Consider the following 113,119-nt stretch of genomic DNA (forward strand, 5'->3'; position numbering starts at 1 on the left):
GTAGGGCGGGGCACGTGAAACCCTGTCTGAACATGGGGGGACCATCCTCCAAGGCTAAATACTACTGACCGACCGATAGTGAACCAGTACCGTGAGGGAAAGGCGAAAAGAACCCCGGAGAGGGGAGTGAAATAGAACCTGAAACCGTGTGCGTACAAGCAGTAGGAGCTCCGCAAGGAGTGACTGCGTACCTTTTGTATAATGGGTCAGCGACTTACTGTTCGTGGCAAGCTTAACCGTATAGGGGAGGCGAAGGGAAACCGAGTCTGATAAGGGCGCATAGTCGCGGGCAGTAGACCCGAAACCGGGTGATCTAGTCATGCCCAGGGTGAAGGTGCGGTAACACGCACTGGAGGCCCGAACCCACTCCCGTTGCAAAGGTAGGGGATGAGGTGTGATTAGGAGTGAAAAGCTAATCGAACCCGGAGATAGCTGGTTCTCCTCGAAAGCTATTTAGGTAGCGCCTCATATGTATCCTCTCGGGGGTAGAGCACTGTTATGGCTAGGGGGTCATCGCGACTTACCAAACCATTGCAAACTCCGAATACCGAGACGGACTGTATGGGAGACACACGGCGGGTGCTAACGTCCGTCGTGAAAAGGGAAACAACCCAGACCCACAGCTAAGGTCCCAAATTTTGTGCTAAGTGGAAAACCATGTGGAAAGGCACAGACAGCCAGGAGGTTGGCTTAGAAGCAGCCACCCTTTAAAGAAAGCGTAATAGCTCACTGGTCGAGTCGGTCTGCGGGGAAGATTTAACGGGGCTAAGCACAGAACCGAAGCTTGGGGTGCATACTTTGTATGCGCGGTAGAGGAGCGTTCCGTAAGCCGTTGAAGGTGGATTGAGAAGTCTGCTGGAGGTATCGGAAGTGCGAATGCTGACATGAGTAACGATAATGCGGGTGAAAAACCCGCACGCCGAAAGCCCAAGGTTTCCTTGCGCAACGTTAATCGGCGCAGGGTGAGTCGGCCCCTAAGGCGAGGACGAAAGTCGTAGTCGATGGGAAGCAGGTTAATATTCCTGCACCTCGCGTAAGTGCGATGGAGGGACGGAGAAGGTTAGGTGTACCAGGCGTTGGTTGTCCTGGGGAAAGGCGGTAGGTTTGAATCTTTGGCAAATCCGGGATCCTTTAAGACCGAGCACCGAGACGAGCCTTTATGGCGAAGTCACTGATACCACGCTTCCAGGAAAAGCTCCTAAGCTTCAGCTTACGCAGACCGTACCGTAAACCGACACAGGTGGGTAGGATGAGAATTCTCAGGCGCTTGAGAGAACTCGGGTGAAGGAACTAGGCAACATGGCACCGTAACTTCGGGAGAAGGTGCACCCTTTTTGGTGGCTCGTGCGAGCTATAGCTGAAGAGGGTCGCAGTAACCAGGCCGCTGCGACTGTTTATCAAAAACACAGCACTCTGCAAACACGAAAGTGGACGTATAGGGTGTGACGCCTGCCCGGTGCTGGAAGGTTAATTGATGGGGTCAGCCGCAAGGCGAAGCTCTTGATCGAAGCCCCAGTAAACGGCGGCCGTAACTATAACGGTCCTAAGGTAGCGAAATTCCTTGTCGGGTAAGTTCCGACCTGCACGAATGGCGTAACGACAGCGGCGCTGTCTCCACCCGAGACTCAGTGAAATTGAAATCGCTGTGAAGATGCAGCGTTCCCGTGGCAAGACGGAAAGACCCCGTGAACCTTTACTATAGCTTTACACTGAACGTTGAGTTCGTCTGTGTAGGATAGGTGGGAGGCTATGAAACTGTGGCGCTAGCTGCAGTGGAGCCATCCTTGAAATACCACCCTGTCGTGCTTGACGTTCTAACCTGGGCCCATTATCTGGGTCGGGGACCGTGTATGGTGGGTAGTTTGACTGGGGCGGTCTCCTCCTAAAGAGTAACGGAGGAGCTCGAAGGTACGCTCAGCGCGGTCGGACATCGCGCACTGTGTGCAAAGGCATAAGCGTGCTTGACTGCAAGATCGACGGATCAAGCAGGTAGGAAACTAGGACTTAGTGATCCGGTGGTTCTGTATGGAAGGGCCATCGCTCAACGGATAAAAGGTACTCCGGGGATAACAGGCTGATACCGCCCAAGAGTTCATATCGACGGCGGTGTTTGGCACCTCGATGTCGGCTCATCACATCCTGGGGCTGTAGTCGGTCCCAAGGGTATGGCTGTTCGCCATTTAAAGTGGTACGCGAGCTGGGTTCAGAACGTCGTGAGACAGTTCGGTCCCTATCTGCCATGGGCGTTGGAGATTTGAGAGGGGCTGCTCCTAGTACGAGAGGACCGGAGTGGACGAACCTCTGGTGTTCCGGTTGTCACGCCAGTGGCATTGCCGGGTAGCTATGTTCGGAAGCGATAACCGCTGAAAGCATCTAAGCGGGAAGCGCGCCTCAAGATGAGATCTCCCGGGGCACAAGCCCCCTGAAGGAACCATGTAGACTACGTGGTTGATAGGTCAGGTGTGTAAGTACAGCAATGTATTGAGCTAACTGATACTAATGATCCGTGCGGCTTGACCATATAACCTCAAGTTGCCTTGGCTTTACGACAGCGTCGTAAGAGCATCCAAGTGCACGCTACGTCACAAGAACTATGCGAGGCTGGCGCCTTGTCCCATCGGGACGAGTGCGACTCTCCAAAAGCCTCCCTGGTGAAATTAGCGCTGTGGAACCACCCGATCCCATCCCGAACTCGGAAGTGAAACGCAGCTGCGCCGATGGTAGTGTGGCTCAAGCCATGCGAGAGTAGGTCATCGCCAGGGTTTATACCCAAAACCCCGCTGCTCACGCAGCGGGGTTTTTCTTATTAAGTGAAGGCATCGCTTTTCTGGATATCTTCCGCCCCACGGGCAAGATCGCGAAGCTGGCGCTGCAAGCGCTGCTGCAACCGTCTCCCTGGTGAAATTAGCGCTGTGGAACCACCCGATCCCATCCCGAACTCGGAAGTGAAACGCAGCTGCGCCGATGGTAGTGTGGCTCAAGCCATGCGAGAGTAGGTCATCGCCAGGGTTTACACCCAAAACCCCGCTGCTCACGCAGCGGGGTTTTTCTTTGTGCGCGGGAAACGCCGGTAGTGCCGGCCGCTGGCCGGCAACCCCGGTAGATCCACGCCATGCTTGGATGCTCCCCGCAAGGAACCAGGGCGCCAACCAAGGTTGGCAACTACCCACAGCAGGCCCACACCGCAATGGTCGGCACCCACCACTGGCGGTGCCCACAAAAAAAGCGGCGCCCCGTGGGGCGCCGCTTGAACCTCAACGATGTTCAGTCGAGCAGGGCTCGCCCTTACTTGGCCGAAGCCTTGTCCTTCATCATCGCGTCGCGGGCCGCCTTGAACGGGTTGCCCTCGTACCAGTTCGGCCAACGATCGCCACCGGCCAGTTCCTTGCCGACGCCGTACATCAACTGCAGGTCTTCGACGGTACCGTCCAGCTTCCAGGTGGACGCATCGAACTCGTCCTTCGGACCGTGGTAACGGTTGGCACCGTAGTCCGCCGCCGCCTTGCGGCCGGCGTCCACGCCACCCTCGCGCAGGTCCTCGCCACCATCGGCGTACAGGGCCGGCACGCCGGCCTTGGCGAAGTTGAAGTGGTCCGAACGGAAGTAGAAACCGCTCTGCACCGAGGTCTCACCGTGCAGCGTACGGTCCTGGGCCGCAGCCAGCGGCTTGAGGATGTCTTCCAGTTCCGAACTGCCGAAGCCGGTGACGGTCACGTCCTTGGCGCGGCCAGCCACCGACATCGCATCGATGTTGATCACACCGGCGATCTTGTCCAGCGGGAAGGTCGGGTGGGAGACGTAGTACTTCGAACCCAGCAGGCCGGACTCTTCCAGGGTCACCGCCAGGAACACCACCGAACGTTCCGGCTTCGGATCCTGGTGGGCCATGGCTTCGGCCACTTCAAGGATGCCGGCCACGCCGGTCGCGTTGTCGACTGCGCCGTTGTAGATGTTGTCGCCGGTTTCACCCTCGTGCTTGCCCAGGTGGTCCCAGTGCGCCATGTACAGCACGGCCTCGTCGGCACGCTTGCTGCCCGGCAGCACGCCCACCACGTTGCGCGACTGCTTCTGCGCGATCTGGCTCTTCAGGTCGACCGCGGCGGTGGCCTTCAGCGGCACCGGCTTGAAGCCGCGCTTGCTCGCATCCTTGTAAGCCTGCGCCAGGTCCAGGCCGGCACCGGCAAACAGCGCTTTGGCCGCGTCGGCACTCAGCCAGCCCTGCACCGGAATACGGGCTTCCGGGTCATCCTTGGCCGGCAGGTCGTACTGCGGGCCGGCCCAGGAGTTCTTCACCACGTCCCAGCCATAGGAGGCACCGGCGGTGTCATGCACGATCAGCGCCGCGGCGGCGCCCTTGCGGGCGGCCTCCTCGAACTTGTACGTCCAGCGGCCGTAGTAGGTCATGCGCTTGCCGTCGAACAGCTTCGCGTCGTCGACATGGAAGCCCGGATCGTTGACGAACATCACGACCGTCTTGCCCTTCCAGTCCTGGCCGGCATAGTCGTTCCACTTCTGCTCCGGCGCATCAACACCGTAGCCGACGAACACCAGGTCGCTGGCATCGATCTTCACTTCGGCCTGGCCGGTACGGGTGCCGACCACCATGTCGGTACCGAACTTCAGCTCGGTGGTCTTGCCACCCTGGGTGATCTTCAACACGGTCGATGCGTCGGCCGTGGTCTCGGTCATCGGCACGTCCTGGAACCAGCTGTCACCGTTGCCCGGCTGCAGGCCGATGCGCTGCATCTGGTCGCGGATGTAGTTGACCGTCAGTTCCTCGCCCTTGCTGCCCGGGGCGCGGCCTTCGAATTCATCCGAGGCCAGGGTCTTGACCATCTCGGCGAAGTCGCCGGCGTTGATCTCCGGGGAGAACTGATGAGCCGCCGGCTTCGCGGCAGCGGTGTCGGTGGCCGGTGCAGGCGCGGCGGCCGGCGTGTCTTCGCCTTTGCAGGCACTGAGCGCGGCCGCGGCGGCCAGGCACAGGAGGAGTTTGCGGGGCATCGTCGATTCCTGGAAAACAAAGGGCGGCCGCACGTCGTGCACGGCCGGTATCAGCGAGTATCACCGAACCGGGCGGTCCGGTGCGCTCAGTCCGCCGGGGCGGTTTCGGTGTCGAACGGGATCGGCTCGGCACCGGTGACCGGCCCGATGCGAGCGGTGCGATGCACGTACAGCACCACCTCGCGTTCGAACTGGAGGGGGCCGTTGACCACGGCATTCGGGCCGACGATCACACGCGGCTTGCGGCTGGCGGTGAGCGAGACGCTGAAGTTCGGCTTGCGCACGTGCACACCGCCGTTGACCTGGGAACCGATGCCGACGGTGATGTCACCGTTGACGGTCTCCACATCCTTGCCAACGCGGCTTTCGACCAGGCCGATGCCACCGTTCACGGTTTCGACGCCGCCTTCGATCTGGCTGCCGCGATCGGTGAAGATGCTGCCGTTGACGGTGCTGACGCTGCCGCGTGCAATCACCTCGCGGCCCAGGCGTACGCCGCCGTTGACCGTTTCAATCTTGCCGGTACGTGCACGGTCGGCCACCTTGACCCCGCCGTTGACGGTGTCGATGCTGCCGGTCTCGACGCCTTCACCAACCCGGATGCCGCCGTTGACGGTATCCAGCTTGCCGTAGCGCTGGCCAGGTTCTGCGCTGATGCTGCCGTTGACCTTGCTGATGTTGTCCTGGGCACCGGCCGGGCCGGCAACGAACAGGACGCCCAACAACAGCGTAATGGAAAGAGTTTTCATGGGACCTCGATGGATGTGCGGCTGGCAGGCCGCGTGCGGAGATGTCACCATTCCCCGGTACCCCCTGCAACTGCCTGAAGTCACTGGAAAGCCCTTGCGCAACAACGCCTTCCCATCACGCCGACATCACATCGCCGCTGCCCGCGGCGGGCGCTGCCTGCTGTTGGGGCTGGCCATCGCCTTGGCGCTGCCACTACAGGGCGCCGCGCAGACCACCCGCGAGACCGAGCGCAAGCTGCAGAAGCTGCGCAACGAGCTGAAAGGCGTGGCGCAGGAGCGGCGGCAGATTGAAGGCCAGCGTGGCCAGGCGTCGCAGCAGTTGCGCGAGGCCGACGAGAAGGTGGCCCGCACCGGCCGTGCACTTGCGCAGACGGAAACCGCGCTGCGCGAGCAGGGCCGCGCCCTGGCCGAAGCCGAACAGCGCCGCAACACGCTGCAGGCCAACCTGGCCCAGCAGCACCGCGAACTGGCCGGGCTGTTGCGCGCGGCGTATCAGCTGGGCAACCACGCTCCGCTGAAGCTGCTGCTGTCGCAGGACACGGTGGCCGATGCCAACCGCGCCCTGGCTTACCATCGCTACCTGCAGCGCGAGCGCGCACAGCGCATCACCACGCTGACCGCCGACCTGAAGGAACTGGAAGCGGTGCAGGCGCAGATCGCCGAGCGCAAGCAGAAGCTGCAGGGAGCGCAGAAGGACCAGAAGCAGCAGGCAGCCGCCCTGGAAGCCGACCGCCGCGATCGCGCAAAGACGGTGGCCTCGCTGGACGAACGCTTCAAGGACCAGCGCGAGAAGGAACAGGCGCTGGGCCAGGACGCGAAGGCACTGGAAACCCTGCTGGCCAACCTGCGTGCCGCCGCGGCCCGGGCCGAAGCCGAGCGCCGCGCCGCCGCGCGCCGAGCAGCCGCTGAAAAGGCCGCCGCCGAGCGTGCCGCACGCCAGGCCGCCGCGCAGGGCCGCCCGCCACCGCCGCCCACCAAGGTCCCGCCTGCCGTGGCTTCCGCGCCGGCGCCGAAAGTCGGTGGCCTGGGCTGGCCGTTGTCGGGAAACCTGTTGGCCCGCTATGGCGGCAAGCTGCCCGACGGCCGCACCAGCAGCGGTGTGCTGATCGGCGCGCCCGCCGGCAGCACCGTCACCGCCGTTGCCGACGGCACCGTGGTGTTCTCCGACTGGATGACCGGCTACGGCATGATCCTGATCGTCGATCACGGCAACGGCTACATGAGCCTGTACGCGCACAACGACACCCTGCTGAAGGATGCCGGTGCCCGGGTCAGCCGCGGCGATGCGGTGGCCAAGGTCGGCAACTCGGGTGGGCAGGGCGTCACCGCGCTGTATTTCGAGCTGCGTCGTGGTGGGCAGCCGGTCAACCCGGACAGCTGGCTGCAGCGGCGCTGAATCCGGCATCGCCGCGTGCGGCTCGGATTCAACGGGAATTTAGCTGTGCTTCGCGCATAATCGGTGCATGTGCCTTGGGCACGATGCCAACGTCGACAGGAGTGATCCATGCGCGCAGCCCGTACCGCCACCCTCTTGCTGGCCCTGTTGCCGGCGCTGTCCTGGGCGCAGCAGACCGCGCCCGCCCCGAGCCAGGAAACCAGCGGGCAGGCAGCGAACAGCGAGGAGGCGGTGACCTCGAAGGTGCCGCTGGAGGACATCCGCCGCTTCGTGGCCGTGTACAACGCGGTGCGTGCCGCTTATGTCGACCCGGTTGATGACAAGAAGCTGATGCAGTCGGCGGTGCGCGGCCTGCTGCTCGACCTCGACCCGCACAGCACCTATTTCAACAAGGAAGACGCGCAGGCCTTCGACGAGCAGGCCAACGGCGCCTACGAAGGCATCGGCGTGGAGCTGCAGCAGCAGCCCGACAACGCCAGCATGAAGGTGATCTCGCCGATCGACGACACGCCGGCGGCCAAGGCCGGCATCCTCGCCGGTGACCTGATCATCGCCATCGACGGCAAGCCGATCAGCGCCATTGATGCGAGCGAACCGTTGCGTGGCCCGGCCGGCAGCAAGGTGGTGCTGACCATCGTGCGTGCGGGCAAGCCGAAGCCGTTCGACGTCAGCCTCACCCGCCAGACCATCCGCGTGACCAGCGTGCGCAGCCGCCTGCTGGAACCGGGCTATGGCTACATCCGCCTGAGCACCTTCCAGGCCGACACCGGGTCGGACTTCCAGAAGCACGTGCAGCAGCTGCAGAAGCAGTCCGGTGGCCAGCTCAAGGGCCTGGTACTGGATCTGCGCAGCAATCCGGGTGGGCTGCTGACCGCCGCCGTGCAGGTCGCCGACGATCTTCTCGACAAGGGCAATATCGTCAGCACCCGCGGCCGCATCAGCATCAGCGATGCACGGTTCGATGCGACCCCGGGCGACCTGCTGAAGGGCGCGCCGGTGGTGGTGCTGGTCGATGCCGGTTCGGCCAGTGCCTCGGAAGTGCTGGCCGGCGCGCTGCGCGACAACAAGCGCGCGCGCGTGGTCGGCAGCCGCACTTTCGGCAAGGGCTCGGTGCAGACCGTGCTGCCGCTGGACAACGGTGACTCGGTGAAGCTGACCACCGCGCGTTACTACACGCCCAGCGGCAAGTCGATCCAGGCCACCGGCATCGTGCCGGAGGTCGAATTCAAGCCTGCCGCGCGCCCCGAAGATGACGCGTTGCCGGCCAGCCTGAGCGATTACAGCGAAGCGACCCTGCCGGGCCATCTGCGTGGCGACGACGAAGGCACCGAGGGCTACCACGCTGGCGCGGTGCTGCCGGGCGACGGCCCGATCAATGATGCGCTGGCCGAACTGAAGAATCCCGGTTCGGTGGCTGCACGGTTGAAGGCCGAAGCGGCGAAGGCAGATGCGGCCAAGGCCGCGAAAGCCGCTGCGGCGAAGCCGGAAGCCAAGCCGGAAGCCAAGCCGGAAGCCAAGCCGGAAGCCAAGCCTGCACCGGCCCCGGCGCCGGCCAAGCCCTGACGGTAGCGCCGGGCCATGCCCGGCGTCGGCCCAAGGGCGGAAGAAGAAAACAAATGCCGGCCAGCGGCCGGCACTACCTGGGCGGTCAGAAACCGTGGCGCTTGCGCAGCCGGCGCGCGATCGCCGCACGAACGTAGACCCCGTACACCAGGCCAAACACGAAGCCACCGATGTGGGCCCACCAGGCCACCATGCCGAAGCTCGGGCCGATATGGGCGAACACCACCTGCAGCGCGGCCCACACGCCGATCAGCAGGTAGGCCGGGGCCCGCACGAACTCCAGGAACAGGCCGAGCGGGATCACCACGCCCAGCCGCGCCCCCGGGAACAGGGCCAGGTAGGCGCCGATCAGTGCCGAGACCGCGCCACTGGCACCGATGATGATCTGGTCCGGGCTGCCCATGGTGTAGATGGCCACCAGGTTGGACACCGCGCCGCCGACCAGGAACAGCAGCAGCAACCGCCACGGGCCCAGCACCCGCTCGGCGGGCAGGCCGAAGATCAGCAGGAACACCAGGTTGCCCAGCAGATGCGACCAGTCCGCGTGCAGGAACAGGGCGGTGAACAGGCGCAGCACGCTGCCGTCCTGCAGCGTCGCCCACCAGTCGAGCGGGTGGGTCAGGCCGGTGGACAGGGCGCCCCAGTCCAGCCAGAGGCTGCCGCGGGCATCGTCCGGGCGCGAGATCGACCACAGGAACGCCAGCCATAGTGCCGCAAACAGCACGGGCGTGGCCCAGCGCAGGGCCGCCTTCTTGCGGGACGGGAGGGAGACGAACATGGCACTAGCCTAGCGTGCGGGCGCTTGCGACGGGGATTGTCCTGTTCAGCTTTTGAGACGAAAAAACCGCCTGCGTCGTTATTGTTTCATTAACGGCTCTGGGTAATACTCGCATACGGCGTCGTATGTCGGGAGGGGAATCCGGCGCGCTTCGACGGGCCTCCGGGCCTGCCGGGCGCAGGCGCACTCAGAGCACCATCACCGCTTACCGGAGAGAGAGAACTACGATGCAAACCGCTTCCACCATTGCCCGACTGACCCTGCTGGCCGTCGGCGTTGCCGGTGCGCTGGCCGCCGCCGATGCCAATGCTGCCGCCTTCCAGCTGAAGGAAAACAGCGCCAAGGGCCTGGGCCGCGCGTTCGCCGGCTCCACCTCGACCGAAGGTGACGCCTCGGTCATCGCCACCAACCCGGCCTCCATGCGCCTGCTCGACGGCACCCTGATCCAGGGCGACGTCAGCGCCATCAGCTTCGGCGCCAAGTTCCGCGGCCAGGGCCAGTACGGCAACGGCGCGCCGATTTCCGGTGGCAACGGCGGCGACGCCGGCATGATCGCCCCGGTTCCGGCCGCCTACTTCCACCTGCCGTTCGGCGAGAAGGAGAACATGCACTTCGGCGCCTCGCTGACCGTGCCGTTCGGCTTCAAGACCGAATACGACCGTGACTGGGTCGGCCGCTACAACGGCGTCAAGACCGAGCTGCAGGCGATCGACCTGGGCGTGGCGTTCTCCTACGACGTCAACCCGTACCTGTCGTTCGGTGCGTCGGTGTTCGCCGAGCGCCTGAACGTCGACCTGACCAGCGCCGTCGATACCGGCACCGCGATCAACGCCACCGCCCAGCGCACCGCTGCGGCGCGTGTCCTGGCTGCCGGTGGCACTGCAGCCCAGGCTGCAGCCGCTTCGCAGGCCGCTGCACGTCAGGCCGCCCAGCTCGGCTTCTCGCCGGGTACCGCCGATGGCTACCTGCGCATCAAGGGCGATGAAGTGTCGGTCGGCTACACCCTGGGCATGACCGTCACCCCGGTGGAAGGCACCAACATCGCCTTCAGCTACCGCTCGAAGGTCGAGCACAAGATCACCGACGGCAAGGCCGACTTCACCGTCCCGCAGAACGCTGCCGCCTTCCTGGCCACCGCCGCCCCGGGTACCTTCATCGACAGCAACGGCCGCGCCACCATCACCCTGCCGGCCAGCGCCACCGTGGGCTTCACCCACCGCGTGAACGACCAGTGGCAGATCATGGCCGAAGTCACGCGCACGGCGTGGAGCAAGTTCGACCAGGTCACCGTCGACTATGACTCCAACCAGCCGGACAGCGTGCTGCCGTTCCACTACCGCGACACCACCTTCGCGTCGATCGGTACTGATTTCCGCGTGAACGACAAGCTGACCCTGCGTGGCGGCCTGGCCTATGACCAGACCCCGACCACCGACGCCCACCGTGACGTGCGCGTGCCGGATACCACCCGCAAGTGGCTGTCGCTGGGCCTGACCTACGCCGCTTCGGACAAGATGGAATACAGCGTGGGCTACACCCACCTGTTCACCAAGGATCCGAACGTCAACTCGACCTCGGACACCGCCAACACCGTGACCGGCAAGTACAAGGTCAGCGGCGACGTGCTGGCGGCTTCGATGCAGTACAAGTTCTGATTCGGGCGATTGCCTGAAGCAGCACACGGAAGGCCCCGCGCAAGCGGGGCTTTCTTTTTTGTGGGCTTCGGGCCATCCACGCATGGCGTGGATCTACCGGCAGACACGCGTAGCGCGCGGATCGATGACAATAGCGCCATGAACCTGTCCGACCCGAACTTCCAGCTGGAGCTGGCCGCCAACATCGCCGTCGCGGGTTCGATCCTGCTGGCCGGCCGCAACAACGTGCACACCTGGTGGCTGGGCATCGTGGGCTGCGCGCTGTTCGCCGCGGTGTTCGAGCGTTCGCACCTGTATGCGGACATGGTGCTGCAGTTCTTCTTCATCGCCATCAGCGTACTGGGCTGGTGGCAGTGGCTGCGCGGCGATCATGGTGCGCCGCTGCCGATCACTTCATTACGGCCGCGCGCCTGGGCCTGGCTGGCGCCGCTGGCGGTGGGGGCCACCTTCGGCTACGGCTGGATGCTGACCCGCCTGACCAGCGCCTACGCGCCGTACATCGATTCGGCGGTGCTGGTACTGAGCGTGATCGCGCAGATCCTGATGATGCGCCGCAAGCTGGAATCGTGGTGGGTGTGGCTGCTGGTGAATACCGTGGCGGTGCCGCTGTACTACAGCCGCGGCCTGCACCTGACCTCGATCCTTTACATCGGTTTCTGGATCAACGCGCTGGTCGCCCTGCGCCACTGGCGCCACCTGATGCGGATCGAGGCCAGGGCAGCCGATGCCGCTGCCTGAGCGCGTTGCGCGGGGCCTGGTGGTGGGCAAGTTCTGCCCGCTGCACCTCGGCCACGAACGCCTGATCGAATTTGCCGCCACACGCTGCACGCAACTGCTGGTGATTGGCTGGTCGCAGCCGGGTTTCCCAGGCTACAGCGCCGCGCGTCGCGAGCGCTGGCTGCGAGCGCGGTTCCCACAGGCCACGGTGGCGGTGCTCGATGATGCGCGACTGGCGGCATTGTGCGCCCAGCAGGGGGTGCCGGTTCGCAGGCTGCCGCAGGACAGCGACAACGAGCAGGTGCAGCGCGCATTCACGGCCTGGCTGTGCCTGAACCTCTTCGGAGGGGCAGTGCAGGCGGTGTACACCGGTGAGGACTATGGCGATGGCTTCGCGCAGGCGCTGTCGGCGCACTTCGACGCGCCGGTGCGCCACGAACGGCTGGAGCGCACGCGTGATGTCGGCCAGGCCAGCGGCACCCAGTTGCGCGCCGACCCACATGCGTGCCGCGAGAGCCTTTCACCGGAGGTGTACGCTGGATACGTGCAGCGCATAGCCTTCATCGGCGGCGAGTCCAGCGGAAAGACAACCCTCGCGCGGAGGCTGGCCGAACGCCTGCAGACCGCGTGGGTACCGGAGTTCGGCCGTACGCTGTGGGAGCAGCAGGGGGGTGAACTGCTGCCCGAGGATCTGCTGCACATCGCAATGACACAGCCGCGGCACGAAGACGAGACCGCGCGGCGCGCGCAGCGCTGGCTGTTCTGCGATACCACGCCGCTGGTGACGCTGGGTTACAGCGGATGGATGTTCGGTACCGCACCGGAACCGCTGCTGCAGGCCGCGCGACGAAGGTACGACCTGCTGTTCCTGTGTGCGCCGGACATTCCGTTCGACCAGGACGGCACCCGTGTGGGCGAGGCGTTCCGGGCGCAGCAGCATGCGTGGTATCTGCAGCAGTTGCAGGTAGCAGGTGTCGCGTATGTGCTGCTGGAAGGCGATCTGGAGACGCGCATTGCGCGTGTGCAGAGCGAGCTGGCGAAGCGGGCGGACAATCGATTCAGTGTTGCCCTGCCTCCGTAGCGCCGAGCCCATGCTCGGCTGCGCCAGGAAAGCCGAGCGTGGGCTCGGCTCTACAGGAAGCAAAGCACAAAAAACCCCGCTTTCGCGGGGTTTTTCGTTTGCTGCATCAACCGGGCGATCAGTCGCCCAAGGTCAGCAGCGAGGCGTTGCCGCCTGCGGCGGTGGTGTTCACCGTCACCGTCTTTTCGGTGGCGAAACGCAGCAGGTAGTGCGGGCCGCCGGCCTTCGGACCGGTGCCGGACAGGCCCTGGCCGCCGAACGGCTGCACGCCGACCACCGCACCGATCTGGTTGCGGTTGACGTAGACGTTGCCGACGTGGACGCCGTTGCTGATGCGCTCGACGGTCTCGTCGATGCGCGAATGCACGCCCAGGGTCAGGCCGTAGCCGGTGGCGTTGATCTGGTCGATCACCGCATCGAGCTGGTCGCCCTTCCAGCGGATCACGTGCAGGACCGGCCCGAAGATTTCCTTGTGCAGCTGGCCCAGGTCCTTCAGTTCATACGCACGCGGTGCGAAGAAGGTGCCATTGGCGGCTTCGGCGGACAGCTCGGCGGCAGCGATCAGGCGCGCTTCGCGGTCCATGCGTTCGGCGTGGTCTTGCAGGATCTTCAGTGCATCGGCGTCGATCACCGGGCCGACGTCGGTGGACAGCAGGCCGGGGTTGCCGACCTTCAGCTCCTTCATCGCACCGGCCAGCATGGTCATCACCTTGTCGGCGATGTCGTCCTGCACGAACAGCACGCGCGCGGCCGAACAACGCTGGCCGGCGGAGGTGAAGGCCGAACCGATCGCGTCCTTGACCAGCTGTTCCGGCAGCGCCGAGGAGTCGGCGATGAAGGCGTTCTGGCCGCCGGTCTCGGCGATCAGCACGCCGATGGCGGCATCACGTGCGGCCATCGCGCGGTTGATCGCACGGGCGGTGTCGGTGGAACCGGTGAAGGCCACGCCAGCGACGCGCGGGTCGGCGGTCAGCGCGGCACCCACGGTGGCGCCGTCGCCGGGCAGGAACTGCACCACCTCGGCCGGCACGCCGGCGTCGTGCAGCAGCTTCACCGCGTAGTAGCCGATCAGGTTGGTCTGTTCGGCCGGCTTGGCGATGACGCTGTTGCCGGCGGCGAGGGCGGCAGCGACCTGGCCCAGGAAGATCGCCAGCGGGAAATTCCACGGGCTGATGCAGACGAACACGCCACGGCCGTGCAGCTGCAGTTCGTTGGATTCACCGGTCGGGCTCGGCAGCTTCTCGGCGTGGCTGAACTGCTCGCGCGCCTGCTTGGCGTAGTAGCGCAGGAAGTCCACGGCTTCGCGCACTTCGGCGATGCTGTCGGGCAGGCTCTTGCCGGCTTCCTTCACGCACAGCGCCATGAACTCCGGCATGCGTGCTTCCAGCTGGTCGGCGGCGTGCTCGAGGATGGCGGCGCGGCTGGCGGCCGGGGTGCGGTTCCAGGCCGGCTGCGCGGCCACGGCATTGGCCAGTGCCTTCTGCACGGTGGCGGCGTCGGCGGCCAGCCACTGGCCGACCACTTCGCGGGTGTCGGCCGGGTTGGTCACCGGCAGCGCGGTGCCGGCCGGGTTCGCACCCGGTACCAGCGGAGCGGCCTGCCAGGGCTTCACAGCCGCGTTGATCTGCTCGGCCAGGGCGCGCAGTTCGTTGTCGTTGGCGAGGTTGGCGCCCATGGAGTTCTTCCTGTCGTGGTTCTGGCTGCGCAGCAGGTCAACCGGCAGCGGGATCTTGGGATGCGGAATCGATTCGAACGAGGCGACCATCTCGACCGGATCGCGGATCAGGTCGGCGATCGGCACGCGCTCGTCGGTGATGCGGTTGACGAAGCTGGAGTTGGCGCCGTTTTCCAGCAGGCGACGCACCAGGTACGGCAGCAGGTCTTCATGCGAACCGACCGGCGCATACACGCGGCAGGGCAGGCCCAGGCGGTCGGCCGGCACCACTTCGGCGTACAGGTCGTCACCCATGCCGTGCAGCTTCTGGTGTTCGTACACGCCACCGTTGGCGATGCTGCGCACCGCGGCAATGGTGTGCGCGTTGTGCGTGGCGAACATCGGGTAGATCGCGTCGGCATGGGTGAACAGGCGCTTGGCGCAGGCCAGGTAGGACACGTCGGTGTTCTGCTTGCGGGTGAACACCGGGTAGCCCGGATAGCCTTCGATCTGCGCGCGCTTGATCTCGGCATCCCAGTAGGCGCCCTTGACCAGGCGCACCTGCAGGCGGCGACCGGCGCGGCGTGCCATGTCGGCCAGGTGGTCGATCGTGTACGGCGTGCGCTTCTGGTAGGCCTGCACGACCACGCCGAAGCCATCCCAGCCGGCCAGCGAGGCGTCGGAGAACACCTGCTCGATGATGTCCAGCGACAGTTCCAGGCGGTCGGATTCCTCGGCGTCAACGGTGCAGCCGATGCCGTAGCTCTTGGCCAGCTGCGCCAGTTCCAGCACGCCCGGCACCAGGTCCTTCAGCACGCGCGCGCGCTTGGCATGCTCGTAGCGCGGGTACAGCGCCGACAGCTTGATCGAGATGCCCGGGGCATTGTTGACGTCGCCGTCCGGACGGCCGCCGCGTGCCTTGTGATCGCCACCGATGGCGTGGATCGCACGACGGTAGTCTTCCAGGTAGCGCAGCGCGTCCTTCATGGTCAGCGCGCCTTCGCCCAGCATGTCGAAGGAATAGCGGTAGCTCGCGTTGTCGCCCTTGTGCGAGCGCGCCAGCGCTTCGCTGATGGTGCGGCCCATGACGAACTGGTGGCCCATGATCTTCATGGCCTGGCGCACGGCCAGGCGCACCACCGGCTCACCGACGCGGCCGACCAGGCGCTTGAACGCGCTGGGCGCATCGGCGCGGGTGGCGTCGTTCATCTGCACCAGCTTGCCGGTCAGCATCAGGCCCCAGGTGGAGGCGTTGACCAGCACCGAGTCGCTGCCGCCCAGGTGCTTTTCCCAGTCGGCATCGGCCAGCTTGTCGCGGATCAGCTTGTCGGCGGTGTCCTGGTCGGGAATGCGCAGCAGCGCCTCGGCCACGCACATCAGCAGAACGCCTTCCTCGCTGCCCAGGTCGTACTGGCGCATGAAGGCTTCGATCGCGCCCTGGTCCTTGGCACGCACGCGCACGCGGCCGACCAGGTCGGCGGCCAGCGCCTGTACCCGGGCCTGTTCCTCGGCGGGCAGGCGGGCCTGCGCCAGCAGTTCGCGCACGTGGCTGGCCTCGTCCTTCAACCAGGCATCGGTGATGGCCTGGCGGAACGGGTTGGGGGGCGCCGGCAGTTCCGGCGACAGCAGCGCGCCGGGACGCGGGGCGTCGCTGGCGGCAGGGGAGGAGGAAGGTGCGTTCATGCCGGTCCGGCCAATGGAAAACTTGGCGATTTTAAACATTTTTTCGGCCTTCGGAAGTGCCGCGCAGACACCTTCATGAAGGGCTGATAGCCCCTAACGGTGGTGGATTCGGCGTGTTCATAAACCCTGCCAATATTTGTGCCGAATTCGTCATTCGCGCCGCCGACCTCATGCTGTGTTGCAGCATCTGAAAAAGTGTGAATGCACCCTTGCTACCGGCGAGAGGGCGGGGCTACCATCGAGACGTTTCCCGCGGCAGGAACGCGGTTGCGACATGATCGAGGTGCTTCCAGCTCCGGATGGGTCAGGTACGCAGCTGCGGCTGCGTCCCCCACGGGCGCTCGATGCCCGGCAGTTCATCCTGTTGTTCACCGTGTTGGCCGGTGCGATGTGGCTGGTGTCCGCCCTCGGGTGGTTGGCCGGCAATGCATTCGCCCCCCTGTTCGCGCTGCTGTACAGCCTGGTGCTGGCGGCGGCGCTGCGTGCCTTGTGGCGCAGCGGTGAACGGCAGGAGGAGATCCGGGTAGTGCCGGCGTACGTGGAGGTCATCCCCGTACCCGGTGGATCGCCGGTGTTCCGGGCCCACCCCCACTGGGTGCGCCTGCTCACCGACGATGAGAGGGTCCGGCTGGCATCCAGCGGCCGGCAGGTGGAGGTGGGGAGTTTCCTCGCGCCGGCCGAACGTCAGACGCTTGCAGAGACACTTGAAAGCTTGCTCGCCGCCAGCGATGGCGGCAACCGACGACGCTAAGGGTCTAGGCAATGAAGCAAAGCAGCAGGTGGGGCACGAAGTGCGTTGCAGCGGTCGCCGCCATGGTGGCCGGGGGACTGGTTCCGGCGTTGGCCTGGGCCCAGGCGGCCGATCCCAAGCCGTGGCAGCTGAACATGGGCAAGGGGGTGACCCAGACCTCGCGCCTGGCCTGGGAATCGAACAACCTCTCGTTGATCATCTGCACGGTGATCGGCGTCATCGTGTTCGGGGCGATGGCCTACGCCATTTTCAAGTTCCGCAAATCCAAGGGCGCGGTCGCCGCTACCTTCAGCCACAACACCAAGGCCGAGATCATCTGGACGGTGATCCCGGTGATCATCCTGATCGTGATGGCATGGCCGGCCACGGCCAACCTGATCAAGATGTACGACACCCGCGATGCCGAGATGACGGTGAAGGTCACCGGCTACCAGTGGATGTGGAAGTACGAATACCTCGGCGAGAACGTCACCTTCACCAGCCGCCTGGACCGCGAGTCGGATCGGGTGCGGCAGAGCGGCATCGTGCCGACCCGCGAGAGCCATCCGCACTACCTGCTGGACGTCGACAACCGGCTGGTGCTGCCGGTCGATACGAAGGTGCGTTTCGTCATCACTTCCGACGACGTGATCCACGCCTGGTGGGTGCCGGCGCTGGGCTGGAAGCAGGACGCCATCCCCGGTTTCATCAATGAAGCCTGGACCAGCATCGAGCAGCCCGGTGTGTACCGCGGGCAGTGCGCCGAGCTGTGCGGCAAGGACCACGGCTTCATGCCGATCGTGGTCGAGGCGGTGTCCAAGGAAGACTTCAAGCAGTGGCTGGCGCAGCGCAAGCCTGCACCGCCGGCCGAGCCTGCTTCCCCTGCGGCACCTGCAGAACCGGCTGCACCTGCGAGCGAAGCACCGGCAGCACCGGCGGCCGCCGAAGCCGGCAGCGCACCTGCCACCGCAGCCAGCGGCGCGTGATGTAAAGCCCGCGGCCGCTCGCGGCCGTGGTGACAACCGATTCTGAGAGGTGTTTTGCAATGGCGCACTCGGCAGTTGGGCACGACGATCACCATCACCACCAGAGCTTCTTCGAGCGTTGGTTCTTCTCGACCAACCACAAGGACATCGGCACGCTGTACCTGGGTTTCAGCTTCATCATGTTCATCATCGGTGCGGCGATGAGCGTGGTGATCCGCGCCGAGCTGGCGCAGCCGGGCCTGCAGTTCGTCAAGCCCGAGTTCTTCAACCAGATGACCACCGTGCATGCGCTGGTGATGATCTTCGGCGGTGTGATGCCGGCCTTCGTCGGCCTGGCCAACTGGATGATCCCGCTGCAGATCGGCGCGCCGGACATGGCGCTGCCGCGCATGAACAACTGGTCGTTCTGGCTGCTGCCGGTGGCCTTCAGCCTGCTGCTGCTGACCCTGTTCCTGCCCGGTGGTGCACCGGCCGGTGGCTGGACCCTGTACCCGCCGCTGTCGCTGCAGGGTGGCTACAACGTCGCCTTCAGCGTGTTCGCCATCCATGTGGCCGGCATCAGTTCGATCATGGGCGCGATCAACATCATCGCCACCGTGCTCAACATGCGCGCGCCGGGCATCGACCTGCTGAAGATGCCGATCTTCTGCTGGGCCTGGCTGATCACCGCGTTCCTGCTGATCGCGGTGATGCCGGTGCTGGCCGGCGCGGTGACCATGCTGCTGACCGACAAGTTCTTCGGCACCAGCTTCTTCAACGCCGCCGGTGGCGGTGACCCGGTGATGTACCAGCACATCTTCTGGTTCTTCGGGCATCCCGAGGTCTATATCATGATCCTGCCCGCCTTCGGCGTGGTCAGCGAGATCATCCCGACCTTCAGCCGCAAGCCGCTGTTCGGCTACCAGGCGATGGTGTATGCCACCGCCGCGATCGCGTTCCTGTCGTTCATCGTCTGGGCCCACCACATGTTCACCGTGGGCATGCCGCTGGGTGGCGAGATCTACTTCATGTTCGCCACCATGCTGATCTCGATCCCGACCGGCGTGAAGGTGTTCAACTGGGTCAGCACGATGTGGCGCGGTTCGCTCACGTTCGAGGCGCCGATGCTGTGGTCGGTGGCCTTCGTCATCCTGTTCACCATTGGCGGCTTCTCCGGCCTGATGCTGGCGATCGTGGCGGCGGACTTCCAGTACCACGACACCTACTTCGTGGTGGCCCACTTCCACTACGTGCTGGTGACCGGCGCGGTGTTCGCACTGATCGCCGCGGTGTACTACTGGTGGCCGAAGTGGACCGGGCGCATGTACAGCGAGAAGTGGGCCAAGGTGCACTTCTGGTGGTCGATCGTGTTCGTGAACCTGCTGTTCTTCCCGCAGCACTTCCTCGGCCTGGCCGGCATGCCGCGCCGCATTCCCGATTACAGCGTGGCGTTTGCCGACTGGAACCTGATCAGCTCGATCGGTGCGTTCGGCATGTTCGTCACGCCGTTCATGATGGCCGCGATCCTGCTGTCGTCGCTGCGCAATGGAGAGAAAGCCGAAGCACGTAGCTGGGAGGGTGCACGCGGGCTGGAGTGGACGCTGCCGTCGCCGGCACCGGCGCACACCTTCACCACGCCGCCGACCATCCGCCCGGGGGATCTGGCGCATGACGACATCACGCATTGAGGTGGGGCATGCATAACGAGAGCCCACTCCCGATCGGTAGAGTCGACTGTCAGTCGACTCGCCAGGTGCAGCCGACAGGTAGAGTCGACTGTCAGTCGACTCGCGAAGTGCAGCCGACAGGTAGAGTCGACTGTCAGTCGACTCGCGAAGTGCAGCCGACTAACAGTCGGCTCTACCAAAGCCAAAACCAAAGCCAAAGCCAGACCGAAGCCCAACGCCAAGTCATCGAACAGCAACGCCAGCGCGCCAGGCGCACCGCCCTGTGGGTCGGCGCCATCGCGGTGCTGGTCTACGTCGGTTTCATCCTCAGCGGGGTGATCGGCCGATGAGCGACGCACCGGCCACCGCGACCTCACGCAGCGCCGGGCTGCCGCGCCTGATCGGCGTGGCGGTGGCGGTGTTCCTGCTGACGTTCTCGCTGGTGCCGCTGTATCGCATCGCCTGCGAGAAGGTGTTCGGCGTGCGACTGGAGCGCGGCCCCGGCAGCGAAGCCAGTGCGGGTGCGGCGTCAGGCAAGCGCACCGTACGGGTGGAATTCGATGGCGGCGTCAACTCGCGCCTGCCGTGGTCGTTCCATCCCGAACAGCTGACCATGGACGTGGTGCCGGGCGAGCTCAACGAAGCGTTGTACTTCGCCCGCAACGACAGCCAGCAGGCGGTGGTCGGCAGTGCGGTGCCTTCGGTGGCGCCGGCGCGTGCCTCGGGCTTCTTCAGCAAGACCGAATGTTTCTGTTTCACCGCGCAGACGCTGCAGGCTGGCGAGAAGCGCGACATGCCGGTGCGTTTCATCGTCGATCCGGACCTGCCGCCGGAGATCAGGACGATCACCTTGTCCTACACCTTCTACCGCAACGACGCGTTGTCCGATCGGCTGGCTCCGGCCGCCACCTCGGAAGGCGCGCACGCCGCACCCTGACCCGGATACCGACATGGCCCAGACACCGACCGACGCCAACGTGTACTTCGTCCCGGCCCAGAGCAAATGGCCGTTCGTGGGTTCCATCGCGATGATGGTGACCATGGTGGGCGTGGCCAGCTGGCTCAACGATGCCAGCTGGGGACGCTGGACGTTCTACATCGGCATCGCGATGCTGGTGCTGACCCTGTTCTGGTGGTTCAGCGACGTGGTGCGCGAATCGCAGGCCGGCAACTACAACCACCAGGTCGATGGCTCGTTCCGGATGGGGATGATCTGGTTCATCTTCTCCGAGGTGATGTTCTTCGGCGCCTTCTTCGGCGCGCTGTTCTACACCCGCAACCTGGGCCTGTCGTGGCTCAGCGGCGAAGGCCGCGGGGTGATGACCAACGAACTGCTCTGGCAGGGCTATTCGGCAGGATGGCCGACCAATGGCCCGGCGGCGATCGGCGGTGCGTTCCAGACCATTCCGGCCTGGGGCCTGCCGCTGATCAACACGCTGATCCTGCTCACCTCCGGCGTGACCCTGACCATCGCCCACCATGCACTGAAGGCCGGCAACCGCCGCCAGCTGCTGATCTGGCTGGGCCTGACCGTGGTGCTCGGCCTCGGCTTCCTGACCCTGCAGGCGGAGGAGTACATCCACGCCTACAAGGAACTGAACCTGACGCTCGGCTCGGGCATCTATGGTTCGACGTTCTTCATGCTGACCGGCTTCCACGGCGCGCACGTGCTGCTGGGCACGATCATGCTGATCGTGATGTGGCTGCGTTCGGCCAAGGGACACTTCACCCGCGACAACCATTTCGGCTTCGAAGCCGCCGCGTGGTACTGGCACTTCGTCGACGTGGTGTGGCTGATGCTCTTCATGTTCGTCTACGTGCTTTGACCGCGCACGCATCGGTGGCCTCAGCCGCCGATGCCGTGCGGTTTGATCCAGCCCATGTAGATGCTCACGATCACCAGTACGATCAAGGCCACCGACACCCCGATGCGGCGTGTCAGTGCGTTGACCGTGCGCTTGGTCTGGCCGCGGTCGACCAGCAGGTAATACAGGCCGGCGCCCAGATTCCAGACGATGACGATCAGAAACGCGATTACCAGCAGGGTCTTCAGCGAATCACTCATGCGCGGCTCGAGGGCAGGGTGGATGTGCCTATCTGACCGCGTTTGCGTGGACTTGTCATGATGCGCCAGCACACGCGCGTGCTCGGATGGCTGCTGGCGGTGCTGGTAATGGCCGGTTTCACCGCATTGGGGCTGTGGCAGCTGCAGCGCATGCATGCCAAACAGGCAATGTTGGATGCACAGGGTCCAGCCGCAGCGCAGGTACTGTCGTTGGCGCAGGCGCTGGCAGCGCCCGGTGCGTTGCACGGCGTGGCCGATCACGGTCGCTTCCTGCCCGGCGTGGTGCTGCTCGACAACCAGACCCGGCATGGCCGCGCCGGGGTGAAGATCTATCGCCCGTTCCGCAGTGACGAGGGCAGCGTGCTGCTGGTCGATCTCGGCTGGCGTGCGCTGCCGCCGGATCGCACGTTGCCGGATGTGCCGGCGCCGCCTTCACCGGTGGCCGTGCGTGGGTTGCTGGCACCGCCGCCGTCGGCGGGACTGGCACTGGGCCCGGCGTTCTCCGCCACGGGGGAAGCGGACCGCTGGCTGGCCAGCCGGTTGCCGGCCGAAGGCCTGGCCCGCGCGCTGGGGGTGCAGTCACTTCCCGATCGTGTACTGCGCCTGGACCCTTCATTGCCCTTCGGTGACGAGCGCGACCTGGACCTGCTGCCGAACACCTTGCCGCCGCAGCGTCACCTGGGTTACGCCGTGCAGTGGTTTGGGCTGGCCCTGACCGTGCTGGTGGTGGCGCTGGTGCTGGAGTGGCGCAGGCGACGTGTTGCCCGGTAGTACCGGCCGCTGGCCGGCATCCCTCACCCAACCATGAGAAAATGCCCCGCATGAACACTGCTACGTCCCCGCAGGCGCGCGGCTCCGGCCGCCGGACCCTGGTGCTGCTGTTTGCCGTGTTCTTCGGGGCGATGGCACTGGCTGCCGTGCTGCGCTTCTCTGGCTGGCAACCGACCGGGCACCGCAATGCCGGCCAGCTGCTGAAGCCGCCGGTGGACCTGCGCCAGCAGGCGCCGACCCTGGCCAGCGGCCAGCCTTATCCGTGGAATCCCGAGGCCCGTACCTGGCGCCTGCTGGTGGCGCCGGCCGGAGTCTGCGACGCGCAGTGCGTCACTTTGTCGCAGGGACTGGGCAAGGTGTGGCAGCTGTTCGGCCATAACGCCGATAATGTCGAAATCCTGTGGCTGGGAACGCCACCGGCGTCGATCGCCTCGCTGCCCGCGCTGCGGCCGCTGGCACCGTCGCCAGCACTGCGCGCGGCCCTGCCCGGCGTCGACGATCCGGCTGGCCTGCCGGTCTACGTGATCGATCCGAACGGCTTCGTGATCATGCGCCATGCCCCCGGCAGTGACCTGGGGGGCCTGCGCAAGGACATGGCCACGTTGCTGAAACTGAAGTGAGTCCCGTTTGATGAGCCTTTCCGCGCGTCCGGCGCTGCACCGCAATTTCCACCGCCTGGCGTGGTTCGCCATGATCATGACCGCGAGCACGATCATGTTCGGCGCCTTCGTGCGCCTGTCCGATGCCGGGCTGAGCTGCCCGGACTGGCCCACCTGCTATGGGCAGGCCACCTGGCCGCAGCACGTGGAAGAAACCATCGGCCACCCGGCGGCGGAGATCCGCCCGCTGGAAACCCACAAGGCCTGGCGTGAGCAGGTGCACCGCTTCCTGGCCGGCGCGCTGGGCATCGAGATCCTGACCCTGGCGCTGCTGGCCACGCGCAGGCGGCGATTCGGAAGCACGGCGGTGGTGACCGCCTGCGTGCTGGTGGCCGCCGGCATACCGCTGTACATGATGGGCTGGCATGGCACCGCCAGCGCCTTGGCGCTGATAGGCGAGGCGATCCTGCTGATCGCCGCGCTGCGCTGGAGCAACATCGACCTGGCGCGCGCTGCCCTGCTGACCCTGGCGGTGGTGATCTTCCAGGCCCTGCTGGGCATGTGGACGGTCACCCTGCTGCTGAAACCCATCGTGGTGATGGGCCACCTGCTGGGCGGCATGCTGATGTTCGCGTTGCTGGTGTGGATGGCCTGGCGCGCCACGCACATGCCGATCACCCTGGCCGAGGCGCCGAAGCTGAAGTGGCTGCTGCGGATCGGCGTGGCCGTGCTGGTCACCCAGATCGCGCTGGGTGGTTGGGTCAGCGCCAACTACGCGGCGCTGGCCTGCGGCGGCGGCAGCGCCTCGCTGGACAACTTCCCGCGCTGCGCCAACCAGTGGTGGCCGCAGCACAACTTCGTCGAGGGCTTCACCCTGTGGCGCGGCATCGGCGTGGATTACGAAGGCGGCGTGCTGGATGGCGCTTCGCGTATCGCCATCCAGATGGCGCACCGCCTGTTCGCGGTGGTGGTGGCCGTCTACCTGCTGTGGCTGGGCGTTCGCCTGTTCCGCCTGCCGAGCATGCGTGGCTGGGCCAGTGCGCTGATCGTGCTGCTGGTGCTGCAGGTCACCCTCGGCATCCTCAATGTGAAGCTGGCGCTGCCGCTGGAAGTAGCGGTGGCCCACAACGGCGTGGCCGTTGCCCTGTTGTTCGTGCTGGTCAGCCTGCTGGCCCGCCTGCGTGCCCCGGACTGATTGCATGTTTTCCAATTATCGCCAGTACTGGGACCTGACCAAGCCCAAGGTCGTCGCCCTGATCGTCTTCACTGCCCTGGTCGGCATGGTCCTGGCCATCCCCGGCGTGCCCAGCTGGGAGCAGGTGCGCGCCGGCGTGCTCGGTTTCCTCGGCATCTGGCTGGCCGCATCGGCCGCCGCCGCCATCAACCAACTGCTGGATGCGCACATCGATGCGCAGATGGCGCGCACCTCGTGGCGTCCGCTGGTGGTGGGCAAGGTCAAGCCGTGGCAGGTGCTGGTGTTCGCCGGCGTGCTGATCGTGCTGTCGATGACCATCCTGGTGCTGTGGGTGAACCTGATCACCGCCGTGCTGACCTTCGCCTCGCTGATCGGCTACGCGGTGATCTACACCGTGTACCTGAAGCGTGCGACCTCGCAGAACATCGTCATCGGCGGCCTGGCCGGCGCGATGCCGCCGATGCTGGGCTGGGCCGCGGTGACCGGCATGCAGGGCTCGTCGGACTGGGCGTACTCGTCGCTGCTGGTGCTGATCATCTTCATCTGGACGCCGCCGCACTTCTGGGCGCTGGCGATCTTCCGCCGCGAGGACTACGCCAAGGCGGAAATCCCGATGCTGCCGGTGACCCATGGCGTGGTGCACACCCGCAAGCAGATCATGGTGTATTCGGTGGTGCTGGCGCTGGTCTGCCTGCTGCCGTACCTGGTGGGCATGAGCGGCGCGTTCTACCTGGGCGGCGCGATCGTGCTCAACGCGGTGTTCCTCTGGTACGCCTGGCGCATGCTGAACCCGCCGGACGAACTGTTCTCGATGAAGATGTTCTATTACTCCATCGTGTACCTGATGGCGCTGTTCGCCTTCCTGCTGGTCGACCACTGGATCCTGCCCTGGTTGTGACGGGCTGGTGCATCCACGCATGGCGTGGATCTACTCCAGATCACAGGCATCAGCCGAGCATGGGCTCGGCTCTACAGTAGATCCACGCCATGCGTGGATGTTTTCCCGCATCAGTCCGCGCGTCCAGTAGATCCACGCCATGCGTGGATGTTTTCCCGCATCAGCCCGCGCGTCCAGTAGATCCACGCCATGCGTGGATGTCTTCCAGGTCGGGTCAGGACTTGCGTCGCGCATACCGCTGCGCGATCACACCGCAGACGATCAGCTGGATCTGGTGGTAGATCATCACCGGCAGCACGATCGCGCCCAGGCTGCCACCAGCGAACAGCACCTTGGCGATCGGTACGCCCGTGGCCAGGCTCTTCTTCGAGCCGCAGAACACGATGGCGATCTCGTCCTCGCGGTTGAAGCGCAGGCGGCGGGCGATGAAGGTGATCAGCGGCATGGCGATGCCCAGCAGCACCGCGGCCACCACTGCCACGGCCAGCAACGACAGCAGCGGCGTCTTGCTCCACAAGCCCTCGGTGACCGCCTCGCCGAACGCTGAGTACACCACCAGCAGGATGGTGGCCTGGTCGGTGTAGCGCAACAGCGCGCGCTGCCGCTCCACCCAGCCGGCAATCCACGGCCGGAGCAGGTGGCCGGCCACGAACGGCACCAGCAGCTGCAGCATGATGCCGCCGATCGCGTGCAGCGGGTCGTGCACGCCGCCGGAGGTGCCGGCCAGCGCGGTCAAAAGCAGCGGGGTCAGGAACACGCCGAGGATGCTCGACAGCGAGGCGCTGCATACGGCGGCCGGCACATTGCCGCGGGCCATCGAGGTGAACGCGATGGACGACTGCACGGTGGACGGCAGGGTGCACAGGAACAGCACGCCCAGGTACAGCTCAGGCGTCAGCAGCCAGCCCGACAACGGCTTGAACATCAGCCCCAGCAGCGGGAACAGGATGAAGGTGCAGGCCAGGATGGTCAGGTGCAGCCGCCAGTGCAGCATGCCGCCGATGATCGACTCGCGCGGCAGGCGCGCGCCATGCAGGAAGAACAACGCCGCGATGGCGACCGTGGTGACATCGTCGAGGACGATGGCGGCGGCGCCCTTCATCGGCAGCAGGGAGGCCAGGCCGACGGTGCACAGCAGGGCGAGGGTGAAGTTGTCCGGTCGCAGGCGCGACCACCAGCGGGTCATGGTGGGCAGAGTCCTTGGTGCGGTGGAGTCAGGGCGAAATGGATGGCGTGGCCAGGCGCTGGCGGGTGGCGGCTTCCAGCGACTTCAGGCCGGCACGCTGGCCGAGCTGCAGCGCATGTTCCGGGCTGGCGTGTTCGTAACGTGCATTGACCAGGCCGAGCACGGCACCGGCACGGTTGCCGGAGGCGCAGTGCAGCAGCACCGGTCCCTGGCTTTGCCGCAGGGCCTGATGCACGGCGCGCACATTGGCCGCATCCAATCCCTCGGCGCCGGCCACCGGAATGCGCACATAGCGCAGGCCCAGCGATTCGGCCACGTGGGTTTCATCGAAACCCCGGTCCTCGCCAGGCTGGCGCAGGTCGATCACCGTGCGTACGCCCTGTGCGGCCAGTTCGCGCAGTTGTGCGGCACTGGGCTGGCCGCCGGCATACAGGCCTGGGCGGACTTCATTGAGCGGGGTATCCGCGGCCAGGACGGCCAGCGGCAGGCAGAGCGACAACAACAGCAGGCAGGTCAGGCGCAGCAGCATGGTCCTCTCCGTGAAAGCGTTCTGCCCCTCTACAGGCGCAGCCCGGCGCGGGCCTTCAGCAGCTCGCGCAGTTCGTATTTGTCAGTATCGTCCAGACCCTGCTGGCGCTGCTTTGCCAACAACTCCTCCAGACGTTGCACCAGCAGCTGTTTCTCCAGCTGGGCCACCGCGTCATGCAGTTCCTGGGTCCAGCTGGCCTCGGTGCCGGGCAGTGTCTGTGCCGCCAGTGTATGCAGCGAGGCCTGTTCTTCGCGGCCATCGAAATGCTCCAGCAGGGCGCCGGTGCTGATGTCCGGGCGCTGTTCAACCAGCCCCAGCAGCTCCAGCAGCAGCTCCACGCCGGGCAGACGCAGGCCCTGGAAGTGATGCTTGCCGCCCAGGGTCAGGGCAAGCGAGGGCTGTTGCAGCAGCACGGCGATCGCGCCGCGCACCAGGCTGCGCTTGGCCACCGGCTGGATCGTGCGCGAGGGCTGGCGCTGTGGCATCGGCGCGCGCGTGGCGGCAGCATTGCCACCACCCAGACCGGTCAGCTGGCCCAGCTGCTGCTTCATCAGGTCGCCGAAGGCGCCGTCGGGAATCTGCGCCAGCATCGGCTTTGCGCGTTCGGCCAGGCGCGCCTTGCCATCCAGCGTGCCCAGGTTGATCTCGCGGGTCAGTTCGTCGAAGAAGAACTGCGACAGCGGCGTGGCCTGCTTCAGGCGTTCGTTGAAGGCCTCGGCGCCTTCCTTGCGCACGATGGTGTCCGGGTCCTCACCATCGGGCAGGAACAGGAAGAAGGCCTGGCGGCCATCCTTCATGCGCGGCAGCACCGACTCCAGCGCCTTCCAGCCGGCGCGGCGGCCGGCGGCGTCGCCGTCGAAGCAGAAGAACACGTCCGGCGCGTTGCGGAACAACAGCTCGGCATGGTCCGGCGTGGTCGCCGTGCCCAGCGTCGCCACCGCCTGTGTGACGCCGAACTGGAACAGCGAGACCACGTCCATGTAACCCTCGACCACGATCAAGCGCTCGATCTTCTGGTTGGCCTGGCGCACCTGCCACAGGCCGTACAGTTCGCGGCCCTTGTGGAACAGCGCGGTCTCGGGCGAGTTGAGGTACTTGGGGCCGTCGTCCTTCTCGAACACGCGGCCACCGAAGGCGATCACCCGGCCACGGCGGTCGAAGATCGGGAACATCACCCGGTCGCGGAACTTGTCGTAGACGTGGCCGCGGTCGTTCTTGGAGAACAGGCCGGCGCGGTCGAGCAGTTTCATGCGCCGCTCGTCCTTGCCCAGCGCATCGCGCAGCCCGCTGTACCCATCGGGCGCATAGCCGATCTGGAAGCGTGCGCGGTTCTCTTCGTCCACGCCGCGGCCGTCGAGGTAGCTGCGCGCCTTCTCGCTGCCTTCCAGGTTCTTCTGGAAGAACTTGGTAGCGGCGTCCAGAGCGGAGTACAGCTCGCGGCTGTCGTCCTGCTGCTGCGGGCTGCGCGGATTCTCGTTGCGCGGCACTTCCATGCCGGCGCGCTTGGCCAGTTCATCCACCGCGTCGAGAAACTCGAGGCGGTCGTAGTTCATCAGGAAGCTGATCGCGGTGCCGTGCGCGCCACAGCCGAAGCAGTGATAGAACTGCTTGGTGGGCGAGACCGTGAACGAGGCCGAGCGCTCGTCATGGAACGGGCAACGCGCTGCGTACTCCTTGCCCTGGCGCTTCAACGGCACGCGGCTGCCCACCACCTCGACAATGTCGGTGCGGGCGAGCAGATCGTCGATGAACGCGTCGGGGATACGGGCCATGGGCAACAGGGCAGGGCGCGGCCGCCAGGGCGCGCAGCAGGGGGCGGCGGATTCCCCCTAGTTTACTCGCTGGCGACGTCCGGGCCGGCCTGTTCCGCATCGACCCCGGCCTTGGTCAGCTGCGCCCGCGCATGCAGGCGCTCGTCGATCACTGCGGTCATCAGCGCACCGACGAAGAACACGGCGGTGGCGTAGTAGATCCACACCAGTGCGATCACCAGCGCGCCCATCGAGCCATAGGCGCTGCCCGGTGCCACGGTGGCGATGTAGACGCCGATGCCGTAGCGGCCCAGGGTGAACAGCACCGAGGTGATGGCGCCGCCGATGAAGGCCTGGCGCCAGGCCACGCGGCGGTCCGGCAGGTAGTGGTAGAGGAAGGCGAAGGCCAGCGTGTAGAGCAGCAGCGAGGTCAGGTAGCCGATCGCCGGCAGCACCGAGGGCAGCTGCGCGAACACCACCTGCAGTGCAGTGGTGGCGGTCATCGAGAGGATCAGCAGGAAGCCCAGTGCCAGCACCACGCCGAAGGAGAACACGCGCTTGCGCAGCCAGGCCTTGACGCCTTCCAGGCGCTGGCCGCTGGTATGGAAGATCCGGTTCAGCGCGTTCTGCAGCTGGGCGAACACGGCGGTGGCACCCACGAACAGCAGCAGCGTGCTCCACAGCCCGGCCAGCGAACCGACGCTGGGCTGGCTGTTGGCGTTGTGCAGCACGGTGTCGGCGACGCTGGCCACGCTGCTGCCGGCCACCGAGCCGATCTGGCTGATCAGCGTCTGCTGCGCCGGTGGGTACAGCGAAGCGGTCAGCCACAGCAGCAGCACCAGCAGCGGTGCCATCGACAGCAGGGCGTAGAAGGAGACCGAGGCGGCCTGGGTCAGCACGTCGATTTCGACGAAGCGCTTGGCGACCGCCATCGGGAAGCTGTCCTGCAGGTGGTCAGCATAGTGGCGAAGCCGTGCGGGAATACCGTGGCGACGCGTGTCGGTGGGGGCGTTGGATTGCTCGACCATGGGGGTGTTGTAACAGCCGGCGGTCGAAGGAGCGGTGAAGCGGGTGCATCAATGGGGTCAGAGCCCTTCCGCGATGCGAAAGGGATCCGACCCCGGCAATGGCTTACGCCAGCAGCTGCTTGACCAGCTTGGACACCAGGCCCATGTCGGCCTGGCCGGCGAGCTTGGGCTTCAGCGAACCCATCAGCTTGCCCATGTCGGCCGGGCCGGAAGCACCGGTCTCGGCAACGGCGGCCTGGATGGCGGCCACGATCTCGGCTTCGCCCATCTTGGCCGGCAGGTAGGCTTCGATGACCACGATCTCGGCGCGCTCGATCTCGGCCAGGTCTTCGCGGTTGGCGGCTTCGTACTGGCTGACCGAGTCCTTGCGCTGCTTGACCATCTTGTCGAGCACGGCGATCACGGCGGTATCGTCCAGTTCGATGCGCTCGTCCACTTCGCGCTGCTTGATGGCGGCGTTGATCAGGCGGATCACGCCCAGCTTGTGCTTCTCGCCCGCCTTCATGGCGGCCTTCATGTCGTCGGTGAGCTGCTGCTTCATGCTCATGAGGAACCTCGTGGTGGTAGGTGGGGCGGGGCGGATGCCCGAACCCGGAAACGCAAAAAGCCGGCGACGCTCGCGCGTGCCGGCTTCGGCTCCATCGCGACAGGCAAGCCTGCCGCAATGAAGATGCGTCCGATCAGTACAGGCGCTGACGCTTGGTGACGTCGCGCGACGAGCGGCGCAGCTGACGCTTCACAGCAGCGGCGGCCTTGCGCTTGCGCTCCTGGGTCGGCTTTTCGTAGAACTCGCGCTTGCGGGTTTCGGCCAGCACACCGGCCTTTTCGCAAGTGCGCTTGAAGCGGCGAAGAGCAAACTCGAAGGGCTCGTTCTCGCGGACTTTGACGCTGGGCATGGAATCTCCGGGACACAGTAGAACCGGGTCACGCCCGGCGAGCCGCACATTATAGCGGCGAATAGACAAACTGCAAGCGGCCAACCCTGAATACGGGCCGGAAGTTCGAAAGCAGTGAGATCTGCACATCCCCCGAGGGGGCGGCAGGGGCGTCATAATAGCAGGCATGCGAGTCCTTGGCATCGAATCTTCCTGTGATGAGACCGGCGTGGCGGTGTATGACACCGACCTGGCCGGCAGCGCGGCCCTGCGCGCCCATGCGGTCTACAGCCAGATCGCCCTGCATGCCGAGTATGGCGGTGTAGTGCCCGAGCTGGCCAGCCGCGACCACGTCCGCAAGCTGCTGCCGCTGGTGCGCCAGACCCTGGCCGAGGCCGGCCTCGGCGTGGGCGACATCGACGGGGTGGCCTACACGGCCGGTCCCGGCCTGGTCGGCGCGCTGCTGGTGGGCGCCGGCGTGGCCCGATCGCTGGCCTGGGCGCTGGAGGTGCCGGCGGTGGGCGTACACCATATGGAAGGCCACCTGCTGGCCCCGCTGATGGAAGACGATCCGCCGGAAGCGCCGTTCGTGGCACTGCTGGTGTCCGGCGGCCATACCCAGCTGGTGGCCGTGGACGCCATCGGTCAGTACCGCCTGCTGGGCGAGACCCTGGACGATGCGGCAGGCGAGGCCTTCGACAAGACTGCCAAGCTGATGGGCCTGCCGTACCCGGGTGGCCCGCAGCTGGCCAGGCTGGCCGAGCAGGGCACGCCGGGCGCGTACCGCTTCGCGCGGCCGATGACCGACCGCCCCGGGCTGGATTTCAGCTTCTCCGGCCTGAAGACCCAGGTCCTGATGGCCTGGCGCGACAGCGACCAGAGCGAGCAGACACGCGCCGACATCGCCCGTGGCTTTGAAGATGCCGTGGTCGAGACCCTGTCGATCAAGTGCGAGCGCGCGCTGGAAGCGGCCGGCACCAATGTGATCGTGGTGGCCGGCGGCGTCGGCGCCAACAAGCGCCTGCGCGCGCGCCTGCAGCAGATGGCCGAGCGTCTCGGCGGCCGTGCCTGCTTCCCGCGTCCCGCACTGTGCACCGACAACGGCGCGATGATCGCCTTCGCCGGCGCACTGCGCCTGCAGGCCGGCCAGCACAGCCCACCGAAGGTGGACGTGACCCCGCGTTGGGACATGGCGACCCTGCCGGCGGTGTGATCCGGTAGCGCCGGGCCACGCCCGGCGAACGCATTACCGACGCCCTGCCAACGGCGACGCCGCCAGCACGGTCGTCGCCCGCTCATGGCGCTGCAGCCAGCCCAGGGTGTGCGGGCACCGTGCATGGATCAGCCGCCCGATGGCGGCGAGGTCAGCGCCGATGTCTCGTTCTAGGATGGGTTCGTGGTGCGCGATGCGGTTGCGCAGGTGGCGGATGCGGTCGAGGTCGGCGTGGATGGACTTCCTGATGACGCTGGGATGAGCCGCGGGCGCATGGCGCAGCACCTGGCCAAGTGCGGGTATCCACAGCGTGGCGTCGAAACGGCAGGTGAAGAGCTGCTGCCAGAAAACCATCGGCAGGTTGGCGACGATCTCGGATGTCTGTGTTGCGCGATGGGCGGCCTGCTCCAGTGCGCTTCTCGCCGAGGTGGATGAAGCGGCAGGCAGCCTGCGTCGCAAGGCATCATTCCATGGCCATCGCGGACCGTGTTGTCGGGCCAGTACCGATGCCGCCGCGTTGCGAACAACCACTTCGCACAGGTGCACCGGCATCATCAGCGCACCGCACATCCGCATGTTCCACACGTACAGCGACTCGGCAGTGACGTCAGGTCTGCAGGTTGATGCGATTCTCTCGTAGGTCGACAGTCGCTCCGCCGACAACGCGCGCCTCAATGCATCGTATGCAGCCATCGTGATGTGCGCTGGTGAAGGGAAGAGGGATGTTGCCGAGGGGCCGAGCCAGCCACCATCATGAAACATCCTTGTGTACGTGGGCTGTTTCCCGCGTTTCGGCCGGGGCGGGAACGCGGATCTGCGTTGTCGTGATTGGCCTTGACCGGCCATTGGGTCACTGACTAGTCTGGGCACCTGCGCCACCGGGATTCGCGGCTTGAGAAAGCTCCCCCCGGGGACAAACGGTAGTACCAAAGGGCCCCGCTAGCAGGGCCCTTTGTCTTTTCCGGGCCCGCGCCACGTGGGACGCCTACCGCCCGTTCCGGGCAGGCTCACCGCCGTGCCGTTACCATGGTGGCTGTATTCCGGCTGGTAACCGCAATGGACAAGGTTTTCATCGAGGGGCTGACGATCGACGCCCTGATCGGTATCTACGATTGGGAACGACGGATCCGCCAGGACCTGGTGTTCGACCTGGAAATGGGCTTCGACAACCGTCGCCCCGCGGCTACCGATGACATCGCCCACACCCTGAACTACAAGGCGGTGAGCAAGCGCCTGGAGCAGTTCGTGCGTGAATCGGAGTTCGGCCTGGTCGAGACGCTGGCCGAGCGTTGCGCGCAGATCGTGCTGGACGAGTTCGAGGTGAAATGGCTGCGCCTGAAGCTGAGCAAGCCCGGTGCGGTGCGCGGCGCGCGTGCGGTGGGCGTGATCATCGAACGCACGCGCGACTGACCCGGTAAACCCGGCCGCCGGCCGGCAACCTCATCAACAATAATCAAGGAGACAACGGATGGTGGACGCGGTGGTGGCGGTACAGTGGCTGGAAAAGCTGCAGAACACACTGGAACCCTATCCCGGCGCCTACCTGGCGTTGATGATCACGGCGCTGCTGATCGCCGCCGGCCTGGCCAACTGGGTCACCAAGCGCATCCTGCTGCGCGGGCTGCGGCGCCTGCTCAGCCGCCTGCCGGGTGCCGATACCGGCCGCGGCAGCCACCTGATGCGGGTGATCTCGCGCCTGTCCAATGTGGTGCCCAGCCAGGTGATCGCCTCGGGCATCCGCATCGTGCCGGACCTGCCGCCGGGGCTGGTGAGCTTCATCATCGGCGCCTGCCAGGCCTGGGCGATCCTGACCGTGGTGCTGGCCATCTCGCATGCGCTGGATGCGGCCAACGACCTGTATGAGCGTCGCCCCGAAGCACGCAACAAGCCGATCAAGGGCTACCTGCAGGTCGCCAAGATCGTCATCTTCGTGATCGCCGGCCTGTCGATCGTTGCCACCCTGGCGGGTGTCGACCTGCGCTATCTGGTCACCGGCCTCGGCGCGGCCACCGCAGTGCTGATGCTGATCTTCCAGGACACCATCCTGTCGCTGGTGGCCAGCGTGCAGATCAGCGGCGATGGCCGCGTGCGCATCGGCGACTGGATCGAGATGCCCAGCCAGAACGCCGACGGTGATGTCATCGACATCGCGCTGCACACCGTCACCGTGCAGAACTTCGACAAGACCATCACCACCATCCCGACCAAGAAGCTGGTGACCGAGTCGTTCAAGAACTGGCGCGGCATGCAGGAAGCCGGTGGCCGCCGCATCAAGCGCGCGCTGTACCTGGACCAGCACAGCGTCGGCTTCCTGGATGAGGGTGACCTGGCCTTCCTCGGCCAGTTCGCGCTGCTGCGCGACTACCTGCAGGACAAGGAACAGGAGCTGGGGCAGTGGAACGGGCGCCTGCGCGAGCAGGGCGTGGCCGAGGTCAACAGCCGCCGGGTGACCAACCTGGGTACCTTCCGTGCCTATGTGGAGCGTTACCTGCGCAGCCACCCGGGCATCCATACCGACATGACCCTGCTGGTACGGCAGTTGCAGCCGACCACCGAGGGCCTGCCGCTGGAGCTGTACTGCTTCACCCGCAGCACCGCCTGGGGCGAGTACGAGGCGGTGCAGTCGGACATCTTCGACCACCTGCTGGCGATCCTGCCGGCCTTCGGCCTGCGCGTGTTCCAGGCCTCCAGCGATGCCATGTTGATGGCCGGGCAGCGCCAGCTGGCCGGCTCGGAGTAAGCTGCGATGCCTCCGGCCGGACCGTACGGATCCGGCTGGAGATTGAAACTGAATGACGAAACCCCTCGCCAAATGGCTCCGGATCGCTAGAATGCCGGGCTTGTAAACGTTTTCATCAAGGACTGCTGGTGGCCTCCGATCGCATCGAATCCCTCATTGCCCAGATGACCGTCGAGGAAAAGGTCGGCCAGCTGGGTGTCTTCGCGGACATGGTCCGCCCGTTCGCCCCGGACGTGAACCCGGAAGCCAACGTGCGCAATGCCGACCAGGTGCTGCAGCAGGTGCGCGAGGGCAAGGTCGGCTCGCTGTTCAACGGTGTCGGCGCCGAACTGGGCCGCCGTATCCAGCAGGTCGCCACCGAGGAAAGCCGCCTGGGCATCCCGGTGATCCTGGCCGCCGACGTCATCCACGGCATGCGCACCGTGTTCCCGATCCCGCTGGGCGAGGCCGCCAGCTTCGAGCCGGACCTGGCCGAGCGCACCGCCCGCGCCACCGCCATCGAGGCCACCGCCGCCGGCCTGCACTGGACCTACGCACCGGCCGTGGATATCGCCCGCGACCAGCGCTGGGGCCGTGGCGCCGAAGGTGCCGGTGAGGACGTGGTGCTGGGCTGTGCGTTCGCCGCCGCCCGTGTGCGCGGCTTCCAGGGCAACGACCTGCGCGCCGCCGATTCGCTGCTGGCCACGCCCAAGCATTTCGCCGCCTATGGCGCGGTGATGGCCGGCATGGAATACAACATGGTGGACATCTCGCCGCAGACCCTGCGCGACGTGCACCTGCCGCCGTTCAAGGCCGCCTTCGACGCCGGCGCGATCACCGTGATGTCCTCGTTCAACGACATCAACGGCGTGCCGGCCAGCGCCAATGCCGAACTGCTGACCGACATCCTGCGCGGTGAGTGGAAGTTCCCGGGCGTGGTGATCTCCGACTACACCGCCGACATGGAACTGGTGGCGCACGGCTATGCCGCCGACGACCGCGATGCGACCGCCAAGGCGTTCACCGCCGGCCTGGACCTGAGCATGCAGAGCGGCTTCTACGCCGAGCACCTGCCGGGCCTGGTCGAGAGCGGCGAAGTGCCGATGGCGGTGCTGGATGAAGGCGTGCGCCGCATCCTGTGGCTGAAGGAAACCATCGGCCTCTTCGACGACCCGTACCGTTCGCTGGACCCGGCGCGCGAAGCCGATACCTCGCACATTGCCGCCCATGACGAATTGTCGCGCGACGCCGCGCGTCGTTCGATCGTGCTGCTGAACAACCGCGACAACGTGCTGCCGCTGCAGAAGAACGGGCAGAAGATCGCGCTGATCGGCCCGTTCGTGCAGGACCGCGAGAACATCGAAGGCTGCTGGACCCTGTTCGGCGACAAGCAGCGCTATGTCGACCTGGAAACCGGTGTGCGTGCCGCCATCGGCGATGAAGCGCTGCTGGAGATCGTGCCCGGCTGTGATCTGGAAACCGCGATTCCGGGCGGCACCGAAGCGGCCGTGGCCGCCGCGCTGCGCGCCGACGTGGTGGTGCTGGCGCTGGGCGAACCGCAGCGCTACAGCGGTGAAGCGCAGTCGCGCGTGGAGATCACCCTGCCGCCGGCCCAGCAGGCACTGGCCGAGGCGGTGGCGATGACCGGCAAGCCGCTGGTGGTGCTGCTGCGCAACGGCCGTGCGCTGGCACTGCAGGGCGCGGTGCGCAACGCGCACGCGGTGGCCGTCACCTGGTACCTGGGCACGCAGACCGGCCATGCCGTGGCCGATGTGCTGTTCGGCGACTACAGCCCGTCCGGCCGCCTGCCGGTCAGCTTCCCGCAGGTGTCCGGCCAGCAGCCGTACTTCTACAACCACCCGCGCACCGGCCGCCCGGAACTGCCGACCATGTCGGAGTTCAAGGCACGCTGGCGCGAGATTCCGAACGAGCCGCTGTACCCGTTCGGCCACGGCATCGGCTACACCACCTTCGCCTACGGCGTACCGCAGCTGAGTGCGGCGCAGCTCGGCTGGGATGACACCCTGACCCTCACCACCACGCTGACCAACAGCGGCGACGTGGCCGGCGAGGAAGTGGTGCAGCTGTACATCCATGACCGCGTGGCCAGCCGCGTGCGTCCGGTGCGTGAACTGAAGGACTTCCGCAAGGTGGCACTGCAGCCGGGCGAGTCGACCGACGTGGTGTTCACTTTGACCCGCGAGCAGCTGGCGTTCACCGGCCGCGATGGCGTGCTGCGTGCCGAGCCGGGTGTGTTCGACGTGTGGGTCTGCGCCTCGTCGGCCGCCGGTGAAGCGGTGCAGTTCGAGCTGCTGAAGGACTGATTGAGACCCCATCCACGCATGGCGTGGATCTAGTGCAAGCGGTAGCGCCGGGCCATGCCCGGCGTTGCTGCGCTCACATTGCACGAACACGCCGGGCGTGGCCCGGCGCTACCATCGGGCTCCCTGTTTCGATGGAGTGCGCGCATGCGCCGGATGGCCTACCTGATTCCCGCCCTGTTGCTGGCGGCCTGTTCGCAGCCGGCGGCGCCACCGGCCGAGCCTGCGGCGGATGCACCGCCGCCGATGGAGGCCAGCGCCCCGGCAACGCCTGCGGCATCTGCCACTGAACCCGCTGCTTCGGCACCGGCCGTGCCCGAAGCGGAAGCGCCCGCCGAAGACGCTCGCGCGCGCATCGAGTCGCTGCTTGGCGATGCAGCGCAGTACGAAAAGGTCTTCAACGCGTTCAAGACCGCCGTGGTCGGTGGTGACCGCGCTGCCGTGGTGGAGGAAGTGCGCTTCCCGCTGAACATCGCAGACGGAAAGAAGATCACCGGCCCCGGTGAGTTCCAGCGCAACTACGAGAAGATCATCACCCCGGCGGTGGTCAAGGCGGTGTCCGAGCAGGACTTCGGCAAGGTGTTCGTCAACCAGCAGGGCGTGATGATTGGCAGCGGCCAGGTGTGGTTGAACGGGCAGTGCCTGGACCAGGCCTGCACGCAGACCGAGGTGAAGGTCATCACCATCCAGTGAACGCAGACGGCCCCGCGTGCGGGGCCGTCTGGCAAGGGTAGTGCCGGCCGCTGGCCGGCAACCGCAGGGTGCATGAAGGATCCAAGGTGCCGGCCAGCGGCCGGCACTACCGGTCATCAGGTCTTCGGGGTGAGCTTCAGCAGGCGCGCCTTGCTGCCGTCTTCCAGCAGCCACAGGGCGCCATCCGGGCCCTGTTCCACTTCGCGGATGCGCTCGCCCATGTTGAAGCGTTCGGCTTCGCGCGCGCTGTCGCCATCAAAGGCCACGCGCACCAGCGAGGTCGACGACAGCCCACCGATGAAGCCGCTGCCCTTCCACTGCGGGAACAGGCTGCCGCTGTAGATCACGAAGCCGGCCGGCGAGATCACCGGTGTCCAGGTCACCTTGGGCGCGGCGAATTCCGGGCGGGTATCGTGGTCGGGAATGGGACGGCCGTCGTAGTGGTCGCCGTTGGAGACGATCGGGTAACCGTAGTTGGCACCGCGCACGATCAGGTTCAGTTCGTCGCCGCCAGCCGGGCCCATTTCATGCGCCCACAGCTTGCCGTTGGCGTCGAAGGCCATGCCGAGGATGTTGCGGTGGCCCAGTGACCACACCTGCGCGGCCACGCCGCCCTGCGAGGCGAACGGGTTGTCGGCGGGCAGGCTGCCATCATCGTTGAGGCGGATGATCTTGCCGAGGTTGCCGCCCATGTCCTGCGCCGGATCGAACTTCTGGCGCTCGCTGGAGCTGATCCACAGCTTGCCGTCCGGGCCGAAGGCGAGGCGATGGCCGTAGTGGCCCTCACCGCTGACCTTCGGGCTCTGCCGCCAGATCACCTTCAGGTCCTTCAGCTGGCCGGCACCGTTGGCATCCAGCGCCAGCGTGGCACGGGCCACGGCAGCGCCGCGGGTGTCCAGCGTGCCTTCCTCGGCATAGCTGAGGTAGATCACGTGGTTGCTCGCGAATTGCGGGTGCAGGATCACGTCACCGAAGCCGCCCTGGCCGCCGTAAGCGACCTTCGGAACGCCGGTGATCTCATGCTTCTGGCCGCTGGCCAGGTCCAGGTGCTGCAGCTTGCCGCGCTTTTCGGTGACCAGCAGGCTGCCATCGGGCAGGAAGGTCATCGCCCACGGCTGGTCGAAACGGCTGACTTCAGTGGCGGTGAACGGACGCTGGTCGACGGCGGTGGAGGCTGCGGGCGCGGCGGCCTGGGCGCCATTGGCGGCCGGGTCGGCGGCATTGCAGGCAGAGGTGGCGAGGATCGGCACCAGGCCGAGGGCGAGCAGCAGGGGGGAGCGGGTCATGGGTATCTCCAGGGCGGGGATGCGGATGGCCGGGCTGTCCCTTGTATACCACTGGAGGCGTGATCGTCGTGGCCCGAAGGTCCTGCGCCCCCCTGTGCGACGGCGGCGGGATCGTCTAGGGTGGGCACGCCCGGGCAAAGCGTGCCCGTCTGCCTGCCAAGGATCTGCAATGAACACTGCCATGCCCCACAAGCCGTCCACCGCCTTCATCGCCGCCTCGTGGGTGGCCCTGCTGCTGGGCGCGGCGGCCTACCTGATCGGCCTGTTCAACGCCGCCACGATGGCGCTCAACGAAAAGGGCTATTACCTGACCCTGCTGCTGTTCGGCCTGTTCGCGGCGGTGTCGCTTCAGAAAAGTGTGCGTGACCGCGTCGAGGGTATTCCGGTGAGCGCGCTGTACTACGCGCTGTGCTGGTTCGCGTTGCTGTCGGCGCTGATGCTGCTGCTGGTCGGCCTGTGGAACGCCACCCTGGCGTCGAGCGAGAAGGGCTTCTACGGCATGGCCTACGCGCTGTCGCTGTTCGGTGCAGTGGCGGTGCAGAAGAACACCCGCGACCTGATCGCCGCCGGTGGTGGTGAGAGCAAGCGCAGCGCCGTCGTGCCACCGCTGCCGGAACAGGAGTGATTCTGTAGAGCCGAGCCAATGCTCGGCTCAGTCGAGCATGGCTCGACTCTACAGACGTGGTGCGAGAGCCGAGCGTGGGCTCGGCTCTACAAAAGCACGGCGCTATCGCTTCAACCGCGGATCCGCCAGCTGTGCATCTTCCCAGCCACGGCGCGCCGCATTGCGTGCCTGCGCCCATTCCAGCCGGCTGCGGCCACGCTCGCTGGCCCAGCGCGACTCCAGTTCAGCTTCGACCTGTTCGTAGGCGCGGATCATGTCCTGCGCACGCGCGGCGTGGCCGATGCGGTAGGCCGGCTCGTAGTCCTCGAAGAACAACTGGTCTTCATAGTAGGGCTCGGCCGTGTAGCGTTCGCGCCAGTAGTTGCTGACCGCATCGCGCGGCGTGCTGTCGTCCGGTACGCGGCCGGGGATCTGGTACTCGGTCATGGAAGGCTCCGTTGTGGACGAAGCCTGATCGTGCCTGCGTGGCGGTTAACGGCCCGGTCCGGCAGCGTGATCGCCAGATCAATCCGCCGGGCATGGCCCGGCGCTACCGGTCACCCGGCGTCGGTATCCTTGCGCGGCAGCTTGTAGATCACCGCGCCGATGGCGAACGCCACCAGCGCCGCTGCAATGTTCTGCCAGCTGGCACTGGCGAACAGCGCCAGGCACAGCAGCAGCGCCAGTACCGGAATCAGCGGACCACCGGGTAGTTTCAGTGCACCGGGCCGGTCCGCGTAGCGCTTGGCCAGCACCAGCACCGCAGCCGCCGTACCGATGTAGGCGAACAGGCGCGTAGTCATCGACAGCAGCGCCAGCTGCACGAACGAACCAGACAGGGCCAGGCCCAGCGCGATCAGGCCTTGGCACAGGATCGACGCGGCCGGCGTGTGGAAGCGTGGATGCACCTGCGCCAGGATCTTCGGGCCGTAGCCATCGCGGGCCAGCGCGAACAGGAAGCGCGGGCCCATCATCATCGTGTTGCTGTTGGTGCCGAGGATGGAGATGGTGGCGCCGACGGTCAGGATCAGCGCCAGCGCCTCGCCACCGAAGCCGGCGGCGGCATCGGCCAGCGGCGTTGCCGAGCTGGCCAGGCCGGCCAGCGTGCCTTGTGCCACCACCTGCACCGCGCCGTAGATGACGGTGACGGTGATGATCATGGTGATCAGCGCGAATGGAATATCACGGCGCGGATTGCGGTATTCGCCGGCCGCGGCCGGAATGTTCTCGAAACCGGCGTAGGCGTACAGCAGCAGGAGCGCGGCTTCCCCCATGCGCTGCAGGTCATGCGGGTCCGGGCGCTGGCCGGAGAACGCCAGCTGCGGGTCGATGTAGAACGCACCGATGGCCACGAACAGCAGCAGCGGCAGCATCTTGCCGATCACCAGCACCACGCCGGTCCGCGCGGCCGAGCGCACGCCGATGATGTTGACGCCGGTCAGGAAGCCCAGCGACACCACGATGATCGCGATGCGCCCCATGCCGGCACCGGCCCATGGCCAGAAGCGCGCGACCGCATCGGCCAGCGCATTGCTCAATGCGGCCGCCGAGCTGATGCGGGTCAGCCAGATCATCCAGCCGATCTCGAATCCGGCGAAGCGTCCGAACGCCTCGCGGGCATACAGGTAGCTGCCACCGGGTTCATCGAAGTAGCTGGCGGCCTGCGCGTAGCACAGCACCAGCAGGGCGACCACGATGCCGGCGGCGACCACGCCCCACAGGCTGAACGGGCCGAGCAGGGCGACGGTGGCGGCCGGCAGCAGGTAGATGCCGCTGCCGATCACATCGTTGATCGACAGGCCGACGATCTGCCAGCGGCTGACCGCGCGTTGCAGCTGCGGTTCGTCCTGCGTGCTCAACGGGCGTCTCCGCTCAGTAGTGCGGGCAGCTGCCACTGGGCCTGCAGGCGCTTGTACTCGGCACGCGGCAGCAGCACGAAGCGCGGCGCATCCTGCGGCCGCAACCAGTCCAGCAGGGCCTGCATGCGCGCCTGCGGCATGGCGGTGCAGCCGGCCGTGGCCTCGCCGGGCTGGCGCCACAGATGGGCGAAGATGCAGCTGCCCTTGCCGGGCTGGTTGTCCGGATTGTGGGCGATCACGAAGCCTTCCCGGTAGCGCACGTCGCCCTTGTTGTGCAGGTCCAGCCGCATGGGCTCGGTGGAGCCCTTGATCGCTGCACTGCCGACTTTCCTTTCATCGACGATGCGGTTGTAGAACGGCGAGCCAGGCACGTCCATGCAGTAGCTGCTTTCGAGCATCGGCTGGTAGGCCATGGCCGTGCCTGGGCGTGTGACGGCATAGCCGAACGCGCTGCCGAGCGCGAACACGCCCGCAGGGCTGCGGCCATCGCCTTCCTGTTTCTGCGGGCCCTGGGCCTGCGCCGGGTGCAGGCCCAGGCCCCACGCACTGCCGGTGCGGCCGAGCGCCACCGGGAACGCCTGTCCATGCGCATGCCAGCCCTTGCCATCGCGCACATAGGCCTGCAGCTGGCCCTGGGTGCTGTCCCAGCCTTCACTGGTGACCACGATCAGCTGGCGCGCACCCTCCAGCGGCGAGGCGTGGACGGACACCGCTGCAGCAAGCAGCAGCGCAGCGGTAGCGAGACGGACCAGCGATTTCATCAACAGGTGCTCCGGTCAGGAATCCAGCAGGTGGTCGATCCGCTCCAGGTTCACCGCCAGCTGCTGCTGGCGGTCCGGATTGGCGTGGCAGAGCAGCACGAACAGGAAATCGAGCAGGGCATGCATGGCGCTACGGTACAGCAGCTGCGCGACCTGCGGCGTGCGATCGTGCGCACACACCACCAGCGCCGCATCGGCATGCGCGCGCAGTGGGTTGGCGGTGTGGCGGGTGATGGAAATCACCTTGCCACCCATGTCCTGGAACTGGCGCGACAGCTGCGAAAGCTGCGGCAGGTTGCCGAATTCGGAGAACACCAGCAGCGCATCGCCGGGGCGCGCGGCCGACAGGTTGGCCAGCATCAGGATCGGGTCGGTATGCGGCACCACCAGCAGGCCGAGCAGTGACAGCCGCATGGCGAACTCGCGGGCGAACAGGCCATCATCACCCAGGCCATGGACGAACAGCTTGGGCGCGCCGTCGAGCAGCTGCACGATGCGCTCGATCTCTTCGCGCGGGTTGGCCTGGCGGGTTTCCTCTTCGGCCTGCGCCTTGCTGCGACGCAGGGCGTCGCCCAGGCGCAGGTAGTCATCGCCGCTGTCGGGTTCGCTGGGTGCCTGCTGCGGATCGGCGCCAGCACGGGCGACATCCTGGCCGATGGAGTACTTCAGGTCCGGGTAGCCCTTGAAGCCGAGCTTCTGGCTGAACTTCACCACGCTGGACTGGCTGATGCCGAGCGCACTGGCCAGCTGCTGGGACGAGTAGTCGCGCAGCAGGTGGGCGTTGTCGAGGATGAAGTCGGCAATGCGACGTTCGATGGCCGACATCTGCCCGCGCTCGGTTCGGATTTTCAGCAGGGGCGGCATGCGGGGTGTCCGGGCATGTGTAGGCGCGTTGCGGTTGACAGCGTAGAGCGTGCCATGGAATGGGTCGGGCGGGTTCCAGCCGCGAAGAGGTTACGGAGTGCAGTTGTTGCCTTTGACGTTGAGTCCGCCTTCAAGCGCAGGGCACCGACGTGCGCAGCACGTCGGCTCGCGGGCGGCGGAGCGTTTCTTTTGGTTACTTTTCTTTTCGCGAAAAGAAAAGTAACGCCCGACCAGGCGTCAGTCACCCATGGTCCCTGTAGAGTCGAGCCATGCTCGACTGATCGGTTCAACCCAGCATCTCCAGCCCGCGCACTTCGGTGATGCCCAGCCCCGGCACGTCGCTGATGCTGATCTCCGATTCGTTGAAATGCACGCCGCCGCTGACCGGGTCGAACTGGCCCAGCGACGGGCCGTCCAGGTCGACCTTGGTGATCACATCGCTCTTGGCCACCGCCAGGTGAACGGCGGCGGCCACGCTGATGCTCGATTCGATCATGCAGCCGATCATGCACGGCACGCCGTAGATGCCGGCGACGTCGGCAATGCGTATCGCATTGGACAGGCCGCCGGTCTTCATCAGCTTGATGTTGATGATGTCGGCCGCGCGCTGCTGGATCAGGTCCATCACCTGGCTGGGGCTGAACACGCTCTCGTCGGCCATCACCGGCGTGTTGACGCGGTCGGTGACGTACTTCAGGCCGCTGATGTCGGCCGCCTTCACCGGTTGCTCCAGCAATTCCAGCACTACACCGGCCTCTTCCAGCGTGCGCATCGCATGCACCGCCTGCTTGGCGGTCCAGCCCTGGTTGGCGTCCAGGCGCAGCAGGGCACGGCCTTCCACGGCGGCGTGGATCGCCTTGACCCGCTCGATGTCCAGGCCGATGTCCTTGCCGACCTTGATCTTCAGCGACTCGAAGCCGCGGTCGATCGCCGACAGTGAATCGGCCACCATCTTGTCGATGTAGTCCACGCTGATGGTGATGTCGGTGGTGATCACCGGGTCGCCGCCACCGAGCATCTGGTACAGCGGCGCCCCGTGCAGCTGCGCCCACAGGTCGTACAGCGCGATCTCCACCGCGGCCTTGGCGCTGGTGTTGCGCTCCATCGCGGTCTGCACCAGGCCGCACAGGCGGTTGAGGTTGACCACGTCCTGGCCGATCAGGCGCGGCGCGATGAAGTGGCGGATCGCTTCGATGATCGAGCCGTGCGTATCACCGGTGATCACTGCGGTGGCGGGGGCTTCGCCGTAGCCGGTGTGGCCGGTGTCGGTGCGGATCAGTACGACCACGTCTTCCACGGTCTCCACCGTGCGCAGGGCGGTCTTGAACGGCGTCTTCAGCGGCACGCGCAGCATGCCCAGTTCGATGGCAGTGATCTTCATTCAGGAGTCTTGGCGCGCAGGCGCTGGATGTTGGTGATGCGGTCGATGTAGCGGACGGTATCGCTGGCCATCATCGGCTCCAGCGGCGTGACCGAGACACCATTGAGGTGGGCCTGTACGCGCTTGCCGTCAGCACCGGACCAGCTGCCGCCCGCGGTATCGTGGATGACCCAGGTGCGGCCGTCGACGTGGCCGATGGCCATCATCACGTGGCCGGGGATGTAGACCAGGTCGCCCACCTGCAGATCGGTGACCGCACGGTCGCGCGTGGCCTTGCCAACCTTGTCGGTGAAGGGCAGGCGGTCCAGCGCAGGGCTGATCGCCTGTGCGCTGGTATTGCGCGGCAGCAGCACGCCGAAGCTGCGGTAGATCTCGGAAACGAAACCGCTGCAGTCGCGCGTGTCGTAGTCGTGGCCCCAACCGTAGCGCTCGCCCAGGAACTTGAAGGCCTGCTGCAGCAACAGGCGCGGGGTCAGTGGCAGGTAGTCGGCGGCGGTGTCCTGCGAGCGCGGCAGCAGCGCCGGTACCAGCTTCAGGCGGCCATCGGTTTCGCGCACCGGCAGCTGCACGACCCACGAGGCATGCGCCTGCTGGCCGTTCACAGGTTCGGCGGCGGGCCAGTCGGCCAGCACCGGCAGGCGCACGCCCATGTCCAGCTGCAGGCGCGAGACGCGCGGTTCCTCCGGGGTGTAGGCGGTCTGTGCGGTGGCGCCGGTGACGATGCGGTACGGGCCCTTCGTGCCGTAGCCGAGCACCGTGGCCTTGTCGCCGCTGGCGATGGCGTCGGCTTCGATCCACGCGCTGTAGCGCTCGCTGTGCACGAACAGCCAATGGCCATCGGTACTGCGATGGACCACGGCAACCTTGTCACCGGGGAACAGTGCCGATTCCTGGAAGCGGTCGATGTCGGTGTCACTTGTAGTGCTGAAGACGCGCTCGCGGGTGGGGAAGGTGCGCAGCGCGGCACGCTTCACCACCAGCCCGTAGGCCGGTGTCACCTGCGCGGGAATCGCATCGAGGCCGAGGTTGGCCTGGATGCCGCTGCGTAGCGCCGGGGCGATGGCCTGGCCCTTCTCGTTGAACAGTGCACGCTCGGGCCAGCGCGACAATGCGCTGATGCTGGCGCGTACCTGCGCGGCATCGAGCTGTGCGGGCAGCGAAGCGATGTCCTGGATGTGGCTGTCCTGCGCCCGCATCCGCGCGTTCTGCGCGTCGATCTGCGCGCGGTCGAGGATCGGCGCATCGGCATTGTCCAGGCGTGCGGCCCAGTACTGCGGTGTCAGGTAGGCCTCGTGCAGGCCAACCACATAGGGCAGCGGCGCGCCGGGGTCAGGTGCCGGTGCCGCCTGTGCGAAGGCCGGTGCGGCCAGCAGGCACAGGGCCAGGGTCAACCGGCGCGGCCACTGCCGGTCCGGTGCGCGGGAAGCCAGGATCATGCGCTGCATACCCTCCTCGAATGCTAGTTGGAATATTTATTCCTTTCTCCGGCGAAAGCAAGAATAAATTATTGACCGGTCTCCCGGCCCGTGTTACACAGCCATTACCACCCGCGCTGGGGAAGTGTCGCTGTGGATCCTGCCGTTCGCAAACCGCGTCTGCCTGCTGCTGCCGGCCTGTGTGCCGCGCTGCTGCTGTGGGCGTCGGCCGCGCAGGCGGCGGATGCGCGCAGCAGCCAGCAGCGGGCGCGCCAGACGCAGGTGATCGACCTGATCGACAGCGGTCGTTTCAGCGATGCCGAAGCGCTGCTGGCAACGGCAGGCAATACTGTCGAAGGCGCCTTCCAGCGCGAGCGCATGCGCCGTATCCGCCTGGATTTCAGCCTTGACCAGCAGGCCACCAAGGCCGCCGTGCGTCGCTGGATCCCCGACCTGAGCGACGAGGAATTCGCGCGCTGGGACCAGCTCGGCCTGATCGAACACCTCGATATCGATGGCACGCGCCGGTACTTCAAGCGTGCACCGTCGAACCTGTTCCTGCTCAGCGACGAAGCGCGCGCACGCCGCCGCGCGGATGCACCAATGCCGGCGCCGGGCCCGAACGAAGCGCTCAATGCACACCACGCGCGCGTGGTTGCCGCAGCCGAACAGAGCGGCCAGGCCTGGGTGCTGCCACAGCGCATCGAATTCACCCAGACACTGACGGTGAAAGCCGATACGGTGCCGGCCGGTGAGACCGTACGTGCCTGGATTCCGTACCCGCGCGAGATACCGGGGCAGCAGGAACAGGTGCAGTGGCTGGGCAGCACCCCGGGCAAGGCGCGGGTTGCACCCGCCAGTACCCTTCAGCGCACCGCCTACCTGGAAGCCAAAGCCGTAGCCGGCAAGCCGACCCGGTTCGAGATCCGTTACGCGGTGACGATCTTCGCGCGGCACACCGCGATCGATCCGGCGAAGGTGCAGGCCACGCCGAATGATCCCGCGTTGAAGCCTTACCTGGCCGAACAGCTGCCGCATGTGCGCTTCACCCCCGCGCTGAAGCTGTTCTCCGACCAGGTGCTGCAGGGCGAGACGCGCCCGTATGAAGTCGTGCGCAAGCTGTTCGCCGTGGTCGACCGCATTCCCTGGGCCGGTGCGCGTGAGTATTCCACGCTCAGCAACATCAGCGATTACGCCTTGCGCGCTGGCCATGCCGACTGCGGGCAGCAGACCCTGCTGCTGATCGCGCTGCTGCGCATGAACGGCATTCCCGCGCGCTGGCAGTCGGGCATGGTGTTCTCCGGCGATGGCAGTGGTTACAACAATCTGCACGACTGGGGGCAGGTCTACCTGGCGCCATACGGCTGGCTGCCAATGGACGTGACCACCGGCGCGCTGGCCAGCGATGTACCGGCATTGCGCGACTTCTACCTGGGTGGCCTCGATGGCTACCGCATCGCCTTCAACGACGATTTCGGCCAGCCCTTGGTGCCGGCCAAGCAGCACTTCCGCTCGGAAACGGTCGACTCGCAGCGCGGCGAGGCCGAGTGGGCAGGCGGCAACCTGTACTTCGACCAATGGAGCTACGACTTCCAGTGGCGGGTACTGCCAGCCGGGCAACGCTAGCGCGACACATCGCATTCCACACCATTCAATTCTTGCAGGAGAGAGCAGGGGATGAAGGCTTACAGCATCAAGCGGGCGGCATTGTGCGTCGCCCTCGGGGCGTGTCTGGGCGTAGTGCTGCCCGGCATCGCGATGGCACAGAACGTAAGCGGCGCGGTCGCCGGCCGTGCAACCGCCGGTGACCAGGTCACCGTGGTCAGCAGCAGCACCGGCCTGACCCGTACCGTCACCGTTGGCGCCGATGGCAGCTATCGCCTCGGCCAGCTGCCGGTGGGTGACTACCAGCTGCAGCTCAGCCGCGATGGCCAGAAGCTGGGCGATCAGGTATCGGTGAGCGTTGCCGTCGGCGGTACCACGACGGTCAACCTGGCCAGCGGCGGCGGTGTCACCAACCTGGATGCACTGCAGGTGGTTGGCACACGCGTGATCAACCGCGTGGATGTCTACTCCACCGAAACCTCGTTCAACATCAACCGCCAGGAGATCTCGCGGTTGCCGGTGGCGCAGGACCTGTCTGCGGTCGCGCTGATGGCGCCGGGCGTGGTCGGCGGCAACTCTTCATTCGGTGGCCTGTCGTTCGCCGGTTCATCGGTAGCCGAGAATGCGGTCTTCATCAACGGCCTGAATGTCACCGACATGTATACCCGTCGTGGCTTCAGCACCGCGCCGTTCGCGTTCTTCAATGAATTCCAGGTCAAGACCGGTGGCTACTCGGTCGAGTTCGGCCGCTCCACCGGTGGCGTGATCAATGCCGTGACCCGTTCGGGCAGCAACGAATTCGAGGGCGGTGTTGAAGTCACCGCCGAGCCCAGTGCGTGGCGCGCCAGTGGCGGCGATCATTTCCACCGTGACGGTACTCCGCATTCCTACGGCAGCCGCGACAACAACTCCTTCCTGAAGACCAACGTCTGGGGCTCGGGGCCGATCATCAAGGACAAGCTGTTCCTGTTCGCGATGTACGAGGACCGCAGCGACAAGGGCCACAACACGTCGTCCGATGGCAGTACCTGGTTCAAGAACGATTCCGGCAACGGCTTCTGGGGCACCAAGCTGGACTGGAACATCAACGACAACCACAGCCTGGCGTTGCTGGCGTTCTCCGACGAGGGCGATGTCACCAATGCGTCGTACGGCTACAACTGGAATGCTGACCGGATCGGTTCCTGGGGCGGCGACTCGGTCACCGAGACCGGCGGCCGCAACTGGTCGGCCACCTACACCGGCCACTTCGGCCAGAACTTCACCGCGCGCGCCATGGTCGGCCAGAACAAGCAGCGTGCCTTCACCAACTCGTCGCTGGACCAGGCCTGCAGCCCGGTGTTCACCGACAGCACCTACGGCCCGCGGCTCGGCAAGCTGCAGGGGCTGCGCGCCGGCTGCCACCCGACCGGCGCGGCGGTGGCCGAGCGCGATGACACCCGCGATGTCGCGCGCCTGGACTTCGAATGGCAGCTCGGCGACCACCTGCTGCGCTTCGGTGTCGACCGCGAACTGATGACCACCAAGCAGTCCACCCGTTATCCAGGGCCGACCGAGCTGAGCTACACCGCCTACGTGGCGCGGCCCGGCGATGAAGTGTGGGATGGCGCCAACGCCTACGTACCGGCCGGCGTCACCGAGATGCTGCGTGCTCGCAACCGCCGTTCGGGCGGCACCTTCGAGACCGAGGCCAATGCCTTCTATCTGGAAGACATCTGGAACATCACCCCGAACCTGATGCTGAACCTCGGCGTGCGCTGGGATCGCTTCGAGAACCGCACCGCTGCCGGCAAGGCGTTCATCAAGATGGACGACCTGATCGCGCCACGCGTCGGCTTCTCGTGGGACATGCGCGGCGATGGCAGCACCAAGCTGTTCGGCAACGCCGGCCGCTATTACCTGCCGGTCACCAACAACATCAACGTGAACTTCGCCGGTGGCCTGACCGACGAATACAGCTATTACGTGCTGAACGGCTGGGAACAGAAAACCTCGCCGACCGGTTCGCCGTACATGGCACCGATCGTCGGCCAGCAGATCGGGCCGACCGACACCCGCATGAACACCGGCGGTGCCGACCTGCGCCAGAGCGTGGACCGCGACCTGAAGGCGGTCTACCAGGACGAGTACATCCTGGGCTTCCAGAACATGATCAACCAGGCCTGGTCGTGGGGCGTCAATGCCACCTACCGGCGCATGACCCGCGCGCTGGATGACATCCGCATCAACTACACCCCGTGCGGGCCGACCCCCAGCACGCTGTGGCCGATCGCCAACCCGGGCGAGAGCCTGACGATCTGGGGCGACAAGAGCATCGGTTGCGCCAACGAAGGCTGGATCACCATCGACACCGCCAACAGCGGCTATCGAAAGGGCGGCAGTGGCGAGGTGATCGGTTACTCCAAGCCCAAGCGTACCTACAAGGCGCTGGAGTTCCAGATCGACCGAGCCTGGGACGAGAAGTGGATGTTCAACGCGTCCTATCTGTGGTCCAAGAGCGAGGGCAACTTCGAAGGCCCGGTGAACTCCGATACCAACTACGGCGACACCGGCATGGTGCAGTTCTGGGACCACCCGGCCACCAACGAACGCTATGGCGTGCTGTTCAACGATTTCCGCCATCAGTTCAAGTTGCGTGCCGCGTATGCGCTGAACAAGCAGTGGTCGTTCGGCACCACGCTGCAGGTGCAGTCCGGTGGCCCGATCACCGCTTACGGCGTGATGTGGCCGAACGACTCCATCGCCGGTGGCAGTACCTCCAGTGAAGGCAGCGGTGGTGGCACCGGCTGGCTGTGCGTGGCCAACTGTTCGGGCCCGTACAACCAGCGCCAGTTCGAGTACAGCCCGCGCGGTGCGTTTGGTCGCCTGCCGTGGACCTGGACCATGGGCGCCAACGTGACCTGGCGACTGCCGGTGGAGGGCATCGACCTCAGCGCCCGGTTGTCGGTGTACAACCTGTTCAACAACCAGAAGACCATCAACGTGCACCAGCGCTACGAGGCGCAGCCCGGCCAGTACCGCGAAGCGACGTTCGCTACCGGCACGCGCTGGCAGGCCCCGCGCTATACCCAGCTGGTGGTGACCTGGAACTTCTGAGGCCACGATCCGCGCCGTCCACCGTGACGGCGCAGGCAATGGAGGGACTGCCCGCATGCAGCACCTGCTGATCCTCGCGGCGGCACTGGCCGCACCGTCCGCGTCGTCGGCCGACAGCGCAGCCATCGAGGCCGACATCGCGGCCGTGGTCCAGGCCGAGCATCTGCCCGGGCTGGCGCTGGCGGTGGTCGAGGATGGGCGGGTGGTCCATCGCCATGCAGGGGGCGCGCGCGGCGATGGCGGCCGCATCGACGAGGACACGCTGTTCAAGATCGCGTCCAACAGCAAGGCGATGACCGCTGCGCTGCTGGCGCGACTGGTGCAGCAGGGCAGGCTGCACTGGGATGATCCGGTGCAGCGGCATCTGCCGGGCTTCCGCATGCATGATGCGTGGGTGGGCGAGCAGATGCAGGTGCGCGACCTGTTGATCCACAACAGCGGCCTCGGCCTGGGCGCCGGTGACCTGATGCTGTGGCCGGAGCCGAACGCATTCACCCGTGCCGACATCATCGCCGGGCTGGCGCACCTGAAGCCGGTCAGCAGCTTCCGCAGCCGCTATGCGTACGACAACCTGATGTACGTGGTGGCCGGCGAAGTGGCGGCGGCGGCGGGTGGCAAGCCGTACGACCAGTTGATGCGCGAGCAGGTGTTCGAACCACTGGGCATGACGCGCTGCCAGGTGGGGGCGTGGTCGGTGAAGCGCGTGGGCAACGTGGCACAGCCGCATGCCTGGCGTGGTGAACGCAACGAGGTGGTGAACGCCGATGCTGCGATCAGCCCGGACCTGCCGTCGATGGCGGCGGGTGGCATCCGCTGTTCGCTGCGCGACATGACACGCTGGATGCAGGTGCTGCTCGATCCCGCCCTGGTACCTGACTGGCTGGACAGCACGCAACGCCGCACGCTGTGGACCCTGCACATGCCGATGCCACTGGGTGAGCGCCAGCGGCGCTGGGACAACGCGCATTTCTACGGTTATGGGTATGGCTGGCGGGTGTCGGACATGGACGGGCAGTGGAAGGTGGCGCATACCGGCACGCTGTCAGGCATGTACTCATCGCTGGCGCTGCTGCCCGACCGCAGGGTAGGCGTGGTGATGCTGATCAACGGCGAAGGCGAGGACGCACGCACGGCGCTGATGCAGGCGATGCTGAAGCGCTTCACCGCACCGGACGATGCGCGCCCGGCGATGGAGTACCTGGCCGAACTGAAGGCTGACCAGGCAGCGCAGGCAGCGTCTGGCCACCAACGGCCGGCGACCGCAGCCGCGCAGCCGGCACGCGGCGATGACCTGCCACGTTGGCAGGGTCGCTACAGCGATCCCTGGCTGGGGCCCGCATCGCTGTGCCCGGGCAAGGACGGCCTGCGCTTCAGTGTGGACAGATCGCCGCGGCTGCAGGGGGCCGTGCTGCAACTGCAGGAGCGTTGGCTGCTGCGCTGGGATACGCTGGGCGACAACGCGCAGGCGTGGCTGCAGCCAGGCGAAGGCCCGGCACCGACACTGGCCCTGCGTGCCATCGATCCGGACATCGACTTCAGCTATGACTTCCAGGACCTGCATTTCACTCGTACTGGCGACTGCCCTGGCGGCGACCGCCAACGCCGCTGAACCACCGCGTGTTTCACCCGCCACTGACGCGGCCGACGCCGGGCTGGTGGAGATCCGGTCGGTGGCGCCGCGTATCGACATGGATATCCGCTACGCCGGTGCCAACAACTTCACCGGCGCGCGTGTTCCGGGCTACGAGGCTCCTTCCTGTTACCTGCTGGCCCCGGTGGCGAAAGCGCTGGCGCGGGTGGAACAGGATCTGCGCGCGCAGGGTTTTGCCCTGCACCTCTACGACTGCTACCGGCCAGTGCGCTCGGTGCAGGCCTTCATGGCCTGGGTGAACGACCCGGGCGAACTCTCGCGCAAGGCGCTGCAGTACCCGGACCTGGACAAGCCGCGGCTGCTGGCCGATGGCTACATCGCAGAGCGTTCTGGCCACAGCCGTGGTGCGACGGTGGATCTTGGGTTGCTGGATTGCCGCAGCGGCAGCTGCACGCCGTTGGACATGGGTACCGACTTCGACTTCTTCGGGCCACGTGCGCACACGCAGGCGAGCGGATTGAGCGAGGTGCAGCAGGCAAACCGCCAGCAGTTGGTACGGGCAATGGCGCGCCGCGGCTTCGTGAATTACCCCCAGGAGTGGTGGCACTACACCCTGCAACCCGAACCGGATCCGGGCACCGCGTACGACGTTCCAGTGCGGTAGGGGTATCGGCAGGGCTGCGCCCTGCACCCGCGGTAGTGCCGGCCGCTGGCCGGCAACATCAGACGCAACAGCAACAGCATGCGTTCCGTGGGTTGGCGGGACGGTGCCGGAGTGCGGGGACGCCGTAAATCCGTCCATGGAGGCTTGGCAGCCGCATCCATGCGGCTGACTGATCTGGCCCCCTGAAAACGGACGCCATGAAGCCGTTTCAGGCGGCAGCCCGGCGCTGCCGGGCGTAGTTGTTAGGCGAGCGGTAGCCCAGCGCCGAGTGTAGCCGGGCTGGATTGTAGAAGCCGTGGATGTAAGCAGCGATGGACTGGCTGGCTTGTTCCCTACTGGCGTAAGGCTCGGCAGCCTCTTCTGTCTTGAGCGTCGCAAAGAAGCTCTCGGCCACCGCGTTGTCCCAGCAATTGCCAGGCCGGCTCATGCTTTGGACCACGTCATGGGACTGCAGCAGCTGGCGAAACTGGTTCCCCCAGTACTGCCCACCACGATCTGAATGGAAGATCAGGCCGGGTCGTTGTGGATGCAGAGCCCAAGCATTGGCAAATGCTTTCGCCACCAGCTCTTCAGTCAGGCGCTTGGAAACGCTGTAGCCCAGCACCTGCCGGGTCTGGACGCTGATGACCACGGCCAGATGCAGCCATCCCTGGCGGGTGGGGACATACGTGATATCCCCAACCCACGCCGTCGGTCCGGTTCCGGGGGCAAATTGCCGATCCAGCAGGTTGGGGGCGAGCTGAGATGAGCCGCCGGAGGACTTGGGTCGGAATCGGCCTTTGGTCTTGCCCTGGATTCGCTCCTCGGCCATTAACCGTGCCACGCGCTTGTGGCCGACTGGGTGATTCCTGGCTCGTAAGGCCCTGACCAGCCGACGTCGCCCATAACTGCGCTTGCTGGTCACATGAATGGCCCGAAGCTCGGTACGGAGGGCCGAATCGACATCGCACGTTTGGGCACACTGCCGGCGCAGGTAATCATGGAATCCAGAGACAGAAACCCTAAGAACCCGACACAACAACCTGGTCGGGTAGTGAGTCCTTTGACTGGCGACGAAGGCGTACCTCACTTGGACTCTCTGGCAAAGAACGCCGCCGCTTTTTTTAGGATTTCCCGCTCCATCTTCAGATTGGCGTTCTCGGCCCGAAGGCGGCTGATCTCGCTTTCCAGGTCGGTGGCCGGCCTGCGAGCCTCAGAGGTCAACGACCGGCCAGCACGGACCGCGTCAAGCCAATTTGCCAGCGTCTTGACCGACATCTCCAGCTGACGGGCTGCTGCGGCAGGCCCGAGCGACTCGGCCAACTCCACGGCTTGGTGCTTGAACTCATCGGTGTAGCTACGACGGGTGATACGGGACATAAGGGACCTCCAGGTGCGATCAAAGTATCGCTTCTTGGCGTCCGCTGACGGGGGGCCAGATCAGACACCCCGCACTCCGGCACCGCCCCGCCTCTGACAGTTTCCCGCGCGGTCCGTTGTAGAGCCGAGCCCATGCTCGGCTGCTCCTTGTTCAATCGTCGAGATATTCGATTTCGATGGAGATTCATCCACGCATGGCGTGGATCTACCACCAACCGTCATCAGGAATCTGTCGGAGGTGGGGCGGTGTGGGTGGGCAGGACCGTTGGCGCCATGGATGGCGCCATCGAGCCCCCAGGGATGGGTTTACGGCGTGTCCTGCCTACCCACATCGTCCCGCCAAACCATCAACAGTCCAGAGTCGCTCTGGCTTTGGCTGTTGCTGAAGCCTCGGCAGGTGCAGGGTGCAACCCTGCCGATACCCTTACACTGGCCGCATTCCCACCGCTGCCTACCCGATGAACCTTCCCCTGCACTTCGGCCTGCTCGGCACCCTGGAAGCCGGCGCCATCGCCCTGCTGGTCGGCCTGCTGGTGTACTTCCTGTGGTCGCGGTTGTGCCGGCTGCTGCACTGGTCGATGGGGCATGCCATCGGCTGGGCCTGCGTCATCTCGGTGGTGGCTTCGGCCGGCATCGATGCATGGAAGCTGTTCTACATGGGCATCGTGCGGCTGGAGTCACCGCTGTACGCGCGCATCTTCCTGTCCACCATCCATGATCCGAACGAACTCGGCAGCCGCGTGGTGCTGGAAATCGCCGGCGCACTCGCCGGTGTTGCGCTGGGATGGGTGATGTTCAGTTCGCGGTCATCGGCCCAGACCGCGAATTGACGCAGGTTTTTCGTTCGCTGCCGGTTAAATCCTGGCGCGCTGAATGCGCAGCTTATGAGCCACTCACTTCGCGCTAACCACCGTGCTAAAGCATGTGCGGTGGCGAGTGGTTAATCGCGTGTGTTGATGCCGGTCGCGGCGCAAAATCGATTCAGAAAGGCGGTGGCAGGGTAGGTGCCGTGCGGAGACAACACGCCGCGCAACACCACCCAATCGGTAGGAGACACCCCTGATGACTATTCGCAACCGCAAGCCCCTGATCGCCCTGATCGTCGCCGCCGGCAGCGTGCTGGCCATGCCGGCGATGGCGCAGTCGGCCAAGCAGCAGGCGGCGCATGCGCAGAACGAGGCCGCGCAGGCCCAGCAGGCGGCTGCACAGGCCGGCCAGGCCGCTGACCAGGCGACCAATGCGGCCGCAGCGGCATCGGCGCAGGCCAATGGCGGTGGCCAGACCTGGGCCAGCATCGATACCGATGGCAACGGCACCATCAGCAAGTCCGAGGCGCAGGTGAACGCGGGCCTGGCCCAGGTGTTCGACCAGGCCGATACCAACAAGGACGGCGAGTTGAGCGCCGACGAGTACAAGGCCTACGTGGCTGCCCAGCAGGCCGGCGCCGGCGGCGCAGCCCAGGGTGCGCAGGGCAGGTAAGACCTGCGTCGGGGCGTATGGGAACCCGGGCGGCTTTGGCCGCCCGGGTTTTTTTCGTCACCATGGCCCCTGTATCCTTGCGCGATGAACACCTCCACGCCTGCGCCGTCGCGCGCCATCGGCCTGGTCGGTTTTGACGGTGACGATACGCTGTGGAAGAGCGAGGACTACTACCGCAAGGCCGAGCAGGATTACCTTGACCTGCTGTCGCGCTACGTCGATGTGCATGACACCCAGACCGCACGCCACCTGCTGGAAGTGCAGCAGCGCCATCTGGGCACCTTCGGCTACGGCGTGAAGAGCATGACGCTGTCGATGATCGAAGCGGCCATCGACATCACCGGCCAGCGCATCGACGCGAAGGACATCCAGCGCATCCTCGACATCGGCCACGACACCCTGCGCCACCCGGTCGAACTGATCGACGGCGTGCGCGAGGCGGTGGCCGCCATCGCCGAGCACTACCCGGTGGTGCTGATCACCAAGGGCGACCTGTTCCACCAGGAAGCGAAGATCAAGGTCGCCAACCTGGCCGAGCTGTTCCCGCGCATCGAGATCGTCTCGGAGAAGGATCCGGAAACCTACGCCCGCGTGCTGGCCGAATTCGATCTGCCGATGCAGCGCTTCGTGATGGTCGGCAACTCGCTGCGTTCGGACATCGAGCCGGTGGTCACCCTCGGTGGCTGGGGCGTGCATACCCCGTATGCAGTGACCTGGGCACACGAGACCCAGCATGGTGTGGCCGACGACGAACCGCGCATGGTGACCGCCGACACCGCCCACGATTGGCCGGCTGCACTGGCGGCGATCGAGGCCAAGGCCGCCGCGGCGGCCTGACAGGGTCCGGCGGCTGCGGCAGAATCGGCGCATGAACGTCCGACTGCGCGCGCTGTTGTTGTCCCTGCTGCTGGTGCCGGCCACCGTGCTGGCCCAGCAGACCGCCGAGCGTTCGGCCGCCTACGAGGTGGAGACCGGTGACAGCTGGGTCGATGCCCAGCTGCAGGACATCAACCACTACGCCGAGCGCTACCCCGACGCCTTCCTCGACGAAGTGTCGCGCTATGCCGACGTGCCGCGCGGCTACATCAGCGCGCTGTTCTCCACCCATGGCTGGCAGGCCGGGGACATCTATTTCGCCTGCTTCTGGGCCAAGGCCAGCGGCCAGACCTGCCGCGACAGCGTGCGCGCCTTCAGCCAGGACCCGGACGGCGGCTGGGAGGCGGTGGTGAAGCGCATGCCCACCAAGCCGGACAACCTGCATTACCGCGCCGTGCGCCACGCCATCGTGGCCAGCTACGGGCACTGGGACCGGCCGATCACCCTGGATGCCACCCTCAAGCGCCAGCTCAACCGGTAGTGCCGGCCGCTGGCCGGCAACTGCACTAATCCTGGCATCGAGAGGTTGCCGGCCAGCGGCCGGCACTACCGGTTTCCTTCATGTTGCTCTGCATATCGCCGCCGCCACGCACTCCGGCGACAATACGGGTCCGAGCTGTTCCCCGTTCCCGTAATCGAGTGACTGATGAGCGCCTCTTTCGTTTCGCCTGATGTGATCCGCCGCCTGTTCGCGCAGGCCATGTCCCGCATGTACCGCACCGAAGTGCCGCTGTACGGCACGCTGGTGGAACTGGTGGAGCGGATCAACGCACAGGTGCTGGAGCAGGACCCGGCGCTGGCCGCGCAGCTGCAGCGCAACGACGAGCGTGCGCGCCTGGATGAAGAGCGCCATGGCGCGATCCGCGTCGGCACCGTGCAGGAGCTGGCCACGCTGCGCCGCCTGTTCGCGGTGATGGGCATGTACCCGGTGGGCTACTACGACCTGTCGGTGGCTGGCGTGCCGGTGCACTCCACCGCGTTCCGCCCGCTGACCGGCGCCGCGCTGGCGCAGAATCCGTTCCGCGTGTTCACCTCGCTGCTGCGCCTGGAGCTGATCGAAGACGAAGCGCTGCGTGCCGAATCGGCGAAGATTCTTGCGCGCCGCCGCATCTTCACCGACGGCGCGCTGGCACTGATCGACCAGGCCGAGCGTGACGGCGGCCTGCCGCAGGCCGATGCCGAACGCTTCGTCGACGAAGCGCTGGAAACCTTCCGCTGGCACGGCGATGCCACCGTCGACCTGCCGACCTACCACGCGCTGCACCACGCGCATCGCCTGGTGGCCGACGTGGTCAGCTTCCGTGGCCCGCACATCAACCACCTGACCCCACGCACGCTGGACATCGATGCCGCGCAGGCGGCGATGATCGAACACGGCATGGCGGCCAAGGCGGTGATCGAAGGCCCGCCGCGCCGCGCCTGCCCGATCCTGCTGCGCCAGACCAGTTTCAAGGCACTGGAAGAGGCCGTGCATTTCCCGGGCGGCGAAGGCGGCGATGCCGGCACCCATACCGCGCGCTTCGGCGAGATCGAACAGCGCGGCCTTGCGCTCACCCCGAAGGGCCGCGCGCTGTACGACCAGCTGCTGTCGCAGGCACGCGATGCCGGTGGCGAAGGCAGCACTGGCGGCGACTACGGCCAGCGCCTGCAGGCGGTGTTCGCCAGCTTCCCGGATGACCATGACACGCTGCGCCAGGAAGGACTGGGCTATTACCGCTACCAGCTGACCGACGCCGGCCGTGCCGCGCCCGAGCGCGTGGCGGATCTGCCGGCCGAAGTGCTGGTGGCCACAGGCCTGGCCACGGCCGACCCGATCGTCTACGAGGATTTCCTGCCGGTCAGTGCCGCGGGCATCTTCCAGTCGAACCTGGGCGGCGAAGAACAGCGCGCCTATGCCGCGCACGCCAACCGCGAGGCCTTCGAGCAGGCGCTGGGCGTGGCAGTGAACGACGAGTTCGAGATCTACGAGCGCCTGCAGGCGGAATCGCTGGCGAGCCTGCGATTCGCGTGAAGGTAGAGCCGGCCGCTGGCCGGCTGTTGGGGAAGCCGGCCAGCGGCCGGCTCTACCCGATTCCGTAGCTGGGGTCAGAGCCCTTTCCTGTGGAAAGGGATCCGACCCCCAACGCAATCAGCCCTTCATCGTGCCGGTATCCAGCCAACGCTGGTGCCACGACAGCGCTTCCGGCAGCAGGTGCGGGGTGTGCTTGCCGTAGCTTTCGCGGCTGGCACGGTCGAAGTAATCCTGCAGCTGCGGGCGGAAATCCGGGTGCGCGCAGTTGTCGATCAGAACCTGCGCGCGCTTGCGCGGGGTCAGGCCACGCAGATCGGCCAGGCCCTGTTCGGTCACGATCACCGATACGTCGTGCTCGGTGTGGTCGACATGGCTGGCCATCGGCACGATCGCCGAGATGGTGCCGTTCTTGGCGGTGGATGGGCTCAGGAACGCCGACAGGAACCCGTTGCGGGCAAAGTCGCCGGAACCGCCGATGCCGTTCATGATCCGCGTGCCCATCACGTGCGTCGAATTGACGTTGCCGTAGATGTCCACTTCGATCATGCCGTTCATGCCGATGCAGCCCAGGCGGCGCACCAGTTCCGGGTGGTTGGAGATTTCCTGCGTGCGCATGATGATGCGCTCGCGGTAGAAATCGATGTTTTCCTTGAACGTCTCGTTGGCCTGCGGGCTCAGTGCAAAACCCGTGCACGAGGCATAGCTCAGCACGCCATCGCGCAGCAGGTCGAGCATGCCGTCCTGGATCACCTCGGTGAACGCGGCCAGGTCGCGGAAACCGCTCTTGGCCAGGCCGGCCAGCACGGCGTTGGGAATGTTGCCCACGCCGGACTGCAGCGGCAGCAGGTTCGGCGGCAGGCGGCCCTTCTTCACCTCGTGCTTGAGGAACTCGATCAGGTGCGAGGCGATCTGCTCGCTGGTCGCATCGATCGGGCTGAACGGGCTGTTGCGGTCCGGGCCGTTGGTGCGCACCACCGCCACGATCTTGTCCGGGTCGCAGCGCAGCGCGGTGTCGCCGATGCGGTCGTTGGCGTTCACCAGCGGAATCGGCTTGCGGTGCGGCGGCAGCGCGGTGCCGTAGTAGATGTCGTGCATGCCGTCGACGCCGGCCGGCTGCCATTCGTTGACCTCGACGATCACCTTCTTCGCCAGGTCCAGCCAGGTCTTGTTGTTGCCGACCGAGGTGGAGGGCACCAGCGAGCCATCCTCGCGGATGGCCGAGACTTCGATCACGGCGGTATCGATCTCGCCGTAGAAGCCGAACCACACGTGCTGGGCAACGTGGCTGAGGTGGATGTCGATGTAGTCCAGCTTGCCCTCATTGATGCGGTTGCGCGCATCCGGGTCGCTCTGGAACGGCATGCGCATGGCGATGCCATCGGCTTTGGCCAGCGCGCCATCGAGTTCCGGCGCGGTGGAGGCGCCGGTCATCAGCTTGATCTGGAAAGGGTTGCCCTGGGCATGCACCGCTTCGATGCGGCGGGCCAGTTCGACGGGAACGGCCTTGGGATACCCGGAGCCGGTAAAGCCGCTCATGGCCACGGTTTCACCGGGCTGGATCAGCGCGGCTGCGGCCTCTGCGGAGACCACGCGGTCACGGAGACGCGCGTTGGCGATGCGATCAACAGACATGACGACACGTGTTGCTGGGGGGAATTCCGATTATCGGCCATCCTCATCCGTACGGGGGGTTCTACCTTCGTGGAATGGCTTTTCCCCAGGGGCTCACCCAAACCCGTCGGTTTTGTTTTGCAGTGCAGCGTGCAAAGTGCTTTCGCAGCCCGCACGATGGCCCTGCATCCCGACGTGGGGGAGGGAGCAGAGCCCGCTGGCAGTTCGCTGCAAGCGGGCTTTTTTATTGCCTGTCGCCCAGTATGAATACGCGGCCTCCATTGTCGGTAGTGCCGGCCGCTGGCCGGCAGATCCGATGATGCTGCCGAAGGTTACCGGGGTTGCCGGCCAGCGGCCGGCACTACCGGGTCCGTTGCGCCCCGGCCGGGTCGATACAATCAGTGCATGACCCTCGCCCCCGCTGATCTGTCCGTCTCCCTGCAGCCTCTTGTCGACCGCGCCCTGGCGCGCCTGGCCCAGGTCCTGCCAGAGCCCATCCCGTCCGACCTGCTGCCGTTGCTGACCCGGCTGGCGGTGGCCAGCGACCTCGCCCTGGATACCCTGGTGCGGCAACCGGCCCTGCTGGCGCAGCTGGCCGCGCCCGGCTGCCCGCCGATCCCGGCGCCGGTGCTTGACCCGCTGCAGCCCAGTGATTGGCCGGCACAACTGCGGCGCTGGCGAGCGGCGATGTCCACACGGCTGATCTGGCGCGACCTGGCCGGGCTGGACGACGTGGCGCAGACCCTGGCCGGCGCCACCACCCTGGCCGAGGACTGCCTGCGGCTGGCACTGGAGGCCCTGCAGCAGGAATTCGCCCAGCGCCACGGCGTGGTTCGCGATGGCGAAGGCGTCCCGCAGCAGCTGGTGGTGTTTGGCCTCGGCAAGCTGGGCGGTGGCGAGCTCAACTTCAGTTCCGATATCGACCTGGTCTACGCCTACCCGCACGGCGGCGAATCCGATGGCCCGCGTGCGCTGGCCGCCGAAGAGTATTTCGCCCGTCTCGGCCAGCGCCTGGCCAAGCTGCTGGACGAAACCACCGTCGATGGCTTCAGCCACCGCGTCGACCTGCGTCTGCGCCCGTTCGGCAGCGCTGGCCGCGTCGCACTGTCATTCGCGGCGATGGACCAGTACTTCCAGCGCGAGGGCCGCGATTGGGAACGCTATGCATGGTTGAAGGCGCGCGCGGTGGCCGGCGATATCGAGGCCGGTGAAGCGTGGCTGCAGACCCTGCGCCCGTTCGTGTACCGCCGCTACCTGGATTTCACCGCACTGGACGGCCTGCGCGAGATGAAGGCGGCGATCACCGCCGAAGTCGCGCGCCGTGAACTGCACGAGGACATCAAGCGTGGCGCCGGTGGCATCCGCGAAATCGAGTTCCTGTGCCAGGCGCTGCAGCTGATCCGCGGCGGCCGCGAACCGGCATTGCGCGAACGCCGCCTGCTGGTGGCGCTGGATGGACTGGTGGCCGCCGGACAGATCGCGCCGGAAGATGGCAGCGCGCTGCGCGAGGCCTACCTGTTCCTGCGACGGCTGGAAAACCGCCTGCAGATGCTGCGCGATGCACAGACCCACGTGCTGCCCGGCGATGCACTGGACCGCGAGCGCATCGCCGTCGGCCTCGGCTATCCGGACTGGGACGTTCTGCGCGCGGCACTGGCCGTGCAGCAGCAGCGGGTCAGTACCGAATTCGCCGCGCTGCTCGCACCGCGCAAGGGCCAGGCCGCGCCCGATGCACTGGCCAACTACTGGCGCAGCCTGCCCGACGGCAGCAATGCACCGCTGCTGGCCGAAGCCGGTTTTCTCGATGCCAACGGCGCCGACCAGTCGCTGCGCGATTTCGCCCAGGGCACCGGCGTGAAGTCATTGTCTGATGCCGCGCGTGCGCGGCTGGACCGTGTGCTGCCGGCGCTGCTGCATGCGGCCACGCGTTCGCCCCAGCCCGACGCCGCGCTCAAGCGCGTGCTTGGCCTGCTGCAGGCGGTGCTGCGCCGGACCAGCTATCTCGCGCTGCTGGACGAGCAGCCCAGCGCGTTGGCGCGGCTGGTGGACGTGCTGGCGCGCAGCGCACTGCTGGCCGAACGCCTGGCGGCGTATCCATTGCTGTTGGACGAACTGCTGGACGTGCGCGTGTCCGGGCCGATGCCGGATGCCGCTGGGATGCTGGCCGAGTGCCAGCAGGTGCTGGCGGTGGAGGATCCCGAATCCGCGCTGCGCTGGCTCAACGAGACGCGGCTGGCGCTGAGCTTCCGCATGGCGATGGCCACGCTGGACGGGCGCCAGGGTGCGGTGGACAGCACCCGGCAACTGGCCGAGCTGGCGCAGGCGGTGGTGATCACCGTGCTGGCGATGGCCGAAGCGGACATGCGCGCCGCACATGGCGAGATTCCCGTTGGGCGCTTCGCGATCATCGGCTACGGCAGCCTGGGCGGCCTGGAGCTGGGTTTCGGTTCCGACCTGGATCTGGTGTTCCTGCACGACAACCCGGCCGGCGTGGATGCCAGCGATGGTGCGCGGCCGCTGGAGCCGGGCCGCTGGTATGCGCGCCTGGCGCAGAAGGTGATGGCGCTGCTCGGTGCAGTCACGGCTGCCGGGCGCCTGTACGACATCGACGTGCGCCTGCGCCCGGACGGTGGCAAGGGTTCGCTGGTGTCTTCGCTGGCCAGCTACACCGAATACCAGCGCGAACGCGCATGGACCTGGGAACACCAGGCCCTGGTGCGCGCGCGTGGCGTGGCCGGCGATGCCAGCCTGCTGGCCGATTTCGAACGGGTGCGTGCACAGACGCTGGGGCGCGAGCGCGACATGGGTGTGCTGTATGCCGACGTGCTGAAGATGCGCGGCCGCATGCGCACCGAACTGGACCGCAGCGATGCCGCACGGCTGGACCTGAAGCAGGGTGCTGGCGGCGTAGTGGACCTGGAGTTCCTGCTGCAGACCGGCGTGCTGGCGCGCAGTGCGCAGCATGCGGCGCTGCTGCAGCCACGCGATACGCCGTCGTTGATCGATGCGTTGGCTGGTGTTGGCTTCCTGCCGGAAGACACGGCGCAGGCGTTGCATGGAGCACATGCCACGCTGCTGGACGTTGGCCTGGCCTGCACGCTGGATCGGCGCCCGCGGCTGGCCCCGACCACGCCCGCGATTGACGACGCGTGTGCCGCGATTACGGCAGCGTGCAGAGCCGCGGAGCTGCCGTTCGCCTGAGCGGGGGCAAATGCTGCAACCACTTTGGGTGGGTGCGGACCGTTGGTCGGCACCCACCGGATCAATGGCCCTGAGATGGCCCGCTTCTGGTAGGTGCCGACCGTTGGTCGGCACAATCTGTCGGCAGCGATGAGTTCTGCAGGGCGTGCCGACCAACGGTCGGCACCCACCGGATCAATGGCCCTGCGATGCCTGCTTCTGGTAGGTGCCGACCGTTCGTCGGCACAATCTGTCGGCAGCGATGAGTTCTGCAGGGCGTGCCGACCAACGGTCGGCACCCACCGAATCAATGGCCCTGCGATGCCCGCTCCTGGCAGGTGCCGACCGTTGGTCGGCACAATCTGTCGGCAGCGATGAGTTCTGCAGGGCGTGCCGACCAACGGTCGGCACCCACCGAATCAATGGCCCTGCGATGCCCGCTCCTGGTAGGTGCCGACCGTTGGTCGGCACAATCTGTCAGCGGTGATGAACTCTGATGGAGCGTGCCGACCAACGGTCGGCACCCACCGAATCAATGGCCCTGCGATGCCGCTCCTGGTAGGTGCCGACCGTTGGTCGGCACAATCTGTCAGCGGTGATGAACTCTGATGGAGCGTGCCGACCAACGGTCGGCACCTACCAGAGCATGTGCGGTCAGCTGGTCGCGCGCAGCGGTGCCATCTTCCACAGCAGCGCGCGGAACGGCGCCAGCAGGCACACGCCGATGGCCAGCTTCACCGCCAGGTCGCCGGCGGCCCAGCTCACCCACGGCAGGGCGGAGCCGGCAAACGCGATCGACCAGAAAATGGTGGTATCCACCGTCGCACTGCAGGTGGTGGCCACCATCGGTGCACGCCACCAGCTGCCACGACGCAGGCGGTCGAACACGGTAATGTCCAGCAGCTGGGCCACGATGAAGGCCGAGCACGAAGCAATGGCGATACGCGGCGTGGCCACCCACACCGACAACACCACCGCCACCAGGAAGCCGATCCACGCCACGCGGCGCGCCGGGCCCGGGCCGAAGCGGCGGTTGATCAGGTTGCTGACCAGGAACGCCACCGGATAGCTGAAGGCACCCCAGGTCAGCCAATCGTTGATCGGGTACTGCACCAGTACGTTGGACAGCAGCACCACCGCACCCATCGCCAGTACCGCCAGCACCAGGGCGCGCGGGGTCAGCGGGGCAAAAAGAGGGGCGGGACGCACGGACATGGCGAGCCAGGGGGACAAAGGGGATCGCCCATTATCCGCCCGGCCCGCGCCAAATCCAAAAACGCTCGTTCAGCTTTACAGCGCTTCGCTCATCACATCGCCCGCCGCGTAGGCGGTGGGCACGTAGGCCAGTGCCTGGCCCTGCGCGCTCTTCACGGTCCAGCCGGCACCGGCCTCGGTGGGGTCGAAATGCACCTGCTGGCCGACCACGAAGGCCGCCGTCTGGTCTTCATGCACGCGCGCCGGCCAGCGCAGCGTGGCGGTCTGGTCGGCCTTGTCGGGCACCTGCAGCTGTACCTGGCGTTCGCCCGCCGGCGTGGTCTCCACCTTCTTCACTTCCATCGGCGGCAGCGGCACCGCCTTGGTGCGCTGGGCTCTCTCACGGCGTTCGCTGGCCTTGAACGGCGCCTTCGACAGTTCGGACAGGCCGGCCGATGCGGCAAGGGGCACCGAGACCACGATCACCGAAGTGATCAGCACGCTGGCCTCGCTGCTGTTCAACTGCGGTGCGGCGCCAGCATGGACGGTGGGCACCAGCAGTGCGGAGAGCAGCAGGGCGGAAGCAGGAACGCGCAGGCAACGGAACATGGAGACCTCCTGGTCGGATGGGAAGCGGCGGCTCAGCGCCGGGTATCGAAAATGTCGCGCGGGCCGGTGGCCTCGGGCAGATATTCCAGCGGGCGGCCCTGGTTGTCCTTCACCTGCCAGCCCTGGTCGGTGCCGGTCGGCTCGAAGTTCACGGTCTGGCCCACGGTGAACTGCACGGCGGGATCGCCGGGGCGCTTCGGCCACTGCATCGACGCGGTGTTCTGCGGGTTGTTGGCATCACGCAGCAGTACTTCGCGGCGGCCGTCGACGGTGGTGGCGATGGCGCTCACCTGCATCTGCGGCAGCTTCACCGATGCGCCGTGGCCGGGCGGCAGTCCGGCATCCCGGGCTTCCTTGGCAGCGGCGGCGCGCGCGGAAGCAACCAGGGGCGCGGACATTTCCAGGCTCGGCCCCTGCGGACCCGGGTCCTGCAGGATGATGATGCGGCGTTCGGCATGGGCGGTGTTCGCGCCGAGCAGGCCGGCAATGATCACCATCGACATCAGGGAAACAGGCAGCGGACGCATGTCGTTCTCCTCGCGGGATTCAGGGCGTGGCGGCAGCAGCACCGGCCACCGGCACATGGGGGATCACCAGTTCCTGCTGCAGCTGGCTGCGCTGGTGCAGGAAGTCGAATACCGATTCCACCGTCACCACCGAATAGTTGCCGGAAATGCGTTCGCCGGCGGGGTGGTCGGTGGTGGTGGCGTTTGCAATGAACAGGCGCGCACCCACGCGCTTGCCCAGGCCGATATGCAGCACACTGGGCTGGTACTTCCGCTGGCGCAGCCACTGCTGCGCCTGTTCGCGCTTGACGATGGCCGGCGCACCGTCGGCCTGTGCCATCGCTGCCGCCAGCACCTCCAGTACCCACTGGTTGGAGTTCTGGTAGTCGGTGGCGAACGGGTAGGCGACCACGTTGTACCTGGTCTCGTGCAGCGCCTTGGGCTGGATCGACGGCGACACCAGCATCGCCTTCAATGCAGCACGCAGCGGCGCCGACGGCACGCCGATGCGCAGGTCGGTATGGCCGCCGCTCTCGCCGACGAAGTTGCCCAGGCCTTCGTGGAACAGCTGCGAGCTGTCGGTCTTGCAGCGGTTGAGCAGGTGCATCGCACGCCAGCGGCCATCGTCCTCGCGCAGCAGGAAGGCCAAGTGGCTGTGTCGCAGGCCGTATCGGCTCAGGTCCTGGCCACCGCGCGCGGCGACCACCACGTCTACATCGGGCAGCGCATCCAGGCGCTCGGCGGTAGTCCAGGCCACGTCCAGCATCGCCGCCTGCGAGGCGACGCTGGGGTAGCGTTCGCGGCATTCGGTGCTGTTGGCCCATGCGGTCGCGGTCGCCAGCAGGCTGGCGATCAGCAGGGCGGCGCGGGGCAGGCGGGAGAAACGATCCATGTCGATACCTTCAACGGCGGGCAGGCCCGCGCGCCGATCATACGCCGCTCAGCGCAGCGGGCGGTCCACGCCCTTGCGCTTGAGTTCCCTGTCGCAGGCGTCGCTGATCGGGGCGATTGGCAGCGGTGGGCGCTCGCCAGTCTTAGGATCGCGCAGCGCCGGCTGTTCGCGGTAGGCGTCCAGCTGCTGCTGGCACTGGTAGGAAATCGGGTCCAGCTCAGTGGGCGCGGTGGAGCAGGCAGCGAGCAGGGCCAGCGGCAGCAGGAGCAGGGTGCGCATGAAGACGTTCAGCGTGATGGGGGAAGCTGGACTCTAACCGTGCAGCCGGATTCAAATGTTCAGAAATCGCTGCGCACCCGGGTAACGGAGTGCCGGAGCAAGTCGTGGGCTTGGGCCATGTCGCGGGGCCTGGGCCGCGGCGGGGTAGAGTCGACTGTTAGTCGACTATCGCGCGCAGCGCGGGGTTTTCAGCGGTATCGCAAACAGCAGTCGACTAACTGTGATCTCTCTGTACGTTGTTCATCCGGGGCATCTTTGGAAAATGGTGGTTACCACACCGTTCCAGCCCCCAAAGAGCCCGGATGAACAATCATAAAAATGCCCGTTTGACGACGTTTAGTCGAGCGCTTCTGGTCCACCGTATCCTCCACGAGGGCTTACGCCCGGAAGAAGCAGCTCAAGCGTGTGGCGTAAGTGTGCGTACGGCCTACAAGTGGCTGGCCCGATTCCGCCAGTTCGGGGCACCGGGGCTGGAAAACCGCAGCTCACGGCCTCACCAGACGCCGCATGCCACACCTGCTCCGGTAGTCGAGCAGATCAAGGAGCATCGCCGTAAGCGGCAGACCTACCTGACCATCTCCAAGGCGCTGGGGGTCGGCCACAGTACGATTTCAAGGCTGATGCGCGCCCACGGCCTCAATCGGCTGTGTCGGCTTGATCCGCCCAAGGAGGTCATCCGATACGAATACGATCAGCCCGGAGGGCTGCTGCACCTGGACATCAAGAAGCTGGGCAACTTCCAGCGGCCAGGGCACAGAACCGATGCCAAACGCCGGGGAAATACCGCTGGCGGTGGCTGGGGCTACGTCCACGTGGCCATTGACGATCACTCCCGGGTCGCCTTCAGCAGCGTCCACCCCAACGAACAGGGCGAAACCGCCTGCCAGGCGTTGCTGGGCGCTCTGGAGTACTACGCCAGCCTGGGAATCACCTTCAAGCGGATCCTGACCGACAACGGTGCCTGCTATCGCTCCACCGCCTTTGCCAAGCTGCTCAAATCCCTTGGGATCAAGCACATCAGAACCAAGCCCTACACGCCGCGGACCAATGGCAAAGCCGAGCGCTTCATCCAGACCAGCCTGCGCGAGTGGGCTTACGCCTGCGAGTACGCATCCTCGGACCAGCGCAATTCCGTGTTGAGCCAATGGCTGCACCACTACAACTGGCACCGTCCCCATATGGCGATCGGCGGCCAGCCACCTATCTCCAGAGTGCCGCTGAACAACGTAGTGGGTTTACACAACTAACAGTCGACTCTACCCGGTCGGCTCCTTTCCCGGGTCATTGCGCACGCCCCAGCCGCGCTTTCACTTCCGCCGCCACCCGCGCGGTCTCGCGCAGTGGTTCGATGCGGTCGTACTGCCAGTCCAGCCAATGCGCCTGCAGCCGCCCGCGCTCGCGCAGCTGCTGCTGGAAGCGCGCCAGCCGGCCTTGCGCGGTATCGGCCAGCGCCACCATCACCGGCATGCGCGTGGCGCAGGCTTCAGACAGCAGGTTCACCGAATCGGGCGAGACCACCACGCGGTTGGCCCAGCCGAGCAGGCCGCCATAAGGATTCGTACCGTCGCCGCCGTCGCCCCAGATCACATGCGGCAGGTCGGCGAACGTCGCGCGCAGGATCTCGGCCAACGCCGGCGGCGTGCGTCGCGAGGTGGTCGCCAGCAGGCTGCCGCCTTCGCTGCGGATCTGCCCGGCCAGCGCCTGGAACACGCCCACCATCGCCGTTTCATCCCACGGCGCCAGCGGCGTCGGTCCACCGACAAGCAACGCGGTGCGCGGGCCGGGCAAGGTACTGAAGCCGGCGAACGCGGCGCGGCCCCAGGCCAGCCAGTCGTCGTCCACCGGGTTGAGGCTGCCGAGCAGGGTCAGCACGTTGCTGCCACGCAGGGCATCGTGTTCGGGCACCACCACCACATCCCAGTGGCGTGCGCCGATGCGAGGGTCGAGGATCTGCACCACCTGGCTGCCACGTGCCCGCAGGACGCGCAGTGCGCCGGCGGCCTGGCGGCCACAGCCGATCGCCAGCGCCGGGGCCTCGGCAGCCAATGACGCGAAAGCCTCGCCATAGCCGTTCACATCACCCGGCAGGCGCCGCGGCGACAGCCAGCGCCAGGGTGCGCGGGGCTGCAGGACCAGCGGTCGGTGGGCGCCCTGGCGCAGCGCCGAGGCCAGCGCGACCGCCTGGCGGACATTGCCCGCACGGCCGTCAGTGACCGTCCATGGCGCGCTCGATCGTTTCACCATTGGCATTAATTCGTTTCAGCCCTGCTGGGTGTTGCAACAGTCGCGACACTCTACACTGCGGCTCGTCGTTTCGCCCCGCGCCGCCCGCGGGCACTGACTTCCCTTAGCCGCCCTGGAGATCCACCGATGTCCCACGCGCTCGACGCTGCTGCCCTCGACCAGCTGTTCCGTACTGCCCGCACCCAGAATGCCTTCCTCGACAAGCCGGTCCCGGCCAGCCTGCTGCAGGAACTGTACGACCTGGTGAAGTGGGGCCCGACCGCCGCCAACACCACGCCGGCCCGCTTCGTCTTCGTCACCTCGAAGGAAGCCAAGGCCAAGCTGGCCCCGGCTCTGTCCGAAGGCAACCACGACAAGACCATGGCTGCCCCGGTCACCGCCATCATCGGCTTCGACCTGGACTTCCACGAGAAGCTGCCGTACCTGTTCCCGCACACCGATGCCAAGGCCTGGTTCGACGGCCCGCAGGAAGGCCGCCACGAAGCCGCCCTCCGCAACGGCAGCCTGCAGGGCGCCTACCTGATCCTGGCCGCACGCGCGCTGGGCCTGGATGCCGGCCCGATGTCCGGCTTCGACCCGGCCAAGGTCGACGAAGCCTTCTTCGCCGGCACTTCGATCAAGTCGAATTTCCTGGTCAACCTGGGTTACGGTGACCCGGCGGGCCTGTTCCCGCGTCTGCCGCGCCTGTCGTTCGACGAAGCGGCGCGCATCGCGTAAGTCGTTGTATCGGTTTCGGGCCTGCTGTCCCGTGGCAGGCTCTTGCTGCACCGTGTACCCACCCTACGATCCGGAGAGTTCCTCAGATGAGCGCCACCCGTAAACTGCTGCTGCCGCTGGCCCTGACCCTGGCCATCGCCGCCTGCTCCAAGCCGGCCGACACCGCTGCCCCGGCCGCCGATGCCGCCGCCCCGGCCACCACCGAGCAGGCCGCCACCCCGGCCGCCGATGCCGCCGCTGCCGCGCCGGCCGCCGAAGCGATCAAGATCGCCTCGGGCACCTACAAGCTGGACCCGACCCACACCGACGTGCTGGCCCAGTGGAGCCACTTCGGGTTCTCGAACCCGAGCGCGCACTTCGGCAACGTCGAAGGCACCCTGGTGTACAACGCCGAAGACGTGACCAAGTCCACCGTGGAAGTGAAGCTGCCGCTGAGCGGCCTGAACAGCTTCACCGCCAAGTTCGACGAGCACCTGAAGAGCGCCGATTTCTTCGACGCCGCCAAGTTCGCCGATGCCACCTTCAAGAGCACCAAGGTGGAAGCGGCCGGCACCAACAAGCTGACCGTCACCGGCGACCTGACCATCAAGGGCATCACCAAGCCGGTCACCCTGGACGTCACCGTGAACGGCGGCGGCGAGCACCCGATGGCCAAGGTTCCGGCCGCCGGCTTCGATGCCACCACCACGCTGAAGCGTAGCGATTTCGGCGTCGGCGCGTATGCCCCGAACGTCAGCGATGAAGTGAAGATCCGCATCACCACCGAAGCCACCGGCGAAAAGCCGGCTGCTTGATGCATCCAACTCACTCGTCGTGAGAAGGCAGAAGGCCCGCTGAAAAGCGGGCCTTCTTTTTTGGGGAATGCGATCCGCGTCGCCGGCGCGCGCAAAACCTGCACTGCGGGGAAAACCTGCACTGCGTGGAAAACCTGCGCTGCGCGGAAAATCTGCGCTGCGCGGAAAACCTGCACTGCGCGGAAAACCTGCGCTGCGCGGAAAACCTGCGCTGCGCGGAAACTCCGCACTGCGCGGAAAACCTGCTTTGGTAGAGTCGACTGTTAGTTGTGTAAACCCACTACGTTGTTCAGCGGCACTCTGGAGATAGGTGGCTGGCCGCCGATCGCCATATGGGGACGGTGCCAGTTGTAGTGGTGCAGCCATTGGCTCAACACGGAATTGCGCTGGTCCGAGGATGCGTACTCGCAGGCGTAAGCCCACTCACGCAGGCTGGTCTGGATGAAGCGCTCGGCTTTGCCATTGGTCCGCGGCGTGTAGGGCTTGGTTCTGATGTGCTTGATCCCAAGGGATTTGAGCAGCTTGGCAAAGGCGGTGGAGCGATAGCAGGCACCGTTGTCGGTCAGGATCCGCTTGAAGGTGATTCCCAGGCTGGCGTAGTACTCCAGAGCGCCCAGCAACGCCTGGCAGGCGGTTTCGCCCTGTTCGTTGGGGTGGACGCTGCTGAAGGCGACCCGGGAGTGATCGTCAATGGCCACGTGGACGTAGCCCCAGCCACCGCCAGCGGTATTTCCCCGGCGTTTGGCATCGGTTCTGTGCCCTGGCCGCTGGAAGTTGCCCAGCTTCTTGATGTCCAGGTGCAGCAGCCCTCCGGGCTGATCGTATTCGTATCGGATGACCTCCTTGGGCGGATCAAGCCGACACAGCCGATTGAGGCCGTGGGCGCGCATCAGCCTTGAAATCGTACTGTGGCCGACCCCCAGCGCCTTGGAGATGGTCAGGTAGGTCTGCCGCTTACGGCGATGCTCCTTGATCTGCTCGACTACCGGAGCAGGTGTGGCATGCGGCGTCTGGTGAGGCCGTGAGCTGCGGTTTTCCAGCCCCGGTGCCCCGAACTGGCGGAATCGGGCCAGCCACTTGTAGGCCGTACGCACACTTACGCCACACGCTTGAGCTGCTTCTTCCGGGCGTAAGCCCTCGTGGAGGATACGGTGGACCAGAAGCGCTCGACTAAACGTCGTCAAACGGGCATTTTTATGATTGTTCATCCGGGCTCTTTGGGGGCTGGAACGGTGTGGTAACCACCATTTTCCAAAGATGCCCCGGATGAACAACGTACAGAGAGATCACAGTTAGTCGACTGCTCTTCGCGGGATGCCGAAACCGCGCGCTGCGCGCGCTAGTCGACTAACAGTCGACTCTACCGCTGGTCGGTTCCATCACACGCTGGTCGGTTCCATCACATCGTGGGCGGCGCCCTCAGCGCAACGCGCCCAACCATGCCACGCACGCTTCGCTCGGGCTCTGCTTGGCCTTCACCGCCAGCCCGCTCACCCGCACGAACGTCTGCGCGGCCTGCGCCACCACCTGGCGGGCGATCAGCGCCGCCTGCTTGGTCGTAGCCTGCTGCTTGCGCAGCTGCACGATGTGCACCGACGGGCGACCCACCGGCGCGTACTTCTGGTCGCGGCGCAGTACGTCGGCCACCTGTGCCACTTCGAACTCGGCCTGCAGGTAACGGTGCTGCGCCGCCACCAGCTCGCGCAGCGGTGCGCGCAGTGCAGCGGTGTCGGCGAAGGCGGCCAATGCCGCATCGCAGGCGGCGTCATCGGCGAAGCGGGTACGCAGCGCGTCCACGCTGGCCAGGGTCAGTTTGGCCATGTGGGCCTCGTTGCTGCAGGAAAGGAGCGCGATTGTCGCATTGCTTGGCGGCTGATGCGTTGTGCCGGGCGGCGGAACACCTGTAGAGCCGAGCCCATGCTCGGCTCATCGCGCGCAGCGCGGGGCGCGCCGAGCGCGGAACGAAGAGCAGCCGAGCATGGGCTCGGCTCTACAATGGCCTGCTGTATCACCCACGGAAGGAAGACTCATGCAGGACGCGCAGTACTGGTTGAACGAATTCTGGTCGGGCCTGAGCGTGCTCGATCTGGTGTGCGGCAGCCTGCTCGGCACGCTGCTCGGCCTGGTGCTGGGCATCCTCGTCTGGCGCGGGCTGCACCGCCGCGGCTGGCTGCAGCGGCGCAAGCGCTGGCATCACTGGCTGCTGGCCAGCTACGTGGTGCTGCTGCCGTTGGCTACCGCTTTCTTCGGCCTGCAGCTGGGCTTCACTGCCGGTGCACACCGTGCGCTGTTCAAGCAGCTCGATCATTTCCAGCCGCACCTGCAGACCTTGGTGGAAGGCTGGAGCGAAGGTTTCACCGACTCGCTGGACGACCCGCGCATGCGCGAGGCCCTGCACAGCCAGGGCACGGTGGGCGATGTGGCCGACGCCATTGCCTCGGCCTATCTGAGCGAACACCCGCTGCCTGGCCTCGACCGTCTTGGCGATGGCCCGCTGGCGCGTGGTGCGGGATGGGTGATCGGCAAAGTGCGCGAAGGCCTGCTGCGCGGCATGGTGGAAGACACGCTGATGGACAGGGCCGGCACCCTCGGCCTGGAACCCAAGGTGGTGCGCGAGGCGTTGACCATGCACGTGGATGAGCTGCTGCACACCCGTGGTGTGCTGCGGCTGGTGAAGGCGCAGATCAACGGCATGATGCCCGGCGTGTACTTCGGGCTGTTGTTGCCGTTGTTGATCATCGCGCTGCTGGTAGCGCTGGAGATCTGGGCCGCGCAGCGGTTCGGGTGGACGCGGCAGGTGGCGCCCAGCGTGGTAGTGCCGGCCGCTGGCCGGCAACTGCAGGTTCCTGCCGGGGGTTCATGAGGTTGCCGGCCAGCGCCGGCACTACCTGTCGGAGGGCGTGCGGACCAACGGTCCGCACCCACCAGGGAAGGTGCATGGCCGCCGATGACCCCTGTGGAGTCGAGTCATGCTCGACTCATCGCGCGTAGCGCGAGGGCGGATCGAACAGCAGCCGAGCGTGGGCTCGGCTCTACACAGTCAAAGGCGTGCGGACCGACGGTCCGCACCCACCAGGGAAGGTGCATGGCCGCCGATGACCCTTGTAGAGCCGAGCCCATGCTCGGCTCATCGCGTCTAGCGCGAGGGCGGATAGAACAGCAGCCGAGCGTGGGCTCGGCTCTACATAGTCAAAGGCGTGCGGACCAACGGTCCGCACCCACCTTCTTTTGATCAATCGCCGTCGGTTTCGTCCGGGTGCGCCTTCCAGTAGCCGGTGGAACGAATCCAGTCGCGCGGCACGCCCAGGTGGCCTTCGATGAACTTGCGCATCATGCGGGCGCGGCGCGATTCGGTGGCGATCCAGTAGAAGACATCACCTTCCGGCGCTTCGAAATCGGTCAGCATGTCTTCCAGCAGGGTGCTGGTCGCCGCCGGGAACCCGTTGCGCTCCAGCCAGTGGATGCGCACGTTCTCGTACTGCGGCAGGTCCTGGCGCTCGGCTTCATCGCTCACTTCGATGAAGGCCTGCACCTCGGCATCCTCCGGCAGCACGTCCAGCCAGCGGGCGATGGCCGGCAGCGCGGTTTCATCGCCAATCAGCACATACGCGTCGTAGCTGTCGGCCACCACGAAGGAACCGCGCGGGCCGCCGATTACCAGCGTGTCGCCCGGTTGCGCGCGTTCTGCCCACGGCCCGGCAATACCCTGGTCGTGCAGCACGAAGTCGATGGCCAGCTCGCCGGTTTCGTGGTCCCACCAGCGCGGGGTGTAGTCGCGGGCCGGCGAGGGCTCCTTGCCTGCCGGGTAGCTGCGGCCTTCAGCGGTCAGCACCGGCAGCACCATCTCGCCCGCAGCGTTGGGGAAGAACAGCTTGATGTGGTCGTCGGCGCCCGGCGAATCGAAGCCGGCCAGCGCGTCGCCACCCAGCACGATGCGGCGCATGTGCGGGGTGACCTCTTCGGTGCGCAGCACGGTCAGTTCACGGAAGCGCACATCCAGGCGCAGGCGCGTGTTGTTGTGTTCGGTCATGGGGTTACCTGCAAAGGTGTCGCGCGGGGGCGCGCGGCGTAGGGGAGACCTGGCTGGAGTCAGTCTGGCTGGGTCGTTGAAAAGGATTGGCTCTCGCCACCGGTCGTGCCGTTGAGCAGCGCCGATGCCCGCGTCAGCAGCGCCGCCACTTCTTCCGCCTCGCCCTCGGCCCAGCGGCCGTGGTGGTGCACCAGCGCCCGCTTGAACTCGCGCAGGGCGCCGGCCAGCGGCGGCGGCAGCGAGGCCTTGGTGATCTCGCGGGCGCGGTCGAAGGCACGCCGCTGCGCCAGGCGCACCTGGGTGCGCTGCACCTTCAGCTCGAACTCGCCGGCGGCGGTGATGCGGAAGATCCGCTTCCCGTCCACTTCCTCGGCCTCGATCCAGCCGGCCTGCTCGAAGCTGGCCAGCAACGGGTACATGGTGCCGGCGCTGGGGGTGTAGGCCTGCATGAACTGGTTGCTGATCAGCTGCATCAGCTCGTAGCCATGGCGCGGCTGCTCGCCGATCAGGGCCAGCACCAGCAGGCGCAGGTCGCCACGGCTGAGCACCCGCGGCTGGCCGTTGCGGCGAGGCACGGCCGAGTCGGTGGAACGGGCTCTGGGAGAAGGGGTACGGCTCATTTCGATATATCGGTAAACGAGTGTGCAAACGATATATCGATATATCGAAGCCGGCAATCATCGATCCGGCCACAAGCAGGTCTGTTTTGGGCCACGGCCGGCCCCGCCCACAGCAAAAGGGGCGCCCCTTGCGAGGCGCCCCGGGCAATGCTGTGGAAGGGAGTGAGGCAGGGCCAGACGGCGGACCGAGGCGGGCGAGGCCAACACTCGAGGTCTACCCTGAGGGCATTGCGGGGGTTGATCCAGAGGCAGGTGCGACACGTTGTCGTCGGTTCAGCGCCAGCACGCAGAGCCGATACAGGTGGCCCCGGCGCTGCCCCACAACCGTCATCGGCCGCGGTAACACTGCGTCCTGCACATGGGCGCAGCAACCCGCAAGCGACAGCCCGCGCAGCCGCCAAGGCCCGCCGCAGGGCCGTCAAGGGCGCTTGCAAGCCCCTTGCGGACACTGGCCGGTTGCATCCATACGCCAGCGTAGCCAAGTGACGAAAGCCCTTGGTGCGCTACACTTTGCGGTCTAGAAATCTATACAACAGTCGCGCGCGTGCGTGCGGTTATGGGAGCGCTAATGAACTGGTTGAACGAGGTGCTGAACAACGACCCGAATCCTGTGGAGACCCAGGAGTGGATCGAGTCGTTGAAGGCCGTTATTGATGTCGAGGGCTCCGAGCGCGCGCATCAGCTGCTGGAAGGCATGGTGGAACTGACCCGTCGTTCGGGCGCCTACCTGCCGTTCTCTCCCACCACCGAATACGTCAACACCATCGAACCGCAGTTCGAGGCGAAGAGCCCGGGCAACGCCGAGCTGGAATGGCGCATCCGTTCGATCATCCGCTGGAACGCGATGGCCACCGTGGTGCGCGCCAACCGCAAGCCGGGTGACCTGGGCGGCCACATCGCCTCGTTCGCCTCCGGCGCCACCCTGTACGACGTGGGCTTCAACCACTTCTGGCGCGCCCCGAGCGAAAACCACCCGGGCGACCTGCTGTTCATCCAGGGCCACAGCGCCCCGGGCATCTACGCGCGTTCCTTCCTGGAAGGCCGCATCAGCGAAGAGCAGCTGGACAAGTTCCGCATGGAAGTGGATGGCGGTGGCCTGTCCTCGTACCCGCACCCGTGGCTGATGCCGGACTACTGGCAGACCCCGACCGTGTCGATGGGCCTGGGCCCGCTGGCCGCCATTTACCAGGCGCAGTTCATGCGCTACCTGGAAAACCGTGGCCTGATCGAGAAGTCCGACCGCAAGGTGTGGTGCTTCATCGGCGACGGCGAGAGCGACGAGCCGGAAACCCTGGGTGCCATCGCCCTGGCTGGCCGTGAAGGCCTGGACAACCTGATCTTCGTGGTGAACTGCAACCTGCAGCGCCTGGACGGTCCGGTGCGCGGCAACGGCAAGATCATCCAGGAACTGGAAGGCGTGTTCCGTGGCGGCGGCTGGAACGTGATCAAGCTGCTGTGGGGCGGTTACTGGGATGCCCTGCTGGCCAAGGACACCAATGGCGTCCTGAAGAAGCTGATGATGGAAACCGTCGACGGCGAATACCAGAACTGCAAGGCCTTCGGCGGCGCGTATACCCGCGAGCATTTCTTCGGCAAGTACCCGGAAACCGCTGCGATGGTTGCCGGCCTGAGCGACGACGACATCTGGCGCCTGAACCGTGGTGGCCACGACCCGCACAAGGTGTACGCCGCCTACCACCAGGCCGTGAACACCAAGGGCATGCCGACCGTCATCCTGGCCAAGACCGTGAAGGGTTACGGCATGGGCAGCGCCGGTGAGGCACTGAACCCGACCCACCAGACCAAGAAGCTGGACGACGAAGCGGTGCGCCACTTCCGCGACCGCTTCAACATTCCGGTGACCGACGCGCAGCTGGCCGACGGCCAGGTGCCGTTCTACCACCCGGGCCCGGATTCGCCGGAAGTGCAGTACCTGCAGGAACGCCGTGCCGCGCTGGGCGGTTACCTGCCGCAGCGCCGCCGCAAGGCCGACAAGACCTTCGTGGCGCCGAAGCTGGAAGCCTACGAGCGCCTGCTGAAGAGCAGCGGCGAGCGCAGCTACTCCACCACCATGGCCTTCGTGCAGAGCCTGAACATCACCCTGCGCGACAAGGAACTGGGCCCGCACATCGTGCCGATCGTGGCCGACGAAGCCCGTACCTTCGGCATGGAAGGCCTGTTCCGCCAGATCGGCATCTACGCGCCGTTCGGCCAGAAGTACAAGCCGGTCGACGCCGACCAGCTGATGTTCTACCGCGAAGACCAGAGCGGCCAGGTGCTGCAGCAGGGCATCAGCGAGCCGGGTGCGATCAGCTCGTGGATGGCCGCCGGTACCAGCTACTCGGTCAGCAACGTGCCGATGCTGCCGTTCTACATCTACTACTCGATGTTCGGCTTCCAGCGCGTGGGCGACATTGCCTGGCAGGCAGCGGACATGCGTACCCGCGGCTTCCTGCTGGGTGGCACCGCCGGCCGCACCACGCTGAACGGTGAAGGCCTGCAGCACGAAGATGGCTTCAGCCATCTGGTGGCCGGTGGCATCCCGAACGTGCGCAGCTACGACCCGACCTTCGGCTTCGAAGTGACCGTGGTACTGCAGCACGGCACCAAGCGCATGATGGAAGACCAGGTGGACGAGTATTACTACGTCACCCTGATGAACGAGAACTACACCCACCCGGAAATGCCGGAAGGCGCGGCCGAAGGCATCGTCAAGGGCATGTACCTGCTGACCGACGCCGGCAAGCCGAAGAAGGGCGAGCTGCGCGTGCAGCTGCTGGGTTCGGGCACCATCCTGCGCGAAGCGATTGCCGCGGCCGAGCTGCTGGACAAGGACTTCGGCGTGACCGCCGACATCTGGAGCTGCCCGAGCTTCAACGAACTGCGTCGCGATGGTTTCGACGTGGAACGTGCCAACCGCCTGCATCCGGAAGGTGAGCAGCGCAAGGCCTACGTGACCGAGCTGCTGGAAGGCCGCCACGGCCCGGCGATTGCCGCCACCGACTACGTGCGTGCGTATGCGGACCAGATCCGCGCGTTCGTGCCGATGAGCTACACGGTGCTGGGTACGGATGGTTTCGGCCGTTCGGATACGCGTGCGAACCTGCGCCGGTTCTTCGAGGTTGACCGCTACTACATCGCGCATGCCGCGATTGCGGCGCTGGCGAAGGAAGGGAAGATGACCGCGAAGGATGTGGCCCGGGCGATCAAGCAGTACAAGATTGATCCGGAGAAGGCTAACCCTGTTGGGGTTTGATTATCCGCAGCACTTCAGTTAAACCTCAAGAAGGCCGCTTATTGCGGCCTTCTTTTTATCAATAGCAGGGATCAAGCTATGAACGCCGATGCAGCGAAAGAAGCAGCGACAGCGATTCTAAAGGACGAGATTGAAGAGTACTCCAAGGACCTAAGCGAGTCGGACACAAGGTCAAAGCTGGTTGATGCGCTGCTTATACGCGCTCTCGGTTGGCAGGAGAAAGCCATTCAACGTGAACCCAGTACGGATGGGGGAGGATATGTTGATTATCTTCTTTACACGTCTAAGCTGGCTTTCGTGATTGAAGCCAAGAAGTTGTCTGTTAAGTTCAATCTGCCCAATACGGCGAGGCAGAGAAAGTACAAGATTGGTGGTGTGCTTTCTGAGGATAAGGTGCTGAGATCAGCTATAGATCAGTGCAGAGCTTACGGTATTTCTAAGGGTTGCTCGTTCTGTTGCGTGACCAATGGAACTCAATATGTTTTCTTTCGATCCCACAGTGATCTCGGTATCGAGTTTGATCGCCATCAGGCTGTGATTTTCGCATCTCCTGAAGACCTTCTCGCCAATTTCTCTCTGTTCTTCCAGTTGCTTTCCTTTACCTCCGTAGCAGAAGGACGCCACATTTCTGTCGTCCCCGTAGTGGACGCTGACGAAGGGCAGAGCGGTCTTAAGATTCTAAGTCGTGATCCGCACAAGGTGCGCTACAAGAATAGAAACAGGCTTTTCCCGTTCGTAAGGGATGTGGTGAGGGAGGTCTTTCAAGACCTCGCCGGGCAGGATGCAGATCCTGATCTTCTTGAGCAATGCTACGTAGAATCGGCGTCGCACGGAAGCTATGACCAGAGTTTACGTGGGCTCGTCCGCAACAAGCCTGGTCTCGGAGAGATCCATCCAATCAGAGTAGAACGTCGTTCAGCAGGCGCTTTTGATAAAGTGGTTGCGCAGAAGAGCCGTCGCCCGGAAGTTGTAATGGTTCTAGGGGGAATAGGTGCAGGAAAAACAACGTTCCTTAGAAGATTCCGGCGAGTTATCGGCAAGGAATCCATCGACAAAGATGCCTATTGGATTGAAGTTGATTTCAATAGATACTCTGATGCTCCGGGAATGCTAGACGACTGGGTGGCGTCCGAGATATATAGCCAGGCAGAGGTGGTGGATTCCTCTGGTCACTTTGGAACTTATGCTCATTTGCGGCAGGCCTACAGCGCTGAGTACGAACGCCTAAAAAAGGGTCGGCTCGCGCGCCTTTATGAACAAAATCCCGATGCGTTCGAAGATAAGTTCGCCGAAGAGCTTGAGATACTTGAGAAAAATAAGGTCTCGCATGTTACTAAACTCCTGAAGTACCTGCAGTCTAATCGGGCTCGCCGCGTCATTATTGTGTTTGATAACGCTGATCAGTTCCCGGCAGCAGTGCAGAATGATGTGTTTATGTTGGCTAATAGGCTGGCCGCGGATATAGGTGGAACTGCAATTATTTCTTTGAGGGAGGAGAGTTTTTGGAAAAATAAAAACTTCGGTTCGCTTAGCGCGTTTCACGTCGTTAGTTACTACGTGGAAGCTCCCGACCTAAAGAGGGTTATTGCTAAGCGAATGCGATACGCGTCTGAACTTCTCCATGGATCTGACTACGTAGTCCCAAGTGGCGGACAGGCAGTGACTTTGGAGGAGGGGATCGGTGTCTTTGAGTCAATTAGATCGACTGTGGTTGATGATCCCCAGTTTGTTAGATTTCTACGGGATCTTTCGCCCGGCGAAGTGCGTCGGCCCCTTGATCAGCTTGCACGCTTTCTATACTCGGGGCACACCAATGTTGACTCTCTGTTGAGAGGGTTCCGGTCTCGACAAAAAATTCAAATAGGTTTTCATGAATTCTTCAAGTCGATTGCAATAAGTGATAGAGAGTATTTTTCAGAGGAAAATTCAGACATTCTGAATATATTTGCGAGCCACGGCGGTTCGGATGCTTCCAATCTTAATCGTCTTGCAGTGCTTGGGCTTATTCATTCCTACCGAAGGTTGCGTAGCGAGCGGGGCGTTGGTTACGTGCAGTTGGCAGAGATTGTAGATATCTGCGTAGCCAATGGCCTGACCGACTTGACCACCTATTCGATCATTCAGTTGATGAACGAGCGAAGGATTTTGGAGTCTGAGGAGCAGGTTAGGGAAAACGTATTGCCTTCGGTATATGTTAGAACAACAGACGCGTTCGACTATTATATCGGGCATTTGTGCAGCCAGTTCGCCTACATTGATCTCGTGATCCCAGGTACGGCAATGCCATCTGGCATGGACTATGACATGATTGAGCGGCTTTCTGGTCAGATATATCAAGTAGGTGCCCTTGCCCCGAATCGCGTTGACAAGCTACAGCTAAGGATCGATCGCGCGCGTCTGTTCGCTCAATCAATGCAAAGTGCGATGAAGGCGCACTCGCTGTTTAGGCAGGGCACTTTGATATCCGATGGCGTCAGATCTTTTGTGAATGACCTGGATGTTCAATTAGATCGTCAGTCGACTGCCATTCTGGAGTCGGCAAGGAAAGCATTCTCAAGGCACTCGAGATAATTAGCTACGCTAGGTGGATATTTTTGTGCCCTGAATGTGGAGTCGAGTTGATGTGCTAAGTATCCATGGTGGTTCTGGATCTTCTGTGTGACTGCTCGAACTGATGTCCCGAACGTCCTGCCGTAAAATAGTTCTTCATTGGGTTTCTCATTGGAACTAGCGCATTGGGGCCAGACGCCAACTTAGCGGCTGGCCCCGTGGGATAGCTGACATGGTGTAGACCTGTGAGTGAAGTTGAGCTTGCTCTGGCTCTTTCAAGAATAGCTAGTTGTGTTTGTCAATATTTGAGATTCCAGTAGTTCGAAGTCTTTAAGGTGCAACTAGGATGGCTCGTTGCGCTATTCCATCTTCTGTGCAGAGCGAAGAGAACGGGTGACGCAATCGGACTGTTTGAACTACGATGTGCTCCGAGCCAATTTTCTTTGAGTCAAAAATGGGGCGCATCAACGCTACGATCGAGCTAAGAGAATTTCACATTGGCTCTGAGTACTCCCGCCAGGAAGTTGCGCAGCTTGGTGGCTTGGCCGTCCCCTCCGAAATCTACGGGACCGTCTGGGCCGACGGCATTCTAGAACTCGAGAATGCCGTGTTGCTGTTCGTCACCCTTGAAAAGGAAGGCGAGGCCAGCTACCTCGACGTCTTCGACGGCACCGACTTCTACTGGGAAAGCCAGAATAGGAACAGCCAGAGCTCCCCGATAATCCGCAGGATCTCAGGCGGCTCGCCCACCTATCTATTCGCTCGGATGAGAGCGAAGGTCCGCGGCGCCTCCTATGCGGTGCCATTCGTCTACTGCGGAAAGCTCGACTTCGTGGCGATGGACGGGGAGCACCCTGTCACGTGCCTGTTCGATGCGGTCGACATTGGAACCGGTCATGGCGACAGCCTGACCGAGATCCTCCAGTGGCGACCTAGCGTCTCCCCAACCGAGTTCTCTGCGCGCCAGGTCCGACTGAAGGGTGACGGAAAGATCCTGCCGCCAGCAATCGCAAATTCCTTCGCTACTCCTACGCCCGCTGTGGCGAGTGGCCCGCTGATCTGGGAAGTCGTGCTCACCGATGGCGCCATACGCAACGGCTACATCTCGGTTGACCCCAGCTGGTCAGGCTTCGATGCAGCCATGTTGGGCCGTCCAGACGTAGCGTCAGGAAGAGAAGCTACCTTTACGTTCCCGGATGGCTTTCAGATCACCTCCGACCTGCGAGCCAATGGACCAGGCTCAGCTCGCATCCGCGCACGTGTTGCGCCCGTCTTTAGACGTCTTGGGGTAGCGGCTGGCGATTCGCTGCTCATCATTCAAGAAGCAAACGGGCAGTACCGAGTTGAGGTGCGCAAGGGCAGTCGAGACACATTTGATCTCGGCTACGTACGCCTGCGCGAGCGCTTCCTCGCACGTTTCCCCGGTTTCACCGGCTTCTCTAAAGATCAGCGTTTGCTGCGGGAGACCAGTTACAAGCGCCAGTTGGTAGAGCAGTATCAGGCGATCATGCTTCCTGCCCTAGATGGCAGACAACCAGTCGAAGTGTGGTCTGCACTGATAAAGCTACTGCGTGTGCGTGTCGGTGCTGAGAATCCGCAGCCTCAGAACGTCGTCGGTTGGAGAATCGTCGCGCAGTTGGCCGAGTTGTCGGAGGACGACCGAGTAGCGCTGGGCAGCGCCGTTCTTTCACTGCTTGCAGGCCAACGCGGCGACGCCGTGCTGGAGGCCTTCAACGAGTCTTTGTCCAACCTGAGTCCGCCGCTACGGGCTGCTGGCCAGCGGTCGCTCTCAAGCCTCCTGCTTACGCTCGAAGACTCCAAACGCTACTTCTTCATCAAGACGGGGCAGATGCGCCACGCCCTGGGACTGCTCGATCCAACCTTCGACTTCCGCAAGGGCGGAATGACCAGCGAAGAGTGGGAGCGTATTGGTGCGCTATCGCGCCGCCTCGCAGATCGGCTGTCGGAAGACGGCTGGCCACCCGCAGACATGATCGACGTGCAGTCATTCCTCTGGGTGGCCATCGCCTATGAGCGGGGCGACGGTGCAGAAGGTGAGGAGCAAGAAGATGAAGCTGTGGAACAGGATAACGACATGCAGGTGATGCACGCTCCCTCCAACACCATCCTCTATGGCCCACCCGGTACCGGCAAGACCTATGGTGTGGTGGATAAGGCTCTGGAGATCCTCGATCCGGAGTTGCTGACCGCCACCAAGGGCCAGCGGGCTGGCGCGCGAGCCGTGCTCAAGCAACGCTTCGACGCTCTGCATGAAGAAGGACGCATCCGTTTCGTCACCTTCCACCAGAGCTTCGCTTATGAGGACTTTGTGGAGGGCCTGAAGGCTCGTGCAGGTGCAAGTGGTGCGCTCGAATATGGAGTTGAGAGCGGGGTCTTCCTCGAACTCTGCATCGATGCGCAACACAGTGACTTGCCATACGTGCTCATCATTGATGAGATCAATCGGGGCAACATCGCCCGCATCTTCGGCGAGCTCATTACCCTCATTGAGCCCAGCAAGCGGCAGGGCATGGATGAAGCGTTGTCCGTTCGCTTGCCGTACTCCAAGCAAAATTTTGTGGTGCCAGCCAACTTGCACATCATTGGCACAATGAACACTGCGGACCGCTCGCTGGCCGCGATGGACGTAGCACTGCGGCGACGCTTCCGGTTCATCGAAATGCCGCCCCGGCCGGAGCTGCTTGATTGGGACGTCGACGGTATTCGCATGGGTGAACTGTTAAGCACCCTAAACAGTCGCATCGAAGTTCTGCTCGACCGGGACCACCTCATCGGCCATGCTTACTTGATGGGCGCCAAGGATCTGCCTGGGCTGGCTGAGGCGTTCCGCCTGCGCATTCTACCGTTGCTGCAGGAGTACTTCTTCGAAGACTGGCGTCGTATCGCTTGGGTGCTGAACGATGATGCTAAGCCGCAGGGTGAGCGCTTCTTGCGCCAGCGCGAGCTGCAGTTGAACCGCCTGTTTGTCCCGGAGGCACAGCTCGCACCTGACACCGCCAATTGGTATATCCATGAGTCAGCGTTCGAGCAGGCAGCCAGTTACAGGGGAATTCTCGTCGGCCAGGCAGACTGACCGATGGCTGTGCTGACTGTGCGCGAGTATGCGCGGATCGGCGTTTCAGAAGGCGGTCCGCGGCAGGAGGGGCTGGACGCCGCCTTCTTGCCGCAGGCGTCCTTTGACTGGCTCTGTGGTGAGTTCGAGCGCTTGCGCGCGGGCGGAGCGGCGCTCATGCAGCGCGATGGCGCACGCTGGCTGCGTCTGGACCAGTATGTAGGTGTAGTGGAATGTCCCGACGGCACCACATTGGAGGTGCTGCCGAAGCACGTTGCACATGTAGATGATGTGCTTGGCGCGAGGCGGTTGCTGCGCCGCATGCTCTGCACCGCGCTAGACATCTCACCGAGGGAAGGTAGCCCTACCGACGTGGCTCTGTTCGATACCCCATTAAATGAATGGGTCATGGGGCGATTCATCGGCGCGCTGGATGAACTACTAAAGCGCGGACTTCGCTTCGACTACACACGGGTCCGCGAGGAGCAGTTATTCCTGCGTGGTCGCCTGGATATGTCGCGTCAGCTACGTCAGTCGCCCACTCGTGCCCACGTCTTCAACATCGAGCACGATGTGTTTAGCGAGGACAGGCCTGAGAACCGGCTACTGCGCGTCGCCCTGGATCGCGTGTGTGCACGTACGCGCAACGCGGGAACCTGGAGACTTGCCCAGGAGTTGTCTACGCGTATGGCCAGCGTGCCACGAAGTACCCAGGTGGCTAACGATCTGCGCGCTTGGGGCAGCGACCGGCTGATGGCCCACTATCGTGAAGTCCGTCCGCTATGCGAGCTGATCTTGTCGGGCCAGAGCCCCTTGGCATTGGCGGGCGATTGGCGCAGCCCAAGCATGATGTTCCCCATGGAGCGGCTGTTTGAGCGCTACGTGGGCGCTTGCCTAGCGCGCCAGTTCGCGCCGGAGTGGCGGGTTGGCGGTGCAGCGTCGGAGTACCTGTGCAGCCATGGCGGGGCAAGCTGGTTCAATCTGATTCCAGATTTTCTGCTGCGACGAGGCGATGAGCTTCGCGTACTTGATACGAAGTGGAAAGTGCTGGATGCAACGGCCAGCGACGCGCGCGAGAAGTACGGGCTTAAACAATCCGACTTCTACCAAATGTTTGCATACGGACAGCGCTACCTGGGTGGAGTGGGGCAGATGGCGCTCGTCTATCCGCAGCACACGGGATTCGCGCAGCCCCTTCCCGCATTTGATTTCAGCGCCGAACTACAGCTTTGGGTGTTGCCCTTTGATCTAGAGCGTGGATTGCTGGTGATGCCTACACACTGGCGGCTGACTGGCAACGTCTGTCCTCAAGTGAACCCACCCGCCGCGTATAGCGGCGAGCTCAGTAGCTGGGTTTCCTTAACTATCTGAGCCGGCCGCTCATGCACACGTGCTACTCCCGCACTTGCAACCGCTCAGTCACCTGCGTAGTCAACGCCACACAAGCCATCTTCAACCCTTCCATCACCCGATCCCCCAGGTACTCCTCGGGTGCGCCGTTCTGCCGCGTCCGCTCCGCAGCCAGCATCAACTCCGCCACTACGCGCAGCCCCGCCAGCGCGCAATCCGCATCCGCCAGTTGAAGACACCGCCCAGGCAGTTGATGCCGCTCTGGCCAAGGCTGGCCGTCCGCAGCTGCACCGGTCCCGATGCGGTGCAGCGTGGCGACGAAGGCGTTGGGATCGACGGAACGTTCGTGTTCGGATTCGGCGTTGTCCGGATCGTACTGCGCGTGCAGGGAACGGAAGTCCGATGTGTTCATGGCAATGCTCCGTACAGGACAGATAGCAGCGCCACCAATAAAGGTGGCGGACGGTGCGGGCTCGAAAACCGGTAAATGCCAGACCGGCGGGTCCGAAGACCCCCACGCACCGCCCGCCATGGAACGCGAACGGATTGCCAGCCGACGCCACATAAAAGGTGACGTCGGCTGGCAAGCGCATACAGCTGGCATAAACACGGGTTTTCGAGTCCCGCGCCACCCTTTTCCGGTGGCACACCAAGGTGTACTCGCATGATTGCGAGATGCCAAGAAACCGTAGGCCGCAAAGGCCGCAGATGCTGACGCTTACGGCATTGTTGCATGGCGCGCGCGTGGCAGAACCCTTGCGGTGCAGTGGTTTCGGCCGGTGTTAAGTTGCCGCCCGAATGCGCATCAAAATGTACGGTTTGCAGCCGCTCGGGATCCCAAAAGCGACACATAGTCCATCGGGCTGATACGCGCAGCGTGCCGATTGCGACACGGCTTAACTTTGCAGCGCCACGCCCGGCCGTGGCCACAGCGCGTCGTCGCGCTCCAGGTCGTAGTCGCTGCCGAACGCCAGCGCCGCATCACGCGGCGGTAGGTCTGCGTAGCAGCCCAGCAGGTACTCATCCATGCCGGCATCGCTATGGTCGATGGCGAACAGGTGGAGCAGCTCCTTGTCGAAGGCTTCCAGCCATGCGGGTTCGATCTTGGTCACGGTCATCCTCCCGAAGCAGGGGAGGATGACCTGGGAAGGTCTCAGGGACTGAGATCCCTGGCGCAGAGGGAGGCCGCCTCAACCTGGGGCGCTCAGCCCATGCGCATGGCGTGGCTCTGCTGTTCCTGCGTACGTGCATCCAGCGCCTGCTGCTCATTCTGGCGGGCGAGCTCGCGCTGATCGCCCACCACAGCCAGTTGCTGCAGCGACTCAGCCACCGGCGTTTGTGCAGCCACAGCAGTGGGCATCCCTGCACGCAGGTGGGCGGGGTCAGATAGGTCGCCTTGCACAACAAAGATGGTGTGACCCGCCGGCTGATTGGCCGTGGCGTTGCTCAGCACCACATGGTCCACCTGTTCCAGACCCTGCTCGCGTGCCCTCACTGTCAGGCTGGCGGCGAGGTTCTCACTGGTCGCGTCGAAGAGGCGGCCGTGCTTTTCGTCCAGTGCAGCGACGCCCTGGCGAATCTGCTGATGGAGGGCATATTCCGGGCTGCCTGGCTCTATCGCCGCGATTCGGCGTCCTTCCGTAAAGAGAGGCTCGGGCTCCTGCGTAGACACCACGCGCGGGCTCTTGGCGATCTCTCTGTAGGGATCTTCAGGATGAAACTGCTTCGCCTTGACCTCGCGTTCCAGGCGAACCTCGCGGGTCTCGTTCAACGCGGAAATCTCGGCGGGATCGGTCTCTTTGGTTGTTCTATCGAGCGGGGGAACGCCCACTGTGCGGTTCCAGCTGCCGTCTTTGGCGTCGTAGCTGTGATAGTCGAACTTGGTACCAATCACGTTCGGATCTACGGCGCCGCGCTGCAGGAGCGCTGCGCCCTCGAACTTGCTCAGCTCAACGAAGTAGAAATGCCCAGCGGGCTGCGGCATATCCAGGTGCACGCTGACGGCCGTCTTGCCAGCACGGAATGCGCCGGCAGCGCTGTTGTCGAGCATGTTCTGCCAGACCTTTTCGGCTGCCTGCTCACCGCGTTTGTGCTCCGTGGACACCAGCAGCAAGCGTGGCGTCCAGCAGTTCACATTGAGGTCGTTCTTTTCGAACGAAACATCGTGGGATTTGAGCGTGCTGGTGTAGGGCAGGTTGAGTGCCAGATCGGGCCTGCCGGCCTCCATCCAACTTCTGCGCTCCGCCAGGTCGTTCCTGATCAAATCCTGGCCGAAGGCTTCTTGCCTGCGCTCGGTGAACGCTACGTTCTTCTCGTTGCCGAACAGCGTGGCCTGTTGCTCGGCAACGGCGGTTGCAAAGCTGTTGGCCACCCGGCCGGGGAGGCTGTCGTTGCGCACAACACCCAACGCAAGCAGACCGTAGCCATCATTGTCGGGAAGCTGCGCGAGATAGTTCCAGTACAGCTCGCGATTTCCCTCCTTCGCGTAGGAGGACAGGACACGAATGTCCTTATCGGTAAGTCCGCTCATGATTCATCCTTGAGATGCGGTTTACGGCTGAACGCGATAGCGGCTCAGAAGATCACGCACGCTGGCTTCCAGGCGCTGCCAGTCGCTCAGCATGACGCGTGCATAGTTCATCTCGATGGCAATGCTATCGCCGACGTCCACGATGGAATGGCGACACATTGCGATCTGACCTTCGCCGGCGCGTTCAAGTGTCTTTCCCTGAACTACAAGTCCGTCAGGAATGCGGTCTGCCGGGTCGCAGCTGATGAACGTTGTCAGTTGGCCCTCCGCCGAGCGGGTCACATACCAGTCTGGCTCCATCCCCGGGTTGTGCACGTAAGGCCTGCCCAGCGCAGCCTCCGAATCCTTCGCATAGGCTGCCATCAACGATGGGTCTATCGCATACGGCGTCAGACCCCAGCGCTCGGGTTGTGCAACGCGCAGCGCAAGGTTCTCTACCGGGTCCCTTCGCTCCAGTGATCCCGGCGCGCTGGTGGCCTCACTGCTGGACCGACGTGCCAGATAGTTCTGGATGGGAACGCGATCGATGTACCTAAGCTCGACCAGTACCTGCCGCCGGCTGTCCTGCGTGCTGCGCACCGGGCGATCACCAGGAGGCGCTGCATCGAAATCAGGCCAGAACACAGTGAGCATGACGCCCCCATCGGCCAAGGGGCCCGTCTGGTTGTAGTAGAGGTTGGCCGGGAACATGAAGCGGTGCGGGCCAAGCCGAGCTTCCACCGGCTGCGTTGTGTAGGTCTGTCCGCCCACCGTACGTGGGCTGGTTGCGCTTTCGGACATGGGGGTTCCGTTCGGGTCCTTTTCCGTGGATGGGGCCTTCGCGCAGGCGGTGGTGCTCAGCACGGCCACCAGGGCGAAGGAGGCAAGCCGGCAAGCCGGTGCTCTGCTCATGGGCGATTCCCTTGCATGATCGAAACGACTATAGAACGGTGGGATGGCAAGCTCCAGTCGCAGCCGGGACCGCGGCCACCGCGGGGTCATTGCTGCATGCTGGCTCACATATTCAGCAAGTCGCGATCGGCGTCCTCTCTCCCTCCACCTGACCCCCATCCCACCTATGCCATCATCCGCCCAGGGCCGCAGCACCCATCAAGGCTGAACAGGCATGGAGCAGGCAACACGCTACACCGCAACCCTTTATCTGGCCGCACCCGGCACCCCGCTGAAGAGTGGAGGTGTCTCGCCGCGCGGCCACATGTACCTGCAGGTGGCTGCGGGCGATGAGGCCCACAGCTACGGCTTCGCACCACCGCGCCAGGCGCCGGGCGAAACCCCCACCGGCATGCAGTACGCGCAGGTGCGCCACGATGATGCCGACGAGCATCTGGACCCGTACTATAGCCGCACCTTAGAGATCACTGAGGAGCATTACGGCTGCCTGCGTGACTTCGCCGAGGAGCCGGCCGAGTTCGAATTCGACGTGGATCGCCCGGCCACCATCAACCGCTGCAGCGATTTCGTCTGGGCGGCGCTGCATTACGCGGGCCTGCATCCGCTGCCGGCGCCGCTGGACGGCGGCAGCAACCTCGGCGAGTTCGCGGTGCTGTTCAATCTGCCGGAAATCCAGTGCATTGCCGCGCCGTTCCCGGGCAGCGATCTGAATGCCGAAACCCACCACGCGATGCCCGAGCGCGAGGCCGAACATCATCGCCAGGGCGACCGCGCGATCGATGAACCGCCACCGACGCCGATCGAAGTGGCCGGCACGCTGCTGGACCCTTCGCATCCGGACCATCGCCTGTTCTCGCAGCTGATCCAGAAAGTGGCCGAACTGGATGCCGCGCATGGCCGCCCGTTCGATGCCGCCAGCCAGCGCATCAGCGCCAGCCTGCTGGTGCTGGCCAAGCAGAACAATCTCTCGCGCGTGGACCACGTGCTGCTCAGCCAGCCGACCAAGAGCAGCCATGCGGCAGAGAGCATCTTCATCGTGCAGGGCGACCGCAACGACCCCGGGCACCGCCGCGCCAGCATCGCCACTGAAGTGGCGGCCAAGACGGATGTGGCCGATTCGCTGCGGTTGAAGGAGCAGTAACCCGCGCGTCTGCCATACGCGCGCCGGCGCACGCCACGCCCCCCACCTGCTACCATTCCCCCGCAACCCCAGCCAGCCCACCCCGCGCAGACAGATGCGGGGCGGGCCGTCGCAGTACGGCCCAGCGAGCCAGGACACCTTCCCGTGCCCATTCAAGGACGCTCGCATGTTCCGTAATCCTCTCTTCCGCTCGGCCGCCCTGGCCGTTGCCGTTTCGCTCAGCCTCGGCGTGCCCTCGGCGTTCGCCGACAACGCACCCGCCGCCAGTGCCACCGCCGCCGTACAGCGCCAGGCCGTGGCCAAGGGCCTGTACGAGCTGGCCTACAGCCCGAAGCAGAACGCCGTGTTCGTGGCCTCGTCCGGCGGCTTCGGCGATGACGCCGGCCCGGCCCAGGTGCTGCGCTTGAACCCGGCCACGCTGGCCGTGGAAACCCGCATCCCGCTGGAGCGCAAGGCGTTCGGTGTGGTGCTGGATGACGCCCACAACCGCCTGTACGTGGGCAACACCGTGGACCTGTCGGTGACCGTGGTCGACACCGCGCAGAACAAGGCCGTCGGCACCATCCAGTTGATGGAGAAGAAGACCGGCAAGGACGGCAAGGCCGCCTACACCCACGACCTGCGCGAGCTGGTGGTCGACAGTGCCGCCAACCGCCTGTACGTGACCGGCCACAGCAGCCAGCCGGACGTGAGCAGCGTGCTGTTCGTGATCGATACCACCACGCTGAAGGTGATCAACACCATCGACGGCCTGGGCAATGCGAAGGCACCGGGCCTCGCACTGGATGCGGCCAACAAGCGCGTCTACACCAGCAACCTGCTGGCCGATCTGGTGGTGGTGGGCACCGATTCGAACAAGGTGGTGGCGCAGCACAAGATCGCCGCCGAGCAGCCGATGAACATCGCGCTGGACCCGGCCGGCAAGCGCCTGTTCGTGACCGACCAGGGCTCGGAATTCCTGCGTGGCTACCAGGCCAAGAGCAGCGGCCTGGTCAGCAAGCATCCGGGCCAGCGCGTGCTGGTGCTCGACCGCAGCACCGGCAAGGAACTGGCCAGCATCCCGACCGACGCCGGCCCGCTGGGCATCCTGCTGGACGCACCGCGCAAGCGCCTGTACGTGACCAACCGCGAAGCCGGTACGGTGACCGCCTACAACAGTGACAGCTACCAGAAGGTGGCCACCTACACCGTGCCGACCCACCCGAACAGCCTGGCGCTGGATGCGAAGAACAACGTGTTGTTCGTGAGCATCAAGAACGGCGAGAAGGACGACAAGGGCGCTGACGAGAGCGTGGCGCGGATTCAGCTGTAACGAGCAAGAGTCGGCCGCGCTTGGGAGAAGCGCGGCCGATTCGTTGGGTTCTACGCAATACGATATCGATAGGCGAGAGCTTGCAGGTTCGCATCCGAGATTTGCCACGGCTGCTGAATGTGCGCGGTTCCTCCGGCGCAAACGGGTACGCCGTCGTGCGACTGCAGTTGGATACCATGCACGACGAACAGGCCGTTGTTCGGATGATGCTTTAGGTGGTGCTGCACTTCGTTCTTGGTGAGCACGATGTCCCCCAAACCGCCGGTGGTTCCCTTCACCTCGATGTAGTGAACCTGGCCTTCCTTTCTGATCTCCAGATCGTAAGGGGCCGTAGCACTCGTATCCTTGATTTCATATCCCGCGCTGCCGAAGTGCTCCTTGGCAAGTGCCATCGCTTGCAGCTCCACTGCTCGGCGCTGAGGCTGCGTGAGCCCAAAGCCCTGTCCAGACTTCTTGCGACCCGAGGCGGTCTCTTCGATCGCCTCGACCACTGCAATAACATCCGGTGAAGTTTGGCCGCTACGCTTCTGGGCCGGCTCACCTCGATAGATGCTCTTCAGTAGACGCGCCATCGTGAGCATGTCGGCGCGCAATTGATCATCGGATGGAACGTGATCCTTGGCGTAGAAATACGAAACAGCTGTGGTGCTTTCGTAAGCCTTTGCCAGAGAGCCGCCGCCCAAAGTCATGGATTTGAGTAGTCGTGGATCCGCGGTGATGTCATTCTCAAGTATCTCCAAGGCCCATCTGGTTAGGCGCTGAGTCTCGCCCGGGGAACGCTTGATAAAATCGCCATCAATCTTCTCGGTAGAGGCATGGGAGACCGCTAGATAGACGCCGGAGCCATCCTCGCGGAACAGCCAAACCACATACCAGCCCTCGGTTGCGGTGGGCGAGCGTGCTTCGGATGCAAAACGAACCCACGGAACTTGGGACTTTCTGCCGATCCCATCACGCCCAACGAGTAAAAAATCCCCCGGCTCGATGTCTGATGCAAGGCGAAGTTGCTCGGCGTTCTCGCTAAGCAGCTTAGGTAGCTGATGCTTGATGATCTGGCCACGAGCCTGCATGGCAGCTGTCGGTAATGAACTGTATTGAGGCTGCAGTTCCATCACCTTCTGCAATTCGTCCCTGATACCCACGACGCCCCCTGCGCTCTTTTCGATAGGCGCAATTAATGCATACAGGGATATCGATCCGCAATGCGTATCAAGTCTGGGTCATTCGCGCCAAGGAATGTCGTTTGTGGGTGGTTTAGCGCAGATGTGACCAGTAGCCCCCACAGTTCGCGGTAGACGGGGCTACGTTCGGGATAGCTTCCGATTGGACGGAACCTCAAGTAGGGCGCTGCAGTTCAGCGGGCGCCCTGGTCACGTGATGGCCGGCTCTGAGCGGCGCCGGTGTGCTTACCCCAGCCGCGGCGCGGGATTCTGCATTTCCTGCGCTTGGGTTTCGACCTGCTGCTGCACACCCAGCCCCAACTTCTGCATCGACTGCTCCACCGGCGTCTGCGCCGCCACCGCGGTCGGCATCATCGCGCGCAGGTGCGCCGGATTGGCCGGGTCGCCCTGCACGACGAAGATGTTGTGTCCCGCCGGCTGGTTGGCCGTGGCGTTGCTGACCAGCACGTGGTCGACCTGCTGCAGGCCCTGCTCGCGGGCCAGCACGGTCAGGCTGGCGGTCAGACGCTCGCTGGTCTGGTCGAACGGACGGCCATGCTGCGCGTCCAGGGCGGCCACGCCCTGGCGGATCTGCTGGTTGAGGCCATAGTCGGGGTGGTTAGGGGTGATCTCTGCCATGGCGATCGAACGGTAGCGGTGGGTCGTGGGGGAACCCTCCAAGTATAGATCCGGCCCGTGAAGTGCGCCCGAGGGGTCAGTCCGCCGGCCGATGGTCGTAGCTGATCACCCGCTCGGCCAGCCAGCGCCCATCCACGCGGCGCCAGACCTGGATGAAGCGGGCCTGGCCGGTCCAGTGCTCGACACCCTTTGCATCGCGCTCGTGGAAGCGGTGGTCGCCGATCTCCAGGGCGCGATCGTCGTGCAGCGGAAACACCTGCAGCGAGTTTTCCACCAGCTCGCGGCGCAGATGGGTGCGGTTGGCGCGGGTGCTCTCGCACAGGGCGGCCACGCTGCGGCGGAAGTCGTCGCGCTTGCTGGCGGACTTGCCGGCCTTGTCATGGAAGAACTCCATGTCTTCAGTGGTCATGGCTGCGGCCTTATCGGCGTCGCAGTCGTCGAACGCGGCGGCGAACAGCTGCGCGTCGGCCTGGTGGATCTGCTCGCGCAGGTCATCGGAGGGCGCGGGTGCGGCGGCGAGGCCGGCGGCCAGCAGGGGTAGGGTGAGCAGCAGCATGGCGAGGCTCCAGGGCGGGATTCATGCAGGCTCGCACGGCGCTCCGAGGGCCGCAGCCGCCCTGCGACGAAACGGGATTTCCAGGGAGTGAATGCCCGCATCGGTGGATTGGCCGGGGGGCGTGCCCTGTGCAGGCGGTGTCATGGCGGCCGGCGATTCCATCACGGTCGCGATAGGGGCCGGCCCATAGCCTGAAATCCTCCCCTCCCACAGGAGCTCCCATGCCTGCTTCCCGCGTCCGCCTGCACGTTGAAGACACCGGTGGCGACGGCCGCCCGGTCATTCTGATTCACGGTTGGCCGCTGTCCGCCGACGCATGGAAGACGCAGGTGTCGATCCTGCGCGACGCCCAACACCGGGTGATCAGCTACGACCGGCGTGGCTTCGGCCGTTCTGACAAGCCGGCAGAAGGTTACGACTACGACACGCTGGCGGCGGATCTGGCCGGGGTGATCGAGGAACGTGACCTGCGCGACGTCACCTTGGTCGGCTTCTCGATGGGCGGTGGCGAGGTAGCGCGTTACGTGGCCAACCATGGCCAGGAACGCCTGCACAGTGTGGTGTTTGCAGCAGCGGTACCGCCGTTCCTGCTACGCAGCGACGACAACCCGGACGGCCCGCTGACCCAGGACAAGGCTGACGAAATGCGCAGTGGTCTGGAGAAAGATCGCGAGGCGTTCTTCGATGGCTTCACCCGCGATTTCTTCAGCGCCAACGGCCAGTTGATGGTGACCGAAGAGACGCGTCAGGCGGCCATCGCGCTGTGCCATCAATCCGACCAGACGGCGGCGCTGGGTTGCATGCACGCGTTCGCGACTACCGACTTCCGCGACGATCTGAAGAAGATCACGGTGCCAACCCTGATCCTGCACGGCGACAGCGACGCCATCGTGCCGTTCGAAGGTTCCGGGCAGCGAACGCATCAGGCGATTGCGGGCAGCGAGGTGGTGATCCTGGAAGGTGCGCCGCATGGCTGCAACACGAGCCACGCCGATCACTTCAATCTGGCGCTGCTGAACTTCCTGAAGCGGTAAGCTGCGGCCATGCGTGAGCCGAAGACACCCCCGTGGAAGAAGCCCAATCCCAAGGGCCAGGTCTCGCAGCCGCTGTCACCTGCGCAGAAAGAGGCGGCGCGGCAGCGTGCGGAAGAGAACGGGCGGCGCTACCCGAACCTGGTCGACAACATGTGGGCCGCGAAGCTGCCGCGGGGATCCTGACCTGTAGAGCCGAGCCATGCTCGGCTCCGCACTGCGTCCATCCACGCATGGCGTGGATCTACTGCAACAGCGGCCTGGCCTGGGCCCGGTGCTGCGTGTAGTGCAGAGCCATGCTGGCTTGCGCGCTCGGCTCTACCGTTCGGCCAGCGGCTTCCAGCAGGGTTCCCGCCAGGGTGAGATCTCGCTCTGGCGGACGGTGATTGCCTCCGTCGGCAGCCCAGCCAGGCGCGCAAGCTCCGCACGCATCACGTCGCCGTCCACAGGCACGGGCGTAGCCACCTCCAGCCGATCACCCTGATGCCTCACCTGCACCGGAAGCGTGGCGTGCGCGTCATGCTCGCCGCCGGTGCGTCCGATCGGGTAGCGCATCGCTACCGGCCGCGACAGCTGCGCCAGTGCGGGCTGCCACGCCTGCAGCACGAGAGGCTGCTCGGCAGCGGGAACATGTACTTCTGCAATCGTGGCCGGGTAGCCAGTGAGGCTCTCGACCATGACCTGGAAGCGCGCGCCATCCGGCATGACCAGCACGGTGGCGATCAATGCGGAGAACGAGACGAACACCGTCGCGAGGTTCCAGCTGCGCGGCGCGGTGGCCGGGCGCGTTGCGGTGCGCAGGCCCGGTCTGCGCCGCAGCTTGCGCGCATGGATGCGCCGGTCCTTCCGGCGCGGGCTGGTGCTGTGCTCGGGCAGGTTCAAGGGCACCCGTGGAAGGCGCGCCACGCGGGCCTTGATCAGGCGCGACAGCAGCATCCACGCGATCACGAATGCCAGCAGCGGAAGCAGCGTTCTCACCCACAGATACAGCGTGACCATCCACAACACCTCTACATACGACCATCCATGCTCATCCACATCCTACCGGGACCACGCGACGGTTGTCGTATCCGCCAGCCGACAAGCACAGGGCGCTTGGTTAGGATGGTCCTTTGTTGTCACGGATGAACCGATGGTCTCTACCGCTACCCGCTTCTGTCGTATCTGTGGTCCTGGCCCGATCCTGCTGGCACTGCAGGTGGTGGCGCTGCTGGCGGTAGCCCTTGCAGCCGGCTTCTTCCACTACCGCGTGGGACTGCTGCTGGAGCCGGTGGATGACGCATGCGGTGGGCCTGACCCTGTCGCGCGCATGCAGGTGGCCGAACAGCTGCTGGCGCGGTCCACTGCGCTTGCACCATGGCAACCGTTGCAGTGGATTCCGATGGCAGGCGTGGCACTGGCTCTGCTGGGTGCGATGTCGATCAGCGTCTACCGGCTGGGGCGCCTGTCGGGACGCCTGCGACGCGCCAACTGGGGATTGATGGCGCTGCATGCCGCGATCCTGGCGCTGGCCGCCAGGGCACTGCATCTGTACGACATGGCATGGACCAGCGTGGCCAAGCTTTCCCCAACGACATGCCTGGTGGAACTGGGCGAACAGGGCCGGCTGCCGCTGGCACAGGCGCAGCAGGTGGTGTTCGAGATCCTCACCCATGAGCATGCGCCGCTGCTGCGCAATCCCGATGACCTTGCCCTGGTGCTGGTCGCGTTGATGCTGGTGGCAATGGCTGCAGGATTCATGCTGTGGCGGGCAATCGTGCGCGAACGTCAGGTGCAGTCGCACAGCGCATAACGGATGTGTGACCAACCACGCGCCCGCAATCGCGCTACAGTCTGCGCTTCGCTCCTGCAAGGATGTGCTGATGCGTTGGTTGCTGCGTGCTGTGCCGTTGCTGCTGTGTTCGTTGGCGGTACACGCCGCTGAAGTGGATCGCCGGATCGCGGTGACCATCGACGACCTGCCCTGGGCGCGGGTGGACGAGATCGTTCCGCCGGATCTTCAGTCGCGGCACGAAGCGCTGATGGCGCAGCTGCATCAGGCAGACGTGCCGGTGGTCGGCTTCGTCAACGAGAACAAGCTTGAGATCGATGGGCAGGTGCAGCCGGCGCGGGTGAAGATGTTGCGCGACTGGCTGGACGCCGGCTATGTGCTGGGCAACCACACCTACTCGCACATGGACCTGAACGCCAAGGGCGTGCCTGCGTTCCAGCAGGATTTCCTGCGTGGCGAGGCGGTGCTGCGGCCGTTGCTGGCCGAGCGCGGGCTGAAGCCGCAGTGGATGCGTCACCCCTATCTGCGTGCCGGGCGCACGCCGGAAGAACGCGCGGAGATGGACGTGTTCTTCAAGCAGCATGGCTACCGCGTGGCACCGGTGACGGTCGACAACGGCGAGTGGGTGTGGGCGTTCGCCTATGCCAACGTGATGAACGAGCAGCCGGATTCCCCGGCGCGCGAGGCGACGCTGGCGCAGCTGCGCAAGGGCTATGTGCCGTACATGCTGAACAAGCTGGACTACTACGAGAAGCAGTCCCAGGCGCTGCTGGGCTACGCGCTGCCGCAGGTCTGGCTGATGCATGCGAACGAACTCAATGCAGCCACGTTCGCCGAACTGGTGGCGGCGACGAAGCGCCGCGGTTATCGCTTCATTTCATTGGATGAGGCGATGCGTGATCCGGCCTATGCACGTGGTGCCGAGGGCTACAGCGGTCGCTACGGCCCGAGCTGGCTGCATCGCTGGGCGATGGCGGAGAAGAAACCGAAGGACTTCTACGCCGGTGAACCGGAAGTGCCGTCGTGGGTGATGAAGCTGGCGAAGGTGGATTCGGAATGAGGCTCAGCGCTTGACGGCCAGCACACCGTCAAGCGCCAGTTCGGCCTTGAAGCCAGCCTTTTCCAGGCGCTTGGCCACTTCGCGCGGCACGTCGCGGCCGCTGGTCAGCTTGTTCGGCGCGCCGGTGTAATGGAACAGCCGGCCGCCCTTGCGGATGACGCGGGCAAGGTGGTCGTAGAACACCTGCGAGTACAGTTCGCCGGCGATGCCGAAGCGCGGCGGGTCGTGCAGGATCGCGTCGACGCTGCTGCTGGCCACCTGTTCGATCTGCTGCGAGACATCGCCGTGGCTGAACTGCAGGCGGCCACCGGCCGCAGCCGATTCCGGATCCGGTGACCACGGGTTGAGCGTGCGCAGCCACATCACGTCGGCGTTCTTCTCGAACGAGCGGATCTGGCCGACACCGGCCTCCAGCGCGCAGGCGGCGAAGTAACCCAGGCCACCGCAGGTATCGAGGATGACCTTGCCGGCCGGGGCGACCAGCTCGACCTTGCGGCGCGCGTCCTCGAACGGTGACAGCTTGGAGGTCGGCAGCATCTTGATGCCGTCGATCTCGAAGGTTGGTGCGCCCCATTCGGTCGGCACCAGCTTGATCAGCGAACCGCTGTAGCGCGAGATTGGCGCGAAGTCCTCGCCGTCCCAGTAGTACAGCGTGCGGTCCTTCAGCTTGCCCGGCCAAGGGAAGAGCTGGCCACGGAAGTGGAAGCCGTCGGCATCCAGCGCCACGTTGTCCTCGCTGCGGCCGAGGTCGAGCGAACCCTGCCAGTCGGCAGCGCCCTTGTCATGGGCACGGTGCAGGGTGTCGGCGCTGTCGCGGGTCAGCAGGGGGCCGGTGTAGTGGGGCACGGCGGGTACCGGGGCGGTTTGGGGGAGGGCATGGTACCGCAGCTTCTACCGGGGCCCGGGGGGCTGCTGCAGTAGATCCACGCCATGCGTGGATGAAGACGGCAGCGGCCGAGCATCGGCTCGGCGCTACCGCTGGCGGGTGCAGCTGAAACCGTGCGTGGTTCCTTCCCCCGAGAGCATGCCGACGCCACGCGAGGGCTGCATGCCCTGCAGCGCGCACGATCGACGGTGGACCTCCTGGGTTTCCGGTGGCTGCCGATCAAAGTCGTAGCGCAGGCTGCCGTCTTCCTGCAGCAGCCAATGCACGGTAACGCGCTCGTGGCGACCATCACCGAGATCCCAGTCCAGGGTGCGCATGATCAGGGTCTGGCCATCGGGCAGCTGCCGGACTTCGTCATAGGCACCCTGGGTCTTCGGCGCGCTTACTGCAAGCAGCAGAAACAGCAGCATTGGCATCGCTCCTCAAAGAAGACAGGATGCGCCCATATTGCCCTGAGTCGCCATCAGAATCATTGCGTCTTACGGGCACTTCACCGCATACACCGGCCCAGCACCGATCAGCATCAACGCCATGTAGTCACTATCGCTGGCCTTGCCCTTCAACGTCGCGTCCTTGTTGAAGTGGAAGATGCCGAAGCCGCCGGCCATGCGGATCAGCGCGCTGTCGATCTGCTCGGCGTCATCGCGGAAGTAGCGGCTGATCTCGCTGCGGGTGGCCTTGTGCAGGGCATTCGGCTCGCGCTGCCACTGGTCGCCGCGGCTGAAGGAGACGAAGTACTGGCCGCCTTCCCTGTCGATGCGGAAGTCGGCCGGTTTCCGCACGCCGGTGGCGAAGCAGCCCTGCAACGGATCGGCGCTGAAAGGAAGCCCGGCATCACCACTGCAGGCGGTGAGCAGCAGGAGAGCACCGGGCAGCAGCAGGCGGAGCGTGCGCATGGGATGTCCCTACAAGGCAGGTGCGGCTAGTGTAGGCAGCATGCGGGCACGGCCCGTACAGAAATTCGGCAAGAACACAGGGGTTTTCGGATGGCGCAGGGCAAGGCACCGTGGTGCGGCGTGGCCAGTTGGCTGGGGATCGCTGTGGGTTGGGGCGCCGGTACATTGGCTGCGCAGGCGGCGGTGGCCGCGGGCGGCAATGGCATGGCTGCGGGATTGGGCGTGGGTGTGCTGGGCGCGGCGCTGGTGGGCTGCGGCTTGGCGGTGGCCTCGCGCGTGCGTGGTGAGCGCTGGCCGTGGATCGGTATTGGCGGTGCGGTGCTGAGCGCGCTGCCGCTGCTGATGTACCTGCTGCGGATGATGTTGAAGCTCTAGCGGTAGTGCCGGCCGCTGGCCGGCAACGCTGGATTGTTTCCGGAGCCCATGAGGTTGCCGGCCAGCGGCCGGCACTACCGGATGGGGGTCAGGCGCTGCGGTGGATCTCCACCGTCACATGCACCAGCTCTTCATGGATCGCCAGTGCGTTGCGCACGGTATCGGCATCCAGACGGGCGTCGCTGGTGACCACGCTGGCGCTGACCGCGTACTTGCCGCGGCCCACCTGCCAGACGTGCAGGTCGGCCAGGCGCGCCGGCCACGGGCCCTGTTCGATCACCTCGCGCACTTCGGCCACCACCGGTGCGTCCATCTGCGCGTCCAGCAGGATGCGGCCGCTGTCGCGCAGCAGGCCCACCGCCCACACCGTGACCAGCACGGCGCCGACCAGACCCATCACCGGGTCCAGCCAGGTCAGGCCCAGCAGCTTGCCGCCGAGCAGGGCGACGATGGCCAGCACCGAAGTGGCAGCGTCGGCCAGCACGTGCACGTAGGCCGAGCGCAGATTGAGGTCGTGACCGTGCGCGTGGCCGTGATCGTGGTCATGGTTATGCCCGTGATGATGGCCATGCTCGTGCCCGTGGTGGTGATGCGCGTGGCCCGGGCTGTCGTGCAGCCACCATGCGCAGAGCAGGTTCACGCCCAGGCCCACCGCAGCGATGGCGATGGCTTCGTTGTAGTGGATCGGTGCCGGTACCCACAGCCGCTGCAGTGACTGCACGGCCATCAGCGCGGCGACGCCAAGCAGGGCGATGGCGCTGGTATAGCCAGCCAGGATCTCGATCTTCCAGGTGCCGAAGGCGAAGCGCGGGTCGTGCGCGTAGCGGCGCGCGCAGCGGTAGGCGAACACCGCAAGGCCCAGCGCCAGCGCGTGCGAACTCATGTGCCAACCATCGGCGAGCACGGCCATGGAGTTGAACCACCAGCCGCCGACGATCTCCACCAGCATCATGCCGACGGTGAGCCACAGGGCGCGGCGGGTATTGCGTTCGGCCAGCGGGTTGCCGTCGTCGAAGCGGTGTTCGTGGCGACGGGCGGCGGCGAGGGCGTCCAGATGCATGGGAAGACCATGGGGTGGAAGGATACCCCCATAGGGTATACGATCCCGCCATGGCCCATGTACACAAGAATCGAAAGCAGCTGCTGACCCGCGTTCGCCGTATCGGCGGCCAGGTGGCGGCGTTGGAGCAGGCGCTGGACAAGCCCGAGGGCGAGGCGGGTGACTGCGCGGACGTGCTGGTGCAGGTCGCCGCCGTGCGCGGTGCCGCCCACAGCCTGCTGATGGAGCTGCTGCACGAGCACCTGCAGGAACACGTGGTCGGCGCCGAAGACCCGCAGCAGCGGGCGGCCGAGGCCGAAGTGCTGGTGGAGCTGCTGCGCCGCTACGGCAAATAGGCCGAGGGGCGGTAGAGTCGACTGTTAGTCGACTGCTCTTCGTACAACCAACGAAAAACCCCGCGCTTCGCGCGGTAGTCGACTAACTGTGTAAACCCACTACGTTGTTCAGCGGCACTCTGGAGATAGGTGGCTGGCCGCCGATCGCCATATGGGGACGGTGCCAGTTGTAGTGGTGCAGCCATTGGCTCAACACGGAATTGCGCTGGTCCGAGGATGCGTACTCGCAGGCGTAAGCCCACTCGCGCAGGCTGGTCTGGATGAAGCGCTCGGCTTTGCCATTGGTCCGCGGCGTGTAGGGCTTGGTTCTGATGTGCTTGATCCCAAGGGATTTGAGCAGCTTGGCAAAGGCGGTGGAGCGATAGCAGGCACCGTTGTCGGTCAGGATCCGCTTGAAGGTGATTCCCAGGCTGGCGTAGTACTCCAGAGCGCCCAGCAACGCCTGGCAGGCGGTTTCGCCCTGTTCGTTGGGGTGGACGCTGCTGAAGGCGACCCGGGAGTGATCGTCAATGGCCACGTGGACGTAGCCCCAGCCACCGCCAGCGGTATTTCCCCGGCGTTTGGCATCGGTTCTGTGCCCTGGCCGCTGGAAGTTGCCCAGCTTCTTGATGTCCAGGTGCAGCAGCCCTCCGGGCTGATCGTATTCGTATCGGATGACCTCCTTGGGCGGATCAAGCCGACACAGCCGATTGAGGCCGTGGGCGCGCATCAGCCTTGAAATCGTACTGTGGCCGACCCCCAGCGCCTTGGAGATGGTCAGGTAGGTCTGCCGCTTACGGCGATGCTCCTTGATCTGCTCGACTACCGGAGCAGGTGTGGCATGCGGCGTCTGGTGAGGCCGTGAGCTGCGGTTTTCCAGCCCCGGTGCCCCGAACTGGCGGAATCGGGCCAGCCACTTGTAGGCCGTACGCACACTTACGCCACACGCTTGAGCTGCTTCTTCCGGGCGTAAGCCCTCGTGGAGGATACGGTGGACCAGAAGCGCTCGACTAAACGTCGTCAAACGGGCATTTTTATGATTGTTCATCCGGGCTCTTTGGGGGCTGGAACGGTGTGGTAACCACCATTTTCCAAAGATGCCCCGGATGAACAACGTACAGAGAGATCACAACTAACAGTCGACTCTACCCCGCGTGCCGGTGCCGCGCGTTCCAGATATGCGTTGCGGCCAGCAGCAGGCTGCCGGTGACGGTCATCGGTGTTTCCCAGTCATGCGAGGGAAGGGCCAGCGCGCCGGCCAGCAACAGGCCCAGACCGGCACCGGCGGTGGCCCAGGCCAGCACGGGCAGCGGGTGACGGCGCTCGGCCCGCCACAGCGCGTAGCCGGTCAGCGGCAGGGCGATGGCCACGAACAGCAGGTGCACCCACTCCGCTTCGGCCCAGGTGCCGAACAGCGGTAGCGCGGCGGCCAGCAGAGGCAGCGCCAGGCAGTGCAGCAGGCACAGGCTGGACAGGGCGAGCGCGCCGGCATCAAGCAGGGCGGCCGAAGGTGACTTCATCGGGGGAGGTTCCTTGCGCAACAGTTGTTATACAGTAACATTTCCGTTCCGCAGCCAACCCGCTCCGACATGAACACTGTTTCCCGCGCCGACCGTCGCCTTCCGGTCACCGTGCTGTCCGGCTTCCTCGGGGCCGGCAAGACCACCCTGCTCAACCAGATCCTGCGCAACCGTGAGGGCCTGCGCGTGGCGGTCATCGTCAACGACATGAGCGAGGTCAACATCGATGCGCAGCTGGTGCGCGAAGGTGGCGCCGAGCTGCGCCGCACTGAAGAGACGCTGGTGGAATTCAGCAACGGCTGCATCTGCTGCACGCTGCGCGATGATCTCCTGCAGGAAGTGCGGCGCCTGGCCGATGCGGGCCGCTATGACTATCTGCTGATCGAATCGACAGGCATCGGCGAGCCGATGCCGGTGGCGGCCACCTTCGCGGTGCGCGACGAACATGGCTTCAGCCTGAGTGATATCGCGCGGCTGGACACGATGGTGACGGTGGTCGACGGCAGCGCGTTCCTTGCCGACTTCGGCTCGACGTCGCGACTGGCCGAGCGCGGCCAGCAGGCCGGCCCGGAGGATGATCGAGGTGTGGTTGACCTGCTGTGCGAGCAGGTCGAGTTCGCCGACGTGATCGTGGTCAGCAAGGTGGACCAGGTGGATGACGAAGCGTTGCAGGACACGCTGGCCGTGCTGCGTGGCCTGAACCGCGACGCGAAGCTGCTGCTGTCCAGCTTCGGCGATGTGCCGCTGGCCGAGCTGCTGGATACCGGTCGCTTCGACATGGAGCGTGCACAACGTGCGCCGGGTTGGGTGAAGGAACTGCGGGGCGAGCACACGCCGGAAACCGAGGAGTACGGCATCGGCAGCTTTGTCTATCGCTCGCGACGTCCGTTCCACCCCGCGCGATTCGCCCGCGCGCTGCAGTCGGGCATGCCCGGCGTGATCCGCAGCAAAGGCTGGTTCTGGCTGGCCAACAGGATGGACTGGGTGGGCGAGTTGAACACCGTGGGTGCCGCGACGCGGACGCAGGCGGCGGGCTTCTGGTACGCCGCGCGCGATCGCGTGCGTGCGGGCATCGAGGACACCACACCGCTGTTGCCGCCGACACCGCTGCCGTACAGCGACCTCGGATGGGCGCGCCAGCAGGCCGACTGCTGGAGCGCGCCGTTGCCGGGACCGGAGGAATTTCCGGACGCGGCCGCGCATTCGGCAATGCAGCGCCTGTGGCACCCGTTGTGGGGCGATCGGCGCCAGGAACTGGTGGTGATTGGCGTGCACATGGATGAGCGCGCGGTGCGTGCGGAGCTGGATGCCTGCCTGCTCAATGACCAGGAACTGCGTGCGGGGCCGCTGCTGTGGCAGCAGATGCCGCAGGCATTCCCGGTGTGGAAGCGTTGAGCTAACGGTTCCTGTAGATCCACGCCATGCGTGGATGGCGGTTCAACCGGTCTTTGCCCGCCTTGTAGAGCCGAGCCCACGCTCGGCTGGCGGATCATTCCATCCACGCATGGCGTGAATCCACTGCAACTGCAGCCGAGCGTGGGCTCGGCTCTACAGAATCGAACCCACGCGTGGCGTGGATCTACAGCGTCTCGCGCCACTGCCAGCTGTTGGCGGTGACCTGCAACACCCGCGTCGGCCGCAACGCCTGCAGCAGATGCCGGTCGTGGCTGACCATCATCAGTGCACCCGGCCACGCAGCAAGCAGTTCTTCCAACGCCTGCACTGCACTCAGATCCAGCGCATTGCCCGGCTCATCCAGCAGTAACAGCTGGGGTGCGGGATCGGCATACAGCACGCTGGCCAGCGCACCCTTCACCCGCTCGCCATCACTGAGGCTGTGGGCTGCCCGCTGGATGCGTTGTGCGTCCAACCCGAGCAGGGCAAGCCGTGTGCGCAGTTCACCGGTATCGGCCGCCGGGTTGGCGGCCTGCACCGTGTCAAGGATGCTGCGCGCGCCGGACAGCCCCAGCAACTGCTGGTCGAGCAGGGCCAATGGCGCATGCCGTTGCACGGCGCCACTGCGCGCAGGCAACTGGCCGGCCAACACGCGCAGCAGCGTGGACTTGCCACTGCCGTTGTCACCGACCACAGCGATGCGCTGCCCGCGTCGGATCTCAAGCTGCAACGGGAAGCTGCACCCATGCGGAAGCACCAGCGACTCCGCTTGCAGCAGGCGTGAACTGCCGCGTTCGCCTTCACCGGCAAACAGCGCCAGTTCCGGCGCCGCGCGAACCGCTGATGCGGCTGCGCGCAGCTGGTCGGCGCTGGCCTGCAGGCGCTCGGCCTGGATCTGCTGCGACCGACCGTGGCTGGCCTCGGCGCGCTGCTTCTGCCGGCCCAGCAGGATCGGCGCCTGGTTGGCCTGCTTCGCATCGCGGTTGCCGCGTGCCTGGCGTTGCTGCTGCCGTTCGTGCTGCTCACGCGCGCTGCGCTGTTGCTGGCGGTGCTGGGCGCGCGCATGGTCGAGCTGGGCGGCGGCAGCTTCGCGTTCGGCGGCACGCGCGTCGGAGTAGTGCTGCCACGGACCGCCATAGCGATGCAGTCCGCGTACGTCCAGTTCGACGATCTGCTGCATGTGCCCAAGCAGTTCGCGATCGTGGCTGATTGCCAGCAGGCCGCCGCGCCATTGCTGCAGCTGTTCGTACAGCTGCTGCCGATGCCGCACGTCGAGATGGTTGCTGGGTTCGTCCAGAATCAGCCAGTCGGCGTCGCTGGCCCAGGCACCGGACAGCGCCACCTGCATGGCCTGGCCACCGCTGAGGCGTGCGGCGGGCTGGTCGGGGCCGAGGTCGTCGGGAAGCTGCAGCGCGCGCCATTGCTGTTGCAGGCGTTCGCGCAGATCCCAGCGGTCGCCGACGCGGGCGAAGTCGGCCTCGTCCACGCTGCCGGCTTCGATGCGTTGCAGTGCGGCCAGTTCCGCGCCGACACCGGCCAGTTCACCGACCGTGCCGGCGGGTGGATAGCCGGGCGTCGGCAACAGGAACACGCGGCCACTGCCGCGAACCTGGCCGTTGTCGGGCAGCAGCCGGCCGGCCAGCAGGCGTGCGAGCACGCTCTTGCCAGCGCCATTGGCACCGACCAGGCCGGTGGCGACCGGTTCGAAGGAAAACGACAGGTCGGAAAACAGCGGGCGGCCGTCGGCCAATCGATACGACACGCGATCGAGCGTGAGGGAATGCGGGGTCATGCGACCTCCATGGATGCCGGGTTCTCCCCTGCGCGCAGGGGCGGGAAGAGTCAGGCCGTCTAGTGGGAAGACGGCGGCATCAATGGCGCATTGGTCGCGAGCCTCTTGGAGGAATGAGCGGCCAGTATAGCGGCAGTGGCTGAATGGTCAGGTGTGCGGCCGCCGGGCATGGCCCGGCGCTACCGATGGTCGGGCGGTTCTGTAGAGCCAAGCCGATGCTCGGCTTCCTTTCGCCGCGAGACGCATCCACGCATGGCGTGGATCTACCGCGACGTGGCGTATGCAGTGGAGCTTTCGGGCCTACGGCACGGTTTCCAGGCGTTCGCTGACGAAATCGATGAACACCCGAAGCTTCGGCAACACGTGGCGGCCGGAGGGCCACAGCAGATGGAAGGTGCCGCAGGAATGCACATGCTCGTCCAGCACGGTGACCAGGCGACCGTCGGCCAGCGCATCGCGCACCGAGTGCACCGGCACGAAGGCCAGGCCGATATCGCGCAGTGCGAGCGCTACCCGCGCTTCGATGGTGTTGGCCACCATGTGCACCGGAAGCTCCTGCGGCGTTTCATCGTCGGGCCAGTGGATCGGCCACGGTTCCAGCTTGCCGGTGGTGGGGAAGCGATAGTGCAGCAGCGTGTGCTGCATCAAGCCTGCCGGCGTGCGCGGAACGCCGCAGCGCTGCAGGTAGCCCGGCGAGGCAACGACACGCCGCGGGAATACCCCCAGCCGGCGTGCGTTCATGCGTGAGTCGCTGGGCTCGCCGACGCGCAGCACGGCATCGAAACCTTCCTCGATGACGTCGACCAGCCGATCGCTGAAATCGAGGTCGAGGCGGATATCGGGATAGGCCGCCATGAACTCGGCCATCAGCGGCAGGGTCAGGTCGCCAACCAGCGGCAGGCTGATGCGTAAGGTGCCGCTGGGCGTGGCATGCGGCTGTGCCAACTCGGTGCGGGCGGCATCGCGCTCGTCGAGGATGCGCCGGCAGCGCGCCAGGAACAGCTGGCCCTCGGCGGTGAGGGTGATGCTGCGCGTGCTGCGATGGAACAGGCGCACGCCCAGCGCGTGCTCCAGCCGCGCCACGCACTTGCCCGCAGCCGAGGCGGAAATGCCTTGCAGGCGCCCGGTCTCGACAAAGCTGCGGGTGTCGGCGGCATGCACGAAGGTCTGCAGGTTGGCGAGGTTGTCCAGGACTGACATGGGTGTGCGGGCGGTGAAAGCGGCAGGGTAGGTCGGCGCGACCACTGCGGACGGCTCCGTCATCGCAACACTGTGGTGCGGGGGGAGCGGGGACCGTTGCGGCCTTGCGGTTCCGGCCATCATGCCGATTACGGACTACACGGTCCATGATGCCCGGAGCGGCAACCGGCTTTTTGCGCGGACGCCCGCTGCCTAACGTGGCGGCCTCTCCCCCACGGATCACCGCGATGAATGCTGCTCCTTCCTTCGAACCTGCGCCGACACTGCCTTCGGTGCAGCGGCTGCTGCAGCAGGTCCACCCGCAGCGCCTGGTCGGTGCGGTGGTGCTGGTGCGCGAGCACGGCGCGCTGCGCCATGCCAGCGCCACGGGCCTGGCGGATCGCGAGTCGGCCACGCCGATGCAGCGCGACCAGCTGTTCCGGCTGGCCTCGGTGAGCAAGCCGCTGCTGACCACGGTGATCCTGCGCCTGGTGGCCGAGGGCGTGCTCGACCTCGATGCACCGGTGCAGCGCTGGCTGCCGGACTTCCGCCCGGCGCTGGCCGATGGCAGCACGCCACCCATCAGCCTGCGCCAGCTGCTCAGCCACAGCGGCGGGTTGGGCTATCGCTTCCTGGAGGCCGATGCGGATGGCCCCTACGCACGCGCTGGCGTCAGCGATGGCATGGACGCGAACCCGCTCTCTCTGGCCGACAACGTGCGCCGCATCGCGCAGGCACCGCTGCTGTTCGCGCCGGGCAGCCAGTGGCTGTACTCGTTGGGCGTGGACGTTGCCGGTGCCGTGGCTGAAGCAGCGACCGGTGAATCCCTGCAGGCACTGTTCGAGCGCTTGCTGGCCGCACCCCTGGGCCTGCGTGACACCGCCTTCGCCACCCACGATGCGGCGCGGCTGGCCACGCCGTATGTCACCGACATACCGCAGCCGCACCGCCTGCGCGAAGGCGAGGTGGTCGCTCCGTTCGAGGGTACCGTCGGTATCGAGTACAGCCTCGCGCGCGCTACCGATGCCAGCCGGTTCCCTTCGGCCGGGGCAGGCCTGGTCGGTAGCGCCGATGAAGTGATGGCGGTGCTGGAGGCCTTGCGTGATGTGCAGCGTTCAGGCCTGTTGCCGCCCGCACTGGCAGCGCAGATGGCCAGCCCGCAGGTGGGCGAACAGGGGCCGCCGGAACCGGCCGGCTGGGGTTTCGGTCTGGGCTTTGCGGTGCTGCGCGATGCGGCCGCCAGCGGTACGCCGCAGAGCGCAGGCACATGGCGTTGGGGCGGCGCCTACGGCCACAGCTGGTTCGTCGACCCTGCGCGCGGCCTGAGCGTGGTGGCGCTGACCAACACGCTGTACGAAGGCATGGACGGCGCCTTTGTCGATGAACTGCGCGATGCGGTGTATGCCGATCTGGGGACGGCACGATGAGCGGCCATGCCATCGATGCGGCCAGCCCGGCCGGTGAAGCCACGCGTCTGCCATGGGCCGGCCTGCTGGCACTGGCCGGCGGCGGCTTCATCACCCTGCTGACCGAGACCTTGCCGGCCGGTGTATTGCGGCCGATGGGCGACAGCCTGGGCGTGAGCGATGCGGCGGTGGGGCAGCTGGTGAGCGTGTATGCGCTGGGCTCGGTGATGGCCGCTTTGCCGATGACCGCGCTGACACAGCGCCTGCCACGCCGCCCGCTGTTGCTGGCGGCGATTGCCGGCTTCGTGGTGGTCAATACGCTGACCGCGTTGAGCAGCAGCTATGCGCTGATCCTCGCCGCGCGTTTTCTGGCGGGCGTGAGCGGCGGGCTGCTGTGGTCGCTGGTGGCCGGTTACGCGGCGCGGATGGTGGTGCCGTCGTTGCAGGGCCGGGCCATTGCGGTGGCGATGGTCGGATCGCCGTTGGCGCTGTCACTGGGCGTACCGGCGGGCACGTTGCTGGGCCAGCAGATCGGCTGGCGCTGGGCGTTCGCGCTGATGAGCGTGCTGGGCGTGGGGCTGCTGGCGTATGCGCGTTGGGCACTGCCGGCCTTGCCCGCCGCCGGTGCCGGCCAGCGCACATCGCTGGGCACGGTCTGGCGCATGCCCGGCGTGCGCAGTGCACTGCTGGTGATGGTGCTGTACGTGCTCGCACACAACGTGCTCTACACCTACATCGAACCGCTGGCAGTGGAGGCGGGGGCGGGCCCGTGGCTGGACCGCCTGCTGCTGGCCTTCGGCCTGGCGGCGATTGCCGGCATCGGTATTGCCGGCTGGGGTGTGGACCGCCACCTGCGCACGCTGGTGTGGGCGGCGGTGATCGGTTTCATCCTGCCGGTGCTGGCGCTGCTGCTGTGGCCGGGCGACGCGACCGCGCTGCTGCTGGCGACGACCCTGTGGGGCGTAGCGTTCGGCGCGGTGCCGACCCTGTTCCAGACCGCACTCGCCCGGCGTGCCGGTGCCGCCGCGGACCTGGCGCAGTCGATGCTGGTGACCGGCTGGAACCTGGCCATCGCTGCGGGAGGCGTTGCAGGGGGTGTGCTGCTGCAGGCGGGCGGCCCGAACCAGTTGGGATGGCTGCCGCTGCTGCTGCTGGCGGTGAGCGCGGCATGGCTGTTGGCACGGCCGAAGGCCTGGGCGTAGGCGCAGCCACACGTTACGGAGGTGCCGGCCAGCGGCCGGCACTACCGTGGTCCACGCCATCCACGCATGGCGTGGATCCACCGAGCGCAGCGACCCGCGTTTGCCTTTGCTTTTGCTTTCTTCTGTTTATTCCGTGGTGGGACGCCGCCGCAATGTGTCCGTGGCCGGGTGGGTGGGTTGCGCAGGGGCGTGAGCCGCATGGATGCGGCGACCGAGCTTACATGGACGTACTTGCAGCGCCCCCTGCGCGACCCATCCACCCGGACCCAACTGATGGATTCACCGGGCGCGACCCACCACGAGGGGCTCCGCCGTTCGCCGTCCTACTCCACTCCCTCACGCTCGATCGGCACGCTCCGCGGGTTCTGCATGTGCTCCCTCGCCGCGCCATAGCGCTGCTGCCGCTTGTGATGGAACGCCACGAACTCATCACGTGGCAGCGGCCGCGAGAACAGCCAGCCCTGTCCGAATTCCACCTTGCGGCTGTGCAGATAGGCCAACTGAGCTTCGGTCTCCACGCCCTCGGCCACCACCCACAGCCCCAGCTCCTTGGCCATGTCGATGATGTGCGGGGTCACCGGGCTGGTCGCGCTCTCGGTGCCGATCGCATCGATGAACGACTTGTCGATCTTCAACGCATCCAGCGGCAGCTGCTCCAGGTACTGCAGGCTGGAGAAGCCCACGCCGAAATCATCGATGGCCACGCTGTGGCCGGCACGACGGGCCTGCGCCAGCATGGTGCGTGCGCGGTCCAGATCGAGGAAGCCACGCTCTGTGGCCTCCATCCAGATCTGTTGCGGCAGGATGCCGCTGCCGGCCATGTGCTTGGAGATCATCTTCAATGCGCGACCGCTGCTGATGTCCTCGGCGGCAAGATTGATCGCGATGTGCGCGCTGCGATCGGCCACCAGCAACTCGCGCATGTCGCGCACCACGTTCTCGATCACCAGGTCGGTGACGTCGGCGATCATTCCGGCTTCCTCGGCCAATGGAATGAACAGGTCCGGGCGCACCTGGGTGCCATCCGGGCGCTGCCAGCGGATCAACGCCTCGGCGCCGACGCAGATGCCGGTATCCAGTTCGATGATCGGCTGGTAGTGCAGGTACAGTTCGCGGCGCCGGATCGCGGTGGCCAGTTCGCCGCGCAGCGACAGGCGGCGACGTGACAGCCAGATCACCAGGCCGGCACCCGCGGCGGCCAGCAGGACGCCCAGCGGCACGAACAGCCACGCCTGCTGGCGGAAGGTCGCAGCCAAAGCGGTACGTGGCGTGGTTGCGATTGCCAGCCACTCCTCGTTGCGCGCGGTGGCGTACAGCGTGTTCTGGTTCAGGCCTTCGCCCGGGGCTCGCAGCAGCGCTTCCAGCAGCGCCGGGTCCATGCCCTGCTGCCTGGCCAGCAGGCGGCCGTCCGGGCTGGCCAAGGCAAGGCGCACGTTCGGGTCGGCGATGACATCGACGAAGCGGCGCGGATCGACCAGCACGTCGTAGTTGCCATACAGGATCGACAGGACCTGGCGCCGTCCGCTTGCCTCGGGGCGCACATCCACGGCGATGCCGGCGCCATCACTTGTGACGTGGTCGGACTTGGGCTGGTTGACGTCGGACAGGAACGGGCCCCACGACGTGCAGCGCAGCTTGCCACCCTCGAAGTAGCCCATCTGGTCGACCGACGGCGAGGTCATCACCAGCGTCTGCATGCGCCGGATGTGGTCCGGCCCGCACGGATCGTAGGCACCGGCCTCGGCGGACTTCAACGCGGCCAGCGCTTCCAGGTAGGACTGGTCGGCGCGGCGCAGGGTGCGGCCGGCGATGTCGCGCAGGCGCTGCTGCTCGACACTGACCGCACGGTCCCAGGTGGCATAGGCCATCACCGCGATCGGCACGGCTGCGGCCAGCAGCGCCAGTGCGGTGCCGCCGATGATCACGCGCAGGCGGCTCATGGCCGGGGCTCCAGCGGGGCGGGAGGGGCAGGGCGCATGGTCGGGCCGGTCCTTGGGCAGGTGCGGCTATCTGAGCATGGCGCCGGGCCGGGCGGAATGGGATCAATACGGTATTCGGTCACATTGTGGTGAAAGCGGCCCGCTTTGACGCAATAGGTCCGTCTGGCGCTGGCGCTCGGCGCCGCGGAGGACTACCGTCGAACGCTTCGCCCGCCCTTTTGCCCGCGCCCATGACCGAGCCCGCAACGCCCCCCGAGCACCTGCGCCGCAGCCTGTCCAACCGCCACCTGCAACTGATCGCCATTGGCGGTGCCATCGGTACCGGCCTGTTCATGGGATCGGGCAAGACCATCAGCCTGGCCGGCCCGTCCATCGTCTTCGTCTACCTGATCATCGGCGCGATGCTGTTCTTCGTGATGCGCGCGATGGGTGAGCTGTTGCTGTCCAACCTGCAGTACAAATCCTTCATCGATTTCTCCACCGACCTGCTCGGCCCCTGGGCCGGCTTTTTCTGTGGGTGGACCTACTGGTTCTGCTGGATCGTCACCGCCATCGCCGATGTGATCGCCATTGCCGCCTACGCGCAGTTCTGGTTCCCCGGGCTGGATGCGTGGATACCGGCGCTGGCCTGCGTGCTGCTGTTGCTGTCACTGAACCTGGTGACGGTGAAGCTGTTCGGCGAAATGGAATTCTGGTTCGCGTTGATCAAGATCGTGGCGATCTGCGCGCTGATCATCACCGGTGCCGGGCTGGTGGCGTGGGGCTTCACCTCGCCCAGTGGCCACACCGCGGCACTGTCGAATCTGTGGAATGACGGTGGCATGTTCCCGATGGGCCTGGTCGGCTTCTTCGCCGGTTTCCAGATTGCGGTGTTCGCCTTCGTCGGCATCGAGCTGGTCGGCACCACCGCCGCCGAGACCGCCGACCCCGAGCGCAACCTGCCCAAGGCGATCAACTCGATTCCGGTGCGCATCATCATCTTCTACGTGCTGGCGCTGATTGCGATCATGGCCGTCACCCCGTGGCGCCAGGTGGTACCGGACAAGAGCCCGTTCGTGCAGCTGTTCGTACTGGCCGGCATTCCCGCCGCCGCCAGCCTGATCAACTTCGTGGTGCTGACTTCGGCCACGTCCTCGGCCAACAGCGGCATCTTCTCCACCAGCCGCATGCTGTACGGCCTGGCCGAAGAGGGCCACGCACCGCGTGTGCTGTCTCGGTTGTCACGCGCGGCGGTGCCGGCCCGCGGCCTGCTGTTCTCCTGCCTGTGCCTGCTGGGCGGCACGTTGCTGATCTACCTGATCCCGAACCTGGTGACGGCCTTCACCCTGGTGACCACGCTGGCCACCGTGCTCTTCATTTTCGTCTGGTCGCTGATCCTGGTGGCCTACATGGTCTACCGCCGCCGCTACCCGGAGCGCCACGCCGCCTCGATCTTCAAGATGCCCGGTGGCGTTGCCATGTGCTGGGCCTGCCTGGTGTTCTTCGCCGGCGTGCTGGTGCTGCTGAGCCTGCAGGGCGATACCCGCCAGGCGCTGATCGCCAGCCCGGCGTGGTTCGTGCTGCTGGGTGTGGGGTACTGGGTGCGTCGGAGGACCGCGAAATGACCGGGGACGCGGAGGGGGCGGCAATGCCGGAAATCGCGAACGTTGGAACATCGGAACATCGGAACATCGGAACATCGGAACATCGGAACATCGGAACATCGGAACTTCGGAACTTCGGAACTTCGGAACGTTGGTAGAGTCGACTGTTAGTCGACTGCTCTCCCATGGGCCACCGCAAAACCCCGCGCTGCGCGCGATAGTCGACTAACAGTCGACTCTAC

The 113,119-nt window shown here is 65.4% G+C and carries 101 protein-coding genes and 3 rRNA genes (1 of these 104 running past the window's edge); 55 read left to right on the plus strand and 49 right to left on the minus strand.

The annotated features are described in order from the left end of the window. The 3 genes from ACZK29_RS01770 to rrf (ACZK29_RS01780) form a co-directional block, all read left to right on the plus strand. Positions 1-2,521, plus strand: a 23S ribosomal RNA gene (locus ACZK29_RS01770) (it extends 357 nt beyond the left edge of the window). A gap of 126 nt (positions 2,522-2,647) precedes the next feature. Beyond that, positions 2,648-2,762: ribosomal RNA gene (gene rrf / locus ACZK29_RS01775) — 5S ribosomal RNA — on the plus strand. A 132-nt stretch (positions 2,763-2,894) separates the two neighbouring features. After that, a 5S ribosomal RNA gene (gene rrf / locus ACZK29_RS01780) occupies positions 2,895-3,009 on the plus strand. A 276-nt stretch (positions 3,010-3,285) separates the two neighbouring features. Here the strand turns inward: rrf (ACZK29_RS01780) and ACZK29_RS01785 are convergent. Together ACZK29_RS01785 and ACZK29_RS01790 are read right to left on the minus strand one after the other, a co-directional pair. Continuing rightward, positions 3,286-5,001: a M28 family metallopeptidase gene (locus ACZK29_RS01785; protein WP_111204418.1), complete on the minus strand. Its 1,716-nt coding sequence runs from the start codon at positions 4,999-5,001 to the stop codon at positions 3,286-3,288. Positions 5,002-5,087: 86 nt separating this feature from the next. After that, positions 5,088-5,750 carry a DUF4097 family beta strand repeat-containing protein gene (locus tag ACZK29_RS01790; RefSeq protein WP_111204419.1) on the minus strand — a complete coding sequence of 221 codons (663 nt, stop codon included), beginning with the start codon at positions 5,748-5,750 and terminating at the stop codon, positions 5,088-5,090. Positions 5,751-5,844: 94 nt separating this feature from the next. Here ACZK29_RS01790 and ACZK29_RS01795 point away from each other — a divergent pair, with 94 nt between their 5' ends. Together ACZK29_RS01795 and ACZK29_RS01800 are read left to right on the plus strand one after the other, a co-directional pair. Continuing rightward, positions 5,845-7,146, plus strand: a complete 1,302-nt coding sequence (locus ACZK29_RS01795) for a murein hydrolase activator EnvC family protein (RefSeq protein WP_111204420.1) — start codon at positions 5,845-5,847, stop codon at positions 7,144-7,146. A gap of 108 nt (positions 7,147-7,254) precedes the next feature. After that, complete coding sequence (locus ACZK29_RS01800; RefSeq protein WP_111204421.1) at positions 7,255-8,709, plus strand: S41 family peptidase; 1,455 nt, start codon at positions 7,255-7,257, stop codon at positions 8,707-8,709. Positions 8,710-8,794: 85 nt separating this feature from the next. Here the strand turns inward: ACZK29_RS01800 and ACZK29_RS01805 are convergent, their stop codons facing one another. Beyond that, a complete protein-coding gene (locus ACZK29_RS01805) occupies positions 8,795-9,487 on the minus strand; it encodes a rhomboid family intramembrane serine protease (protein WP_005407784.1) in 693 nt (230 codons plus the stop codon). Between the two features lie 227 nt (positions 9,488-9,714). Between ACZK29_RS01805 and ACZK29_RS01810 the strand changes: the two genes are divergently transcribed. The 3 genes from ACZK29_RS01810 (at position 9,715) to ACZK29_RS01820 (ending at position 12,940) form a co-directional block, all read left to right on the plus strand. Further along, positions 9,715-11,142 carry an outer membrane protein transport protein gene (locus ACZK29_RS01810; protein WP_478446567.1) on the plus strand — a complete coding sequence of 476 codons (1,428 nt, stop codon included), beginning with the start codon at positions 9,715-9,717 and terminating at the stop codon, positions 11,140-11,142. A gap of 138 nt (positions 11,143-11,280) precedes the next feature. Next, a complete protein-coding gene (gene pnuC, locus ACZK29_RS01815) occupies positions 11,281-11,880 on the plus strand; it encodes a nicotinamide riboside transporter PnuC (protein WP_111204423.1) in 600 nt (199 codons plus the stop codon). After that, complete coding sequence (locus tag ACZK29_RS01820; RefSeq protein WP_164147215.1) at positions 11,867-12,940, plus strand: AAA family ATPase; 1,074 nt, start codon at positions 11,867-11,869, stop codon at positions 12,938-12,940. The genes pnuC and ACZK29_RS01820 overlap by 14 nt, the downstream gene beginning before the upstream one ends. A gap of 118 nt (positions 12,941-13,058) precedes the next feature. Here the strand turns inward: ACZK29_RS01820 and putA are convergent, their stop codons facing one another. Continuing rightward, positions 13,059-16,277: a bifunctional proline dehydrogenase/L-glutamate gamma-semialdehyde dehydrogenase PutA gene (putA, locus tag ACZK29_RS01825; protein WP_478446568.1), complete on the minus strand. Its 3,219-nt coding sequence runs from the start codon at positions 16,275-16,277 to the stop codon at positions 13,059-13,061. Positions 16,278-16,551: 274 nt separating this feature from the next. On the opposite strand from putA, the gene ACZK29_RS01830 reads away from it, so the two are divergent. The 6 genes from ACZK29_RS01830 (at position 16,552) to ACZK29_RS01855 (ending at position 21,465) form a co-directional block, all read left to right on the plus strand. Next, positions 16,552-17,028 carry a DUF2244 domain-containing protein gene (locus tag ACZK29_RS01830; RefSeq protein WP_111204425.1) on the plus strand — a complete coding sequence of 159 codons (477 nt, stop codon included), beginning with the start codon at positions 16,552-16,554 and terminating at the stop codon, positions 17,026-17,028. Positions 17,029-17,039: 11 nt separating this feature from the next. Beyond that, entirely contained in the window at positions 17,040-17,993 is a 954-nt protein-coding gene (gene coxB, locus ACZK29_RS01835) for a cytochrome c oxidase subunit II (RefSeq protein WP_111204426.1), read from the plus strand. 59 nt (positions 17,994-18,052) lie between these two features. Next, on the plus strand, positions 18,053-19,660 hold the full coding sequence (gene ctaD / locus ACZK29_RS01840) for a cytochrome c oxidase subunit I (protein ID WP_005407790.1): 1,608 nt from the start codon (positions 18,053-18,055) through the stop codon (positions 19,658-19,660). A 149-nt stretch (positions 19,661-19,809) separates the two neighbouring features. Further along, on the plus strand, positions 19,810-19,989 hold the full coding sequence (locus ACZK29_RS01845) for a hypothetical protein (protein WP_478446569.1): 180 nt from the start codon (positions 19,810-19,812) through the stop codon (positions 19,987-19,989). Beyond that, positions 19,986-20,576, plus strand: a complete 591-nt coding sequence (locus ACZK29_RS01850) for a cytochrome c oxidase assembly protein (RefSeq protein WP_019336368.1) — start codon at positions 19,986-19,988, stop codon at positions 20,574-20,576. Before ACZK29_RS01845 ends, ACZK29_RS01850 begins: the two co-directional genes overlap by 4 nt. A gap of 13 nt (positions 20,577-20,589) precedes the next feature. Further along, the gene (locus tag ACZK29_RS01855) at positions 20,590-21,465 is read left to right on the plus strand and encodes a cytochrome c oxidase subunit 3 (RefSeq protein WP_005412024.1); all 876 of its coding nucleotides are present in this window, start codon (positions 20,590-20,592) and stop codon (positions 21,463-21,465) included. Positions 21,466-21,485: 20 nt separating this feature from the next. On the opposite strand, the gene ACZK29_RS01860 is transcribed toward ACZK29_RS01855, so the two are convergent. Continuing rightward, positions 21,486-21,704, minus strand: coding sequence for a twin transmembrane helix small protein (locus tag ACZK29_RS01860; RefSeq protein ID WP_010484233.1), 219 nt, complete (start codon positions 21,702-21,704; stop codon positions 21,486-21,488). Positions 21,705-21,761: 57 nt separating this feature from the next. On the opposite strand from ACZK29_RS01860, the gene ACZK29_RS01865 reads away from it, so the two are divergent. From ACZK29_RS01865 to cyoE, 4 genes are read left to right on the plus strand one after another with little or no spacing between them, the layout of a single operon-like run. Next, a complete protein-coding gene (locus ACZK29_RS01865; protein ID WP_111204429.1) occupies positions 21,762-22,475 on the plus strand; it encodes an SURF1 family protein in 714 nt (237 codons plus the stop codon). Positions 22,476-22,525: 50 nt separating this feature from the next. Then, positions 22,526-23,095 carry a hypothetical protein gene (locus ACZK29_RS01870; RefSeq protein WP_026347289.1) on the plus strand — a complete coding sequence of 190 codons (570 nt, stop codon included), beginning with the start codon at positions 22,526-22,528 and terminating at the stop codon, positions 23,093-23,095. Positions 23,096-23,105: 10 nt separating this feature from the next. After that, positions 23,106-24,269 carry a COX15/CtaA family protein gene (locus ACZK29_RS01875; protein ID WP_111204431.1) on the plus strand — a complete coding sequence of 388 codons (1,164 nt, stop codon included), beginning with the start codon at positions 23,106-23,108 and terminating at the stop codon, positions 24,267-24,269. Between the two features lie 4 nt (positions 24,270-24,273). After that, positions 24,274-25,167, plus strand: a complete 894-nt coding sequence (gene cyoE / locus ACZK29_RS01880; protein WP_005407798.1) for a heme o synthase — start codon at positions 24,274-24,276, stop codon at positions 25,165-25,167. 214 nt (positions 25,168-25,381) lie between these two features. Here the strand turns inward: cyoE and ACZK29_RS01885 are convergent, their stop codons facing one another. The 6 genes from ACZK29_RS01885 to rpsU form a co-directional block, all read right to left on the minus strand. Beyond that, a complete protein-coding gene (locus ACZK29_RS01885; protein ID WP_106549714.1) occupies positions 25,382-26,353 on the minus strand; it encodes a bile acid:sodium symporter family protein in 972 nt (323 codons plus the stop codon). Positions 26,354-26,381: 28 nt separating this feature from the next. Continuing rightward, positions 26,382-26,882, minus strand: coding sequence for a protein tyrosine phosphatase family protein (locus tag ACZK29_RS01890; protein ID WP_478446570.1), 501 nt, complete (start codon positions 26,880-26,882; stop codon positions 26,382-26,384). A gap of 29 nt (positions 26,883-26,911) precedes the next feature. Further along, entirely contained in the window at positions 26,912-28,654 is a 1,743-nt protein-coding gene (dnaG, locus tag ACZK29_RS01895; protein ID WP_106549716.1) for a DNA primase, read from the minus strand. Positions 28,655-28,716: 62 nt separating this feature from the next. Continuing rightward, positions 28,717-29,661 carry a YihY/virulence factor BrkB family protein gene (locus ACZK29_RS01900; RefSeq protein ID WP_478446571.1) on the minus strand — a complete coding sequence of 315 codons (945 nt, stop codon included), beginning with the start codon at positions 29,659-29,661 and terminating at the stop codon, positions 28,717-28,719. Between the two features lie 103 nt (positions 29,662-29,764). Continuing rightward, the gene (locus ACZK29_RS01905; protein WP_478446572.1) at positions 29,765-30,208 is read right to left on the minus strand and encodes a GatB/YqeY domain-containing protein; all 444 of its coding nucleotides are present in this window, start codon (positions 30,206-30,208) and stop codon (positions 29,765-29,767) included. Positions 30,209-30,341: 133 nt separating this feature from the next. Next, positions 30,342-30,557 carry a 30S ribosomal protein S21 gene (gene rpsU, locus ACZK29_RS01910; RefSeq protein ID WP_002808376.1) on the minus strand — a complete coding sequence of 72 codons (216 nt, stop codon included), beginning with the start codon at positions 30,555-30,557 and terminating at the stop codon, positions 30,342-30,344. 166 nt (positions 30,558-30,723) lie between these two features. On the opposite strand from rpsU, the gene tsaD reads away from it, so the two are divergent. After that, positions 30,724-31,749, plus strand: coding sequence for a tRNA (adenosine(37)-N6)-threonylcarbamoyltransferase complex transferase subunit TsaD (tsaD, locus tag ACZK29_RS01915; protein ID WP_049426946.1), 1,026 nt, complete (start codon positions 30,724-30,726; stop codon positions 31,747-31,749). 33 nt (positions 31,750-31,782) lie between these two features. On the opposite strand, the gene ACZK29_RS01920 is transcribed toward tsaD, so the two are convergent. Then, positions 31,783-32,442, minus strand: coding sequence for a hypothetical protein (locus tag ACZK29_RS01920; RefSeq protein WP_478446573.1), 660 nt, complete (start codon positions 32,440-32,442; stop codon positions 31,783-31,785). 363 nt (positions 32,443-32,805) lie between these two features. On the opposite strand from ACZK29_RS01920, the gene folB reads away from it, so the two are divergent. From folB to ACZK29_RS01940, 4 genes are all read left to right on the plus strand, one after another. Beyond that, positions 32,806-33,159 (plus strand): dihydroneopterin aldolase, encoded by a 354-nt coding sequence (folB, locus tag ACZK29_RS01925; protein WP_049465349.1) that lies wholly within the window; start codon positions 32,806-32,808, stop codon positions 33,157-33,159. 58 nt (positions 33,160-33,217) lie between these two features. Continuing rightward, positions 33,218-34,489, plus strand: a complete 1,272-nt coding sequence (locus ACZK29_RS01930; protein ID WP_478446574.1) for a mechanosensitive ion channel family protein — start codon at positions 33,218-33,220, stop codon at positions 34,487-34,489. A gap of 128 nt (positions 34,490-34,617) precedes the next feature. Then, the gene (locus ACZK29_RS01935) at positions 34,618-36,792 is read left to right on the plus strand and encodes a glycoside hydrolase family 3 N-terminal domain-containing protein (protein ID WP_478446575.1); all 2,175 of its coding nucleotides are present in this window, start codon (positions 34,618-34,620) and stop codon (positions 36,790-36,792) included. 144 nt (positions 36,793-36,936) lie between these two features. Next, entirely contained in the window at positions 36,937-37,482 is a 546-nt protein-coding gene (locus ACZK29_RS01940) for a hypothetical protein (protein WP_478446576.1), read from the plus strand. 116 nt (positions 37,483-37,598) lie between these two features. Here the strand turns inward: ACZK29_RS01940 and ACZK29_RS01945 are convergent, their stop codons facing one another. Continuing rightward, positions 37,599-38,768, minus strand: coding sequence for a PQQ-dependent sugar dehydrogenase (locus tag ACZK29_RS01945; RefSeq protein WP_478446577.1), 1,170 nt, complete (start codon positions 38,766-38,768; stop codon positions 37,599-37,601). A gap of 169 nt (positions 38,769-38,937) precedes the next feature. Here ACZK29_RS01945 and yiaA point away from each other — a divergent pair, with 169 nt between their 5' ends. Then, positions 38,938-39,393: an inner membrane protein YiaA gene (gene yiaA / locus ACZK29_RS01950; RefSeq protein ID WP_049426932.1), complete on the plus strand. Its 456-nt coding sequence runs from the start codon at positions 38,938-38,940 to the stop codon at positions 39,391-39,393. Between the two features lie 102 nt (positions 39,394-39,495). Here the strand turns inward: yiaA and ACZK29_RS01955 are convergent, their stop codons facing one another. The 6 genes from ACZK29_RS01955 to ACZK29_RS01980 form a co-directional block, all read right to left on the minus strand. Continuing rightward, positions 39,496-39,819: a hypothetical protein gene (locus tag ACZK29_RS01955; RefSeq protein ID WP_478446578.1), complete on the minus strand. Its 324-nt coding sequence runs from the start codon at positions 39,817-39,819 to the stop codon at positions 39,496-39,498. A gap of 110 nt (positions 39,820-39,929) precedes the next feature. Next, a complete protein-coding gene (locus ACZK29_RS01960) occupies positions 39,930-41,231 on the minus strand; it encodes an APC family permease (protein WP_295546375.1) in 1,302 nt (433 codons plus the stop codon). Further along, positions 41,228-41,992 (minus strand): L,D-transpeptidase family protein, encoded by a 765-nt coding sequence (locus ACZK29_RS01965; RefSeq protein WP_478446579.1) that lies wholly within the window; start codon positions 41,990-41,992, stop codon positions 41,228-41,230. The genes ACZK29_RS01960 and ACZK29_RS01965 overlap by 4 nt, the downstream gene beginning before the upstream one ends. Positions 41,993-42,007: 15 nt before the next feature. Then, a complete protein-coding gene (locus ACZK29_RS01970; RefSeq protein ID WP_478446580.1) occupies positions 42,008-42,856 on the minus strand; it encodes a MurR/RpiR family transcriptional regulator in 849 nt (282 codons plus the stop codon). 286 nt (positions 42,857-43,142) lie between these two features. After that, a complete protein-coding gene (locus ACZK29_RS01975) occupies positions 43,143-44,237 on the minus strand; it encodes a dipeptide epimerase (protein ID WP_111204244.1) in 1,095 nt (364 codons plus the stop codon). Beyond that, the gene (locus tag ACZK29_RS01980; RefSeq protein ID WP_478446581.1) at positions 44,234-45,673 is read right to left on the minus strand and encodes an SH3 domain-containing protein; all 1,440 of its coding nucleotides are present in this window, start codon (positions 45,671-45,673) and stop codon (positions 44,234-44,236) included. The genes ACZK29_RS01975 and ACZK29_RS01980 overlap by 4 nt, the downstream gene beginning before the upstream one ends. Before the next feature lie 132 nt (positions 45,674-45,805). Between ACZK29_RS01980 and ACZK29_RS01985 the strand changes: the two genes are divergently transcribed. Genes ACZK29_RS01985 through ACZK29_RS02000 form a run of 4 tightly spaced genes read left to right on the plus strand, consistent with a single transcriptional unit; the run spans position 45,806 to position 52,608 of the window. Beyond that, positions 45,806-47,278 carry a transglutaminase-like domain-containing protein gene (locus ACZK29_RS01985; protein WP_478446582.1) on the plus strand — a complete coding sequence of 491 codons (1,473 nt, stop codon included), beginning with the start codon at positions 45,806-45,808 and terminating at the stop codon, positions 47,276-47,278. Positions 47,279-47,329: 51 nt separating this feature from the next. Further along, the gene (locus ACZK29_RS01990; RefSeq protein ID WP_478446583.1) at positions 47,330-50,353 is read left to right on the plus strand and encodes a TonB-dependent receptor; all 3,024 of its coding nucleotides are present in this window, start codon (positions 47,330-47,332) and stop codon (positions 50,351-50,353) included. A gap of 55 nt (positions 50,354-50,408) precedes the next feature. Beyond that, positions 50,409-51,962 carry a serine hydrolase domain-containing protein gene (locus tag ACZK29_RS01995; RefSeq protein WP_478446584.1) on the plus strand — a complete coding sequence of 518 codons (1,554 nt, stop codon included), beginning with the start codon at positions 50,409-50,411 and terminating at the stop codon, positions 51,960-51,962. Then, positions 51,895-52,608 (plus strand): M15 family metallopeptidase, encoded by a 714-nt coding sequence (locus tag ACZK29_RS02000; RefSeq protein WP_478446585.1) that lies wholly within the window; start codon positions 51,895-51,897, stop codon positions 52,606-52,608. Before ACZK29_RS01995 ends, ACZK29_RS02000 begins: the two co-directional genes overlap by 68 nt. 208 nt (positions 52,609-52,816) lie before the next feature. Here ACZK29_RS02000 and ACZK29_RS02005 read toward each other — a convergent pair whose 3' ends face one another. Continuing rightward, positions 52,817-53,677: an IS3 family transposase gene (locus tag ACZK29_RS02005; RefSeq protein ID WP_111202687.1), complete on the minus strand. Its 861-nt coding sequence runs from the start codon at positions 53,675-53,677 to the stop codon at positions 52,817-52,819. After that, the gene (locus ACZK29_RS02010; RefSeq protein WP_006388655.1) at positions 53,674-53,967 is read right to left on the minus strand and encodes a transposase; all 294 of its coding nucleotides are present in this window, start codon (positions 53,965-53,967) and stop codon (positions 53,674-53,676) included. The genes ACZK29_RS02005 and ACZK29_RS02010 overlap by 4 nt, the downstream gene beginning before the upstream one ends. Positions 53,968-54,425: 458 nt before the next feature. Here ACZK29_RS02010 and ACZK29_RS02015 point away from each other — a divergent pair, with 458 nt between their 5' ends. From ACZK29_RS02015 to hglS, 5 genes are all read left to right on the plus strand, one after another. Then, complete coding sequence (locus ACZK29_RS02015) at positions 54,426-54,797, plus strand: hypothetical protein (protein ID WP_049432879.1); 372 nt, start codon at positions 54,426-54,428, stop codon at positions 54,795-54,797. Positions 54,798-55,029: 232 nt separating this feature from the next. Beyond that, complete coding sequence (locus tag ACZK29_RS02020) at positions 55,030-55,446, plus strand: EF-hand domain-containing protein (RefSeq protein ID WP_111173661.1); 417 nt, start codon at positions 55,030-55,032, stop codon at positions 55,444-55,446. Positions 55,447-55,530: 84 nt separating this feature from the next. Further along, the gene (locus ACZK29_RS02025; RefSeq protein WP_111113189.1) at positions 55,531-56,283 is read left to right on the plus strand and encodes an HAD family hydrolase; all 753 of its coding nucleotides are present in this window, start codon (positions 55,531-55,533) and stop codon (positions 56,281-56,283) included. A 31-nt stretch (positions 56,284-56,314) separates the two neighbouring features. Beyond that, positions 56,315-56,803, plus strand: coding sequence for a hypothetical protein (locus tag ACZK29_RS02030; protein WP_164147360.1), 489 nt, complete (start codon positions 56,315-56,317; stop codon positions 56,801-56,803). A gap of 165 nt (positions 56,804-56,968) precedes the next feature. Beyond that, entirely contained in the window at positions 56,969-58,333 is a 1,365-nt protein-coding gene (gene hglS, locus ACZK29_RS02035; RefSeq protein ID WP_164147361.1) for a 2-oxoadipate dioxygenase/decarboxylase HglS, read from the plus strand. A 117-nt stretch (positions 58,334-58,450) separates the two neighbouring features. Here hglS and ACZK29_RS02040 read toward each other — a convergent pair whose 3' ends face one another. Next, on the minus strand, positions 58,451-59,965 hold the full coding sequence (locus ACZK29_RS02040) for an acetyl-CoA hydrolase/transferase family protein (RefSeq protein ID WP_005407828.1): 1,515 nt from the start codon (positions 59,963-59,965) through the stop codon (positions 58,451-58,453). 384 nt (positions 59,966-60,349) lie between these two features. On the opposite strand from ACZK29_RS02040, the gene glnE reads away from it, so the two are divergent. Beyond that, positions 60,350-63,145 carry a bifunctional [glutamate--ammonia ligase]-adenylyl-L-tyrosine phosphorylase/[glutamate--ammonia-ligase] adenylyltransferase gene (glnE, locus tag ACZK29_RS02045; RefSeq protein WP_478446586.1) on the plus strand — a complete coding sequence of 932 codons (2,796 nt, stop codon included), beginning with the start codon at positions 60,350-60,352 and terminating at the stop codon, positions 63,143-63,145. 633 nt (positions 63,146-63,778) lie between these two features. Here glnE and ACZK29_RS02050 read toward each other — a convergent pair. The 5 genes from ACZK29_RS02050 to ACZK29_RS02070 all read right to left on the minus strand — a co-directional run bounded on the left by ACZK29_RS02050 (position 63,779) and on the right by ACZK29_RS02070 (position 66,604). Next, positions 63,779-64,339 (minus strand): queuosine precursor transporter, encoded by a 561-nt coding sequence (locus ACZK29_RS02050; RefSeq protein ID WP_005407830.1) that lies wholly within the window; start codon positions 64,337-64,339, stop codon positions 63,779-63,781. A 75-nt stretch (positions 64,340-64,414) separates the two neighbouring features. Then, on the minus strand, positions 64,415-64,927 hold the full coding sequence (locus ACZK29_RS02055; protein ID WP_164147363.1) for a hypothetical protein: 513 nt from the start codon (positions 64,925-64,927) through the stop codon (positions 64,415-64,417). Positions 64,928-64,959: 32 nt separating this feature from the next. Continuing rightward, positions 64,960-65,454, minus strand: coding sequence for a hypothetical protein (locus ACZK29_RS02060; RefSeq protein ID WP_005407832.1), 495 nt, complete (start codon positions 65,452-65,454; stop codon positions 64,960-64,962). Between the two features lie 19 nt (positions 65,455-65,473). Next, positions 65,474-66,325 carry a DUF2145 domain-containing protein gene (locus tag ACZK29_RS02065; RefSeq protein WP_478446587.1) on the minus strand — a complete coding sequence of 284 codons (852 nt, stop codon included), beginning with the start codon at positions 66,323-66,325 and terminating at the stop codon, positions 65,474-65,476. Between the two features lie 48 nt (positions 66,326-66,373). Further along, a complete protein-coding gene (locus ACZK29_RS02070) occupies positions 66,374-66,604 on the minus strand; it encodes a hypothetical protein (RefSeq protein ID WP_049443513.1) in 231 nt (76 codons plus the stop codon). 302 nt (positions 66,605-66,906) lie between these two features. Between ACZK29_RS02070 and ACZK29_RS02075 the strand changes: the two genes are divergently transcribed. Beyond that, positions 66,907-67,851 carry an IS481-like element ISStma3 family transposase gene (locus tag ACZK29_RS02075; RefSeq protein WP_478446312.1) on the plus strand — a complete coding sequence of 315 codons (945 nt, stop codon included), beginning with the start codon at positions 66,907-66,909 and terminating at the stop codon, positions 67,849-67,851. Between the two features lie 34 nt (positions 67,852-67,885). Here the strand turns inward: ACZK29_RS02075 and ACZK29_RS02080 are convergent, their stop codons facing one another. Beyond that, positions 67,886-68,848: a mitochondrial fission ELM1 family protein gene (locus tag ACZK29_RS02080; RefSeq protein ID WP_111204236.1), complete on the minus strand. Its 963-nt coding sequence runs from the start codon at positions 68,846-68,848 to the stop codon at positions 67,886-67,888. 126 nt (positions 68,849-68,974) lie between these two features. On the opposite strand from ACZK29_RS02080, the gene ACZK29_RS02085 reads away from it, so the two are divergent. The 3 genes from ACZK29_RS02085 (at position 68,975) to ACZK29_RS02095 (ending at position 70,613) form a co-directional block, all read left to right on the plus strand. Beyond that, the gene (locus tag ACZK29_RS02085) at positions 68,975-69,565 is read left to right on the plus strand and encodes a malonic semialdehyde reductase (protein WP_005407836.1); all 591 of its coding nucleotides are present in this window, start codon (positions 68,975-68,977) and stop codon (positions 69,563-69,565) included. A gap of 86 nt (positions 69,566-69,651) precedes the next feature. Then, positions 69,652-70,359: a YceI family protein gene (locus ACZK29_RS02090; protein WP_005407837.1), complete on the plus strand. Its 708-nt coding sequence runs from the start codon at positions 69,652-69,654 to the stop codon at positions 70,357-70,359. Between the two features lie 125 nt (positions 70,360-70,484). Then, the gene (locus tag ACZK29_RS02095; protein ID WP_478446588.1) at positions 70,485-70,613 is read left to right on the plus strand and encodes a hypothetical protein; all 129 of its coding nucleotides are present in this window, start codon (positions 70,485-70,487) and stop codon (positions 70,611-70,613) included. A 9-nt stretch (positions 70,614-70,622) separates the two neighbouring features. Here the strand turns inward: ACZK29_RS02095 and ACZK29_RS02100 are convergent, their stop codons facing one another. Both ACZK29_RS02100 and ACZK29_RS02105 read right to left on the minus strand, forming a co-directional pair. Next, entirely contained in the window at positions 70,623-71,567 is a 945-nt protein-coding gene (locus ACZK29_RS02100; RefSeq protein WP_478446312.1) for an IS481-like element ISStma3 family transposase, read from the minus strand. A 211-nt stretch (positions 71,568-71,778) separates the two neighbouring features. Beyond that, positions 71,779-72,180: a hypothetical protein gene (locus ACZK29_RS02105; RefSeq protein WP_111204235.1), complete on the minus strand. Its 402-nt coding sequence runs from the start codon at positions 72,178-72,180 to the stop codon at positions 71,779-71,781. Between the two features lie 208 nt (positions 72,181-72,388). On the opposite strand from ACZK29_RS02105, the gene ACZK29_RS02110 reads away from it, so the two are divergent. Beyond that, a complete protein-coding gene (locus tag ACZK29_RS02110) occupies positions 72,389-73,222 on the plus strand; it encodes a hypothetical protein (RefSeq protein ID WP_478446589.1) in 834 nt (277 codons plus the stop codon). A gap of 369 nt (positions 73,223-73,591) precedes the next feature. Here ACZK29_RS02110 and ACZK29_RS02115 read toward each other — a convergent pair whose 3' ends face one another. Both ACZK29_RS02115 and ACZK29_RS02120 read right to left on the minus strand, forming a co-directional pair. Beyond that, positions 73,592-74,389 carry a siderophore-interacting protein gene (locus tag ACZK29_RS02115; RefSeq protein WP_478446590.1) on the minus strand — a complete coding sequence of 266 codons (798 nt, stop codon included), beginning with the start codon at positions 74,387-74,389 and terminating at the stop codon, positions 73,592-73,594. A gap of 59 nt (positions 74,390-74,448) precedes the next feature. Next, positions 74,449-75,009, minus strand: coding sequence for a PadR family transcriptional regulator (locus ACZK29_RS02120; protein WP_478446591.1), 561 nt, complete (start codon positions 75,007-75,009; stop codon positions 74,449-74,451). 568 nt (positions 75,010-75,577) lie between these two features. Here ACZK29_RS02120 and aceE point away from each other — a divergent pair. From aceE to ACZK29_RS02140, 4 genes are all read left to right on the plus strand, one after another. Further along, positions 75,578-78,265, plus strand: coding sequence for a pyruvate dehydrogenase (acetyl-transferring), homodimeric type (gene aceE, locus ACZK29_RS02125; RefSeq protein ID WP_478446592.1), 2,688 nt, complete (start codon positions 75,578-75,580; stop codon positions 78,263-78,265). A gap of 78 nt (positions 78,266-78,343) precedes the next feature. After that, positions 78,344-80,836: a P-loop NTPase family protein gene (locus ACZK29_RS02130; protein WP_478446593.1), complete on the plus strand. Its 2,493-nt coding sequence runs from the start codon at positions 78,344-78,346 to the stop codon at positions 80,834-80,836. Positions 80,837-81,269: 433 nt separating this feature from the next. Beyond that, positions 81,270-83,909 (plus strand): AAA family ATPase, encoded by a 2,640-nt coding sequence (locus tag ACZK29_RS02135; RefSeq protein WP_478446594.1) that lies wholly within the window; start codon positions 81,270-81,272, stop codon positions 83,907-83,909. A 3-nt stretch (positions 83,910-83,912) separates the two neighbouring features. Further along, positions 83,913-85,259: an McrC family protein gene (locus tag ACZK29_RS02140; protein ID WP_478446595.1), complete on the plus strand. Its 1,347-nt coding sequence runs from the start codon at positions 83,913-83,915 to the stop codon at positions 85,257-85,259. Between the two features lie 22 nt (positions 85,260-85,281). On the opposite strand, the gene ACZK29_RS02145 is transcribed toward ACZK29_RS02140, so the two are convergent. From ACZK29_RS02145 to ACZK29_RS02160, 4 genes are all read right to left on the minus strand, one after another. Continuing rightward, the gene (locus ACZK29_RS02145; protein WP_478446596.1) at positions 85,282-85,650 is read right to left on the minus strand and encodes a hypothetical protein; all 369 of its coding nucleotides are present in this window, start codon (positions 85,648-85,650) and stop codon (positions 85,282-85,284) included. Positions 85,651-86,134: 484 nt separating this feature from the next. After that, positions 86,135-86,356 (minus strand): hypothetical protein, encoded by a 222-nt coding sequence (locus ACZK29_RS02150; protein ID WP_012478976.1) that lies wholly within the window; start codon positions 86,354-86,356, stop codon positions 86,135-86,137. Positions 86,357-86,442: 86 nt separating this feature from the next. Next, entirely contained in the window at positions 86,443-87,768 is a 1,326-nt protein-coding gene (locus ACZK29_RS02155; RefSeq protein ID WP_478446597.1) for an XVIPCD domain-containing protein, read from the minus strand. 21 nt (positions 87,769-87,789) lie between these two features. Beyond that, complete coding sequence (locus ACZK29_RS02160; protein WP_478446598.1) at positions 87,790-88,659, minus strand: hypothetical protein; 870 nt, start codon at positions 88,657-88,659, stop codon at positions 87,790-87,792. Between the two features lie 214 nt (positions 88,660-88,873). Between ACZK29_RS02160 and ACZK29_RS02165 the strand changes: the two genes are divergently transcribed. Both ACZK29_RS02165 and ACZK29_RS02170 read left to right on the plus strand, forming a co-directional pair. Then, entirely contained in the window at positions 88,874-89,800 is a 927-nt protein-coding gene (locus ACZK29_RS02165; protein ID WP_478446599.1) for an XVIPCD domain-containing protein, read from the plus strand. Positions 89,801-89,966: 166 nt separating this feature from the next. Then, positions 89,967-91,112, plus strand: a complete 1,146-nt coding sequence (locus tag ACZK29_RS02170) for a YncE family protein (RefSeq protein ID WP_049421153.1) — start codon at positions 89,967-89,969, stop codon at positions 91,110-91,112. 50 nt (positions 91,113-91,162) lie between these two features. Here ACZK29_RS02170 and ACZK29_RS02175 read toward each other — a convergent pair whose 3' ends face one another. The 3 genes from ACZK29_RS02175 to ACZK29_RS02185 all read right to left on the minus strand — a co-directional run bounded on the left by ACZK29_RS02175 (position 91,163) and on the right by ACZK29_RS02185 (position 93,467). Further along, complete coding sequence (locus ACZK29_RS02175) at positions 91,163-92,224, minus strand: MrcB family domain-containing protein (protein WP_478446600.1); 1,062 nt, start codon at positions 92,222-92,224, stop codon at positions 91,163-91,165. 294 nt (positions 92,225-92,518) lie between these two features. Further along, complete coding sequence (locus tag ACZK29_RS02180) at positions 92,519-92,911, minus strand: XVIPCD domain-containing protein (protein WP_478446601.1); 393 nt, start codon at positions 92,909-92,911, stop codon at positions 92,519-92,521. A gap of 76 nt (positions 92,912-92,987) precedes the next feature. Further along, positions 92,988-93,467 (minus strand): DUF4440 domain-containing protein, encoded by a 480-nt coding sequence (locus ACZK29_RS02185; RefSeq protein WP_478446602.1) that lies wholly within the window; start codon positions 93,465-93,467, stop codon positions 92,988-92,990. A 221-nt stretch (positions 93,468-93,688) separates the two neighbouring features. On the opposite strand from ACZK29_RS02185, the gene ACZK29_RS02190 reads away from it, so the two are divergent. Both ACZK29_RS02190 and ACZK29_RS02195 read left to right on the plus strand, forming a co-directional pair. After that, entirely contained in the window at positions 93,689-94,501 is an 813-nt protein-coding gene (locus ACZK29_RS02190; protein WP_478446603.1) for an alpha/beta fold hydrolase, read from the plus strand. Between the two features lie 9 nt (positions 94,502-94,510). Next, positions 94,511-94,684, plus strand: coding sequence for a hypothetical protein (locus tag ACZK29_RS02195; RefSeq protein WP_478446604.1), 174 nt, complete (start codon positions 94,511-94,513; stop codon positions 94,682-94,684). Positions 94,685-94,816: 132 nt separating this feature from the next. Here the strand turns inward: ACZK29_RS02195 and ACZK29_RS02200 are convergent, their stop codons facing one another. After that, positions 94,817-95,497 carry a hypothetical protein gene (locus tag ACZK29_RS02200; RefSeq protein ID WP_478446605.1) on the minus strand — a complete coding sequence of 227 codons (681 nt, stop codon included), beginning with the start codon at positions 95,495-95,497 and terminating at the stop codon, positions 94,817-94,819. A gap of 133 nt (positions 95,498-95,630) precedes the next feature. Here ACZK29_RS02200 and ACZK29_RS02205 point away from each other — a divergent pair, with 133 nt between their 5' ends. Both ACZK29_RS02205 and ACZK29_RS02210 read left to right on the plus strand, forming a co-directional pair. Further along, the gene (locus tag ACZK29_RS02205; protein ID WP_478446606.1) at positions 95,631-96,290 is read left to right on the plus strand and encodes a hypothetical protein; all 660 of its coding nucleotides are present in this window, start codon (positions 95,631-95,633) and stop codon (positions 96,288-96,290) included. A 70-nt stretch (positions 96,291-96,360) separates the two neighbouring features. Continuing rightward, on the plus strand, positions 96,361-97,329 hold the full coding sequence (locus ACZK29_RS02210) for a polysaccharide deacetylase family protein (RefSeq protein WP_478446607.1): 969 nt from the start codon (positions 96,361-96,363) through the stop codon (positions 97,327-97,329). 3 nt (positions 97,330-97,332) lie between these two features. Here ACZK29_RS02210 and ACZK29_RS02215 read toward each other — a convergent pair whose 3' ends face one another. The 3 genes from ACZK29_RS02215 to ACZK29_RS02225 form a co-directional block, all read right to left on the minus strand. Continuing rightward, positions 97,333-98,175 carry a class I SAM-dependent methyltransferase gene (locus ACZK29_RS02215; RefSeq protein WP_099594729.1) on the minus strand — a complete coding sequence of 281 codons (843 nt, stop codon included), beginning with the start codon at positions 98,173-98,175 and terminating at the stop codon, positions 97,333-97,335. 126 nt (positions 98,176-98,301) lie between these two features. After that, entirely contained in the window at positions 98,302-98,625 is a 324-nt protein-coding gene (locus ACZK29_RS02220; protein WP_099485299.1) for a hypothetical protein, read from the minus strand. 69 nt (positions 98,626-98,694) lie between these two features. Continuing rightward, positions 98,695-99,111: a hypothetical protein gene (locus ACZK29_RS02225; protein ID WP_164147554.1), complete on the minus strand. Its 417-nt coding sequence runs from the start codon at positions 99,109-99,111 to the stop codon at positions 98,695-98,697. A 90-nt stretch (positions 99,112-99,201) separates the two neighbouring features. Between ACZK29_RS02225 and ACZK29_RS02230 the strand changes: the two genes are divergently transcribed. Beyond that, a complete protein-coding gene (locus ACZK29_RS02230; protein ID WP_049436996.1) occupies positions 99,202-99,486 on the plus strand; it encodes a hypothetical protein in 285 nt (94 codons plus the stop codon). A gap of 88 nt (positions 99,487-99,574) precedes the next feature. On the opposite strand, the gene dmeF is transcribed toward ACZK29_RS02230, so the two are convergent. After that, positions 99,575-100,546, minus strand: a complete 972-nt coding sequence (gene dmeF / locus ACZK29_RS02235) for a CDF family Co(II)/Ni(II) efflux transporter DmeF (RefSeq protein WP_106550497.1) — start codon at positions 100,544-100,546, stop codon at positions 99,575-99,577. Positions 100,547-100,596: 50 nt separating this feature from the next. Here dmeF and ACZK29_RS02240 point away from each other — a divergent pair, with 50 nt between their 5' ends. Further along, positions 100,597-100,881 (plus strand): metal/formaldehyde-sensitive transcriptional repressor, encoded by a 285-nt coding sequence (locus tag ACZK29_RS02240; protein WP_106550496.1) that lies wholly within the window; start codon positions 100,597-100,599, stop codon positions 100,879-100,881. Positions 100,882-100,963: 82 nt separating this feature from the next. On the opposite strand, the gene ACZK29_RS02245 is transcribed toward ACZK29_RS02240, so the two are convergent. Together ACZK29_RS02245 and ACZK29_RS02250 are read right to left on the minus strand one after the other, a co-directional pair. Beyond that, complete coding sequence (locus tag ACZK29_RS02245; RefSeq protein WP_111202610.1) at positions 100,964-101,908, minus strand: IS481-like element ISStma3 family transposase; 945 nt, start codon at positions 101,906-101,908, stop codon at positions 100,964-100,966. A 97-nt stretch (positions 101,909-102,005) separates the two neighbouring features. Continuing rightward, complete coding sequence (locus tag ACZK29_RS02250; RefSeq protein WP_106550495.1) at positions 102,006-102,380, minus strand: MerC domain-containing protein; 375 nt, start codon at positions 102,378-102,380, stop codon at positions 102,006-102,008. A gap of 69 nt (positions 102,381-102,449) precedes the next feature. On the opposite strand from ACZK29_RS02250, the gene ACZK29_RS02255 reads away from it, so the two are divergent. Next, complete coding sequence (locus tag ACZK29_RS02255) at positions 102,450-103,775, plus strand: GTP-binding protein (protein ID WP_478446608.1); 1,326 nt, start codon at positions 102,450-102,452, stop codon at positions 103,773-103,775. A 184-nt stretch (positions 103,776-103,959) separates the two neighbouring features. Here the strand turns inward: ACZK29_RS02255 and ACZK29_RS02260 are convergent, their stop codons facing one another. Beyond that, on the minus strand, positions 103,960-105,567 hold the full coding sequence (locus ACZK29_RS02260; protein WP_478446609.1) for an ATP-binding cassette domain-containing protein: 1,608 nt from the start codon (positions 105,565-105,567) through the stop codon (positions 103,960-103,962). A gap of 300 nt (positions 105,568-105,867) precedes the next feature. Next, on the minus strand, positions 105,868-106,767 hold the full coding sequence (locus tag ACZK29_RS02265) for a LysR family transcriptional regulator (RefSeq protein ID WP_164147549.1): 900 nt from the start codon (positions 106,765-106,767) through the stop codon (positions 105,868-105,870). A gap of 227 nt (positions 106,768-106,994) precedes the next feature. On the opposite strand from ACZK29_RS02265, the gene ACZK29_RS02270 reads away from it, so the two are divergent. Both ACZK29_RS02270 and ACZK29_RS02275 read left to right on the plus strand, forming a co-directional pair. Then, positions 106,995-108,173 carry a serine hydrolase domain-containing protein gene (locus ACZK29_RS02270; RefSeq protein ID WP_164147547.1) on the plus strand — a complete coding sequence of 393 codons (1,179 nt, stop codon included), beginning with the start codon at positions 106,995-106,997 and terminating at the stop codon, positions 108,171-108,173. Beyond that, positions 108,170-109,354 carry an MFS transporter gene (locus ACZK29_RS02275; RefSeq protein ID WP_111205283.1) on the plus strand — a complete coding sequence of 395 codons (1,185 nt, stop codon included), beginning with the start codon at positions 108,170-108,172 and terminating at the stop codon, positions 109,352-109,354. Before ACZK29_RS02270 ends, ACZK29_RS02275 begins: the two co-directional genes overlap by 4 nt. 323 nt (positions 109,355-109,677) lie before the next feature. On the opposite strand, the gene ACZK29_RS02280 is transcribed toward ACZK29_RS02275, so the two are convergent. Continuing rightward, the gene (locus ACZK29_RS02280; RefSeq protein WP_478446610.1) at positions 109,678-111,294 is read right to left on the minus strand and encodes an EAL domain-containing protein; all 1,617 of its coding nucleotides are present in this window, start codon (positions 111,292-111,294) and stop codon (positions 109,678-109,680) included. A 230-nt stretch (positions 111,295-111,524) separates the two neighbouring features. Between ACZK29_RS02280 and cycA the strand changes: the two genes are divergently transcribed. Continuing rightward, positions 111,525-112,898 (plus strand): D-serine/D-alanine/glycine transporter, encoded by a 1,374-nt coding sequence (gene cycA / locus ACZK29_RS02285; RefSeq protein ID WP_478446611.1) that lies wholly within the window; start codon positions 111,525-111,527, stop codon positions 112,896-112,898. The last annotated feature ends 221 nt before the right edge of the window (positions 112,899-113,119 follow it).

It is taken from the genome of Stenotrophomonas sp. 89682_Sma (assembly GCF_056481405.1).

Bases quoted from the DNA above. Each gene is read 5' to 3' on its own strand.
- ACZK29_RS02110 (WP_478446589.1), top strand. From the start codon at position 72,389: ATGCAGGACGCGCAGTACTGGTTGAACGAATTCTGGTCGGGCCTGAGC.
- ACZK29_RS02200 (WP_478446605.1), bottom strand. From the start codon at position 95,497: ATGGTCACGCTGTATCTGTGGGTGAGAACGCTGCTTCCGCTGCTGGCA.
- ACZK29_RS01850 (WP_019336368.1), top strand. From the start codon at position 19,986: ATGAGCGACGCACCGGCCACCGCGACCTCACGCAGCGCCGGGCTGCCG.
- ACZK29_RS01885 (WP_106549714.1), bottom strand. From the start codon at position 26,353: ATGACCCGCTGGTGGTCGCGCCTGCGACCGGACAACTTCACCCTCGCC.
- ACZK29_RS02255 (WP_478446608.1), top strand. From the start codon at position 102,450: ATGAACACTGTTTCCCGCGCCGACCGTCGCCTTCCGGTCACCGTGCTG.
- tsaD (WP_049426946.1), top strand. From the start codon at position 30,724: ATGCGAGTCCTTGGCATCGAATCTTCCTGTGATGAGACCGGCGTGGCG.
- hglS (WP_164147361.1), top strand. From the start codon at position 56,969: ATGAGCGCCTCTTTCGTTTCGCCTGATGTGATCCGCCGCCTGTTCGCG.
- ACZK29_RS01955 (WP_478446578.1), bottom strand. From the start codon at position 39,819: ATGACCGAGTACCAGATCCCCGGCCGCGTACCGGACGACAGCACGCCG.
- aceE (WP_478446592.1), top strand. From the start codon at position 75,578: ATGAACTGGTTGAACGAGGTGCTGAACAACGACCCGAATCCTGTGGAG.
- ACZK29_RS01800 (WP_111204421.1), top strand. From the start codon at position 7,255: ATGCGCGCAGCCCGTACCGCCACCCTCTTGCTGGCCCTGTTGCCGGCG.
- ACZK29_RS02010 (WP_006388655.1), bottom strand. From the start codon at position 53,967: ATGTCCCGTATCACCCGTCGTAGCTACACCGATGAGTTCAAGCACCAA.
- folB (WP_049465349.1), top strand. From the start codon at position 32,806: ATGGACAAGGTTTTCATCGAGGGGCTGACGATCGACGCCCTGATCGGT.
- ACZK29_RS02230 (WP_049436996.1), top strand. From the start codon at position 99,202: ATGGCGCAGGGCAAGGCACCGTGGTGCGGCGTGGCCAGTTGGCTGGGG.
- ACZK29_RS02115 (WP_478446590.1), bottom strand. From the start codon at position 74,389: ATGACCGAACACAACAACACGCGCCTGCGCCTGGATGTGCGCTTCCGT.
- ACZK29_RS02015 (WP_049432879.1), top strand. From the start codon at position 54,426: ATGAACCTTCCCCTGCACTTCGGCCTGCTCGGCACCCTGGAAGCCGGC.
- ACZK29_RS02275 (WP_111205283.1), top strand. From the start codon at position 108,170: ATGAGCGGCCATGCCATCGATGCGGCCAGCCCGGCCGGTGAAGCCACG.
- ACZK29_RS02075 (WP_478446312.1), top strand. From the start codon at position 66,907: ATGAACAATCATAAAAATGCCCGTTTGACGACGTTTAGTCGAGCGCTT.
- ACZK29_RS01870 (WP_026347289.1), top strand. From the start codon at position 22,526: ATGAACACTGCTACGTCCCCGCAGGCGCGCGGCTCCGGCCGCCGGACC.
- ACZK29_RS01980 (WP_478446581.1), bottom strand. From the start codon at position 45,673: ATGATCCTGGCTTCCCGCGCACCGGACCGGCAGTGGCCGCGCCGGTTG.
- ACZK29_RS02055 (WP_164147363.1), bottom strand. From the start codon at position 64,927: ATGTTCCGTTGCCTGCGCGTTCCTGCTTCCGCCCTGCTGCTCTCCGCA.
- ACZK29_RS02245 (WP_111202610.1), bottom strand. From the start codon at position 101,908: ATGAACAATCATAAAAATGCCCGTTTGACGACGTTTAGTCGAGCGCTT.
- ACZK29_RS02195 (WP_478446604.1), top strand. From the start codon at position 94,511: ATGCGTGAGCCGAAGACACCCCCGTGGAAGAAGCCCAATCCCAAGGGC.
- ACZK29_RS02140 (WP_478446595.1), top strand. From the start codon at position 83,913: ATGGCTGTGCTGACTGTGCGCGAGTATGCGCGGATCGGCGTTTCAGAA.
- coxB (WP_111204426.1), top strand. From the start codon at position 17,040: ATGAAGCAAAGCAGCAGGTGGGGCACGAAGTGCGTTGCAGCGGTCGCC.
- ACZK29_RS02175 (WP_478446600.1), bottom strand. From the start codon at position 92,224: ATGGAACTGCAGCCTCAATACAGTTCATTACCGACAGCTGCCATGCAG.
- ACZK29_RS02060 (WP_005407832.1), bottom strand. From the start codon at position 65,454: ATGCGTCCGCTGCCTGTTTCCCTGATGTCGATGGTGATCATTGCCGGC.
- dmeF (WP_106550497.1), bottom strand. From the start codon at position 100,546: ATGCATCTGGACGCCCTCGCCGCCGCCCGTCGCCACGAACACCGCTTC.
- ACZK29_RS02145 (WP_478446596.1), bottom strand. From the start codon at position 85,650: ATGAACACATCGGACTTCCGTTCCCTGCACGCGCAGTACGATCCGGAC.
- ACZK29_RS01785 (WP_111204418.1), bottom strand. From the start codon at position 5,001: ATGCCCCGCAAACTCCTCCTGTGCCTGGCCGCCGCGGCCGCGCTCAGT.
- ACZK29_RS02205 (WP_478446606.1), top strand. From the start codon at position 95,631: ATGGTCTCTACCGCTACCCGCTTCTGTCGTATCTGTGGTCCTGGCCCG.
- ACZK29_RS02220 (WP_099485299.1), bottom strand. From the start codon at position 98,625: ATGCTGCTGTTTCTGCTGCTTGCAGTAAGCGCGCCGAAGACCCAGGGT.
- ACZK29_RS02280 (WP_478446610.1), bottom strand. From the start codon at position 111,294: ATGAGCCGCCTGCGCGTGATCATCGGCGGCACCGCACTGGCGCTGCTG.
- ACZK29_RS02160 (WP_478446598.1), bottom strand. From the start codon at position 88,659: ATGAGCAGAGCACCGGCTTGCCGGCTTGCCTCCTTCGCCCTGGTGGCC.
- ACZK29_RS01990 (WP_478446583.1), top strand. From the start codon at position 47,330: ATGAAGGCTTACAGCATCAAGCGGGCGGCATTGTGCGTCGCCCTCGGG.
- ACZK29_RS02225 (WP_164147554.1), bottom strand. From the start codon at position 99,111: ATGCGCACGCTCCGCCTGCTGCTGCCCGGTGCTCTCCTGCTGCTCACC.
- ACZK29_RS02040 (WP_005407828.1), bottom strand. From the start codon at position 59,965: ATGTCTGTTGATCGCATCGCCAACGCGCGTCTCCGTGACCGCGTGGTC.
- putA (WP_478446568.1), bottom strand. From the start codon at position 16,277: ATGAACGCACCTTCCTCCTCCCCTGCCGCCAGCGACGCCCCGCGTCCC.
- ACZK29_RS01865 (WP_111204429.1), top strand. From the start codon at position 21,762: ATGATGCGCCAGCACACGCGCGTGCTCGGATGGCTGCTGGCGGTGCTG.
- ACZK29_RS02090 (WP_005407837.1), top strand. From the start codon at position 69,652: ATGAGCGCCACCCGTAAACTGCTGCTGCCGCTGGCCCTGACCCTGGCC.
- ACZK29_RS02020 (WP_111173661.1), top strand. From the start codon at position 55,030: ATGACTATTCGCAACCGCAAGCCCCTGATCGCCCTGATCGTCGCCGCC.
- ACZK29_RS01975 (WP_111204244.1), bottom strand. From the start codon at position 44,237: ATGAAGATCACTGCCATCGAACTGGGCATGCTGCGCGTGCCGCTGAAG.
- ACZK29_RS02130 (WP_478446593.1), top strand. From the start codon at position 78,344: ATGAACGCCGATGCAGCGAAAGAAGCAGCGACAGCGATTCTAAAGGAC.
- ACZK29_RS02000 (WP_478446585.1), top strand. From the start codon at position 51,895: ATGACTTCCAGGACCTGCATTTCACTCGTACTGGCGACTGCCCTGGCG.
- ACZK29_RS02135 (WP_478446594.1), top strand. From the start codon at position 81,270: ATGGGGCGCATCAACGCTACGATCGAGCTAAGAGAATTTCACATTGGC.
- ACZK29_RS02265 (WP_164147549.1), bottom strand. From the start codon at position 106,767: ATGTCAGTCCTGGACAACCTCGCCAACCTGCAGACCTTCGTGCATGCC.
- ACZK29_RS02105 (WP_111204235.1), bottom strand. From the start codon at position 72,180: ATGGCCAAACTGACCCTGGCCAGCGTGGACGCGCTGCGTACCCGCTTC.
- ACZK29_RS01945 (WP_478446577.1), bottom strand. From the start codon at position 38,768: ATGACCCGCTCCCCCCTGCTGCTCGCCCTCGGCCTGGTGCCGATCCTC.
- ACZK29_RS01790 (WP_111204419.1), bottom strand. From the start codon at position 5,750: ATGAAAACTCTTTCCATTACGCTGTTGTTGGGCGTCCTGTTCGTTGCC.
- ACZK29_RS01820 (WP_164147215.1), top strand. From the start codon at position 11,867: ATGCCGCTGCCTGAGCGCGTTGCGCGGGGCCTGGTGGTGGGCAAGTTC.
- ACZK29_RS02070 (WP_049443513.1), bottom strand. From the start codon at position 66,604: ATGCGCACCCTGCTCCTGCTGCCGCTGGCCCTGCTCGCTGCCTGCTCC.
- ACZK29_RS01970 (WP_478446580.1), bottom strand. From the start codon at position 42,856: ATGCCGCCCCTGCTGAAAATCCGAACCGAGCGCGGGCAGATGTCGGCC.
- ACZK29_RS02100 (WP_478446312.1), bottom strand. From the start codon at position 71,567: ATGAACAATCATAAAAATGCCCGTTTGACGACGTTTAGTCGAGCGCTT.
- cyoE (WP_005407798.1), top strand. From the start codon at position 24,274: ATGTTTTCCAATTATCGCCAGTACTGGGACCTGACCAAGCCCAAGGTC.
- ctaD (WP_005407790.1), top strand. From the start codon at position 18,053: ATGGCGCACTCGGCAGTTGGGCACGACGATCACCATCACCACCAGAGC.
- ACZK29_RS02240 (WP_106550496.1), top strand. From the start codon at position 100,597: ATGGCCCATGTACACAAGAATCGAAAGCAGCTGCTGACCCGCGTTCGC.
- dnaG (WP_106549716.1), bottom strand. From the start codon at position 28,654: ATGGCCCGTATCCCCGACGCGTTCATCGACGATCTGCTCGCCCGCACC.
- ACZK29_RS01965 (WP_478446579.1), bottom strand. From the start codon at position 41,992: ATGAAATCGCTGGTCCGTCTCGCTACCGCTGCGCTGCTGCTTGCTGCA.
- ACZK29_RS02260 (WP_478446609.1), bottom strand. From the start codon at position 105,567: ATGACCCCGCATTCCCTCACGCTCGATCGCGTGTCGTATCGATTGGCC.
- ACZK29_RS02185 (WP_478446602.1), bottom strand. From the start codon at position 93,467: ATGCTGCTGCTCACCCTACCCCTGCTGGCCGCCGGCCTCGCCGCCGCA.
- cycA (WP_478446611.1), top strand. From the start codon at position 111,525: ATGACCGAGCCCGCAACGCCCCCCGAGCACCTGCGCCGCAGCCTGTCC.
- rpsU (WP_002808376.1), bottom strand. From the start codon at position 30,557: ATGCCCAGCGTCAAAGTCCGCGAGAACGAGCCCTTCGAGTTTGCTCTT.
- ACZK29_RS02030 (WP_164147360.1), top strand. From the start codon at position 56,315: ATGAACGTCCGACTGCGCGCGCTGTTGTTGTCCCTGCTGCTGGTGCCG.
- ACZK29_RS01900 (WP_478446571.1), bottom strand. From the start codon at position 29,661: ATGGTCGAGCAATCCAACGCCCCCACCGACACGCGTCGCCACGGTATT.
- ACZK29_RS01855 (WP_005412024.1), top strand. From the start codon at position 20,590: ATGGCCCAGACACCGACCGACGCCAACGTGTACTTCGTCCCGGCCCAG.
- ACZK29_RS01940 (WP_478446576.1), top strand. From the start codon at position 36,937: ATGCGCCGGATGGCCTACCTGATTCCCGCCCTGTTGCTGGCGGCCTGT.
- ACZK29_RS01805 (WP_005407784.1), bottom strand. From the start codon at position 9,487: ATGTTCGTCTCCCTCCCGTCCCGCAAGAAGGCGGCCCTGCGCTGGGCC.
- ACZK29_RS02250 (WP_106550495.1), bottom strand. From the start codon at position 102,380: ATGAAGTCACCTTCGGCCGCCCTGCTTGATGCCGGCGCGCTCGCCCTG.
- glnE (WP_478446586.1), top strand. From the start codon at position 60,350: ATGACCCTCGCCCCCGCTGATCTGTCCGTCTCCCTGCAGCCTCTTGTC.
- ACZK29_RS01875 (WP_111204431.1), top strand. From the start codon at position 23,106: ATGAGCCTTTCCGCGCGTCCGGCGCTGCACCGCAATTTCCACCGCCTG.
- ACZK29_RS02025 (WP_111113189.1), top strand. From the start codon at position 55,531: ATGAACACCTCCACGCCTGCGCCGTCGCGCGCCATCGGCCTGGTCGGT.
- ACZK29_RS02270 (WP_164147547.1), top strand. From the start codon at position 106,995: ATGAATGCTGCTCCTTCCTTCGAACCTGCGCCGACACTGCCTTCGGTG.
- ACZK29_RS02065 (WP_478446587.1), bottom strand. From the start codon at position 66,325: ATGGATCGTTTCTCCCGCCTGCCCCGCGCCGCCCTGCTGATCGCCAGC.
- ACZK29_RS02190 (WP_478446603.1), top strand. From the start codon at position 93,689: ATGCCTGCTTCCCGCGTCCGCCTGCACGTTGAAGACACCGGTGGCGAC.
- pnuC (WP_111204423.1), top strand. From the start codon at position 11,281: ATGAACCTGTCCGACCCGAACTTCCAGCTGGAGCTGGCCGCCAACATC.
- ACZK29_RS02170 (WP_049421153.1), top strand. From the start codon at position 89,967: ATGTTCCGTAATCCTCTCTTCCGCTCGGCCGCCCTGGCCGTTGCCGTT.
- ACZK29_RS02050 (WP_005407830.1), bottom strand. From the start codon at position 64,339: ATGTCCGTGCGTCCCGCCCCTCTTTTTGCCCCGCTGACCCCGCGCGCC.
- ACZK29_RS02155 (WP_478446597.1), bottom strand. From the start codon at position 87,768: ATGAGCGGACTTACCGATAAGGACATTCGTGTCCTGTCCTCCTACGCG.
- ACZK29_RS01995 (WP_478446584.1), top strand. From the start codon at position 50,409: ATGCAGCACCTGCTGATCCTCGCGGCGGCACTGGCCGCACCGTCCGCG.
- ACZK29_RS01810 (WP_478446567.1), top strand. From the start codon at position 9,715: ATGCAAACCGCTTCCACCATTGCCCGACTGACCCTGCTGGCCGTCGGC.
- ACZK29_RS01860 (WP_010484233.1), bottom strand. From the start codon at position 21,704: ATGAGTGATTCGCTGAAGACCCTGCTGGTAATCGCGTTTCTGATCGTC.
- ACZK29_RS02180 (WP_478446601.1), bottom strand. From the start codon at position 92,911: ATGGCAGAGATCACCCCTAACCACCCCGACTATGGCCTCAACCAGCAG.
- ACZK29_RS01890 (WP_478446570.1), bottom strand. From the start codon at position 26,882: ATGCTGCTGCGCCTGACCTGCCTGCTGTTGTTGTCGCTCTGCCTGCCG.
- ACZK29_RS02080 (WP_111204236.1), bottom strand. From the start codon at position 68,848: ATGGTGAAACGATCGAGCGCGCCATGGACGGTCACTGACGGCCGTGCG.
- ACZK29_RS02150 (WP_012478976.1), bottom strand. From the start codon at position 86,356: ATGACCGTGACCAAGATCGAACCCGCATGGCTGGAAGCCTTCGACAAG.
- ACZK29_RS01920 (WP_478446573.1), bottom strand. From the start codon at position 32,442: ATGGCTGCATACGATGCATTGAGGCGCGCGTTGTCGGCGGAGCGACTG.
- ACZK29_RS01930 (WP_478446574.1), top strand. From the start codon at position 33,218: ATGGTGGACGCGGTGGTGGCGGTACAGTGGCTGGAAAAGCTGCAGAAC.
- ACZK29_RS02085 (WP_005407836.1), top strand. From the start codon at position 68,975: ATGTCCCACGCGCTCGACGCTGCTGCCCTCGACCAGCTGTTCCGTACT.
- ACZK29_RS02120 (WP_478446591.1), bottom strand. From the start codon at position 75,009: ATGAGCCGTACCCCTTCTCCCAGAGCCCGTTCCACCGACTCGGCCGTG.
- ACZK29_RS02210 (WP_478446607.1), top strand. From the start codon at position 96,361: ATGCGTTGGTTGCTGCGTGCTGTGCCGTTGCTGCTGTGTTCGTTGGCG.
- ACZK29_RS01830 (WP_111204425.1), top strand. From the start codon at position 16,552: ATGATCGAGGTGCTTCCAGCTCCGGATGGGTCAGGTACGCAGCTGCGG.
- yiaA (WP_049426932.1), top strand. From the start codon at position 38,938: ATGAACACTGCCATGCCCCACAAGCCGTCCACCGCCTTCATCGCCGCC.
- ACZK29_RS01905 (WP_478446572.1), bottom strand. From the start codon at position 30,208: ATGAGCATGAAGCAGCAGCTCACCGACGACATGAAGGCCGCCATGAAG.
- ACZK29_RS02165 (WP_478446599.1), top strand. From the start codon at position 88,874: ATGGAGCAGGCAACACGCTACACCGCAACCCTTTATCTGGCCGCACCC.